This window comes from Shewanella sp. 1311 (assembly GCF_059338235.1).
Genome location: NZ_CM181686.1, coordinates 2,418,610 through 2,533,952, shown reverse-complemented (window position 1 = coordinate 2,533,952; position 115,343 = coordinate 2,418,610). Strand labels below are relative to the sequence as shown.

The 115,343-nt window shown below is 48.1% G+C and carries 94 protein-coding genes, 3 pseudogenes and 1 riboswitch (2 of these 98 only partly in view); of the genes and pseudogenes, 61 read left to right on the top strand and 36 right to left on the bottom strand.

The window, feature by feature from the left end; translation table 11 throughout:
• The 4 genes from AC5YB3_RS11420 to AC5YB3_RS11405 form a co-directional block, all read left to right on the top strand.
• Window positions 1-178, top strand: the end of a protein-coding gene (locus AC5YB3_RS11420) for a sulfite exporter TauE/SafE family protein (RefSeq protein WP_006084819.1). Its footprint begins 560 nt before the window's first position; 178 of the gene's 738 nt are visible here — the last part of the coding sequence; the start codon falls outside the window, past its left edge; it ends in the stop codon at window positions 176-178.
• 136 nt (window positions 179-314) lie between these two features.
• Window positions 315-779, top strand: a complete 465-nt coding sequence (locus AC5YB3_RS11415; RefSeq protein WP_006083761.1) for an NlpC/P60 family protein — start codon at window positions 315-317, stop codon at window positions 777-779.
• A 59-nt stretch (window positions 780-838) separates the two neighbouring features.
• Complete coding sequence (locus tag AC5YB3_RS11410; protein WP_494527145.1) at window positions 839-2,302, top strand: MFS transporter; 1,464 nt, start codon at window positions 839-841, stop codon at window positions 2,300-2,302.
• Between the two features lie 92 nt (window positions 2,303-2,394).
• Window positions 2,395-3,423, top strand: a complete 1,029-nt coding sequence (locus AC5YB3_RS11405; RefSeq protein ID WP_494527144.1) for a LacI family DNA-binding transcriptional regulator — start codon at window positions 2,395-2,397, stop codon at window positions 3,421-3,423.
• A gap of 114 nt (window positions 3,424-3,537) precedes the next feature.
• Here AC5YB3_RS11405 and gtfA read toward each other — a convergent pair whose 3' ends face one another.
• A complete protein-coding gene (gtfA, locus tag AC5YB3_RS11400) occupies window positions 3,538-5,016 on the bottom strand; it encodes a sucrose phosphorylase (protein WP_494527143.1) in 1,479 nt (492 codons plus the stop codon).
• Between the two features lie 260 nt (window positions 5,017-5,276).
• Between gtfA and AC5YB3_RS11395 the strand changes: the two genes are divergently transcribed.
• The 4 genes from AC5YB3_RS11395 (at window position 5,277) to mog (ending at window position 11,039) form a co-directional block, all read left to right on the top strand.
• Complete coding sequence (locus AC5YB3_RS11395) at window positions 5,277-6,497, top strand: MFS transporter (protein WP_259578810.1); 1,221 nt, start codon at window positions 5,277-5,279, stop codon at window positions 6,495-6,497.
• A 278-nt stretch (window positions 6,498-6,775) separates the two neighbouring features.
• Window positions 6,776-9,172, top strand: a complete 2,397-nt coding sequence (locus AC5YB3_RS11390) for a TonB-dependent receptor domain-containing protein (RefSeq protein WP_494527142.1) — start codon at window positions 6,776-6,778, stop codon at window positions 9,170-9,172.
• Between the two features lie 119 nt (window positions 9,173-9,291).
• Window positions 9,292-10,251 (top strand): carbohydrate kinase family protein, encoded by a 960-nt coding sequence (locus AC5YB3_RS11385; RefSeq protein WP_494527141.1) that lies wholly within the window; start codon window positions 9,292-9,294, stop codon window positions 10,249-10,251.
• 254 nt (window positions 10,252-10,505) lie between these two features.
• Window positions 10,506-11,039, top strand: a complete 534-nt coding sequence (mog, locus tag AC5YB3_RS11380) for a molybdopterin adenylyltransferase (RefSeq protein WP_106648670.1) — start codon at window positions 10,506-10,508, stop codon at window positions 11,037-11,039.
• A gap of 71 nt (window positions 11,040-11,110) precedes the next feature.
• Here mog and AC5YB3_RS11375 read toward each other — a convergent pair whose 3' ends face one another.
• The 4 genes from AC5YB3_RS11375 to AC5YB3_RS11360 form a co-directional block, all read right to left on the bottom strand.
• Complete coding sequence (locus AC5YB3_RS11375) at window positions 11,111-11,359, bottom strand: hypothetical protein (protein WP_427723679.1); 249 nt, start codon at window positions 11,357-11,359, stop codon at window positions 11,111-11,113.
• A 107-nt stretch (window positions 11,360-11,466) separates the two neighbouring features.
• Window positions 11,467-12,606 (bottom strand): ABC transporter permease, encoded by a 1,140-nt coding sequence (locus AC5YB3_RS11370; protein ID WP_494527140.1) that lies wholly within the window; start codon window positions 12,604-12,606, stop codon window positions 11,467-11,469.
• A gap of 94 nt (window positions 12,607-12,700) precedes the next feature.
• Window positions 12,701-13,435 carry an ABC transporter ATP-binding protein gene (locus AC5YB3_RS11365; protein WP_011982027.1) on the bottom strand — a complete coding sequence of 245 codons (735 nt, stop codon included), beginning with the start codon at window positions 13,433-13,435 and terminating at the stop codon, window positions 12,701-12,703.
• Window positions 13,436-13,438: 3 nt separating this feature from the next.
• Window positions 13,439-15,070, bottom strand: coding sequence for an alpha/beta hydrolase (locus tag AC5YB3_RS11360; protein ID WP_494527139.1), 1,632 nt, complete (start codon window positions 15,068-15,070; stop codon window positions 13,439-13,441).
• 93 nt (window positions 15,071-15,163) lie between these two features.
• Here AC5YB3_RS11360 and AC5YB3_RS11355 point away from each other — a divergent pair, with 93 nt between their 5' ends.
• The 7 genes and pseudogenes from AC5YB3_RS11355 to AC5YB3_RS11325 all read left to right on the top strand — a co-directional run bounded on the left by AC5YB3_RS11355 (window position 15,164) and on the right by AC5YB3_RS11325 (window position 23,412).
• Entirely contained in the window at window positions 15,164-15,535 is a 372-nt protein-coding gene (locus tag AC5YB3_RS11355; RefSeq protein ID WP_006084836.1) for a GntR family transcriptional regulator, read from the top strand.
• Between the two features lie 53 nt (window positions 15,536-15,588).
• Window positions 15,589-16,367: pseudogene (locus tag AC5YB3_RS11350) on the top strand (ATP-binding cassette domain-containing protein).
• A complete protein-coding gene (locus tag AC5YB3_RS11345; protein ID WP_494527138.1) occupies window positions 16,364-17,674 on the top strand; it encodes an ABC transporter permease in 1,311 nt (436 codons plus the stop codon). The pseudogene AC5YB3_RS11350 and the gene AC5YB3_RS11345 overlap by 4 nt, the downstream one beginning before the upstream one ends.
• A 128-nt stretch (window positions 17,675-17,802) precedes the next feature.
• Window positions 17,803-19,608: an AMP-dependent synthetase/ligase gene (locus AC5YB3_RS11340; protein WP_427751224.1), complete on the top strand. Its 1,806-nt coding sequence runs from the start codon at window positions 17,803-17,805 to the stop codon at window positions 19,606-19,608.
• Between the two features lie 143 nt (window positions 19,609-19,751).
• Complete coding sequence (locus tag AC5YB3_RS11335; protein ID WP_494527137.1) at window positions 19,752-22,202, top strand: toxin-antitoxin system YwqK family antitoxin; 2,451 nt, start codon at window positions 19,752-19,754, stop codon at window positions 22,200-22,202.
• 127 nt (window positions 22,203-22,329) lie between these two features.
• Entirely contained in the window at window positions 22,330-22,740 is a 411-nt protein-coding gene (locus AC5YB3_RS11330) for an acyl-CoA thioesterase (RefSeq protein ID WP_006084841.1), read from the top strand.
• Window positions 22,741-22,863: 123 nt separating this feature from the next.
• Complete coding sequence (locus tag AC5YB3_RS11325; RefSeq protein ID WP_006084842.1) at window positions 22,864-23,412, top strand: HPP family protein; 549 nt, start codon at window positions 22,864-22,866, stop codon at window positions 23,410-23,412.
• Between the two features lie 20 nt (window positions 23,413-23,432).
• On the opposite strand, the gene AC5YB3_RS11320 is transcribed toward AC5YB3_RS11325, so the two are convergent.
• Both AC5YB3_RS11320 and AC5YB3_RS11315 read right to left on the bottom strand, forming a co-directional pair.
• Window positions 23,433-23,696, bottom strand: a complete 264-nt coding sequence (locus AC5YB3_RS11320; RefSeq protein WP_494527136.1) for a GNAT family N-acetyltransferase — start codon at window positions 23,694-23,696, stop codon at window positions 23,433-23,435.
• Between the two features lie 62 nt (window positions 23,697-23,758).
• Entirely contained in the window at window positions 23,759-24,187 is a 429-nt protein-coding gene (locus tag AC5YB3_RS11315; protein WP_173248526.1) for an acyl-CoA thioesterase, read from the bottom strand.
• Window positions 24,188-24,343: 156 nt separating this feature from the next.
• On the opposite strand from AC5YB3_RS11315, the gene AC5YB3_RS11310 reads away from it, so the two are divergent.
• The 4 genes and pseudogenes from AC5YB3_RS11310 (at window position 24,344) to AC5YB3_RS11295 (ending at window position 26,728) form a co-directional block, all read left to right on the top strand.
• Window positions 24,344-24,739 carry a GFA family protein gene (locus AC5YB3_RS11310; RefSeq protein WP_006084847.1) on the top strand — a complete coding sequence of 132 codons (396 nt, stop codon included), beginning with the start codon at window positions 24,344-24,346 and terminating at the stop codon, window positions 24,737-24,739.
• Window positions 24,740-24,742: 3 nt separating this feature from the next.
• Window positions 24,743-24,898: pseudogene (locus AC5YB3_RS11305) on the top strand (MerR family DNA-binding transcriptional regulator); the annotation flags it as partial.
• 65 nt (window positions 24,899-24,963) lie between these two features.
• The gene (locus tag AC5YB3_RS11300; RefSeq protein ID WP_006083736.1) at window positions 24,964-25,350 is read left to right on the top strand and encodes a carboxymuconolactone decarboxylase family protein; all 387 of its coding nucleotides are present in this window, start codon (window positions 24,964-24,966) and stop codon (window positions 25,348-25,350) included.
• Window positions 25,351-25,645: 295 nt separating this feature from the next.
• Window positions 25,646-26,728: a hypothetical protein gene (locus AC5YB3_RS11295; protein WP_012586387.1), complete on the top strand. Its 1,083-nt coding sequence runs from the start codon at window positions 25,646-25,648 to the stop codon at window positions 26,726-26,728.
• Window positions 26,729-26,822: 94 nt separating this feature from the next.
• On the opposite strand, the gene mtnC is transcribed toward AC5YB3_RS11295, so the two are convergent.
• Window positions 26,823-27,503, bottom strand: coding sequence for an acireductone synthase (mtnC, locus tag AC5YB3_RS11290; protein WP_259511777.1), 681 nt, complete (start codon window positions 27,501-27,503; stop codon window positions 26,823-26,825).
• Between the two features lie 383 nt (window positions 27,504-27,886).
• Here mtnC and AC5YB3_RS11285 point away from each other — a divergent pair, with 383 nt between their 5' ends.
• From AC5YB3_RS11285 to AC5YB3_RS11275, 3 genes and pseudogenes are all read left to right on the top strand, one after another.
• Window positions 27,887-28,321, top strand: coding sequence for a hypothetical protein (locus AC5YB3_RS11285; RefSeq protein ID WP_494527135.1), 435 nt, complete (start codon window positions 27,887-27,889; stop codon window positions 28,319-28,321).
• A gap of 96 nt (window positions 28,322-28,417) precedes the next feature.
• Complete coding sequence (locus AC5YB3_RS11280; protein ID WP_006083733.1) at window positions 28,418-29,431, top strand: DUF3137 domain-containing protein; 1,014 nt, start codon at window positions 28,418-28,420, stop codon at window positions 29,429-29,431.
• A 282-nt stretch (window positions 29,432-29,713) separates the two neighbouring features.
• Window positions 29,714-29,923, top strand: a pseudogene (locus AC5YB3_RS11275) (hypothetical protein); the annotation flags it as partial.
• 13 nt (window positions 29,924-29,936) lie between these two features.
• Here the strand turns inward: AC5YB3_RS11275 and AC5YB3_RS11270 are convergent.
• The 3 genes from AC5YB3_RS11270 to AC5YB3_RS11260 all read right to left on the bottom strand — a co-directional run bounded on the left by AC5YB3_RS11270 (window position 29,937) and on the right by AC5YB3_RS11260 (window position 34,623).
• The gene (locus AC5YB3_RS11270; protein WP_494527134.1) at window positions 29,937-31,760 is read right to left on the bottom strand and encodes a glycerophosphodiester phosphodiesterase family protein; all 1,824 of its coding nucleotides are present in this window, start codon (window positions 31,758-31,760) and stop codon (window positions 29,937-29,939) included.
• A gap of 218 nt (window positions 31,761-31,978) precedes the next feature.
• The gene (locus AC5YB3_RS11265) at window positions 31,979-32,596 is read right to left on the bottom strand and encodes an FMN-binding negative transcriptional regulator (protein WP_342901890.1); all 618 of its coding nucleotides are present in this window, start codon (window positions 32,594-32,596) and stop codon (window positions 31,979-31,981) included.
• Window positions 32,597-32,952: 356 nt separating this feature from the next.
• A complete protein-coding gene (locus AC5YB3_RS11260; RefSeq protein WP_259214481.1) occupies window positions 32,953-34,623 on the bottom strand; it encodes an endonuclease in 1,671 nt (556 codons plus the stop codon).
• A gap of 672 nt (window positions 34,624-35,295) precedes the next feature.
• Between AC5YB3_RS11260 and AC5YB3_RS11255 the strand changes: the two genes are divergently transcribed.
• The gene (locus tag AC5YB3_RS11255) at window positions 35,296-35,856 is read left to right on the top strand and encodes a MarR family winged helix-turn-helix transcriptional regulator (RefSeq protein WP_494527133.1); all 561 of its coding nucleotides are present in this window, start codon (window positions 35,296-35,298) and stop codon (window positions 35,854-35,856) included.
• Window positions 35,849-36,607 carry a siderophore-interacting protein gene (locus AC5YB3_RS11250; RefSeq protein ID WP_494527132.1) on the top strand — a complete coding sequence of 253 codons (759 nt, stop codon included), beginning with the start codon at window positions 35,849-35,851 and terminating at the stop codon, window positions 36,605-36,607. Before AC5YB3_RS11255 ends, AC5YB3_RS11250 begins: the two co-directional genes overlap by 8 nt.
• A gap of 111 nt (window positions 36,608-36,718) precedes the next feature.
• Here the strand turns inward: AC5YB3_RS11250 and hutI are convergent, their stop codons facing one another.
• Complete coding sequence (gene hutI / locus AC5YB3_RS11245; RefSeq protein ID WP_071940560.1) at window positions 36,719-37,945, bottom strand: imidazolonepropionase; 1,227 nt, start codon at window positions 37,943-37,945, stop codon at window positions 36,719-36,721.
• Window positions 37,946-38,178: 233 nt separating this feature from the next.
• Here hutI and hutC point away from each other — a divergent pair, with 233 nt between their 5' ends.
• The 3 genes from hutC (at window position 38,179) to hutH (ending at window position 42,305) form a co-directional block, all read left to right on the top strand.
• Window positions 38,179-38,886, top strand: a complete 708-nt coding sequence (gene hutC / locus AC5YB3_RS11240) for a histidine utilization transcriptional repressor HutC (RefSeq protein WP_494527131.1) — start codon at window positions 38,179-38,181, stop codon at window positions 38,884-38,886.
• Window positions 38,887-39,041: 155 nt separating this feature from the next.
• Entirely contained in the window at window positions 39,042-40,709 is a 1,668-nt protein-coding gene (gene hutU / locus AC5YB3_RS11235; protein ID WP_494527130.1) for a urocanate hydratase, read from the top strand.
• Between the two features lie 54 nt (window positions 40,710-40,763).
• A complete protein-coding gene (hutH, locus tag AC5YB3_RS11230; protein ID WP_494527129.1) occupies window positions 40,764-42,305 on the top strand; it encodes a histidine ammonia-lyase in 1,542 nt (513 codons plus the stop codon).
• 146 nt (window positions 42,306-42,451) lie between these two features.
• On the opposite strand, the gene AC5YB3_RS11225 is transcribed toward hutH, so the two are convergent.
• Together AC5YB3_RS11225 and AC5YB3_RS11220 are read right to left on the bottom strand one after the other, a co-directional pair.
• Complete coding sequence (locus tag AC5YB3_RS11225; RefSeq protein WP_494527128.1) at window positions 42,452-43,792, bottom strand: M48 family metallopeptidase; 1,341 nt, start codon at window positions 43,790-43,792, stop codon at window positions 42,452-42,454.
• A gap of 207 nt (window positions 43,793-43,999) precedes the next feature.
• Window positions 44,000-44,635, bottom strand: a complete 636-nt coding sequence (locus AC5YB3_RS11220) for a hypothetical protein (protein WP_494527127.1) — start codon at window positions 44,633-44,635, stop codon at window positions 44,000-44,002.
• Window positions 44,636-45,038: 403 nt separating this feature from the next.
• Between AC5YB3_RS11220 and AC5YB3_RS11215 the strand changes: the two genes are divergently transcribed.
• Window positions 45,039-45,470, top strand: a complete 432-nt coding sequence (locus tag AC5YB3_RS11215) for a VOC family protein (protein ID WP_107403188.1) — start codon at window positions 45,039-45,041, stop codon at window positions 45,468-45,470.
• Window positions 45,471-45,473: 3 nt separating this feature from the next.
• Here the strand turns inward: AC5YB3_RS11215 and AC5YB3_RS11210 are convergent, their stop codons facing one another.
• The gene (locus AC5YB3_RS11210; protein ID WP_413488266.1) at window positions 45,474-45,737 is read right to left on the bottom strand and encodes a hypothetical protein; all 264 of its coding nucleotides are present in this window, start codon (window positions 45,735-45,737) and stop codon (window positions 45,474-45,476) included.
• Between the two features lie 77 nt (window positions 45,738-45,814).
• Entirely contained in the window at window positions 45,815-46,441 is a 627-nt protein-coding gene (locus AC5YB3_RS11205) for a DUF3157 family protein (protein ID WP_011982065.1), read from the bottom strand.
• Between the two features lie 233 nt (window positions 46,442-46,674).
• Here AC5YB3_RS11205 and AC5YB3_RS11200 point away from each other — a divergent pair, with 233 nt between their 5' ends.
• Complete coding sequence (locus AC5YB3_RS11200; protein WP_259544542.1) at window positions 46,675-47,067, top strand: DUF1090 domain-containing protein; 393 nt, start codon at window positions 46,675-46,677, stop codon at window positions 47,065-47,067.
• 26 nt (window positions 47,068-47,093) lie between these two features.
• Here AC5YB3_RS11200 and AC5YB3_RS11195 read toward each other — a convergent pair whose 3' ends face one another.
• Window positions 47,094-47,672: a TonB-dependent receptor gene (locus AC5YB3_RS11195; protein WP_494527126.1), complete on the bottom strand. Its 579-nt coding sequence runs from the start codon at window positions 47,670-47,672 to the stop codon at window positions 47,094-47,096.
• Between the two features lie 208 nt (window positions 47,673-47,880).
• Here AC5YB3_RS11195 and AC5YB3_RS11190 point away from each other — a divergent pair, with 208 nt between their 5' ends.
• Complete coding sequence (locus AC5YB3_RS11190; protein ID WP_011848200.1) at window positions 47,881-49,146, top strand: mechanosensitive ion channel family protein; 1,266 nt, start codon at window positions 47,881-47,883, stop codon at window positions 49,144-49,146.
• A gap of 37 nt (window positions 49,147-49,183) precedes the next feature.
• Here the strand turns inward: AC5YB3_RS11190 and AC5YB3_RS11185 are convergent, their stop codons facing one another.
• Both AC5YB3_RS11185 and AC5YB3_RS11180 read right to left on the bottom strand, forming a co-directional pair.
• Window positions 49,184-49,807, bottom strand: coding sequence for a LysE family translocator (locus tag AC5YB3_RS11185; protein ID WP_494527125.1), 624 nt, complete (start codon window positions 49,805-49,807; stop codon window positions 49,184-49,186).
• 26 nt (window positions 49,808-49,833) lie between these two features.
• Entirely contained in the window at window positions 49,834-50,397 is a 564-nt protein-coding gene (locus AC5YB3_RS11180; RefSeq protein ID WP_413495866.1) for a lysophospholipid acyltransferase family protein, read from the bottom strand.
• Window positions 50,398-50,798: 401 nt separating this feature from the next.
• On the opposite strand from AC5YB3_RS11180, the gene AC5YB3_RS11175 reads away from it, so the two are divergent.
• A complete protein-coding gene (locus AC5YB3_RS11175; protein ID WP_006083706.1) occupies window positions 50,799-51,251 on the top strand; it encodes a YybH family protein in 453 nt (150 codons plus the stop codon).
• Window positions 51,252-51,324: 73 nt separating this feature from the next.
• Here AC5YB3_RS11175 and AC5YB3_RS11170 read toward each other — a convergent pair whose 3' ends face one another.
• On the bottom strand, window positions 51,325-52,128 hold the full coding sequence (locus tag AC5YB3_RS11170; protein ID WP_494527124.1) for an NRDE family protein: 804 nt from the start codon (window positions 52,126-52,128) through the stop codon (window positions 51,325-51,327).
• A gap of 61 nt (window positions 52,129-52,189) precedes the next feature.
• Entirely contained in the window at window positions 52,190-53,866 is a 1,677-nt protein-coding gene (locus AC5YB3_RS11165; RefSeq protein ID WP_494527183.1) for a ZIP family metal transporter, read from the bottom strand.
• A gap of 532 nt (window positions 53,867-54,398) precedes the next feature.
• Between AC5YB3_RS11165 and AC5YB3_RS11160 the strand changes: the two genes are divergently transcribed.
• Window positions 54,399-54,992 carry a YhgN family NAAT transporter gene (locus AC5YB3_RS11160; protein WP_011848195.1) on the top strand — a complete coding sequence of 198 codons (594 nt, stop codon included), beginning with the start codon at window positions 54,399-54,401 and terminating at the stop codon, window positions 54,990-54,992.
• A 316-nt stretch (window positions 54,993-55,308) separates the two neighbouring features.
• A complete protein-coding gene (locus AC5YB3_RS11155) occupies window positions 55,309-57,918 on the top strand; it encodes an immune inhibitor A domain-containing protein (RefSeq protein ID WP_494527123.1) in 2,610 nt (869 codons plus the stop codon).
• Window positions 57,919-57,999: 81 nt separating this feature from the next.
• On the opposite strand, the gene AC5YB3_RS11150 is transcribed toward AC5YB3_RS11155, so the two are convergent.
• Window positions 58,000-58,575 (bottom strand): chorismate--pyruvate lyase family protein, encoded by a 576-nt coding sequence (locus tag AC5YB3_RS11150; protein WP_107946211.1) that lies wholly within the window; start codon window positions 58,573-58,575, stop codon window positions 58,000-58,002.
• Between the two features lie 115 nt (window positions 58,576-58,690).
• On the opposite strand from AC5YB3_RS11150, the gene AC5YB3_RS11145 reads away from it, so the two are divergent.
• Window positions 58,691-59,113 carry a flagellar basal body-associated protein FliL gene (locus tag AC5YB3_RS11145; RefSeq protein ID WP_012586415.1) on the top strand — a complete coding sequence of 141 codons (423 nt, stop codon included), beginning with the start codon at window positions 58,691-58,693 and terminating at the stop codon, window positions 59,111-59,113.
• A gap of 58 nt (window positions 59,114-59,171) precedes the next feature.
• Entirely contained in the window at window positions 59,172-60,269 is a 1,098-nt protein-coding gene (gene rlmF / locus AC5YB3_RS11140; protein WP_494527122.1) for a 23S rRNA (adenine(1618)-N(6))-methyltransferase RlmF, read from the top strand.
• Window positions 60,270-60,342: 73 nt separating this feature from the next.
• On the opposite strand, the gene AC5YB3_RS11135 is transcribed toward rlmF, so the two are convergent.
• From AC5YB3_RS11135 to moeA, 4 genes are all read right to left on the bottom strand, one after another.
• Window positions 60,343-60,600 carry a putative hemolysin gene (locus AC5YB3_RS11135; protein WP_427614811.1) on the bottom strand — a complete coding sequence of 86 codons (258 nt, stop codon included), beginning with the start codon at window positions 60,598-60,600 and terminating at the stop codon, window positions 60,343-60,345.
• A 17-nt stretch (window positions 60,601-60,617) separates the two neighbouring features.
• A complete protein-coding gene (locus AC5YB3_RS11130) occupies window positions 60,618-61,280 on the bottom strand; it encodes a Bax inhibitor-1 family protein (RefSeq protein WP_006084906.1) in 663 nt (220 codons plus the stop codon).
• A 99-nt stretch (window positions 61,281-61,379) separates the two neighbouring features.
• Window positions 61,380-62,147 carry a molybdopterin-synthase adenylyltransferase MoeB gene (gene moeB, locus AC5YB3_RS11125; protein ID WP_006084908.1) on the bottom strand — a complete coding sequence of 256 codons (768 nt, stop codon included), beginning with the start codon at window positions 62,145-62,147 and terminating at the stop codon, window positions 61,380-61,382.
• A 10-nt stretch (window positions 62,148-62,157) separates the two neighbouring features.
• The gene (gene moeA, locus AC5YB3_RS11120) at window positions 62,158-63,411 is read right to left on the bottom strand and encodes a molybdopterin molybdotransferase MoeA (protein WP_445782964.1); all 1,254 of its coding nucleotides are present in this window, start codon (window positions 63,409-63,411) and stop codon (window positions 62,158-62,160) included.
• 349 nt (window positions 63,412-63,760) lie between these two features.
• Between moeA and ftnA the strand changes: the two genes are divergently transcribed.
• The gene (ftnA, locus tag AC5YB3_RS11115; protein WP_006083664.1) at window positions 63,761-64,297 is read left to right on the top strand and encodes a non-heme ferritin; all 537 of its coding nucleotides are present in this window, start codon (window positions 63,761-63,763) and stop codon (window positions 64,295-64,297) included.
• Window positions 64,298-64,391: 94 nt separating this feature from the next.
• Here the strand turns inward: ftnA and AC5YB3_RS11110 are convergent, their stop codons facing one another.
• Together AC5YB3_RS11110 and ribB are read right to left on the bottom strand one after the other, a co-directional pair.
• The gene (locus AC5YB3_RS11110; protein WP_494527121.1) at window positions 64,392-67,616 is read right to left on the bottom strand and encodes an EAL domain-containing protein; all 3,225 of its coding nucleotides are present in this window, start codon (window positions 67,614-67,616) and stop codon (window positions 64,392-64,394) included.
• Window positions 67,617-68,058: 442 nt separating this feature from the next.
• The gene (gene ribB / locus AC5YB3_RS11105; protein WP_494527120.1) at window positions 68,059-68,712 is read right to left on the bottom strand and encodes a 3,4-dihydroxy-2-butanone-4-phosphate synthase; all 654 of its coding nucleotides are present in this window, start codon (window positions 68,710-68,712) and stop codon (window positions 68,059-68,061) included.
• 191 nt (window positions 68,713-68,903) lie between these two features.
• A riboswitch (FMN riboswitch) is annotated at window positions 68,904-69,133 on the bottom strand.
• Window positions 69,134-69,300: 167 nt separating this feature from the next.
• Here ribB and AC5YB3_RS11100 point away from each other — a divergent pair.
• The 4 genes from AC5YB3_RS11100 (at window position 69,301) to AC5YB3_RS11085 (ending at window position 73,473) form a co-directional block, all read left to right on the top strand.
• Window positions 69,301-71,436 carry a S9 family peptidase gene (locus AC5YB3_RS11100; RefSeq protein WP_432321037.1) on the top strand — a complete coding sequence of 712 codons (2,136 nt, stop codon included), beginning with the start codon at window positions 69,301-69,303 and terminating at the stop codon, window positions 71,434-71,436.
• Between the two features lie 11 nt (window positions 71,437-71,447).
• Complete coding sequence (locus AC5YB3_RS11095) at window positions 71,448-71,897, top strand: GIY-YIG nuclease family protein (RefSeq protein WP_494527119.1); 450 nt, start codon at window positions 71,448-71,450, stop codon at window positions 71,895-71,897.
• 304 nt (window positions 71,898-72,201) lie between these two features.
• Window positions 72,202-72,717, top strand: coding sequence for an SIMPL domain-containing protein (locus AC5YB3_RS11090; protein ID WP_249269617.1), 516 nt, complete (start codon window positions 72,202-72,204; stop codon window positions 72,715-72,717).
• A 234-nt stretch (window positions 72,718-72,951) separates the two neighbouring features.
• Window positions 72,952-73,473, top strand: a complete 522-nt coding sequence (locus AC5YB3_RS11085) for a hypothetical protein (RefSeq protein WP_006083658.1) — start codon at window positions 72,952-72,954, stop codon at window positions 73,471-73,473.
• 303 nt (window positions 73,474-73,776) lie between these two features.
• Here AC5YB3_RS11085 and AC5YB3_RS11080 read toward each other — a convergent pair whose 3' ends face one another.
• The gene (locus AC5YB3_RS11080) at window positions 73,777-74,562 is read right to left on the bottom strand and encodes a DUF4097 domain-containing protein (protein WP_259544521.1); all 786 of its coding nucleotides are present in this window, start codon (window positions 74,560-74,562) and stop codon (window positions 73,777-73,779) included.
• Window positions 74,563-74,838: 276 nt separating this feature from the next.
• On the opposite strand from AC5YB3_RS11080, the gene AC5YB3_RS11075 reads away from it, so the two are divergent.
• On the top strand, window positions 74,839-75,606 hold the full coding sequence (locus AC5YB3_RS11075; RefSeq protein WP_494527118.1) for a class I SAM-dependent methyltransferase: 768 nt from the start codon (window positions 74,839-74,841) through the stop codon (window positions 75,604-75,606).
• 25 nt (window positions 75,607-75,631) lie between these two features.
• On the opposite strand, the gene AC5YB3_RS11070 is transcribed toward AC5YB3_RS11075, so the two are convergent.
• The 6 genes from AC5YB3_RS11070 to hslR all read right to left on the bottom strand — a co-directional run bounded on the left by AC5YB3_RS11070 (window position 75,632) and on the right by hslR (window position 84,149).
• Window positions 75,632-77,686 (bottom strand): M14 family metallopeptidase, encoded by a 2,055-nt coding sequence (locus AC5YB3_RS11070; protein ID WP_494527117.1) that lies wholly within the window; start codon window positions 77,684-77,686, stop codon window positions 75,632-75,634.
• 143 nt (window positions 77,687-77,829) lie between these two features.
• The gene (locus AC5YB3_RS11065; protein WP_011848180.1) at window positions 77,830-78,999 is read right to left on the bottom strand and encodes an FUSC family protein; all 1,170 of its coding nucleotides are present in this window, start codon (window positions 78,997-78,999) and stop codon (window positions 77,830-77,832) included.
• Between the two features lie 294 nt (window positions 79,000-79,293).
• Window positions 79,294-80,544 carry a dicarboxylate/amino acid:cation symporter gene (locus AC5YB3_RS11060; protein WP_011982087.1) on the bottom strand — a complete coding sequence of 417 codons (1,251 nt, stop codon included), beginning with the start codon at window positions 80,542-80,544 and terminating at the stop codon, window positions 79,294-79,296.
• Window positions 80,545-81,123: 579 nt separating this feature from the next.
• Window positions 81,124-82,665, bottom strand: a complete 1,542-nt coding sequence (locus AC5YB3_RS11055) for a phosphoenolpyruvate carboxykinase (protein ID WP_494527116.1) — start codon at window positions 82,663-82,665, stop codon at window positions 81,124-81,126.
• Between the two features lie 210 nt (window positions 82,666-82,875).
• Window positions 82,876-83,736, bottom strand: coding sequence for an Hsp33 family molecular chaperone HslO (gene hslO, locus AC5YB3_RS11050; RefSeq protein WP_006084926.1), 861 nt, complete (start codon window positions 83,734-83,736; stop codon window positions 82,876-82,878).
• Window positions 83,737-83,750: 14 nt separating this feature from the next.
• Window positions 83,751-84,149, bottom strand: a complete 399-nt coding sequence (gene hslR / locus AC5YB3_RS11045; RefSeq protein WP_006083650.1) for a ribosome-associated heat shock protein Hsp15 — start codon at window positions 84,147-84,149, stop codon at window positions 83,751-83,753.
• A gap of 253 nt (window positions 84,150-84,402) precedes the next feature.
• Between hslR and gspC the strand changes: the two genes are divergently transcribed.
• The 12 genes from gspC (at window position 84,403) to AC5YB3_RS10985 (ending at window position 95,967) form a co-directional block, all read left to right on the top strand.
• Window positions 84,403-85,332 (top strand): type II secretion system protein GspC, encoded by a 930-nt coding sequence (gene gspC / locus AC5YB3_RS11040; RefSeq protein ID WP_494527115.1) that lies wholly within the window; start codon window positions 84,403-84,405, stop codon window positions 85,330-85,332.
• A 24-nt stretch (window positions 85,333-85,356) separates the two neighbouring features.
• Entirely contained in the window at window positions 85,357-87,471 is a 2,115-nt protein-coding gene (gene gspD, locus AC5YB3_RS11035; protein ID WP_494527114.1) for a type II secretion system secretin GspD, read from the top strand.
• Complete coding sequence (gene gspE / locus AC5YB3_RS11030; RefSeq protein ID WP_006083647.1) at window positions 87,464-89,029, top strand: type II secretion system ATPase GspE; 1,566 nt, start codon at window positions 87,464-87,466, stop codon at window positions 89,027-89,029. The genes gspD and gspE overlap by 8 nt, the downstream gene beginning before the upstream one ends.
• A 3-nt stretch (window positions 89,030-89,032) precedes the next feature.
• On the top strand, window positions 89,033-90,256 hold the full coding sequence (gene gspF, locus AC5YB3_RS11025; RefSeq protein ID WP_006084929.1) for a type II secretion system inner membrane protein GspF: 1,224 nt from the start codon (window positions 89,033-89,035) through the stop codon (window positions 90,254-90,256).
• 62 nt (window positions 90,257-90,318) lie between these two features.
• Window positions 90,319-90,753: a type II secretion system major pseudopilin GspG gene (gspG, locus tag AC5YB3_RS11020; RefSeq protein ID WP_006083645.1), complete on the top strand. Its 435-nt coding sequence runs from the start codon at window positions 90,319-90,321 to the stop codon at window positions 90,751-90,753.
• A 1-nt stretch (window position 90,754) separates the two neighbouring features.
• Entirely contained in the window at window positions 90,755-91,330 is a 576-nt protein-coding gene (gene gspH, locus AC5YB3_RS11015; protein WP_115335981.1) for a type II secretion system minor pseudopilin GspH, read from the top strand.
• A complete protein-coding gene (gene gspI / locus AC5YB3_RS11010) occupies window positions 91,317-91,685 on the top strand; it encodes a type II secretion system minor pseudopilin GspI (protein ID WP_006083643.1) in 369 nt (122 codons plus the stop codon). Before gspH ends, gspI begins: the two co-directional genes overlap by 14 nt.
• Window positions 91,666-92,439, top strand: coding sequence for a type II secretion system minor pseudopilin GspJ (gene gspJ, locus AC5YB3_RS11005; protein WP_494527113.1), 774 nt, complete (start codon window positions 91,666-91,668; stop codon window positions 92,437-92,439). Before gspI ends, gspJ begins: the two co-directional genes overlap by 20 nt.
• Window positions 92,436-93,434: a type II secretion system minor pseudopilin GspK gene (gene gspK / locus AC5YB3_RS11000; RefSeq protein WP_011982094.1), complete on the top strand. Its 999-nt coding sequence runs from the start codon at window positions 92,436-92,438 to the stop codon at window positions 93,432-93,434. Before gspJ ends, gspK begins: the two co-directional genes overlap by 4 nt.
• A gap of 91 nt (window positions 93,435-93,525) precedes the next feature.
• Entirely contained in the window at window positions 93,526-94,713 is a 1,188-nt protein-coding gene (gene gspL, locus AC5YB3_RS10995; protein ID WP_494527112.1) for a type II secretion system protein GspL, read from the top strand.
• A 1-nt stretch (window position 94,714) separates the two neighbouring features.
• Window positions 94,715-95,191, top strand: coding sequence for a type II secretion system protein M (locus tag AC5YB3_RS10990; protein ID WP_300479641.1), 477 nt, complete (start codon window positions 94,715-94,717; stop codon window positions 95,189-95,191).
• Between the two features lie 14 nt (window positions 95,192-95,205).
• Window positions 95,206-95,967 carry a type II secretion system protein N gene (locus AC5YB3_RS10985; RefSeq protein WP_011848170.1) on the top strand — a complete coding sequence of 254 codons (762 nt, stop codon included), beginning with the start codon at window positions 95,206-95,208 and terminating at the stop codon, window positions 95,965-95,967.
• Window positions 95,968-96,043: 76 nt separating this feature from the next.
• Here the strand turns inward: AC5YB3_RS10985 and yrfG are convergent, their stop codons facing one another.
• Window positions 96,044-96,706: a GMP/IMP nucleotidase gene (gene yrfG, locus AC5YB3_RS10980; protein WP_300479647.1), complete on the bottom strand. Its 663-nt coding sequence runs from the start codon at window positions 96,704-96,706 to the stop codon at window positions 96,044-96,046.
• 167 nt (window positions 96,707-96,873) lie between these two features.
• Here yrfG and AC5YB3_RS10975 point away from each other — a divergent pair, with 167 nt between their 5' ends.
• From AC5YB3_RS10975 to cysQ, 8 genes are all read left to right on the top strand, one after another.
• Window positions 96,874-97,473 (top strand): aspartyl/asparaginyl beta-hydroxylase domain-containing protein, encoded by a 600-nt coding sequence (locus AC5YB3_RS10975; protein ID WP_494527111.1) that lies wholly within the window; start codon window positions 96,874-96,876, stop codon window positions 97,471-97,473.
• A complete protein-coding gene (locus AC5YB3_RS10970) occupies window positions 97,451-99,496 on the top strand; it encodes a phytanoyl-CoA dioxygenase family protein (protein WP_494527110.1) in 2,046 nt (681 codons plus the stop codon). The genes AC5YB3_RS10975 and AC5YB3_RS10970 overlap by 23 nt, the downstream gene beginning before the upstream one ends.
• Window positions 99,496-100,656: a sulfotransferase domain-containing protein gene (locus tag AC5YB3_RS10965; protein ID WP_494527109.1), complete on the top strand. Its 1,161-nt coding sequence runs from the start codon at window positions 99,496-99,498 to the stop codon at window positions 100,654-100,656. The genes AC5YB3_RS10970 and AC5YB3_RS10965 overlap by 1 nt, the downstream gene beginning before the upstream one ends.
• Entirely contained in the window at window positions 100,653-101,141 is a 489-nt protein-coding gene (locus AC5YB3_RS10960; RefSeq protein ID WP_259588119.1) for a GNAT family N-acetyltransferase, read from the top strand. The genes AC5YB3_RS10965 and AC5YB3_RS10960 overlap by 4 nt, the downstream gene beginning before the upstream one ends.
• A 243-nt stretch (window positions 101,142-101,384) precedes the next feature.
• Window positions 101,385-101,984, top strand: a complete 600-nt coding sequence (locus AC5YB3_RS10955) for a phage tail protein (protein WP_071940516.1) — start codon at window positions 101,385-101,387, stop codon at window positions 101,982-101,984.
• A 94-nt stretch (window positions 101,985-102,078) separates the two neighbouring features.
• Window positions 102,079-113,736: a putative Ig domain-containing protein gene (locus tag AC5YB3_RS10950; protein ID WP_494527108.1), complete on the top strand. Its 11,658-nt coding sequence runs from the start codon at window positions 102,079-102,081 to the stop codon at window positions 113,734-113,736.
• Window positions 113,737-113,972: 236 nt separating this feature from the next.
• Window positions 113,973-114,554 (top strand): ADP compounds hydrolase NudE, encoded by a 582-nt coding sequence (nudE, locus tag AC5YB3_RS10945; protein ID WP_006083629.1) that lies wholly within the window; start codon window positions 113,973-113,975, stop codon window positions 114,552-114,554.
• Window positions 114,555-114,674: 120 nt separating this feature from the next.
• Window positions 114,675-115,343, top strand: the 5' portion of a protein-coding gene (gene cysQ / locus AC5YB3_RS10940) for a 3'(2'),5'-bisphosphate nucleotidase CysQ (RefSeq protein ID WP_006083628.1). It continues 144 nt past the right edge of the window; only the first 669 of its 813 coding nucleotides appear in the window; it begins with the start codon at window positions 114,675-114,677; its stop codon lies off the right edge, out of view.

Below are 115,343 nucleotides of genomic sequence, written 5' to 3'. Positions count from 1 at the left end.
GCTTGGGCAGATTAACCAAGAGAATATTTTAGTTTCCCTGTTACTGGTGCCGCTGGCATGGTTAGGGGTAAAGCTAGGTTTGTTTATTCAAGATAAAATTAACGACAGGTTATTTAAGCGCATCATCTTGATTTTAATGGTGCTGGTGGGCGTACGTTTATTGTGGACCGCGTTATAGTTTTAAGCTTTGGGTTACATTAGTCTGCTAGAGTGCGCGGGTGTTGGGGCGTTTTGATCCCCAGCCGCCCTGAATTTACCTGATAAAAACTCAAAATTACGTTACTGTGAAATCTGCCTGCAATGAGTTTGAAGCTATGAAACGATTACTGATAGTTATCTTAGCCTTAGGCCTTGGCGCTTGTGCTAGCGCGCCAGAACCTAAGCCTGTGGTAAAGCAAGTTGAACCCGCCACGGTTTGGAACGATAGCAATATCTCCGAACTGCATTCTGAGTGGCGCGGTGTGCCCTATCGTTTAGGCGGTGGCACTAAGCGGGGCATAGATTGCTCGGCCTTTGTGTCGGTTGCCTATCAGAAGATGTTGGGTATGACCTTGCCGCGCACGGTTGAAGAACAGCAAGCCCTAGGGAAACCCGTGCCGAGAAATCAACTGCGCAAGGGCGACTTGGTATTTTTCAAGACAGGTTGGAGCACGCACCATGTCGGCATTTATGTGGGAGACGATAATTTTCTCCATGTTTCCACTAGCCAAGGGGTGAAGATTTCGAGCCTGCATAACAGTTATTGGGCGTCTAAGTATTGGAATGCACGGCGAATTTAGCACATCTTCTTTATGCACTTTCTTTTATGCACTTGGGCTGATGAGTTAGCGGAGACAATATGTCCTTAGAGCCTGCGTTATCCCAGAGTGACCCTTTACCGACTTCTGTTTTTCTCGCCATTTTCTCGGCCGTATTCTTGCCCATGTTTTTGGCGGCGGTCGATCAAACCTTACTCGCCACGGCGACGCCAGCCATAGTTGAAGATCTTGGCGGCCTGCGCCAAGCCTCGTGGATCACTATCGGTTATATGCTGGCGATGGCCGCTTCTGTGCCGATTTATGGCTGGTTAGGGGATAACTTCGGTCGCGCGAAAATCCTGATGATCGCCATAGTGATTTTTGCACTGGGTTCCATCGTTTCGGCGAGTGCGGGCACTATGGATCACATGATCGCCGGACGTATTTTGCAGGGCATGGGCGGTGGCGGCTTGATGAGTTTGTCTCAATCTTTGATTGGTGAGTTAGTTCCCATTCGGCAGCGGGCGCGTTTCCAAGGCTATTTTGCTGCTATGTTTACCCTTGCGAGTGTTGGCGGCCCTGTCATTGGCGGTATTGTGGTGCACGCTTATTCGTGGCATTGGCTATTTTGGGCGAATATTCCACTGGCCATGCTGGCGGTATGGCGACTCAATGGGCTGCATAAGCGCAGCGTTAAACCCGTGCGCCAAGGCAAGTTTGATTTAGTGGGCGTGGTCTTGTTTCCGACCATTATCACCGCACTGTTATATTGGTTATCTGTGGCTGGGCAAGAGTTTGCTTGGCTTTCTGCGACCAGCTTAGGCTTTGCCGTCTTTGTGGTGGTTGGGATTTTAGGCTTGTTATTGTGGGAGCGGCGATTGGCTAGCCCGTTTCTGCCGTTAGATTTACTGGCGAATAAGGCCGTGTATATGCCACTACTAACGGCGGCGCTGTTTGCGGCTTGTTTGTTTGCGATGATCTTCTTCCTGCCGATTTATCTGCAAGTGGGCTTACACACCAATCCCGCCAAAACCGGTTTGCTGCTCTTGCCTATGACCTTTGGTATTGTCACTGGCTCTACGATTGCGGGCCGACTGTTAAGTAAAGATGTCGCGCCTAAGTGGTTGCCGACCTTTGGTATGGGTTTAGCTTTCATCGGCTTGTTATTGATTAGCTTTGTGCCGCCTAATGCCAATGTGATTGGCGGCTTAGGTGTGTTGGTCGGGATAGGGTTAGGGACTGTGATGCCGAGTGTGCAGCTCGTGGTGCAGAGCGTGTCGGGCAAGCCGCGACTCAGCCAGATCACGGCTATGGTGTCACTGTGTCGTTCTATGGGCGCTGCTATTGGTACTGCGCTGTTTAGCGTGCTGCTTTATAGTTTGTTGCCACTCACGGGTTCTGAACTTGGCATCGCCGCCATTAAAACATTGCCGACAGAGGTGGTGCATCACGCCTTCCAATATGGATTTATGGCCGCTGCGGGTGTGGCATTGTGTGCCGCGATAGTCGGCTTTCTATCCCCTGCAACGGCATTAAAAGATCACGATAGCGAAACTGCGCATTAAGCCTAGATTTGCAGGTGCGCGACCCATTTAAGCCGTGTACTATTTGCGCTGAGCCGTATTTTTGTGGCCTTATTCGATTCCAGGACATAAGCATGACAACAAAACACTGGACCCTAAAGAGCATAGCCAACGAGTTGGGTGTCTCTAATGCCACTGTTTCTAACGCGTTTAATCGCCCCGACCAATTATCGGAAAAACGTCGTAACGACATTTTGGCTGCCTGCACTAAGTTGGGATATTTCGGGCCAAATAAAGCGGCTCAATCCCTACGTAAGGGCAAGTTTGATACTGTTGCCTTGGTACTGTCGGACAGCGTGGAATACATGGTGTCCGATCCCGTCGCCAGTAAATTTATGAAGGGCGTGGCATCTGTCTTGGAGCAAGAAAAGCTCAATTTGCTGCTGTTTTCGGGCAGCTCAGACAGCGTGAATGCGGTGGCCGACTTTGTGGATGGTTTTATTTGTTATGGTCGCCCGCGCAACGCCCTGTTAGCCGAGCAGTTAAAGCAGGTTAAGAAAAAGGTCGTCACGGTCGATTTTGATATCCACCGCAATGCATCTGTGAGCATAGACAATAAGTTAGCCGCCTATGAAGTGGCGAAACTGGCATTGCAGTCGCCCGCGGACAATGTGGCCATTTTGGGGCTACGTTTGCTCGATACCCACTTAACTTGCCGTGTGTATGATTTGAATTTGTTAGAAATCGACACCTCTGTTGCCCATCAAAGATTACAGGGTTACTTGCAAGCGATTGAAGAAGTGGGCGTTGTACTGGGGCAGGACCGCATTTGGAATATCCCCGAGAGCAATGCCGACTATGCGGCGATAGCGGCAAAAGAAGCGTTGAATTCGACTCCACGGCCGAATGTATTTTTATGCATGAGTGACTTAATCGCCTTGAGTGTGCTCGGTGAGGCGCAGGCCATGGGGCTGAATGTTCCTGAAGATGTGCGAGTCGTGGGCTTTGATGGCATAGATGAAGGCACACGTTCAAATCCGCCGTTAACGACCGTCTATCAATACTCTGAGCAGAAGGGCCGAAAAGCGGCGCAAATGTTTGTTAGTGATGCCGTGCATGCGGAAGTCTTGGGCTATGAATTACGTCTCGGTAAGAGCTGCTAGTCTCTACATCTTTTAACTAAAAAAGGCGCAATGAATGCGCCTTTTTGCTATCTCAAAACTATGTCGCTTGGCTTGAAATTAAACCTAAGCTCAAGCCCGAATAGGAACGCAAGCTTATGCTTGAGCCAGCAGTTTTGATAACGACACTTGTGTCTCTTTACCTTGCTTATTTAAAAGGATGATTTGGCCATCTTTATTGGCAAAGTCGAGGGTTAGGCTCGCCTGCGAATCGGCCGCTGTCCAAGATAAGGTTAACGTGCGTTCTGCTGATGCCATCGTAAAGCGGCCATCGAAGGCTGGGCTGCTATTACGCAGTTTAATCAGTTTAGTCAGCGCCTTAACGACAGGTTTCTGCATGGCTTGCTGCACTTTTTCACGGTTCAAGTAAGGGCGATTAATATCGCGACCGACGTGGGTGTTGTTGAGCAGCTCCATATCGTTTGGAATCGCCAGCAGACCCGCGTAATACACCTGCGGAATACCCGGTGCGAAAAACTGAATCGCCCGCGCCATCAAGTAATCTAGGTCATTCTGACCGAGGGCATCGTAATAGGTGCAGTTGATTTGATACAAATCGACGTTGCTGGCGGCCGCGCCTGTGGCTTGTAGACTCTCGCCCTTACTGTTGCCATGTATGGTTTCAACTAGATTATCGATTTGATTTTCGGTCAATAATCCGCGTAATCCATCCATAGGGCCGACGTCGATAATGCCGATGCCGTCGTGGGTGTCGAGTACGGTAATGCAGTTGCGCGGCGCCATTTCCAGCCAATGGGTCAAGGCTTGGCAATCTTGGCTAAACAGCGTGTGCAAGATGAGCGGTGGCAGGGCGAAGTCATACACCATGTCGACCTGCTTGGCGATTTCGACTTGAGTCATGTGGTGCGAATGAATTTCGGCCAGCGTTGTCATGCCTAACTCATTGGCTTGCTTAGCTAATTTATCCACGAACTCGAAGGACTCTTCAATCATAAAGCAGCTAGTGCCGGGCTTTTTAATCGCATAGCCCGCAGCATCTAAACGGATCAGATTCACTTTACAGTGGTCGAAACGCGCCAGCACTCGGTTTAAATAATCTTTACCCGCGGCGGAATGAACGTCGATATCGATTTGATTACGGGTAAAGGTGGTCCAAAACTCTTCGGTCGAGCCATCGGCTAAGGTGTAAGTGCTAAAACAACTTCCTGGACGTGGACGATAGATAGCAGCTTGATCTTGCTCGCTTAACCCCTCAGGAAATACCTTGTCTTTGGTTAAAAATAAATCCCAGTAAGCCGATTGTTTGCCGTGCTTGAGCACGTCTTTAAATTCTGGCGATTCGGCGGACATGTGGTTAACGATAAGGTCGGCCATGATGTCGTAGTCATCACCAATGCGTTTAACGTCATCCCAATTGCCTAAGCGTGAATCGACTTGCACATGGTCTATCGGATCGAAGCCCGCATCGCTGCCGTCAATGGGGAAATAGAAAGGCAAAAGATGTACGCCGCCGAATAGACCTTGCAACTCGTCATCGAGCAGCGCTTTGAGCTCCTTGAGCCCGGCATTGGTAATTCTGTCGACATAGGTGATCAGTTGCACTTGGTTTTTCATACTTTGCCCACGCTTGAGTTGTCTTTTTAGAGTAAAGGTTTATGGCAATCTTTAATTGATTGCACAACTAAACTTAATCGATTAAGTTGTATATTTAACCAATATGAAACATTATTCAAGTGGTTTGTTGGATTTTTGAGTTAGTCTCAAGTTTTGGGGGAGGCTGGCTCACTGCTGTACACAAAAGCCGAAACCCTTTCAGCATGCAGTTACTGAGCTGCTGAGAGCGAGTAGGTATAATAACGATAAGGTGGAATGGTATGGTAAGTGATTCAAAAGGTTGCGATAACCGCAATCACACCCGTATTCGGGTACTCACATATTTAATGTTTTTCATGTTCGCTATGACCTCAGATGCCGTGGGCGTCATTATTCCAGAGTTGATATCCCAGTTTGGTTTGTCCATGTCGCAGGCCAGTGCTTTCCATTATATGCCGATGATTTTTATCGCGATGAGTGGACTATTTTTAGGCTTCTTGGCGGATAAAATTGGGCGTAAGTTAACCATTCTATTGGGGTTATTATTATTCGCGCTCGCCTGTTTTATGTTCGCGCTGGGTGAGTCGTTTTACTATTTCTTGTTCCTACTCGCCTTTGTCGGCACGGCGATTGGCGTCTTTAAAACCGGCGCACTCGGGCTTATTGGCGATATCTCGACTTCCTCAAAACAGCATTCGAGCACTATGAATACGGTGGAGGGCTACTTTGGTGTCGGCGCCATGATAGGGCCAGCCATTGTTAGTTATTTACTGATCAGCGGCGTCTCTTGGAAGTATCTGTATTTTGGCGCGGGTTGCTTCTGTTTAGTGCTGTGTTTGTTAGCTTACCGGGCGGATTATCCGCAAATCAAACGTTCCTCGACGGATGCCATTAACCTTGCCAGCACTTTTAAGATGATGAAAAACCCTTATGCATTAGGGTTTTCACTCGCTATAGGTTTATACGTTGCCACCGAAGTGGCGATTTATGTGTGGATGCCGACCTTGTTGCAAAGCTATCAAGGTGATTACACCACATTGGCCGCTTATGCCCTGACGATCTTTTTTACTCTGCGTGCGGGTGGGCGCTTTTTAGGGGGTTGGGTGCTCGATCGCTTCCCGTGGCAGCAAGTAATGTTCTGGTTTAGCTTCGCGATAAGTGCTTGTTATCTTGGGTCTATGATCTACGGCATTGAGGCCGCTGTTATCTTGCTGCCCTTGTCCGGGCTGTTTATGTCGATGATGTATCCCACGCTTAATTCTAAGGGGATTAGTTGTTTTCCCGTAGATCAGCATGGCTCTGTGGCTGGGGTGATTCTGTTTTTTACTGCCGTGTCCGCCGCCGTTGGCCCCTTGTTGATGGGGTTAGTGGGCGATATTTTCGGCCATGTTAAATATGGCTTCTACCTCGCCACTGGTTTTGCCATTTTGTTATGCCTCCTGAGCGGATTTAATCTCGTTAAAGATCCTGCCCGTCATTTGTTAACGGCTGAAGCGCACTAATTTGGGTTGTGACAGAAAATATTTTTCTGTCACATTTCTTCAATTAATCAATACTTTGACCTAGTGCACCTAGAGTGAGAACCAAAACTGTGCAAAAAACGCACTTGCTTTTTGTTGCCAAGTTGCTAACTTGTTAACTTAATCGATTAAGTTGATTCAAGGTTAAGTTCAATATGACCTTGAGCAATCACTAAGATGGTTCTTCGATTAATCACAATTCGGTAGAGGCAGCCATGGGGAGATAGGGCTGCATCTCAAATATGGGTGGGGACATAAAAATGATAAAAAGCACATCACAGAAATTCTTGTTAAGTACATTGGCCGTGTTGGTGAGTTCTCACCTTTGGGCAGCCGAAGCACCGCAACAGGAAGAAGCCAAGAAAGACGCGTTAGGTTTAGAAAGAATTACCGTGACTGGGGTTGCCCGCGGCACTCGTGTTATGGACTCGAGTGTGTCAGTCAGCAGTGTGTCACTGGCTGAGCTTGAAGTGAGCTCACCACGTTCATCGGCCGAGGCATTTCGTATTATTCCGGGGATGAAGGTCGAGTCTACTGGCGGTGAAGGTAACGCTAACATTGCCGTGCGTGGTTTACCTGTGGCGTCTGGTGGTGCTAAGTTCCTACAAATTCAAGAAGATGGTTTGCCAATCCTGCAGTTTGGCGATATCGCCTTCGGTAACGCAGACATCTTTTTACGCTTAGATTCAACAGTGCAAACCATTGAATCTATCCGTGGTGGCTCGGCATCGACTGCGGCCAGTAATGCGCCCGGCGGCATTATCAACGTGATCAGTAAAACCGGTACTTCGGATTCGGGCAGTGTTGCTACCACCTTAGGGCTGGATTACGACACTTTCCGTACCGACTTTGAATACGGCACTAGCATCAACGACAGCCTGCGTTTTCATGTGGGCGGTTTTGTGCGCACGGGCGAAGGCCCACGCGACGCTGGCTATAACGCCAACAAAGGCGGCCAGATCAAAGCTAACTTAACCAAAGAATTCGATAAGGGTTATGTTCGTCTGTATTTCAAACATTTAGACGATAAAAGCATTGGTTACTTACCTATGCCTATGTACTCAGATGGCAGTTCAATCCCAGGTTTTGATGCTAAATCCGATGCGATTCAATCCGCTTATTTCCAGTCAACCTTGAGCTTAGGTGCCGACGGAGAACGTCGCCGTGGCGATATGCGCGATGGCATGAATCCTGTAGTTAATTCTGTCGGCTTAGAAGCCTCCTTCGATTTAGGTAACGATTGGCAGGTCGAAAACCGTTTCCGTTTCTCCGATGTGAGCGGCAACTTCATCGCGCCATTCCCAGCCGAAGTGGCCAACGGTAGCGACATTGCCACCAGTATTGCTGGCACTGGCGCTAAGTTGATTTACGCCAATGGACCTAATGCGGGTAGTCAGATGGACGGTTTAGCCATGCGTATCAATACCTTTGATGTGCAGATGAATGACTTTGGCTCAATCGTAAACGATTTTAAATTGACTAAAACCTTCGACGATACCAGCGTGACCTTAGGCTATTACAATGCCACCCAAAACATCGGCATGAGTTGGATGTGGAACTCTTATCTGATGGAAGTCAAAGGCGATAATGCAGCGCTATTAGATGTGGTTGCCGCCGATGGCACTGCCTATTCTGACAATGGCCTCTATGGTTACGGCGTACCTTACTGGGGAAATTGTTGCCAACGTAATTACGATACCGACTACAGCATTAAAGCGCCTTATCTCGCGTTAGCCTCGAGTTTTGGTGACTTGTCGCTCGATGCCAGTGTGCGTTATGACAGTGGTGATGCCAGCGGTAACTACGCGGGTAGCGTGCAATCGCAAGTGGATATGAATCTCGATGGAGTGATTTCAATCCCTGAGCAGAGCGTGTCTTCTATCGATAATGCGAACCCTCAGCCAGTGAATTACGATTGGAGCTACACCTCTTACTCATTAGGTGCTAACTATCAATTTTCCAGTGACTTAGCCGCCTTTGGTCGCTTGAGCCACGGTGGCCGCGCCAATGCCGACCGTCTGTTATTTGGTAAGGTGCGTGCCGATGGTTCAGTGGCGAAGGAAGATGCGGTTGATATCGTTGACCAGTATGAGTTAGGTGTTAAGTACCGTTACGATGATCTGTCTGTGTTCGCGACGGCGTTCTACTCAGAAACCGAAGAGCAAAACTTTGAAGCTACCAGCCAACGTTTCTTCGACCGTAAGTACAAAGCCAAAGGTATCGAAATCGAGTCGGCCTATTTTATCGGTGACTTCGACTTTAGAGGCAACCTGACCTGGACCGATGCTGAGATTGCCAAAGATGCATTGACGCCAGAAGTCGTGGGCAATACCCCAAGAAGACAGGCTGATTTTATCTACTCTTTGATGGGCCGTTACAACTTTGACCAAGGTTCAGTGGGCGTTAACTTAATCGGCACCACGGATTCTTATGCTCAAGATAATAACGACTTAAGTTTCGACGGTTACAACCAAGTAAATGCCTTTGCAACTTACAATCTGACCGAAGCCATGAGTGTGTCTTTAAACGTCAACAACTTGTTTAATGCCACTGGTATTACTGAAGCGGAAGAAGGCTCAATCCCTGATAACAATATCATCCGTGCCCGTACTATTAATGGCCGCACCACAAGTGCGACGCTTAAATACGAGTTCTAAGCGGATCTTGCTACAGAAACTGTTTTTACAGAAAAAATGCTAAGCCCAAAACAGCCCATGAAAGTGGGCTTTTTGCCTGCTACAAAGTGCAGAATATAGAAAACAAAGTTGGAGTGAAAATGACGGTATTACTCAGTTTCGGTGAGGTGTTAGTAGACTTGCTGCCAACCGATGCCACGGGCAAGCATCATCAGCCGATTGCGGGTGGCGCGCCCGCCAATGTGGCCGTGGGTTACGCTAAACTCGGCGGTAAGAGTTATTTTGCCGGTGGCATCAGTGCCGACCATTATGGCGTTATGTTAAAGCAAGCCTTAGCGGATCAGGGCGTGGCGACCGATTATTTGGCCGAAGTGCCGGGCGCCGCTACCGCGATTGTGCTGGTGAATTTAGATGAACAGGGTGAGCGCACCTTTGAGTTTAACCGAAATGGCACAGCCGACATGCGCTACAGCAATCAGCATTTTGACAATATTCCATGGCAGGGGATTGATATCTTTCACCTTTGCTCGAATACCTTTACCGAAACCGCCATCTTTAACACTAGCCTTTATGGTGCGCGTTGTGCCAATGCATTCGCGACCTTAGTGAGTTTCGATGTGAACCTGCGTTTATCCCTGTGGCAGGATACGTCCTTGCTGGCCGAGCGGGTTGAGCAGTGTTTCCGTTACACTCAAGTGCTGAAAATGAGCCGTGAAGAAGCGGACTATTTAGCGCTGGCGCGGGATAAGAGTTTTGAGGATTATCTGCAGTTTTGCCTCGCCCAAGGGGTTGAGGTGATTTTGGTTACCGATGGCGCCAACCCAGTGCAATGCATCACAGTGCAGCAAAGGTTTAGCGTTCCCGTCCCCAAAATCTCAGCCGTCGATACCACAGCCGCGGGCGACAGTTTTATCTCAGGCTTCCTGTTCGCCTTAGGCTTAGAGCTGGAATACGATTTAGGCAATTTGACCTTGAAACAAAGGCTCGAAAGCAAAGCGCACTTAGAGGCGGCGGTGGTGTTTGCCACTCGCTGCGGCGCGATTACCTGCGGGCAAAAGGGCGCGTTTCCCTCCTTACCTACGTTGGCGCAGGTTAGCTAAACTTTACTGCATTAACGATAACATCCAAGGTGGGCCTGATGAGTTTGCCTTGGATTTTTTGTCTTTTAGATTTTCCGCTCGCCATTTTTCAATAGCATAGCGCGAACCCCATCACGTTTTAGTCGCCCCTTTTCCTGAGCATTTATGCTATTTTAGCTGCGGCTAAAGGTCGAAGCTGTAGCGGCTTCTTCCATGCTTGATGTCGATATTTTTTATTTCGGCATGTTTCATTTCAACATCACTGGGGATTTCCTATGAGCAAAGCAAAAATCGGTATTGTGACGGTAAGCGATCGCGCCAGCGCGGGGATTTATGAAGATATCTCAGGCAAGGCGATTATCGACACGCTCAACGACTACCTCACCAGCGAGTGGGAGCCGATTTATCAAGTGATCCCCGATGAGCAGGATGTGATTGAAGCGACCTTGATCAAAATGGCCGACGAGCAGGATTGCTGCTTGATTGTCACCACGGGCGGCACTGGACCTGCGAAACGCGATGTTACCCCAGAAGCCACCGAAGCCGTCTGCGATCGCATGATGCCAGGCTTTGGCGAGTTGATGCGTGCTGAGTCTTTAAAGTTTGTTCCTACCGCCATTTTATCGCGCCAAACCGCAGGGTTACGGGGCGATTCTTTGATTGTGAACTTGCCCGGCAAGCCAAAATCGATTCGCGAATGTTTAGATGCCGTGTTCCCCGCTATTCCTTACTGTATCGATTTGATGGAAGGCCCGTATTTAGAGTGCAATGAGTCGGTAATCAAACCATTCAGGCCTAAGGCTAAGTAAGCTTCTATCTAGCTTGTAAAAACAATAAAGCCACTGAAATTCAATGCTTTATTGTTTTGTTCGTTTAGGGCTCATAACTGATTAATCTGCTGCTTTAGCTCGTACTCTGGCTCTGTCACGATTTTTTCAAGCACTTGCACTCGCTCGATTAGCGCTTGGTTTTGTAGGCTGAGTTGAGTCACTTTATCCTTAAGGTGGCTATCGTCTGTGGTGCCTACTCCAAGTTGGCGCGCCTTTAGATAGTGCTTAAACATTTCAGTGGCACTGATTCCTATGATGAAGGTGACCATAATCACCATTAAGACATATTCGTTTTCCATAACAAACTCCTGTGATTATTGAGGTTTTCAACTTGGGAACTACAGGGCTATCGTTCCCAAGTTTGTCGGTTAAAGTTTATTGCCCCAAGTTGAACAATCGAATCATCCTACAAACCGAAGATCACTTTTTCACTCTTGAGCGACCTTTCCATACCAAAGGCGAGTAGTACCGCAATGGCGAGCGTGCCTAAGGTCGAAACCAGTAACTGCAACATGGGCAAGTCTTTACCTTTGATAAAGTCCATTAATGCCTGTTGCTGACCCGAGACCGGTAGCCATTGCAGTATGTCTGGCGCTATGTTGTAGCTGGCGGCCATCGACAAGGCTAAGGGCACAAACAACACCATGGTTAGGTAGGACTGGGCTTCCTTAAAGGTTTTCGCCATAAAAGACACAAACAGTTGCAGGCAAGCGGCCATTAACGCAACAGGGATACCGACCACTAACATCAGCGCCATAAATTCTGTGGTGATGTTGACGCTAAAGCCGAGTTCTTGCCAAGGCACAAAGGTGTAGGCGATTTTAGACACCAGCAAAATCAGCACTAAACCGAGCAAAGCGAACAGACTCACGGCGATGATTTTCGACAGCACTAATTGGCGCGTTGTCAGTGGATGACTAAGTAACAAAGCCAGCGAGTTACGTTCGCGTTCACCCGCGCTGGTATCTATGGCGAGGTTCATGCCCGAGATAAATACCGAGTAAATCATAGTGAAAATCGCGATACCTAAGATCATCCCGCCCTTAGAGTCTGTTGTCGCTTGGTCGTGGACACTGACCTTCAGTGGCTGCATCACGCGGGGATCGATACCGCGGGCTATCAGCCGTAGACTGCCCATTTCTGTGCTGTAGGACTGCAGTTGCTTCTCGAGTCGGCGAATTGAGTTTTGCAGTTTTTCATCGGAATTATCGGCAACAATCGTGATCTCGGCGCCTTTGCCTTGATTCATCTGCGCGGCATAGTCGGGACTGATGATAAGCTCTATGGCTTTAAGTTCACTGTCCTTCACTTCACCACTGCTGATGCCTTTATTCGATAAAAAACGCACTAAATCCGGCGCTTTATCGGGATTGGTAATAGTGATTTTAAGATCGTCTGGACTCGTTAGCTGACCAATTAACACCATAAACAGGCCGCACATGATCAGCGGCGTGCCTATGGCGTAATAAAGCCCCGCCATCACGGAGCGCTTATCGCGAGCGGCATCGATGAGTTCTTTACGAACCATAGCGATTATTTTATTCATACTGTCATTCCTTTAACCATGTTCTTAAATGCCACGCCTTTACATATCAAGGTTTTAAAGGATAAAACCTGCGGGCGTAATCTTTGCTGGGTCATCATGCCGCTATCCCTTCATCTGTGCCGATCAGTTGAATAAAGGCTTCTTCGAGCGAGTCCTTACCCGTTTGGGTGCACAGTTCGGTGGGGCTACCAATGGCGACGACTCTGCCCTGAGCCATAACGATCACTTGGTCACACAGCGCGGCGACTTCTTGCATCACATGGCTAGAGAACAGCACACAATGTCCTTGATTCTTAAGGTCGATAAGAATGTCACGCAGCAGGCGAGTGCTCATCACATCGAGCCCTCGGGTTGGTTCGTCGAGGATAATATTGCTCGGGCTGTGGACAATGGCCTGTGCGAGGGCGGTTTTCATCCTTTGTCCTTGGGAGAAGCCTTTGCAGCGGCGATCGCTAATGTCTTCCAGACGTAATTTAGCAATCACTTGGCTGGTGGCTTCCTTGGCATCCTTAGAGGATAAGCCGCTTAGCTCGGCAAAATAACGAATGTATTCCCGTGGCGTTAAGCGTTCGTACAGACCAAAAGGGTCGGGGAATAACCCGAGTTGCTGCTTAGCACCGATAGGGTCGATGGCGACATCTATGCCTTCGATTTCTGCTTTGCCGTTATCGGGTTTCAGCAAGCCAAAAATCGTGCGTAAACAGGTAGTTTTACCCGCGCCGTTGGGGCCGAGTAATCCTGTGATTTGGCCGTTTTGTGCGACGAAGCTTAAGTCATTGAGCGCCTGTACGTCACCGATACGCTTGGAAAGATTGGATACTTTGATCATGGCTTACTCCTTGGCCCCAGTGCTGGCGTTATCATCTGTTGTTTTTGTGCTGGTCGCATTAAGCGGTTCTACCGAGCTGGCATTTAAATAAAAGCTGCGGCGCACATCTTTCTTTAAACATTCGCCGTCGAGATCCTTAACGGAACCCGAGCGAACGAGATCGGCAATCAGGTTATTGGCGCAGGATTGATAGGCCACGCCGTGGGTCGCATAGGGGGCGACAAAGTGCTTGGCATTGGTGAGTTTTTCCATCGCTAACTCGCCCCAACTCGGTGGTGTCGCAGGGTCGATTTTGCCGGATAACAACAAGGTCGGAATATCGCTGCTGATGGGCTCGCTAAAGCTGTCATCGACCGCGGGGACTTTCCATACTTCACAGGTGGCTTCTAAGCCTTCGAGCATAGTTTTGCCCATAAAGGAATGCTGAGCCTGCTCGCGCATGGCGGGCGTAATACGGTGCATATCTTCGCCACAGACCACGGATGCGTGCATACCCATCGCCATGCCAGCATTGTCGATAGTGAGGGAATACAAACCGAGTATGGGTTGGAAGTTGTGTTTCGCGGCTTGATGAATCGCATGGGGCACTAAGGCGCGCACATTGGCTTGATACAGCGCCATGCGGATGGAGCCGTAGAACTTACCGCGCGTCATGGTCAACATGGTCTTTTCACCTGTGACAGGATCGTAGACGTTTTCCATCACAGGCGCTTTGGCGAGTGAGGCCGCAACTTGGTCGAATTCGGCTTTAAGCTCAGGGAACTGGGCATGACAAGCGGTGGTTTCTTGGCAATCCTTAAAGAGTAAATCAAAGCCCCGATCAATCGACGCGCCGATTTCTAACACGCTTTGTTGCATCGGCACTATGCCATCTAAGGTCACTGTGGCTAAGTGTGCCGGGTATAAACGCATGTAAAGCTGCGCCATACGAGTGCCGTAGGAGATGCCGTAAATATGCAGTTTTTTGTAGCCTAAATGCTGACGCACGGCTTCGAAGTCTTTGATCGCGTTGAGGCTACCGTATTGGGTGACGTCGGCATCGATTTTGGCTAAGCATTTTTGGGTTTCGGCTAAAGTGTCGGCATTGTCATCATCGAATGACAGTGGAGATTGCGCGCCTTCATCGCAGGTCAGCAGATTCGAGCGGCCTGTGCCCCTTTGGTCGATCAGCAAGATATCCCGCTGTTGGCGGACTTTGCTCAGCATGACATCGAAACCCGCGGCATTGTCTATGGCCGATTGTCCTGGGCCGCCAGCAATGGCGAGCAAGGCTTCTTCATGGTTGACGTTTTTCACCGCGGGCAAAACGGCGTAATGCACTTGGATCTGTTTGCCATCGGGTTTGTTAGGGTTTTCTGGCACAGTCACAAAACCGCAGTTTAGGCGATCGGATACGCCTTCCACATAACAAGTGTCGGTGTTATTAGCCATGTTCCTAGCGATATCAGCCGCTTGTGTCTTTTGGCTTTTCACATCACTCGCCCACGTCGCCGTACTTGCCATCGCCAGCATAAGTGCGCTGACGCTTAACATGCGCTTGCACCATGTGGCATTAGTTGCGCCATGCCGTGGCCGAGTTGGCGAAGGGCGTTGAGCGGTTTTGCTTAACTTCCTGTGTGTCATGCTATCTATCATGCGCGCTTTCCTTTTTGCATTTCAGGACGAGTGTGTTAATTTAACTACCAGTGTATCGGTGTATCAATGTATTAATACAGTGTGTAGAGGCTAATGTTAGAACTTTTAAATGTCAACCCCAGCAGTGGTGAACCAATTTACAAGCAATTACACGAACAAGTCGTGCGTTTAATTGTGGGCGGTCAGCTACAAGTGGATGATGTCTTGCCCTCTGTACGCCAGATTGCCGAGTATCTCGCGGTGAATCCTATGACTGTTTCCCGCGCAATTCAGCAGCTTGTCGATCAGGGGTGGCTCGAACGCCGCCGCGGCCAAGCGACAAAAGTCGCGCTGCGCACTGAGACTATGGCATCGGGGGCGAGCATGCTCGAACCCCAACTCGATGCTTTGTTGTCGCAGGCTAAACAGCTAGGCGTCAGCCTGCCCGAGTTAATGCAATTGATAAATGAACGCTGGCAAGACTAGCGTTAACCTACTGTCAATTATCGATAAAATAGAATAAAAAAGGATGATATTCGATGGACCAAGCGTGCACACCAATACTTGAATTTAGCCAAGTGAATAAAGTCTTTCGCGGAAAAGGCGCAGGTGAAAAGTGGGCGCTTAAGGATTTATCTTTAACCTTGTCGGCGGGCATGGTGGTTGGGCTATTGGGGCAAAATGGGGCGGGTAAATCGACCCTAATGCGCTGCGCTTAGGTTATGTGCCGCAGCAACCTTTTGGTTATGAAGGTTTTACCATCGAACGGGCTCTCGATTTACACCGCAGTTTTTATCCCAATTGGGACATGCAATTAGAGCAAGATTGGCTAGTACGGTTCGAGTTAGATGTGACCCAACAGGTGCAACGTTTATCTGTGGGACAAAGGCAATCGCTAGCCTTGATTATGGCGATGGCCTATCGCCCTGAGCTATTGATCCTCGATGAACCGGTCGCCAGTCTCGATCCGATTGTGCGGCGCAAATTTATGGTCGATTTGTTCGATCTCGCCCTCGAATCGGGTTCCGCTGTATTGTTTTCATCCCATATCACCTCAGATATCGAGCGGGTTGCCAGTCATGTGGCGCTGATTAAACACGGCGAATTAGTGCTATTTAAAGAAATCGATGCCCTACGGGAACAGGTGCGTTTACTCACACTCGCACCCGAAACGGTTTTGCCTGAGTCGGTCACTGTGTTGAGTCGTGTCGGTGATTCAGTGCTGGTGGATTTAGGCGAGCACAGCGCGCCAATATCGGGCGTGTTAAAGAACGAAGCGCTTAATCTGGAACAGCTTTTTATGGAGCTACACAGATGAGTGCGCCAGAACTAAACATCACGCCAACAGCTAAAATGAAAGGCACGCGGTTGATGAATCCATTTAATGGCATGCTGCGTCTTTGGTGTTTTGACGTCGGCAGTGTGAGCTTTTTGGGTACTGGCTTACTGGGAATGGTCTTAGGTTGCATTACAGCGTTGCAGGGCAAAAGCGACAGTGCTGAATTGTTGTTTTCTATGGGAATCGTTTCAAGCTCGGCGGCGGTAGCATGGCAACTCATACGCTTGATGGCGAGTGAATGCGCCCAGTTAATTCCCCATTATCGCCGCCATATTTATATCCAAAGTGCAGTGGTGTTAACCAGCGTATTTGGCATAAGCGTATTGTTTTGTTTAGCTTTGGGTTCAACGTCTAGCCTACCCACCTTAGTGTTGGCCTTGGTGATGAGTTTTGCCTTTATTTGCCTGTGTTTACTCAGCACTCAGTGGTTTTACGCCTCCTTTTTATTGTTTGTTTTAGTGCCGTTTATCTCCTTGATTACAGGTTATATCCCCCTATGGTTAAGCGCGATTGCACTGGTGGCGTTAGGTGCTTTCATTATCCGTATCTGCCGCGCTTTACCTTGGCGTGCTGAGGCGAGAACTGTGTACCTCAATGGCCTCGAAATGGGCTGGTTCTGGCTGCCCAATTTGCAATCGATGCGTATCTTGAGCCGTTTTGAGCGTTATCTGCATCCCACCAATTTTTTTATCGGCCCTATGCTGACGATTTTACTGCTGCTCATACCGGCAGTCTGCTTAGTGCTTGGGGTGTTATCGCATCAATTCCATCAGAATTTCCCCGTGTTACTGCTGTTGGCACAGTTCAGCGTGATTATGTGTTCGCTGGTGCATTGGAGCCGAGTGCAGCGTTCGCGCTCGACAGAAACCTTATTGCTGATGCCAGGATTTGATGGTCGCAAAGGACTCATAGCGGCTTTTTGCCGTGGCCAGCAAAGACTGCTGAATGTGGTCGTTGGCATTATGCTGGCGTGTAGTCTGCTGCTGGGTTGGCTCAGTGGTGATCTGAATATGCAGTTAGTAGGTCATCTGGTGCTCAGCACTTACTGGGCCTGCGCTTTGACCTTAGGTTTTGGCTGTATGTGTCGCCGAGTGTTGCATGTCACGCTCACTATGATGGTTGTCGCTGGACATTCCCTGTGGGTGTCCATCAGCCTTGCATCGTTACGCGATGGCGGCAATCTAGTCGATTGGATTATCTGGGATATGCTCTTAATGATACTTGGGAGCATAGTACTGATTTGGGGCAAGAAAACCCTCTGGAAGGGAGATGTCATTAGCGGCTAAACGGATATAGATTGCAATATTGGGACTCAGCTTGCACAAGATTAGAGCAAAAACTCTTAGTTTTTGACTGGCCTTCAGGTAGAATGGCGCAAAAGCGGTACACTTGTAAGCTAAAAGGTGAGTCTCTTATGTCTCTCGATCAATATCATGTTATTCGACTATTACAGCAGCAGAGCGAGTCTTTAAAAGACGCGATAGCGCTGGAAGGTTTTGAAATGGCCGCTCCTTGGTATCAGGTGAGCTGGCAAGCCTTTGACCAAATTAGCAGTAAAATTGCACAAGTGTTGATCGAACTTGGCGTACAAGTGCAAGACCGTTGCGTTATTTTGGCGCAAAACTGCCCACAATGGACCTGTGCCGATGTCGGGACGCTTAAAAGTCGCGCCGTTGTGGTGCCGATTTACCCTACCAGTACCGTCGAGCAGGCGAGCTTTATCGTTAACGATGCGGCGGCGAAAGTCATTTTTGTCGACGATGCTAAACAATACGCTATGGCCTGCGAGCTTCAAAGCTTATGCCCAAGCCTAGAGCATGTGATTGTTTTTGATGCCAGCGTGGCACTTGCCGCTGACAAAGCTGAGCAGCATTGGCATTTAGATGCGCTGCTGGCGGGCGATGCGAAAGCGATGAAGCAAGAAATTGAGCTTAACCAGCGTTTACAAGCGGCCAATCTCGATGATTTACTGACCTTAATTTATACCTCTGGCACCACGGGCGATCCTAAAGGCGTGATGCTGGATTACCGCAATATGGCCTCGACCATACGTCAACACGATCAAAAACTGGCTTTCCATTCTGGCGATGTGTCTTTGGCATTCTTGCCTTTGAGCCATGTCTTTGAACGCAGTTGGAGTTTTTACGTTTTGTGCCGTGGCGGTCATAACGTCTATTTGCAAAATACCCAAAGAGTGAAAGAGGCGATTAGCGCCGTGCGTCCGCATACCTTGTGTGTGGTGCCGCGTTTCCTCGAAAAAGTGTACAGCGCCGTACAAGATAAAGTCGCCAAGTCAGCCGATGGTCGTAAGAAGCTATTTGCTTGGGCGATGCGTGTTGGTCAACGCCAGTTCGAAGTCGGTCAAGGTCGTGCTAAGGGCGGATTGTGGTTGTCGCTGCAATGGCGTTTGGCCCACAAACTTGTGTATAGCAAGCTGCAAGCCGTGCTTGGCGGGCGTTTGAAGTTTATGCCCTGCGGTGGCGCGGCGTTAGATGTGAATGTCGGCAGCTTCTTCCATGCGATTAATATTCCTGTGCTGTGTGGTTACGGCATGACGGAAACCAACGCGACCGTGACTTGCAATACCTTAGGTAATCGAGTGCCAGGTTCTAATGGTCAACCTCTGCTGGAAACCGAAATCAAGCTAGGCAAGGACGATGAGATTTTAGTCCGCGGCGCGACTGTGATGCGTGGCTATTACAATCGACCAGAAGATACCGCCGCCGCCTTCGAAGACGGTTGGTTAAAAACCGGTGATGCGGGACGTTTCGATGCGAACGGTAACTTATTTATTACCGACCGTATCAAAGAGTTAATGAAAACCTCTAACGGCAAATATATCGCGCCGCAACGGGTTGAGGGTGCCGTGGGCTGTTGTCCTTTTATCGAGCAAGTGGCGATTATTGCCGATGCGCGTAACTATGTGACCGCCTTAATTGTGCCAGCGTTTGAATCACTGGAAGCGTGGGCGAAGGACAAAGGGCTGAAGTATGAGTCGCCTTTAGAATTGCTACGCCATAGCCATGTGGTGGAACATTTTGAACAACGTCTCAAGCAGTTGCAGCATGAATTGGCGGGTTTTGAACAGATCAAAAAGTTCACACTGTTGCCAGAAGCCTTCTCGATGGAAGCGGGGTTAATTACCCCAACGCTCAAGTTGCGCCGCAAGATGATTTATCATAAATACGCCCACGAAATTAATGCTATGTACAACAACTGATTGTTAAGTCATTGTTACTAAAGGCCGCTATTGCGGCCTTTTTTGTTTCTGCTACTTCCTGAAGCGCTTAACTTAGCTTAAAATTCGCTCCGTTTACTGGTGCGCACGAGGCGCAAGTTATCGGTATAAAGGGCGTAGTTTAAATGGAACTTTCGATTCGTAGTCTTTTCGCAGCCACTGCGGTGTTGTTGTCTGCTTTTTCTGTCACTCCTGCTGCTATCGCTGCGGATTACGACAAAATCGTCCACGGACCTGTGGATTTACCCTATGGCCAATGGCTTAATTTCTATCAAAAAGATCAGCAAGTGTGGGGCGAAATGCTCTACGGCGATGCGCCCGGCGTGCGTATTGACGATTATGGCCGAGCCGAAATTGTGGCGGTTTTTTACTATGACTTTGATAAAGGCGGCACTAAAGAAGTGATCGTCATGCTCAAGGATGCCGATGGTCAGCACCTGCGCGGCTATGGTTTTGATGGGGAAGCTCTGACTAAACTACCGCGCCTACAAGTTGTGCTCGATGAAGTGGCCCCAACCTTAACCACGTTTACCGTGGGCGGCGTCCGTAAAGTGCTAAGCCAGATTCCGCCACAGCAATACCGTATGACCTATGATGTTGAAGCAATTGAAGATCCTGCCATTAAAGCGATTGTCGATGGCTCAACTAAGCTCAAGCCGACCTTAGTGGGTTATCGAAATTCCGAAGGTTCACCCGTCGATGTGAAAACCGCCGTCGAGTATAAATTACGTTATCCACTGACTCGTAAAGATAAAGATGCCCAAGGCATTGAGCGCCAATACAGCTTAGTGACCACCTTTGATCGCAGTGGTTATAGCGAAGAAGATGGCAGTTTTGTATTGGTGAGTGTGGCCTTTGAGGCCGATCACTTCGACTGGCTTAAAAGCGGCGGCGCTGAAATCCCCCGCACAGGCCCATTGTACAATTTTATGAGCATGGGCATGGGTAGCACTTGGGCAGGGCTTGCGAGTGAAAGTCATTATGCTCAAGGTCTGCTCGATGGTGCCTATGTTGCTTACGATGGCCGCAATGGCAATGTGATGTATTCGGGCGATTACAAGCAGGGTAAAAAAGTCGGTAAGTGGATGGAAGCCGATAGCCGAGAAACCTATTGGGAAGGTGAGTACCTTGACGGTAAAAAACAAGGTAAATGGATTGCACAGTCAATATTCGATGAGACCGATAACTTCGGTTTTGCCCACTACAATCAGGATGTGCTCGACGGCCCCTACGAAATTTATGCACCAGATTATGGCTCCAGCACCGAAGGCGCTAAGCAATTAATGGAGAAAGGCATTTATCGCAACGGAGTCAAAGACGGTGAATGGTTAGAGCAAGATGGGACGAAAGGTCACTATGAACAAGGCGTAAAACAAGGGCCTTGGACTGAAAAGATATCGGTTGGCCATTACCGCGATAGTCTAGGTCAGGGGAGTTACCTTGAGGGGAAACGCACTGGCCCTTGGCTGTTTACTTTTGCTGGGGGGAGTAAAGCCGAAGTGAGTTATCTTAATGGTTTGCGCCAAGGCGAGGCTAAGTCATTCAATAAAGATAATGTGCTGCTTGTTACCAGCCATTATGAACAGGGTAGGCTCGATGGTCAGAGTATTTGGTACTCAAGCCCTAACGTAGTGAGTAGTATCTCAAACTATCGCCATGGTGAGCTAGATGGCCCGCAAATGCATTTTGATACTAAGGGTGAACTGACAGGGTTAATGAGTTTTAAATTAAATGAAACCGTGACACTTAAGCCCTCGCAAGACGAATGCATTATGCGTAAAAATCCCTACGCAGCGGATTGTGCAGGGATAATCAATCAAAAAAATACTGAGACCTCATCGATAAAGCACGGTGAACAGCGTGAGTATCATAGCAACGGCAGCTTGTACAAATTAGCTTACTACAGCAATGGCCTGTTAGATAAAACATACCAGTTTGATTCCAATGGCCGTTTGTTAGAGATGACAAGTTACCAAGCGGGTAAGGAATACGGTCCAAGTCTGCGTTATTCGACCACGGGCGGTTATGCTCTGCGTATTTATGCTCACAATGTCAATAATCGCCTCTCAGGCCCACGTTACAGTTTCTATGCTAACGGCCAATTAGAGAATCTGTGGAACTATTGCCAGCAAGAAGGGGAAACCTGGAATGGTGCGCCTTACTACTGGGATAACGCCATTGCACGCTGTGGTATACAGCGGGAGTACTTTGATAATGGTGCTGTGAATTGCATCGAAGAGTTAGATAGCAATTATGCCGTAGATAAAGTGTGTTACGACATCAATGGCAAGTTATCGAGTGAAATGCTGCGCATCGATGAACAACATGTGGTCCATAAACGCTATATCAATGGGGTGATTTATCAGGAAGAGCCGGGTTTTTCCGATTATTCGCATGTGACCAAAGGGCGCAAAATTTATCACTTAGAAAACCCTAAAAGCCATGGTGTGTTTAAGTCCTACCGCAGCGGCAAGTTAGAATATGAAAAAATTTATGATATGGGTAAGGCAGGATGCTTTAAAAAGTATGATGCCAATGGCAAGCAAACGGCAGAAACCGCCAGTTGCCAATTCTAAGGTCTAGGTTTGTTTAGCCTTTAGGGTCTGGTAGGCTTGGGATAAAGGATGAATTTGGTGCGGGTAGCTTAATCGCGATAATCATTAAATTCATCAGCTTATAGAATAACAATAAAAGGGAAGTCCAATGCCAGTTACCGAATACAGCCTCGAAATCCACCCAAGATTCACAGAAACCGATGGTCTAGGCCATATCAACAACACAGTGATCCCCGTATGGTGCGAAGCAGCGCGCACGCCAATTTTCGAGATTTTTAATCCAGAGTTGGATTTGCAGCAATGGAACTTAATTGTCGCGGGCTTTACCGTGGCGTTTATTGCGCCAACCTATTACGGCAAAAGCGTGACAGTGAAAACCTTTGTCAGCCGCATCGGTAATAGCAGCTTCGAACTGACTCAAACCTGTTGGCAAGCGGGCAATAAAACCGCCGAAGTGAAAACTACACTGGTGCATTACGACTACAGCTGCGAAAAAAGTCGCCCTATCCCTGAAGATATCCGCGAAATGCTCGCTAATTTGAATGGTGAAAGCGCTTAATCTGTCCTGTCTCTCGGTCAGCGCAATTGCAATTGCGCTGCTGAAGCGTTAATTTGTCGACCCGCTAACTGTGATGCAGATCACTTCTCTGTATCGCCTAATTTTTATCGGTTCGGATTAACCATGAGATTCTATTTTACCCGCATGCGCTCGAAGGATATTTGTCCACCAAGACAGCCACTTAAAAAGATTGTGTGGTCATGGGTTGGGGCTTTCTGTGGCATTTACTTGGTCGCGAGTCTCGCAAATTATATGAGCGAAAACCTCGTCGGTACTATGTTTGTGATTGGCTCATTCGGCGCTTCTGCTGTGCTGGTATACGGCGCACCGCTGGCGGAGTTTTCTCAACCGCGCAACTTGATTGGTGGCAGCGTGTTATCGGCCTTAATTGGGGTCGCAGTGTACCAAGTGTGTGGCGATTATGTGGTGCTGGCCAGCGCCTTAGCGGTATCCCTGTCTATCGCATTAATGTACTTGACCCGCACTCTGCATCCACCGGGCGGCGCAACGGCATTGATCGCTGTGATTGGTGGTGAAAACGTGCATCAACTCGGTTTTCTCTACGCGCTAATGCCAGTATTTCTCGGCTCAGTATTGCTCTTACTGGTCGCGCTGGTGGTCAATAACCTCTCCACCGATCCCAAGCGCCATTACCCTGTGTATTGGATTTAGCTAACTGGTTGTGAAATAGGCTATTTCAAAAACTTCTGCACATACCAGCAGCTGGCTTGGATAGCCAAATCTTGGCTTTGGGCCCACTTTAAGCCGTGGCGCACTAAGCGTTCGGCAAGGCCTTTACCGCGCAGTTCGTTGGGGACAAAGGTGCGGCTAAAATCGATATCTTTGCCTGATAGTTGGTATTCCAACACGGCTTCATAGCCATCGACAGGGATAATAAAACGCTGTCTATCCTGTTGATGTCCAATAGCTATCTCAATATTTTCGTTATCTGACATACATGCTTCCCTTAAGTTATGGCCTAAAGTGTGCTGGCAATTTAGCTATCGATTTGGTTAGCTTAGGCGACTTCGTGTTGTTTGAGAATCGCCAGCAGTTCTGCGGGCAACTCGGCCTTTTTGCCGGTTTTAAAGTTAAACATCACCGCGACTGAAGTACCTAAGGTGGTTACTGCCTGCTGCTGTTTACTAAAAGCCTGATAATGCATGGTAAATCTATCGCTGTGAATATCGCTAATGCTGACACTCACTAATAGAGTATCGGGGAAGGTCACTGGGCGTTTATAGCGGGCCTGATTTTCGCTGATCACTGGGCCAATACCTGATTTATACAGGGTATCCAGCGGGAAAAGGCGATTGAAAAAGTCGATACGGGCCGTTTCAAAATAACGGAAATAGACGACGTTGTTGACGTGTTGCAACGCATCCATTTCGCCCCAAGCCACGGGGATTTCGGTCACTATAGGGTGCTGTGCGAGAAACTTTTCCATTGTGTTTTCCAGTGTGTTTGGCATTGAATTGCCGATCTAAAAATGCGAGTTGAAACGCTCGTTTAAGATGGTCAGACTAGCAGCATAAAGAACAAGCGACAAGCCATGGCATTATAGGCATTTAGCGATAACATTAAGCGAAACAAGGAGCAGTGCATGATTAAACGAGTCGGAAACACCCATATTCAAGCTGAACACCAAGCGTCTTGCCATTGTGGCGCTGTGGTGTTGCAATTATCGCTGCCCAATGGCATCGAAAATCCTCGCCGCTGCGATTGTTCTATCTGCCGCCGTAAGGGCGCGGTTATCGGCTCTGTACCGCTGGCGGGGATTAAGATCCTCAAGGGTGAAGATGTGCTGAAATGCTATGAATTCAATACCAAAACCGCTAAGCATTACTTCTGCTCCAACTGCGGCATTTATACCCATCACCAGCGGCGTTCCAATCCCCATGAATATGGTTACAACATTGGTTGCCTCGAAGGGGTTAATCCATTCGATTTAGACAATGTGCCCACGAATGATGGCGTTAACCATCCTGCGGATCGTTAGATTATGAACATAGGTCAGTTTGCTGCACTCACAGGTTTGTCGGCGCATACGCTCAGGTATTACGAGAAAATCGGTTTGCTACGGTCTGTGGTGCGAAATGCGAGCGGGCACCGCGACTATGCCGCGAAAGAAGCAGAATGGATTGGGTTTATCAATCAGCCGTTGACTTAGAGTTAACTCTAAGGCGTAAGCTGACTTCTGTGGTCAAATCCTAAGGAGTCAAAATGAGTAATCAAAGGTATGTGCAGGGCTTAGCTAAGCTGACTGAAATCGACGGTGAAGCGGGCGAGAAAGTGATCAACAGTCTGGCAAATATTTGCCCCGACTTGGGCAAGTACATTATCGAATATCCTTTTGGGGATATTTATCAGCGTGAAGGACTCGATCTTAAGACGCGGGAGCTAGTCACGGTCGCGGCGCTCACGGCGTTGGGGCATTGTCAGCCGCAGCTTAACGTCCATATCAACGGCGCGTTGAATGTTGGTTGTGCTCCGCAGGAGATCGTCGAAGTGATACTGCAAATGTCTGTTTATGCGGGCTTCCCCGCAGCACTGAATGGCATGTTCGTCGCGAAAGCTGTCTTTGCCGAGCGGGAGTTAAATGTCGTTTGAGTCTATTTTGAGTTAGGTTTATAACACTTCATTGAGGCGATCTTAAGGTCGCTTTAATTTTACTCATAGGTATTACTTCCAAATTCATTTAAACGGTATTTCTGTTCCGCATCATCGACATAGAATCTCGTGGGAGATTCATTTCGCCGCTGAAGGACGATTCGGCAAGTTTTGTTAGTGGATTGCCAAAGTTAGTCGCTACACTGGCATAGGTGACGCGAGTGTCGCCATAGATTTTGCAGTTTACATCGGCAACTCAAGCGTGTCTTAATCGCAACAGGAATTTAAAATTATAATGAATTTAGGTCGTTACACTGAATCTGCCCGCCAGCACTTACGGCAAGTCATCAAGCCTTTGCCTAGCGAGCTCCAGCTAGGGTTGAGCAAGTTGTGGCGCTACCTAAGCCAAGGGTTTGCTAAGTTATCCTTTGCGCAAAAGCTGTATCTTATTGCCTTGATATTGGCCTTTAGTACTGACTTGATGGGTGTGGTCGCCGTGATTGCGGTTATTGCAATGGCCATCGAGTTTTGGCCCGTGTTCGAGCGGGTCTGGCACAGTTTGGCAGGCAAGGCTGTGTTGTTGCTGTTTTACGCTATTATTGCCAACTTTGCCTTAGGTTGGTCTGGCGCCATAGTTAACGAAGTGGTCGGGGTGTCGGCAAGTCATCTGGATTACACCCATAACTTAGCGATTTTACTCTATATGCCCGCTTGGTTTTTAATGGTGAGCGCAATTGTGCTGCTGGCATTGCAGTTGATTATCCCCATCTATTTAGTATTAATTTTTTTGCTTAAACCTTTGGGTGTCAAGTCGTTACGGATCACCTCACATACATCATTTCGTAAAACGACCTTTACGATCCGTATCGTGTTGGCGGCTGTGGTCTTATATCACTTGAGCCTACTGATTGATTTAGAAACCCGTCTTCAAACCTCGTTCGCAGACTTTATTACAACAACTCAAGAAGCCTCTGAACATAATCCCGTCGAGCCAGCATTAGGGCTTATGCCGCATACGACCGATGTGCTGACGGCACCGATTGCTGAGTTAGCTAAGATTAAGCCCGAGCTTGAAGCCGACAAACCGGCTGACAAACAAACTGCCGATGAGCGCGAAGAAGCGGAACGCAAGCAAACCTATGCGTCGGTGCGGGCGCAATATCAGTATCTCGTGCGGCAATGGTTAGCGACGTTTGCCTTTGCGCTTGAAGCCAATAGCCGTTCGCGTTGTGAAAAGCCAGCCGAGTCGAATGTGATCGAGTTAAATGACTATGAGATTTTGCAGATAACGCCGGATAAGAAAGCGGATTATGGTTATCGTTTTGAGGTGAAAAAGTGTATCTCGGCCGCATTTCCTTTGACGGAAAAGGGCAAATAAGCTGCCCCATAAAAAAGCGACCATAAGGTCGCTTTCATTTTGGCTAAATCAGCTTGGCTGAGTGAGTCGACTATCGTGTTATTCAACAATCACGTTATTCAATCAGTAGCTCATCGAAGCTGCTGATGGTGCGGAACTCACCCGTGCGTTGTTTGCAATCGCGTACCATTTGGCACGTCATCATGCCTGCAGCGTCGGCAGCCTTTAATTCTTCAATCACATCAGACACAAACAGCACTTGCTTAGGGCTTAAGCTGATAGTGTTGAGGATATTGCAGTAAGCCTGTTTATCTAATTTGTTGCCGGTACGGGTATCAAAATGACCGTTAAACATCTCGGTTAAATCACCGCCGTCACTGTGGCTGAACAACAGTTTTTGCGCATCAACAGAGCCTGATGAAAAACTGTAAATACGCAATTTTTGTGCGCTAAAACGTTTCACCGCTTCAATAAAGTCAGGGAAGATATGGCCCTTAAATTCGCCATTGGCGTAGCCTTGCTTCCAGATCAAGCCTTGCAGGGTTTTGAGTGGTGTCGCTTTACGATCTTCGCTGACCCACTGCTGCAAAATTTCAGTCACGCGTGCTAAGTCCGCATCTGGCTCTAGGGCGATATCTCGGGTGTCACAAATACAGTTTTCAACCAATACATTGTGTTGGTTCTGTTCTAAAAAGTCTGGCAAGGCTTTGACAGAATAGGGGAATAGTACATCTTGGATAAAGTTTAGGTCTGTCGTGGTGCCTGCTGTGTCTACGACTATGGCTCTGATACCCATAATGTTTTGATACTCCACAATATGTTGGCTTAAAAATGCAACTCCGATCCTAAGCGTTATTGGCGAAATTGGCTAGTCTATTTCGCCCAAACACATGGGCAAATTGTGGTCGATATCACTAAGCTGATAGATTGAAATTTGATTAATCTAGTAATTTTAAAAGCTTATCCGCTGATTGTCGGAGAAAACACTGGCTTGACACTGGCTTTCATCTCGTTTATTGCGCTTAAGTTTGTGGCTACCATAAGACTATGGTCTTAATAGCTAAGGGAAATTTAGCCTGCTATTGTAGCTAAAGTCCCTTTTCTATTCTGTGGCTTGCATGCTGCGGTTTTTCGGGAAATGAGACGGCCTATTTTCAGCTGCAAATAGAGAGACCTTCAATGAAATATTTACCCGCTCTTGGCTTTGGTATCTTATTAGCTTTATTGAGTTTTATCAGTTTCTCATTAGTCGCGAGCGCGGGTTATATGCTGGGTATGTTAAATGCAGTGCCCAAGATTACGCCGAACAGTGTGGAGTACCTGTTGTTAGGGGCTCACGATGCGAGTTTGCTGATATTGCTAGCAGGTTTAGTGCTTTACGCTTATCACAGGATTTTTCCAAAACTTCCCTTCGATTGGTTCACCGCTGTGTTCATCCAAATGCCACTGGGTCTGGCTGTGCTGGCGTTAGATGGTGTTAGCTTAAACCTATTGTCATTCAAAGGTTTTGCGCTGACGCTGACCACCTTCGCCGCTTCCTTTGGGGTATTAGTCATCTTCTGGTTACTGCAGCGTCGAGCACGTCGTTTGTCTTTAGCCACGGTTAACGATTAGTTCAGCATATACCTCACGCTGCTTAACTGTTTTTCGGTAACTAAATTATGTAAAATCATTGGCCTAAATGGATTTGAATCGTAAGAGTAGGAGCCAATGAGTTCGATTGAATTTGATATTCCCGAAGATCACCGTATTGCCTTTCAGAAGTATTACAAACAAAAAGTCGCCCCTAAATGCAGTTCGTTTGAAGCAAAACGTGAAGGCGTAAACCAAAGGCGGCGTGAAAATGCCAAGTTCACCACCCCAATCTGCTACATATGCATCACGGTGATTTTGGGTGCATTCGCCGGGCTGCTCGGGGTCCAGTTTATGCTGGTGCCTATGGATTATTTTGTGCCTTTGATGATTGTCGCGTTCCTGCCCGCTCCGGTGATAGCGTTAGCGGTCATTGCCTCGGGTAAGGAAAGCGATGAACTCTATAATGCCGCCTTTGAAAAACTCTATCCCATTAGCCTTAAGTATTTTGGCGATGACTTTGCGCTAACGAGGGCGCCTAAGGTCGATTTTTCGACCTTTATTGAGTTGGGGCTACTCCCTAAAACGGATAAGCAGTACGCGCAAAATTGCCTTAAGGGAACCTATAAAAAGGTGCCGTTCCAGTTTTATGAGGTCGATGCTTACAACACTAAATCGAACGATAATGGCTCGGTTCAGCGGGAGACCATCTTCAATGGTGTGCTGCTGGTTTGCAATATTCCTAAGAAATTCAATAGTACTACGCTGTTAGTCACTGATAAGGGCAGTTTAAAAAATCGCCTTGAGGGTTTTAAGACTAAGCTGTTGCGCGTCAAGCTTGAGGACGTAAGGTTCGAGCGGAGTTTTGAGGTTTATAGTAGCGACCAAGTCGAGGCGCGCTACTTACTCAATCCCTTGATGATGGAAAGTCTGTTGGCTTTGAGCCGCGAGTTAAATGCCGAAGTTGAAGCCTGTTTCTATCAAAAACAGTTGCTGATTAAGATCCCGACAAAACACCACTTCTTTATCAATCAACTCGACTTAGATCGCCCCATCAATTTTAAGCGTAATATCGAGCAGATGTTTACCGAGTTAGGTTATACCTTCTCAATAATCGATACTTTAAAACTTGATAAGCATACTGGGCTCTAGTGCGTTAGGTTATTAACGAATAAGTGCATGGTATCTATTGGCCCTAGTGTTCTACGGCGATTTAGCGTCACTGCGGTAGGTATATTCAGCGCCTACTGTGAGTGGTGAGTCAAACTGCATAGGCATGGAAGCTGGCACTCAAGCTACTGAACACGCTGTTGCTCGCTAATGGGTTGGGTCTATGCTAGCCGAGCTTTTCCTTCGCTTGAATCTTATCAATCACAATCTTCAATATAGCCTGTCGAAGCTTTCTACAGGCTTGAGACACCATAATAATGAATCCCGAAACTCCCCTTCGATTGGTTCACCGCTGTGTTCATCCAAATGCCATTGGGTCTGGCTGTGCTGGCGTTAGATGGTGTTAGCTTAAACCTATTGTCATTCAAAGGTTTTGCGCTGACGCTGACCACCTTCGCCGCTTCCTTTGGGGTATTAGTCATCTTCTGGTTACTGCAGCGTCGAGCTAAGCGCCTTGAGGCTATGCCCAGCTAATTCGTTGCGGCATTTACAGCACATAACGTAGGCGCAGTGCCGTTTGTTCAACGGGGGACAGTGCGAGCCATTGTTCTCGTATTTCCACCGCTTCCTGTGGATAGTCGGTGATCAGCACATCGGCTCCCAGTGCTAACATGCGTAGCATTTGCCGTGGATTGTTCACTGTCCACACATGCACTTGCTTGCCGCCCTTATGGGCTCTGGCGATAAACTTCTCATTGGTAATTGACTGATTTATCGCTATAAATTGTGCATTCGACTTAATCGGGTCGCCGATAGATTGGGTGACAATCAGCCCTGTTTGGATTGAAGGGTCTAGTCGCTGCACTTCTTCAATAGCTCTTGCTTCGAGCGAGGTAATCACTACTTGTTGTATCATTTTCTGTTGTTGCAGCAGGGCAACAACAGCCTGCGCTAAGCTGGGATCGGCTTGATTATATTTGAGCTCAATATTCAAACCTATCTTATTGCGCGCCTCATTGAGCATTTGTAGTAGTGTCGGCACGGATTCACCTGCAAAGGCGGCACTGTGCCAGCGACCCGCATCGAGTTGTTGTATTTCACTGGCGCTGAGATTGGCTACTCGCCGTGGATCGCCCGCGATACGCATTAAATCCGCATCGTGCAGCACTATTAAGGTGCCGTCAGCGGCGGTTTGCACATCTATTTCAGCATAATCGGCCTTTTCTGCAATCGCTAAACGCAAAGCCGCAAGGGTATTTTCTGGTGCCCTAGCTGCCCCCGCTCGGTGGGCTGAAATGAGGATTTCATCCCTTTGTGGCTCACTGCTTAGGGCATACACTCCAAATCCCAGCATGATTAAAAAAGTCGTGACCAAGACGCCACTTAGAGTGTAAATCGACAGCTCTGAAGTCTTTTTAACTGTCTCTCGTCCAAGACGTTCTAATCCTGCAGGTTTCTCTCCCAGTTGGCGGTATAACAGCAAGATGATAAAGGCTTCGCCAAACATGCCGAGCAAGGACCAAGTTGCACTCAGCATAAAAATCAGTGCAGAGACGAGGGCCAACATGGCTAATTCTGCCGAAAGTGTCAGTGAAACCCGGTCGAGTAAGCTATCGCCCCCCCACGAGATCAACAGCATTAAGGGGTACAGTAAAGCCCCTATCCTTAACCACCAACCCGCCGCGTGCCACATAATCGCGCGTTCATTACCCGCACTTAACTGCCAACTGCGTTTAAGTGCCGTTAATGCATCGGTTGTTTCACTGACAATTATCGTCAGGGAAAAGGCCGCTTTGGCCCACAGATATAAGCTAATAAGCAGATAGAGTAACGCTAAGAAGGCCATGCTCGATAAGGCTAAATACCATTCTACTGGCTTGAAATACAGGTAGTAATTGATGTCGTGTCCCTGTAGAAACACGCTAAAAATAAGATACCCTAATCCCATAAAAAGTACGCTGAGCAGCAGTAAGCAAGCCGCATATATGCTACCAAGGCGAATGAATACGGGTAAACGCGCCGTGGCGAAAATCATTGCCCGCACTGGGCCTATGGGAATATCGTATAGCCCAGATGCGGCCAGAATCGTGACCCCAGCGCGCTGGGTGAAAAACACGGTAAAGCTGCTGAATAGGGTAATAATCATAAATAGCAAGCCATAGGGAGACATGGCGAAGGCGATTAAGTCGTAATTGGTTATGGTGACATTGCCCGTTTTGGCAATCAGGTGGCGCAGTAGCCAGCCAAAAGACGGGACGATAATACCCGCCGACACTAAGGTAAATAGCAGTTCAAATTCAATGAGTTTTCTACCGCAACGACGAATGGCTTTAAGCGTGTCATGCCAGTAACTGTGTTCAGGATTCAGCATGCAGCTTCCTTATTCGTGCGAGTTAGGACTGTAATTTAGCAGCGTTTCCGGTTGACGGTTAGTCATTGGTACAATGTTTTAGATATGGGCAGGCCGTTAAAGTCTTCTTCTCAATGATTTTACAGAAGATCTACGGGTACCGGATTAAATTCGACAATGATTAACAGTGCTGCGCGACTGTGAGCGGCTAATCAAAGTATTGGCTTAGCTGCATGGGCTCAGCCATTACCTTTGCCAATATCTCGTTGATTCATATAGTGGGCTAATTGTGCTGCATCGGCATGGGGGCTTGCACTTAAGCCGTTGAACACACCCTGTTGATCGCTAATGGATCTATGCTGGCCGAGCTTTTCTTTTGCTTGAATCTCATCAATCACAATTTTAAAGCCGACTATGGCTTGGCGCAGCTTTTGCTGATACTCATCTGGCATAATTTGTTTATCTTGCAATAGCTTGGGTTCGTACTTCGCCACTAAATTGTCCAACATGTCTTGGGTTTCGGTATCACTCAACAGGCTTGCGACACCATAACAATGCACCGCCGCATAATTCCATGTAGGCACCGCAGGCTTAGCATCATACCAAGTTGGTGAAATGTAAGCGTGTGCGCCGCTGAAAACCACCAATACCCGCTGGTTTTCAAGCTCTTGCCAATGTGAGTTCGCTCGCGAAACATGGCCATACAACACGCCTTTCTCTCCCACAGTTGCATCGAGTACAAAGGGAATATGGGTCGCATTAAGTGAGCACGAAACCAGTAAACCAAAGCTGTTTTGCGTGATAAAAGCTGTGATGGCCTGCTGATCTGTCATCGCCATATTCTTAGGTGTATACATTATCGTCCTTGGGTTTTAACACGAGTGAAAGCGTTATATTACAAGGAAAAAGTCGGGAGTCGATAGGGGATTTAGGGGGTTAATTTGTGGCCTGACAGCTGTGGATGTTTTGCGATCAAATTTAATTTGATGCTTATTAAAATATTTTATACCCAAAGATTAGGACCTAGCATCCCAGCGACTGGGTGAATTGTCATCTAGGATTTGAACGTTTATGGATGATAGCTATGGTTAGTGAGTTGTTATGATATGTGTAATCTGTTTAATCTTTACAAATTAAGTGCTTAATGTATTTTTGTCGTAAGTAATAAGCCCAACTCGTGGTCGGGCTTATACGTGAGGACGAGATCTAAAGATTAGTTACATGAGGCACTATAAATATCAGCTGCCCATTGTGGGTTATCAATAAACGGGTTGCGGTTGTGTTGTAGCTCATAAACGCGATTATTGCGGCGACGTTCCCAGTCACTCACAGGATCTTGGATATGCCAGCCTAACAAGGTACAGAGATCGCCGAGTAGCGGTTCACCTTCACCCGTCATACCTTTGGCTATGCTCAAGTCTGGAGTTCCACTGTTATCCCCACCTTGATAACGTACATCCATGTAGAAGACCATACGTGCGACATCGCCTTTGACCATGTCGGCAGGTTCAAAACTATCGCTATCAGTTTTGTTTGCCGGTGCTTCACTCAGAGGCGTTCCTCCTAAGGCGAAATCCTTGTTACCGCGTGTACTGTTGACTGTCACATCCGCAGGACGTAAATGGTTAAGGTCGGTATAAGCGTGTTGACTGCTATTGGGGAAGCCATGGCTTTTTGCCCAGACGTGTTCTCGATTCCAAGCATCGAGTGAGCTGCTCATACCTGCACGATTGGTTTTCGGCTCTGAGCGGCCGGTATAAAGTAGAATTACGTTGTTGCTGTTATTTGGATCTTCATCTGTGTAGTTCAACCCATCCCAGACTTGCGCATAGCTGAAGTGGGTTTGATCTTGAATAATCAGATTCAAACTCGTTTTCAGTGTGGTTCCGCTTTTACCTATCGCATTCGCATAATAACTATCAAAGCTATAGCCATCAGGATTAGGTGTTGTGCCGCCAGTATTTCCGCCAGTACCGTTATCTGGATCTGTGGGTGTTGTTGTGATTGTATAATTAGCTGTTAAGCTAGTGCCACTAAAGCTCTGATAAGCGACGATATTAACGTAATAACGTCCTGCAGAGGCATTTGCTATAGGGCAGGATTCATTGTTTCCAGAAAGGTAAGGGGCGCAGTCGTGTTGGTTTGTCGTCGGCTCGTTACCGAAACGAACATACAAATCGGCATCCCCGCTGCCACCTTTCATCGTAAAACTGAGATCCGTAGCGTTTTCAGGAATATCAGCAACAAATTTGAGTACTTGGCCTTGGGCTGCACTTAGGTTGAGCTGGCTCTCACCCTGTTCAAGCACATTGTCAGCCGTTGCTGGTGGCGTGGAACCGCTGCCATTATCACCGCCGGTATTACATTGGGACGTTAAGTTACCGCTTCCTGGCGTACCGGCATTGTTACTGGCGGCCCAATCAGCTTGTGACTTACTGTTAATGCTGGTTGTACGAACAAGGGAAACATCACGAACATTTAGACTCCAACCTGCAACTCCGCCTTCCCAAGCGACAAGATCAATTTCATCAGTACCCTTAGTGAGGCGGACATAGTCACCCGAGTTACCTAAGCTAAGTGGCATAGGGGCGATATCGGGTGTTGAGCCAAAGAGGTTGTTAAAGCCCGCTGCATTGATTGCAACAGTGAAATAGTGCCCCGCCGTTAAAGTGCCAGTGAGGTTTAAGCTGGCACCATTATCTTTTAATTGGTATTGACTTAAATCGATAGTGTCACAGCCCGGATTAAACAGTTCGATATATTCTTCGACACTGTCATTATTTGGTGTGTCGTATAGCACTTCACTAATTAATAATTCGGCATTGGCATTCAATGCCAAGCCCGCCATGATCAAAGATATCGCGATTTTGGATTTATTTATCATCAACATTACTCATCATTATTATTTTATTATCAGTTTGGCCTTATATCGGCCAATACCGGACCCCGAACAAATCCGTTTGAATCGATTAAAGAGTGATAATCGAGAAAAGCCGCAGCAGTATGCCACAACTAAGATGTCTGAAAAGTGTGTTTTGTGTTAATTTTTGTGTTTCGATTCGGTTTTAAAACGCTATTTTAATGACTTATCCTATCCATATTTGGCGTCTTAATTCGACATAAGTCGTTTTTCACGAGTTAGAACATATTTAGTGCTTATGCAGTCATTAATCGGTTTCGCGTTCTATAACGAATATTTTTATTTTGAGTAACAACTATTAGAACAATTAATTGCATGGAGTGTTGTTTAATTATTTTGTTATGTTGACTATTTAATTGGTCCTATTTTCTAAGATATAAGCTAAATAACTCGTTCGTAGTATAAAGCGCTTTTTTAGGGGTAAATATGCATTTTCTATGTCTTGTTTGATTAGTGGAATAAGCGAGAAACACAAAGCCGCTGGTTATTTAAAATGAGTTTTTAGAGTAAAAAACCAAGCGAGAGCATCACTATGCTTGGTATTCAGTGTCGTGATAATAGTCGACAACCTGAATGGTTGACACAGTCAACCAATATCGATATTGTTGATACAGTCAACTATATCGAGAGTCTTCTATGCCTTCATTGTCACTCAGTGAAACTTTGCACAGATTAGTGCATGCCTACAAAAAGCAATTGCGTAGCGATATTGCTGCACAAGAGATTGATTTACCTGTCACTCATATCCGTGCCTTGAAGGGCGTGTGTCGCAATCCTGAATCGACAGCTCAGTCTATTGCCCTGCGAATGCAGCGGGATAAAGCGCAAATTACCCGTGTTCTTAATGAGTTACAGCAGGGTGGGTTGATCACTAAAATCGATAACCCTAAGGATGGCCGCAGCCAGTTACTGAGACCCACGGCAGAGGGGGAAAAGATCATGACCCAGATCAGTGCCTCAGAACGTAAAACCGTGGCGCGTATGACGCAGGCGCTGAGCTCAGCCGAAGTCGACACCTTTATTAAACTTGCCAATCGGATCAGCAAGAGTGTGGATGAGGCGGCTGCCGCTAAAAGTGGTGCGGATTGCCCTACTCAAAAAAGACCATCCAGTAAGCCAAAAGACCCGATTGGCAAAGGAGCCGTTGAGGCACGCTTAATGGAAGAACAGGCCATAGGAGAAAATCATAATGAATAAACCTGCACCACGTGAGCTGGCAGTGATCCGCTCCACTTATATCACCCCGCATATGTTACGCATGACCTTAGGCGGTGCGGGATTCGCTGGTTTTCCTATCGATCAAGAGAGTGCCTATATCAAGTTGTTATTTCCACAAGCGGGTGAACGTCCCTTGATGCGAACCTACACGATTCGCCAGCAACGTGTTGATGAAATTGATGTGGATTTTGTGCTGCACGATACCGACGGCCCCGCATCGAGTTGGGCAAAAACGGCGCAGGTGGGCGATGTCATTCAAATTGGCGGACCCGGGCTTAAAAAACTGATTAACCTTGAGGCAGATTGGTTTTTACTCGCAGGTGATATGACAGCCTTGCCCGCCATTAGCGTGAATCTGGCGCAATTACCAAACAATGCCGTGGGTTACGCTGTGATTGAAGTGCTAAGCGAAGCCGACATTCAGCCTCTTGTGCATCCTGAAAATGTTGAGCTGCATTGGGTGATTAATCCTGAGGCCGATCCCGAAGGTCGCCCTTTGGTTGAGCGAATAGCCCAATTACCTTGGCTTGCTGGCGAGCCCGCCGTGTGGATTGCCTGTGAATTTAACAGCATGCGCGCGCTAAGAAGACACTTTAAGCAAGCGCATTCATTACCTAAGAGCCATTTTTATACCTCGAGCTATTGGAAAATTGGCTGTAATGAGGGCGAGCATAAGCTGGTAAAACAAGAGGATGAACAGTTAGAAAATGGTGCCAGTGCTAAAGCTTAAATCCTGTTGTTAAACAAACCGAGCTATTAAAAAAGATAAGGTCGCCAAGTTTGATTTTGCGACCTTATTTTATTTGCTACTTATGCCACATTTGCGGCGAGTACGTTCATTTTACTGATGTACTAGCTTGCCATTCTTTACCACATCTTTGCAGGGATTGACGCCGTAGGAATAGGCTAATTGCGCAGGAGTGGCGATATCCCACAGACAAAAATCGGCTTGTTTGCCAACGACTAAACTGCCGACGTTATCTTCAATCCCGAGTGCTTTGGCGGCATTTAATGTGAGGCCTTTTAAGGCTTCCTCTGGTGTTAAGCGGAACAAGGTACAGCCCATATTCAGCATCAATAGGGTCGAGCAAATGGGGGATGAACCTGGGTTGAAATCGCTGGCGAGCACCATAGGTACGCCGTATTGACGCAGTAAATCGATAGGTGGTTTTTGGGTTTCCCGCAAAAAGTAAAATGCGCCCGGCAGCAGTACGGCGCAGGTGCCACTTTCACTTAAGGCTTTAACGCCTGCTTCATCTAAGTATTCAATATGATCCACAGACTTAGCGCCAAGACGTGCGGCCAGTGCGCTGCCGCCCATATTGGTTAGCTGCTCGGCGTGGAGTTTAATCTCTAAGCCCGCCGCTTTGGCTGCGCTGAGTACCCGTTCGGTTTGCTCAAGATTAAAGGCGATATTCTCGCAGAACACATCCACCGCATCGGCAAGGTTTTCGGCGATCACTGCGGGCAGCATCTTATTGATAATTAAGTCGACATAGCCGTCGCTGTTGTCTTTATATTCAGGCGGAATAGCATGGGCGCCAAGGAATGTGGTCTTCACATCTACGTGGTGATGCTTGCCGAGCTCGCGGGCAACACGCAGGATTTTCAATTCAGTTTCTGTATCTAAGCCGTAACCTGATTTGATCTCAACCGTAGTCACCCCTTCTTTGGCGAGCGCGTTTAAGCGCTGGCGGCCGAGTTCGAATAATTCTGCTTCATCCGCTTCGCGGCAGGCCTTAACGGTCGAAATAATGCCGCCACCTGAGCGGGCAATTTCTTCGTAACTCGCGCCTTGTAGGCGTAACTCAAATTCATTGGCGCGATTACCGGCAAAGATTAAGTGGGTGTGGGCATCAATCAATCCTGGAGTGATCCAGCCGCCTTTGCCTCTGTAAACGGGAATGGACAACACATCGAAGGCTGGTAGTTCACTGCGGGGGCCAAGCCAAGCAATTTTGCCATCTTTAACTGCGATGGCCGCATTGGTGATGGCGCCATAAGGTGCTGATATGGAAGGGTCCATTGTGGCTAAGTTAACGTCAATCCAAACCTGATCCCAAGACATGTATTCCCCTCGCTGTGCTGGCAGATGTTAACCAAGTGATTAACGGTTTATTAAATTTATGTGAGCTGGCTTGTATTTACTTGTATATACAAGCTAGGATTGTAGCCGCAATTTTCACCGTTTGAAAGTGGCATGACAGACCCGTGTCTTTGTCGCCTTCGTCCGTGCCACTTTAGCAAGCATGACTTTCGCAAGGGCACAGGAACAAGAAGCTGAATTTAAGAGGATGTGTTTTGGCTATTCCTAAGTTTGCAGAAATTAAGCAATACATTATCTCCTCTATCGAATCTGGCGAGTGGGAAGAAAACGCCCGCGTGCCTTCCGAGAATCAGCTGGCCGACTTATTTACCTGCAGCCGAATGACGGCGCGACGTGCGCTAACTGAGCTGACGGATAGCGGCGTCCTCGAACGCTCCCAAGGACTCGGCACCTTTGTCGCTGGGCGTAAATCCCAGTCGTCTATGTTGGCGATTCGCAATATTGCCGATGAGATTAAAGATCGCGGCCACGGCTATAGCGTACAGCAATGGGTGTTAGAACAAACCGTTGCCAGTACAACTATCGCAATTTCCCTTGGGCTTGAGCGCGGCGCAAAGGTATTCCATTCGAGCTTAGTGCATTGCGAGCAGGGTTTACCGCTGCAAGTCGAGGAGCGTTACGTGAATCCCGAGTTGGTGCCCGACTATTTATTGCAGGATTTTACCTTGCTGACGCCCCACGAATATTTATCGCAAGTGGCACCGTTGACCGAGGCGCATCACACGATTGAAGCGATTATCGCCAGCGCCGAATTACAGCAAAGGCTCGAAATCCCCGCCACTGAGCCCTGTTTACAGATTTTACGCCGCACTTGGTCGCGCCAAGGTGTCGTGAGTTTTGCAAGGCTAGTTCACCCCGGTGGCCGCTTTAAACTCGGCGGCCACTTAACTTTTAGCAAGTAGCGCCAGTGGCGTTATTTACCGATGTAAATCAGTCACTCTAATAGCTGTATCTTTATAAGTTAAAAGATAAAAACACAATAAAAACAATAGTGCTAACCCGTATTAGCTACTCAGCGAATACGAGTTAGCACCACAGGTTGAAAGAGGAAAATTCAATGGACAAGCGACACGACCCAAGCCGCCGCATTATTGCACCGCATGGAACAAGATTAAGCTGCAAAAGCTGGTTGACCGAAGCGCCAATGCGCATGTTAATGAACAACTTACATCCCGATGTCGCCGAGCGCCCAGAAGACTTAGTCGTCTATGGTGGTATCGGCCGCGCCGCTCGCGACTGGGATTGCTATGACAAAATCATCGAAGTCTTACAACGCCTCGAAGATGACGAAACCTTATTAGTGCAATCGGGCAAACCAGTGGGTGTATTTCGCACCCACGCCGATGCGCCGCGCGTATTAATCGCTAACTCAAACCTAGTACCACATTGGGCGAACTGGGAGCATTTCAACGAGTTAGATAAGCTAGGTTTGGCCATGTACGGCCAGATGACCGCAGGTTCGTGGATCTACATTGGTACTCAAGGCATAGTTCAAGGCACCTACGAGACTTTCGTTTCTGTAGCGAAACAGCACTTTGATGGTATCTCCAAAGGCAAATGGATCCTCACTGGCGGGCTAGGTGGCATGGGCGGCGCGCAAACGCTAGCGGGCACTATGGCTGGCTTCTCGGTGTTAGCCTGTGAAGTCGACGAGACTCGCATCGATTTCCGTTTGCGCACTCGTTATGTCGACAAAAAAGCCACTTCGCTCGATGAAGCATTGGCGATGATTGAAGCGGCAAACCAAGCTGGCCAGCCTGTATCTGTTGGCTTACTGGCAAATGCCGCCGATGTGTTTGCCGAACTCGTTAAGCGCGGCGTTACACCTGATGTCGTAACCGACCAAACCTCGGCCCACGATCCATTAAACGGTTATCTGCCGCAGGGTTGGACTATGGTAGAGGCCGCAGCTATGCGTAAAACCGACGAAGCGGGCGTAGTGAAAGCTGCAAAAGCCTCGATGGCGGTGCAAGTACAAGCCATGCTCGATTTGCAAACTGCCGGCGCAGCTACCTTAGATTACGGTAACAACATTCGCCAAATGGCGTTTGAAATGGGCGTTGAAAACGCCTTTGATTTCCCAGGCTTTGTACCTGCTTATATTCGTCCGCTGTTCTGCGAAGGTATTGGCCCGTTCCGCTGGGTGGCCCTGTCTGGCGATCCAGAAGATATCTATAAAACCGACGCTAAAGTGAAAGAGCTTATTCCTGATAATCCACACCTACATAATTGGTTAGACATGGCGCGTGAGCGTATCGCCTTCCAAGGTCTACCTGCGCGTATCTGCTGGGTCGGCTTAAAAGATCGCGCTCGTTTAGCGTTAGCCTTTAACGAAATGGTCAAAAATGGTGAGTTGTCAGCACCCGTGGTAATCGGTCGCGACCACTTAGATTCTGGCTCTGTTGCCAGCCCGAACCGCGAAACCGAATCTATGCTGGACGGCTCAGATGCAGTATCCGATTGGCCATTACTAAACGCACTACTCAACACCGCCAGCGGCGCAACTTGGGTGTCGCTGCACCACGGCGGCGGCGTCGGCATGGGCTTTAGCCAACATTCGGGTGTGGTGATTGTGTGCGACGGTACCGATGCGGCGGCAAAACGGGTTGGCCGTGTGCTGTGGAATGACCCAGCGACAGGCGTGATGCGCCATGCCGATGCGGGCTACGAGATTGCGAAAAACTGCGCCAAAGAGCAGGGGCTCGACTTACCTATGCAAGAGTAGCCGATGCTAACTTCTTAAAATAACAATAATAACTAAAAGCTTGGAGCTAAAAATATGAAATCTGTGAATCACTTAGTGTTAACGCCGGGCAGCTTGAGCCTAGCGCAATTGCGCGAAATCAGCCGCCATAAGCTAACACTCGAACTCGCGCCAGAGGCCATTACCGACATCAACACCAGTGCGCAAATCGTGCAAAAAGTGCTGGATGAAGGCCGTACCGTTTACGGCATCAACACGGGTTTTGGCTTGTTGGCCAATACCAAGATAGCGCCCGAAGATCTGCAATTGCTGCAACGCTCAATCGTGTTGTCACACGCCGCTGGTACGGGCCAATACATGCAAGACGCCACAGTGCGCTTGATGATGGTGTTAAAAATCAATTCATTAAGCCGTGGCTTCTCGGGCATTCGTTTAGAAGTGATTAACTTCTTAATCAGTTTAGTGAACGCCGAAGTGTATCCCTGTGTGCCAGAAAAAGGCTCAGTGGGCGCATCGGGCGATTTAGCGCCACTGGCGCACATGTGTTTGCCTATGCTGGGCGAAGGCGAGATGAGCTATCGAGGTGAGTTAATTTCTGCCGCCGAAGGTTTAGAAATTGCTGGTCTCAAGCCAATCGATTTAGCGGCCAAAGAAGGGCTGGCTTTGCTTAACGGCACACAAGCGTCGACTGCGCTGGCGCTGGAAGGGTTGTTCCATGCCGAAGACTTGTTCGCAGCAAGTTCAGTGATCGGTGCCATGAGCGTCGAAGCCGCTATGGGCAGCCGTAGCCCGTTTGATCCTCGCATCCATGCGGCGCGTGGTCAGAAAGGTCAAATCGATTCGGCCATGGTCTTCCGTCATCTACTGGGTGAAGAGTCTGAGATAAGCTTAAGTCATGCTAACTGTGAAAAGGTGCAAGATCCTTACTCACTGCGCTGTCAGCCACAGGTGCTGGGTGCTTGCTTGACCCAAATTCGTCACGCGGCTGATGTGTTAGGCACTGAGGCCAATGGCGTAACCGATAATCCACTGGTGTTCCAAGACACGGGCGATATCATTTCTGGCGGTAACTTCCACGCCGAACCCGTGGCTATGGCGGCGGATAATCTGGCGATTGCAATTGCTGAACTGGGCTCCATTGCCGAGCGTCGTATTGCACTGCTAATCGATTCTAGCCTGTCGAAATTACCCCCTTTCCTAGTGAAAAACGGTGGCGTTAACTCAGGCTTTATGATCGCCCAAGTGACGGCGGCGGCATTGGCGTCCGAGAACAAAACCTACGCACATCCGGCATCAGTTGACAGCTTGCCAACATCGGCTAACCAAGAAGATCATGTTTCTATGGCGACCTTTGCTGCCCGCCGCTTGCGCGATATGAGCGAAAATACCCGTGGTGTACTGGCAATTGAATTGTTAGCGGCGGCTCAGGGTTTAGATTTTCGCGCTCCTTTAGCCCCAAGTGCTGCAGTGGCTAAGGCTAAAGCCGAATTGCGTGAAGTCGTCGCTTATTACGATAAAGACAGATACTTCGCGCCAGATATCGAAGCCGCGACAGACCTGTTATATACAGCGAGTTTTAACGCTTATCTGCCAGCAGGAACGCTAGCGAGCTTTTAAGCGCTTTAGTTTTTAAGAGCTTTGGCTTTTAAGGCTAAATCAGGGTTAGCAAGATAAAGAAAAGGCACAAACATAATTTTGTGCCTTTTTACTATTTCCTCAGTGGAAGCAGCCTTCAGTCGATGTCTAATTGAGTTAACTCAGGTTTAGCCTTGGCAATCTACTGGCAGATATTCGTCGGGAATGTCGCTACTGCTGCACACCCAAGTAATATTACTTTGCTCATCAACTTGTGGCGAAAGATAGACTTCGTAGCCTTGATAATCACCGAGCGCTTCGCCTCCAACAAATCCGACTATGCCATCGGAATAGAGATTGAAGGTCGACAACTGCTCGTCGGTAAACCCGAGCACTTCTAACTCAGTTGGCCAAGCTTTATTACCTTGGTAGTAATGTGTTAGTACTTCCGTTATCGGAGCTAATGACTGATGCAACTGGTCAATATGTTCAATGGCGAGTGCGGCATCGGGGACTGTGGCAGGCCCTGTGTTCATTTGCGGCGCCATGATAACTGGATCGGTATAGCTGCTGGCTGCACTCATCTTTTCTTGATATTGCTTGTACGCTGGCAACGCAACTGCGGCTGCAACACCAATAATCGCAGCAAAAATAATGAGTCCACCGCCTGCTGTGCCCATGCGCGGCATAAAGAGGCTAAATACAAACGCCCATGCACTACGTGATGGCGGCGTGTATTCCGTTCCTTGTGCTTTGGCGTCGACTCTTGCCATACGCTTAGTCAGCCAAGGATAGCTGCCGTTAAGCTCGTGCAGTGACATCCAAAAACCACTCGATTCGCGAGCTTGGCGGATATATTGATCCACATTCATACGTTTCCATTGCTCTACGCCAGCGGCTAAAACGGCGACGGCATTGGTGGCAGAACGTAAGCTGTTGCAGCAACGTAACCCGTGGAGATCGCAGGTATATTCGCAGGCGCGAGAATAAGCCGCACCCACTAAAGGCAACCAAGTGGCGAAGACTAAAAAGGGTGCCTTGCCAATATGATTGCGGCGAATATGGCCTAGTTCGTGGCCGATATAGAAGTTAAGTGCATCTTTATCGGACTCAAGCGCATCCACAATCGATGAAAATAGCACTATATAGTTACGGCCGAGGAAGCGGGTTGCCAGCGCGTTGAGCATGCCATCGGCGGCCAGCAAGTAAGCCCGTGGTGGCTCTTTCATTTCTAAACGATCGCAGCATGCTAAATATTGTTTATGTAATTCAGGGAATTGCTCTGCATTGATTTCGACAGCTGTACCTTTTAGGTAGCTGATAAAAGCAGAGTGGCTGAAAAGATAAATAATGAAAAACATCAACACATAGAGCAGGGCCATGCCCAAAGTGCCTATGATCAATGCTGCCCAGACGATCCCTGAGATAATCGCTAACAGAGTGAACAGCGATTTTTCCTTCGAATAGACAATTTCTGTCATTTGGATGGGATTATCTTTCCCTGCGGTTGCGGTAATAACTTGTTCCATGTTGATCCTTTTCCTAGTGAAGTGACAAGCGGCGTGAAAATAGTCAATTTCGCTCGAAAATTCAACCACTATCACGCGTAATGCCAAAATTAGCCGTTTTGCGATTCGGTTAAATCAGCATTAAGCGCAACTGGGGTAGGAAGCTTGTGTCAGCATCTTGCGGCTTTTTGCCTGTTGGCAAATGCGCTGGCTGTTTTCCAAAGGCAGTTAAGGTGCCTTTATCGCTGTGCCCGCTTTAATGGCTGCTTGAGCGAGGCTGACAATTTGCTTCTCTGCGGTATTGGAAAGGCTTTCATGAACTTTGCTTAGCTCATTCATTTGTTGACCAAGCATGTCCATTGATGTGCTCAGACTGTCGATCTCCGCCTGTATCTGAGGATCTTCATTATCGGTCGCAACATTGAGTAAAAGTTGCTGAGTTTGGCTGTTGATCGCATCGCCTTTTTGCTGCAGCAGTTCACCTATTGCCTGCATTTTTTCTCCCTGTTGCTGCATAGGCATGATGGCGGTTTTGATTTGCGCCACTATGGCGGGATCTGTGATCACGTAAGGCGTTCCTGCGGTTTTCACCCACAGATAATCGGCATGATAAGGATTGCCTTGGCGTTCAAGTTGCTCCCAATCGTCACTGTGACCAGCGCCAATAGTCATTTCGCCCTCTTGCTGAACATAAATCCATGAGAAATCTGGCTGACTTTGGCTGAGCACTGATTGGCTGAAGACTGATATACCTCCATCGGCACTGTTGCTCGTTGCTTGGCCCTTTGTTTGAGTCGCCCAAATGGCGGTTGGGATCAGAGCGAGAATAAACAGACCGCCCATAAGTTGAGTGCGCGTATTCATAGTGTTTCCTTGTATGGCTGTGTGGATCGGCGGGTTATGCCAGAGTTGCATTAGTCTGCCACAGCAGAATCTGTGCCATAAAAATTTCATATTACTTATCAATGTAATGGCTATTTAAGTGTCCGCCGATCACTGCCGAGATGGCGCTAGAGTGTCCGGCAATGTGTCCGAACAGGTTGGTGGACACGAGCTGGTTATGTAGGGATAAGCCAAAGGCTTTTTCTCAATGAGTCGTTTTTACACTCGCTCGCCAATGTTTGTTCAACCCAGCATTAGCGCTAAGTATTAAGGTCGTAATGAACGCTTTTGGGGGTATCAAGGCGAAGCAAAAGTGGTTTTGGGCTACGAAGCGTAAGAAATGACCTGTAAACTAGTGACAAAATAGCGTTAATTGAAGGTCGCCATGAAACAAGCTCTTGTGCATATTGCCTTGGTCGTAAGAGATTACGACGAGGCAATTGATTTTTATGTGAATAAATTAAAATTCGAACTGGTTGAAGACACTTATCAAGCCGAGCAAGATAAGCGCTGGGTCGTTGTTGCCCCGCCGGGTTCTAAGGGCGCGTCTATTTTGTTAGCGCGGGCTTCTAAGCCAGAGCAGTTTGATTTTATTGGTAATCAGGCGGGTGGGCGGGTGTTCTTATTCTTGAATACCGATGACTTTTGGCGTGATTATCGCCGTATGGTCGCCGATGGTGTCGAGTTTGCGCGCGAGCCGCAAGAACAAGACTACGGCACAGTCGCCGTGTTTAAAGATCTCTACGGTAACTTATGGGATTTACTGCAATTGAATGATGAGCATCCTATGGCGCACAGGTTAGCGTATCGGGAGTGAGGATTAGAAATTCACACCTAATCCTAAGGTGTAGCTCGTATCTCTCGTATTGCCTATGACGGTTTTAGTGTCGTTAAAGTCATATTTAAATGACAAATAAATCCGCTGCGTGAGCAGATATTTAAGCCCTAGGGTCGAGTTTGAGATGTAATCAATCGCTGGTATATTTGGGAAGGCAATTTGCAGATCGGCGTAGGACTCTAAAATGCCATCAAACCAATATTGTTTATAGTTAAGCGATGCCGTCCAAGCATTGAACTCTAGCACTACAAAGCAATAACATTCGCTAAAAGTACTGATAAGGGATTGAAAACTGGCTCGCAATCCCTTACTTATTCGCCGTGTTAGCGGGAGTTAATTTCGGTGATTTTGAGGTTAATTAACTGCTTCTGCCATTGAGCTTTATCTATGCCTTCGACCCAAATCACGCTGCTTTTGCGCTGCTCGCCCTTACGCAGATAGGTTTCAGGCATGCGGAAAATGGCTTCCCACACTTCGAGTTTTTCGGTTTTGAGCAAAGTGCCATTATCGGCGAAGAAGCTGGCTTCCACTTCGACTAAGGTCACGTGTTCATTGCTGGTACTGGCAAGATCGAAACTGAGTCCAAGTTTATCGCCTTTCCATTGACCTTCGGCAAAGCTGACTTTGATGCCATCTTTACCGGTTGAGCCTAGTAGCTCAGGTTGGGCAATTGCGGTGGCAGTCAAGGTGGTGACTGGCGCAGCCACAGTTTGAGTGGCGAGAGCAACACTTGGGACGCTGGCAATATTGCTTGAGGTGCTCACTGCCGTCGCTGCTAAGGCATTGGGCGCAGCTTTGGTTTCTGTGATCACATATTCCCAGGTAAAGTCGTCTTTAAGTCTGACTTGGGCGCCATTTTCTAGGGTGATTTGAGCTACGTCGGCGGCCATAACCGATGATGTTAGCAATAACAATGAGCTAAGTGCGCTAAGGCGTAATGAAGTTTGCATTAATTTTCTGGCTCCGATATCCGTCTGAGTCAATATTCTGCCCTAACATAAACAATTTGCCGCATATTAGTCACTGTCTAAGTCGTGTTTTGACGAATAAAGTGGATTTAGCTGGAAGATACTGACTCGAATACAGATTGAGCTCACTGAGTGTGGCACTATATTGATAGCGCGGTGACAGGACACAGTCAGATAGCGGCAATGATCAATGAATTAAGCGAGAGGAGATTAATATGCAGATTAAACATGGAATTTATGGCGTCGTTATTAGCTTGGCATTGAGCGCGGCAGCATGGGCCGATGAAGCCCCTAAAGTGGGCTGCGCGGCTAAGTTAGAAGCCATCAGTGCCGAACTTGCCCAAGCGAAAGCGGCGGGCAATAAGCATAAAGTTGACGGGCTCGAAAAGGCCTATTACGAAGTCTCAACCCATTGTGACGATGACAGTTTATATGCCGAGCGCGTTGCCAAAGTTTCGGCCTTAGAAGAAAAACTGACTGAGCGCCAAAATGAACTGGCCAAAGCCATAGAAGAAGGTCGTTCTATGGATAAAATCAATAAGAAACGCAATAAGGTTGCCGAAGCGGAATTGGAGCTTGCTAAGGCGCGAGCCGAGCTAACCCAATAAATTGCTCAAGCCCAGTTGCTAGGAGCTTAGCCCGCGTAACCTATGCTTAAAACTGTGGATTCTGTACTGGAGTTATAGCCCGCGCTCAGGATGAAATGTTCTGTAATGCGGTATCTTAGCCCAGCTTCTGCGCCCCAACTGGTGGTTTTATCTTCTTCCCACGTGGGTTTGCCATCGACAATTTTGGGTGAAATGTTATTCGTGTAAGACACAGTGCTGATATAGCCGCTGCCGCCCGCATAAAAGCTTAAGTCGGCAGTGAGGCTGTAGCTTAACCCTAAGCGAAAGAGGCTTTCTTGGCGATATGACAGCGCGGGTTGTGGCACTATTAAATCGGTTTCACGGCTGCGGGCATAGCCTAGGTAATAGCCCCATTGCTGGTAATTATTATCGAAATGATAGGGTGCTAATGTAATGCCGTAGAGATTGTCTGCGGCGGGAACATAATCCAGCATGAGGGCGATATAAGAAGGATTGGCGGTTTTCTCTGATTTATCTGACATTACCAATGGCTTCGAAGTGCTATATTCGGCAGCTTGAAGTGGTTGGCTTAGGCTCAATAGTCCAAAGCTAAGACAGGCTAGCGTAGATGAATAACGACTCATGGGATGATTTCCTTGGGAACAGGTTGAAGATTGTTCATTTTCCTTTGTGCTCGGTCAATTCAAAATGCTAAAATCTCTTTTAAAATAAGTGTTTGTAAATTTATTGTGTTTGGATATCAGTATTTTCTAGGGTGACATTAACCGAGGTCAACTCGGCGGTTACCTTTGTATGGGTTTGTTGCGCTAGCGCCTACGTTGGAGTGGAATTGTGGATCAGGAAATAAGGCTCGAAATTTCGGCATGGTTAGCGGGCTTTGGGATTGATAGCCAACCCTCGGACGGCATATCAACCAGCATCATGATCATTGCCTGCTTACTGCTTGCAGGCATCGCTTATTTCATTGTTCGACGCGTGGTCATACGTGCGGTCAACATGGTGATCCTCCGCTCCAAAGTCACTTGGGACGATGTGTTCATGCGTTACAAGGTGCTTGAAAAGCTGGCCATGCTAGTGCCTGCAATCGTGCTCAATCTATTAGTGCCCATCGCCTTAACCGAACATCAAATCTTAAGTAGTTTAGTCGATAGGCTGCTGAGTATTTGGCTGGTGGTGCTGATGATCCGCGCTATTTATGCGGGTTTAGATGCGGTCGATGAAATTTCAGATGTGAATCTGGTGAGTCGGCGTTTACCCGTTAAAAGCTTTGTGCAGTTAACTAAGCTGTTTTTATTCTTTGTCGGTATTATCGTTTCTATCTCAATCTTGGCCGATCAGTCCCCTGTGTACTTCCTCAGCGGCTTAGGTGTGGCGACGGGTTTTGTGATGTTAGTGTTCCGCGACACTATCTTAGGTTTCGTGGCGGGCATTCAGTTAGCGGCTAACCGTATGGTGAGCAAGGGCGACTGGATCCAGATGGACAAATACGGCGCCGACGGTGCGGTAGAAGAGGTCTCGCTGACCACGGTCAAAGTGCGCAACTGGGACAAAACCATCACTATGATCCCCGCCTATGCCTTAGTGTCGGATGCGTTTCGCAACTGGCGGGGTATGTCTGAGTCGGGTGGTCGTAGGATCAAACGCGCCATCAATATCGATATCAACAGCATTAAGTTTTTGAGCGAGGAAGAGCGCGAGCGTCTGAGTAAGATCAATTGCTTAAAAGAATATTTCCCTGCAAAGATCAACGAAATCCGTGAGTCGAATGCCAGAGTGTCTGACCTCGACATGAAAGTAAACGGTCGCCATTTGACTAACGTCGGCACCTTCCGCGCTTACCTGCAGGAATACTTACAGCGTCACGATAAAATCCATAAGGAAATGACCTTAATGGTGCGCCAATTAGCGCCGACCACTGAGGGATTACCGATCGAGGTTTATATCTTCACTAACGATACCCGCTGGGCATTTTATGAGGCCATACAAGCGGATATCTTCGACCATATTTTTGCGATATTGCCTGAGTTTGGTCTGCAGGCATTCCAAGCGCCAACGGGCAACGATATTCGCAGCTTAAAGTCGGTTAAGGTCGACTAATTTTAATGAGTGTCGACGATTGTCGGTGATTACTAATTTAGTTTCGAGAGATAAGAATCGCGGCTAAGGTAATAAAGACACCGCCGCTAGTTCTGTCAAACCAATGCAGCTTGTTGCTCGCCTTTAGGCTGGGCGCAAGCACATTGGCCATGCTGGCGTAAATCATCACAAAGCTAAAATCCACCGCGGCCCAAGTGGCTGCTAGTATCATAAGTTGCGGTAATTGCGGCGCGACAAGATCGATAAATTGCGGAAACAGCGCGGCAAAAAACAGTAAATCCTTGGGATTACTGATCCCCACCAGAAACGCCTGCTGATAAAGTTGCCTTGGCGTGCCTTTGCCTTTTAATTGGCTAACCTCAAGGGTTTGACCTTGGTTTTTGGTCAACAACAGCTTAATACCTAGAAACACTAAATAGGCCGCACCGCACCATTTTAGCAGAGTAAAACCGTATTCTGAGGCGCTGATAATGGCGCCTAATCCCGCCGCTGATGCCATCATCAATACTAATGCGGCACTCACACTGCCAAGACCAGTGGCCACGCTGCGCATCTTGCCGAAATGGATCCCGTGGGACATAGACAGCATAGCGATGGGGCCGGGCGAGATCCCAATCAATACAATGGCCAATAGATAGAGTAACCAAGTTTCGGGTTGCATGTGTGCCGCTCTAGATGGGGGAAATATTAATGCTTCGCACTCGCCACAAAATCAGGGATCACCTTAGGATGGCGGCCTTTAATGGTGCGATAAAAGCTTAAAATCTCGTGCATGTCGGTCGCGATATCACCATTGGGTTGCAGTGGCGTACGGATAACGACAGTGCGGCGGCAAAAGTCTAAGCCAACGGGAGTGATAGGCACGTGAGCCTTGCAGGCGATATGGTAGAAGCCGCATTTCCAGCGCGTCACAGGGCTACGGGTGCCTTCGGGCGCCAACGCTAGCTTATAATCGGTTTTCGACTCAAACAGCTGCACTGCGGTATCGACCAAGTTGTTGTTTTTGCGTCTATCCACTGGGCTGCCGCCAATCGCGCGGAAGAACCAGCCCCAAGGCGGGATAAAGAGTTGGTGTTTACCGAGAAAGTGAATTCGAGTGCCAAGCGCCCCACGAGCTAAGATACCCACGATGAAGTCCCAGTTACTGGTATGTGGTGCGACTATGATGATGTATTTAGCGCAGTCGGGCAGTTGGCCTTCTATCTGCCAGCCTGAAAGCTTAAGTAGCCAACGGCAAAGTGGTGTAAACATAGTTCGGTGCCCAGAGTCGAAAAATCAATAATATCATCAGCTTTTTTAGATTTTAAATTGGCTTTAGCAAGATAGTCTGTGCTGAATTCGCGATATACCCAAACAACCTCAAGATGCAGGATTCAGCGGCTGATGTTCATAGTAAGGTAACGCATTTTAGACAAGACTATTCGCGGATCTAAATAGCCAACACGGCATAAAATGCGTTGCCACATTATCAACATCAGCCGCCGGGACGGAGCGCCTAGGGCACCCCACTTCCGTGTTGCATCAATTCAAAAGGTGGTCGACATTCTTTCATTGAAGCGCCTTGAATTGGTGTACCCTAGACGCTCTGAAACTCGTATCTTGAGGTAGCTTGGGTATAATACAGTTTAACCTGATTGTAGGGGAACAATACTATGTTGAAAAATGGACTATTAAACAAGGTTAGCTGGCAGCGTGTTTTTGCGGCACTTTTACTCTTAGTGACTTGCCATGTGAGTGCGGTGCCGACGGATGAAATTACGCAGATGCTCAAAGGCCAAGAAGACGCCTGGAATCGCGGTGATCTCGATGCTTATATGCAAGGCTACTGGAAGAGCGAGCAATTGCGCTTTGTGTCTAACGGTAAGTTCCGTTTCGGTTGGGAGGATACACTTGCCGCCTATAAGAAAAATTATCCCAATAAAGAAGCGCTTGGTGAGCTGAAGTTCACGATAAAAGAAATCAAAATGCTCAGCAATTACGCCGCTATGGTCGTTGGGCGCTGGGATTTACGGCGGATAAAAGATGCCCCAACGGGCGTGTTTACCCTGTTGATTGAGAAAATTGACGATCGCTGGGTGATCACTATGGATCACAGTTCGGACTAAGCTACTACTTTAATTGAACAACAGCGCTGACTAAAGTGCGCCGTTTCAATACAAGGCTGCACAGTTGTTCAGTTTAGATTTGCGTTAATAAACAGTCTGGCTTAGTGGGTGGCTCGGCGGGCAGGGTTAAATGGAAATCCTGCTGTCCGAGCTGTCTACCTTTGCCGTCGTATCTCACTTCGGTGAAATGCATGCCGCCCTCAGCATCTTCAAGCAGAATGCTGGTGGAGCGCGTGCCATAGTCGGGGTGACGAATATAAATCGCGGCTAAGCGCCGTTCCCACTCGATCCGCACTCCCGTGTTAGGCAATTCATTATCTTGTGGTTGGGAGTCGTCTTTCATCAACTGTAACAGCGCTTGCACTTCTAGGTTGTCGGACTGATTGATCACGGCTTCTAGCGCTTGCTGTCCCTTCGCCATTTTCGGCCAAATATCATCGAGTGCACCATTGCTAATGGCATGAAACCCATCGGCGAGTTTAACTGTGTCTTTATTGATGCTGTTAAAACAATATAAGTCAGTACCTTGGCCGAAGACGAGATTGAATGGCTGATAATTGTCACTGTGTTCAATGAGCCAATTTGGGCAAATGAGCGAGCCTGAACTTAGGGTCATAGTGATGAGTTCACCGCGGCTACGCATGGCTTCTGGGTTCTTTTGCGGTACGCGCAGATTCGTCACAGCGGCGACTTGTCCCTGTTTATTCACCCCAAACCAAGTGCCGCCCGCCTGCAGATCTTTACCTGCGAGTATGTTTTCTTCCGGTGGCCAAAAGTGCGCTGGCGCGGTCGGTCTATGGTGAAACTCATCGCGGTTGGCACAGATGATTAAGGGATACTTAGGATGGGCATTAATGGCGACAAAGAGTATGCACATAGCAGGCTAAATTAATCCAAAGGTAGATTAACTTAGCCTGTCTGCTCATAAATGAACAGTGTTAGTGGTGCGAGTGCTTATCCGCTTTTACTTTATCGTGTGTATGTTCATCGGAATGATCATGGGCACTAGGCGTTTCAGCAGTGCTCTGCACAGATGTGTGCGAAGTGCTAGGTTCGTGGCTATGTGCATGTTCGTGGGAATGGCCATGCGCGTGGCTGTGCGAATGACTATGCGCATGAGCTGCCGGTTTGCTCAGCATTAAGCGGCGTAGAAATTTACGTGGGCCTAAGCGCAGTAAGCTGGCGGCAAATAATCCCGACAGGATCAGTAGCGCGACTAAGTTCACCACTTCTGGCAAAGTGAATAGGGAGAACCACAGTGGCAAACGTAGTGCTGCGACTAAACTCAGCGCAATAATACTCAGTAATATTGCCCTTTGCGGCCATGTCATTAACTTAAGCTGCGCTATGTTAAGCACAGGTGCGGCAATCAGCGGCATCATAATTGCGATAGGGCTCCAGCCACTGTAGGCCAGTGCAAGAGCCAGTACCGCAGCGCCTAAGTTGCAGAAACGCATAGGTAAAAACACGAGCAACAGCACTATAACCTGCAGCAGCGGATTGCTTAATGGCACTGAAGGATGGCCGATTAAATTCACTAGTACTAGGCTGAGTAAAATCCACGGTGCGCTGCGATCGACTAAATGTGCAAAGCCGAAACGTAGGGAATTACTGGGTAATTTAGTATGCGGATCGGTAATAGTAACGTTAGCGTGACTTAAATAAGCGCTAAGAATAAAGACCACAAGTAACTGGAATAACGCTAGCCAAGGACCGAGTAATAGGGCGGTGATCACTAAGGCTTCTGGCCCCGCTAAGCGTTGGAACCAGTGACGGGCTAAGCTGCTATCCTGCGGTGTCAGACCTAATTTAAAGCGCAGCGCCGCCGCACCATAGCTCAGCAGTAATATGGGCGCGAGTGTCAGTAGCCAAGTCATTAATTGTTCTGTGCTGTGATCATGGTGGGCATGTTCGTGGCCGCCAGAATCCATCAAGAGCAGCATCACGAGCAATCCTATGCCGAGCAAACTGCCGATACCCGCTTGGTATTCGTATTTGCCTTGCTTGTCGGTATCGTGCTGGCCGTGTGGTTGATGTAGCACCACATGCAAAATAGAACCGGTAACAAAGGCTTGTAAATAAACGGTATTTTCTAAACTGAGCTGAGTGATTAATTGCTCGCCCGCGAAGTAACCTACACCCGTAAGTAGCATCATCGCGACCAGCACTAAGCTAGCCCAGCGGGTGCCGACTTGAGGTTTGAGTAACCACCAAATGGCGAGGCCGACGGGGAGGCGATGCATAATGACCCCGAGGGCAAGTAAGATCGAACTGCCGTCTTGCTGCGCCAATACCATAGCGCCACCGTCGGTGATGGTGTGCAGTAGCAAGCCGCCAATCCCTAGGGATAAGGTGAGATTATGGGTGATTTCTGAATAACGGTGGAATAGGCGTTCGCTGGCGGTCGGTCCCCAGATGCCTAGGAATACAAAGACTACGGCTAACAAACCGCCATGCTGCAGTAGCTCTGGCAAGATGTGGATCAGCACTAATCCGCCTAATGAGACGAATATAAAGCCATCGAGCCCCTTCTGTAATCCGCTGCCCGATGAAAAGTAGCGATAAAACAGTGGCCCAATTAAGAGTGCGATACAGCTAGCAAGAAGATAGAGCATGGATTCCACGGAAAATTTGCTGAAAAAACGCCATAGTATACCAGCTGTAAGGCAAAGTGAGCAGTGACTTGCTGGCAATTTACCAAACTGACATTTTGCGCTGGGGTTTTCGGGGGCGAATTTTATTCACTTTGACCATTTTGCGGAGAAATTTTCAGATCTAAGCCGAGAAAAGGTACTATACCCAAGCTACCTGAAGATACGAGTTTCAGATCGCCTAGAGTGCTTCAATTCAAGGCGCAGCAATGACAGAATGTCGGCTACCTTTTGAATTGATGCAACACGGAAGTGAAGTGCCCTAGGCGCTCCGTCCCGGCGGGTTTTAACGCACTTTATGCTGCGTTGGTTATTTTTAACTTAGTCCACTAGGTCCGCAAATAACCGCAATCGCCATGGATGGCGTGAATGCCATTTATGCAGGAGCAATTAAGGGCCTTGCCTAAAGTGCGTTACATTCCCGCTGAATCCTGCATCTTCAGGTTGTTTGGGTATATAATATGGACTTATGTTGGCTTGGGTGTTGATACGTTAAATGGATATATTTTCTGCTGCGGTAATGTTGTTTTTGATCATGGACCCCCTGGGGAATTTGCCGATTTTTGCGTCGATTCTACGGCATATCGATCCCAAGAAACGTCGTAAGGTATTGATCCGAGAGTTACTTTTCGCCTTAGTGATCATGCTGTCTTTCCTTTATGCGGGTGAGGCCATCTTAAGTTTCTTAAATCTTCGCTCTGAATCTGTGAGTATCGCGGGCGGGATTATTCTGTTTCTTATCGCGATTAAAATGATTTTCCCCCAACCCGGCGGTGTCGTTGGACTAGCCGCGGGAGAAGAGCCATTTATCGTGCCTATGGCCATTCCCTTGATGGCAGGTCCATCGATTCTTGCGGCTTTGATCTTACTGGCGCATACCGATAGCTCACGCATGGGCGATTGGACCATAGCTTTAGTGTCTGCTTGGGGGGCAAGCGCAGTGATCTTAATGTTTTATAAACTCTTCACCCGTGTGTTGGGTGAAAAAGGCCTCACTGCGGTTGAGCGTTTGATGGGCATGGTATTGGTCATGATCTCAGTACAAATGTTCCTCGACGGTATTTCAAATTATCTAAAAACCGCCGGCTAAATTTATCTCGCTCGCTTAAAACGAAACCGCATTAACGCTGTTAATGCGGTTTTTTTATGGCAGGGATTTGGCTGGAATGCCCTCAGCATAGAGGTTTGCTGAATAAACGCTGACAAAAGTGTAAATCGTGCCAGCGAAGCAGTGTATCAAGTTGTTACTTCAACGCAGTGCTGATAATGTCAAAAACTCTGTCTCTCTATCTTGAGATGGATAAACCCTGAGTAGATGACTTATAAAGGCAAATTTGTCTTAATACAAAGAGACACTAGTCTTAATAAATAGAATGGCGTTGGCTGTTACAGTAAGGATGTTAAAAATGCGAAGTGCAAAAGGCGTGACAGCGTTTGGACTGATGTTGGCATTGATTAGCGGCGCGAGTATTGCGGCTCCGAATCATACGCCTGCTGATGCGGGTGTGATTAATAAAGATCGAATTTTATATTGGTTGATTAAACGTGGCGAAGTGGCCGCCGATGCCAGTGATAGCGTCAAGCAGGAAGCGATAGAAGCGTATATTCATCGTGCCACTTTGGCTCAACCTAAGGCGCCGCGCATCGAAGTTGAAGCCGAACATGCGCGTCTGCAAAGAGCTAAGTCATCGCAAATGATGCGCTCACCCGCACAGCGTTTACTGGTTGATGCGGATGTAAAAAAAACCGTTAAAGTACTCTCTATATTAGTGGATTTTCCTGATTTAAAACATGATAACAATGGCTTAAGTGCGGGCGATACGGCCATGTATTACCCAAGTTATCCTGCGTCCCACTACAAGGCATTACTCTTTTCGACGACTGGCTTTAATGGTCCACAGGGGCAGACGCTAGATTCGGCTTATCAATATTATCAAGCGGTTTCAGGGCAAACCTTCTCCTTTACTGGGGATGTAAAGGGTTGGTATACCGCCTCACAAAATGCCGAATACTATGGTGCTAATGATCCAGATACTCGTAGTGATTCACAGGTCGAACAATTGGTAAAAGAAGCCGTATCTCAAGCCGTCGCGAATATGTCTCCTGCAGAGTTGGCTAGCTATGATGTTGAAGACCAAAATGATTTGAACAACAACGGTAATTACAACGAGCCCGATGGCATTATCGACCATGTGATGATTTTCCACTCTAGCGTAGGCGAAGAGGTCGGCGGCGGAAAATTAGGTGCGAGTGCAATTTGGTCGCATCGATTTTTTGTCGACCAAGCAACCAATGGCTATGCGCTTCCTGGTACGGATAAAAAAGTATTCGGTTATACCATTCAGCCTATCGATGCGGCCACGGGCGTGTGTACCCACGAGTTTGGCCATGATTTAGGTCTGCCAGATGAATACGATACCACTGAAAATGATAATAAAGACGGCTCGCCTGTAGGGTTATGGTCTTTGATGTCTGGTGGAAGTTGGGCTGGCGCTATCGCTGGTGCCCAGCCGAGTGGTTTTAGTCCCTATGCGCGCTCTTACCTACAGGAAAGATATAAAGGTAAGTGGTTGAATGAACGTGAAATCAGCTTAGATAGTATTCCAAAATCTGGCATGGATGTGACCTTGAATGAGGCGGTTAATCATCAGGCGGTTAACCAGATCTCCATTCCACTTCCTCCAACGCCAATCCCCTTTAAAGCACCTTATCAGGGCAGTTATCAGTATTATTCTGGTCAAGGGGATATGCTGAATAACAGCATGAATTTCAATGTTACTTTGCCCGCAGTCACGACAGATAAACTGATCCTGAGTATGAAAGCCAGTTGGAGTATTGAACGTGACTATGACTACATGCAAGTGAAAGTGGATGGTGAGGCTATTGCGGGTAATCACACTAAGTTTAACAATGGGGTAAATAGCGCTCGTCATATTATTACTGGCGAGTCGTCTGCGATTGCTCAGGCGGAGGGCAATGATGCTTGGGTAACGTTAGAGTATGATTTATCTGCCTATTCAGGGAAAACGATTGCGGTCGAGATCAATTATGTCACCGATGACTATACCGGAGGGTCAGGTATCACTCTCGATAACATCAGCGTTAAACAAAATACCACTGAGTTCTATAGTGATAACGCCGAAGTTGCGGATAAAGTGACGTTCTATGGTTATAGTCGGATTAAGGACTCACGTCCTGATCCAAAATCCCAGTCTCGTTATATTATCCAATTGCGTAGCCATAACGGTGTCGATGCGGGTTTGCAAGCAAAAAGCTTTGATCCTGGCGTATTAGTCTGGTTAGAAAATTTGGGTTACAGAGACAATAACGTTTCAGAGCATGCTGGCCATGGCTTGATTGGCGTGATTGATGCTGACCAAAACCTGATTGGCACTCGCTCTACCGAGGTACAAATCCGCGATGCAGCCTTTAGCACAGTAAAACAAACTTTCTATGCAGGTGACAATAATCGCGATGCTGTCAGCCTGTTTGATGATAGTTTTGATTACAGCGCGCCGCTACAACCCCAGTCAGGCATGGTATTGCAGCAGTTAGGTTTGACGATGCAGGTACTATCGCAAGCCGGCAATAACAGCACAGCTGTGATTCGGTTAGCAAATGCAAATGCAAATTCTGATGCTGTAGCGCCGTTAAAAGTCAGTTTTACTAATACGGTCAATCAATTAGTTGTAAACTTCACCAGTAATATTAATGGTGGTATGGGGGCATTAACCTACGCTTGGGATTTTGGTGATGGCACCACAAGTACAGCGGCTTCGCCAACCCATACCTACGCAAGCGCAGGCTCTTATACTGTGACGCTTACAGTGACAGATGCGCAAAATACTAAGGATATTAGTAGTTTGGCAGTGACTGTTACTGCACCCGTTACGCCGCCAGTCACACCTCCGGTGACTCCGCCGGCGAATGAGAGTTCTGGCGGTGGTAGTCTAGGTTGGTTGAGCCTTGCTTTCCTTGGCTTATTGACTTGGCGTCGTCAGTTAAATATTCGCTAAGTGAATCGCGTAATAGCAGATCAAAAATGCCTCTAATTTAGAGGCATTTTTATTTGTCATCAGTCATTAGTGCAGCTTTGGCTAAAGCTCGGATTCAAGCTTACGGATAGCTTGCTCGGCCGCAGGCAGAAAGATTTCACTGACAATCATTTCGTGTTCACCGTGGTGAAAATAGCGGCGGCGTCCCCAGAGTTCATGTTCGACACTCTGATCTAAACTTTCGGCTAAATGCGCTAGGCGACTACAGGTCTCAAAACTGGCGACTTCGATTCTGCCAGGGACAAAATGATCTTGGCTAAACAGTAGTTCACCTAAGGGGCGGGTGCCCAGCCCTAAAAAATCCGCTTGGCGCTCGGCCATTAACTTTTCGGGGATCAAGGTTCTGGCAAACACCCAAGGGATTGAGTCGAGGCAAAGTAACACTTCGCGGATCCATACTGAGCCTTGCTGGGGATATTCGCCATCTAAGGGCGCATGCAGTCCTTCGCCAAGGACTTTGACTTCAAATTGAGTGCAGCAAGTTTTGAGTTTTTGAGTTAGGCTGCCTGTAGCTAGCAACCATTCTTTCAAGGGCGATTTTGGGAGTTTGTCGGCTAGTTCGGCTGAAAACCACTGAATAGATTCACCATAGGGGAAGCTTAAGCTAGTCACATTCATTAAATACTCGTTACAATATAGGCAAACGTCGGCAGTTTAACATGTCGCGACGCGAGCAGATAGATTGGGAAGTTTCTTCCATTACCATTATTGTTTTAGGGAGCTGTAAGCCGCTATGAAAAAATTACTCTCAGTCTGTCTGATCTTGTTTACCAGTGTTTTCAGTGTTTATGCGGCCGATGAAAAAGAAGCGGCACCCGCGGCAACACCTACGGGTGAATACGCCTACTATGGTTTTGAGCCCGAAATCGTCACTAACTACATTTCTAACCGTAAGAAATTAGGGTTTGTGAAGATCAGCGTCGAGTTAATGGTTAAGAGTCCAGATGATTTGGTCACAGTTGAGCGTCACGATCCGCTATTACGCGCCGCGATTGTTGAAGTATTGGGTAATCAATCAGAAGAAAAGATTAAGTCACTCACTGGCCGTGAAGAAATCCGTCGTGAGTGCTTCGATATGGTCAATAATCTGCTCACCAAAGAAGCGGGCAAGGCCTTGATTGTAAACTTACTCTTTACCTCTTATCTGTACGATTAATTCATTGTATTATTCTATGGGCTGACTTATTTCGGCCCATTGCGTTACAAGAGCTGCTATGTCAAAACCTGCCGTGAAATCCGTTCCATCAGCGACTGCGAAAACCGCAACCCGTGCAGTTAACATCCGCCAAAAAGTTAAAGCACCCAAGCAGGCTAAACCTGAAGGTAAAGGCAGAGCAAAGCCAAGCAAAGACAAACCCAGAGCTGAAATCAAAAAAGCCCTGCATCCGCGTAACGCCCACTTGAATGGCTATGATTTTCCGGCGCTATACGCTGCATTCCCTCAGCTAAAAACCTTTGTGCGGCCCACGCCCTATGGCGCGCTATCGATAGATTTTGCCGACCCCTTGGCAGTCAAAACCCTTAATGCGGCGTTACTCAAACATCACTATGGAATTGGTTCTTGGGATATTCCTGAAGGAGCGTTATGTCCTCCGATCCCCGGTCGCGTCGATTATGTGCATTACGTGGCAGATCTGTTAGCCGAAGGCGATAAGTCATGTGCCATGGATAAGGCGAGGGTGCTGGATATTGGCACAGGCGCGAACGGCATTTATCCCATATTGGGCTGCCAAGTGTACGGCTGGCAATATGTTGCCTCGGATATCAATGCCCATTCACTCACCAATGTGCAGAGTATTATCGAGCAAAACCCAGTGCTGCAAGGGCGGATAAGCTTAAGATTACAGCCAGATGACAAGGCGGTCTTCAAGGGAGTTATTCAAGCCGAAGAACGTTTTGAGTTAACCCTGTGTAATCCTCCATTTCATGCCTCTATGGCCGAGGCGAGCGAAGGTACAAGGCGTAAGGTGAATAATCTACAGCTTAATCGGGGGAGCTCAGTAAAGGCTGCACCTAAGCTGAATTTCGGCGGCCAAGCGGCAGAGCTTTGGTGCCAAGGTGGAGAGCGACAGTTCTTGGCGACCATGATCCGTGAGAGTCAGATGTTTGCAGACCAATGCCTGTGGTTCACTAGCCTAGTGTCGAAGCAAGAAAACCTGAAACCTTGTTATCAAGCCTTAGCACAGTTGAACGTCGATACAGTGAAGACGATTGAAATGCAGCAAGGCAATAAAATTACGCGGGTCTTAGCGTGGAGCTTTCAGTCGGCCGCTAAGCGCAAAATCTGGCGCGCTGAACACTTAGCCCGTTAAGATTTTCAGTTTACTTAATAACAAAACAGGCGCCAATGGCGCCTGTTTTGATTAAAGGTAAAAATAACCACTGTTACTGCGGCTTTTCTTCCTGATGATCACGGCGGAATAACGCCCACTCTTCCATGGCTTCACCGTTTGGCAAGGTACAGATGCCATGCTCACCTTCGGCGGTTTTCTCTATTGCCAAGCTACCACCCTGGGAGATGCAATACTCAGAGGCGGGATTAGCAATTTTAACTTGCGCAGCAGGCTTTTCAGCTTCGCCGCAACCCACGAGTGCTACAGTTGCCAGCAGTAAAGCTGCAGCAAGCGGTAATAGGATTTTCATAGATACTCCTTGGTGACTTATTTACGCCCTAGAATCCGCAGAATGCGTAGGAATAAGTTGATGATATCCATATACAAAGCGGCTGCGCTATCGATGGCATTATCTATGGTTTTCGGAATTTGATTCGCCCGTCCCCAGTCGTAACCTATATATCCGCAGAAAATCAGCACGACGATCCAATCTAAAATCCCGTGGTGGGTATTAAAGATAAACACTTCAATCAGTTCGACGACGATGACGAGCACCAAAGCAATCGTGAGTGCGCCGGAAATTTTTTGGAAAAAGGCGGGGAAGAGTGTACCTAAACACATCATGGCAATGGTCACTAGGCCTGTGATGCGAATAGCTTCCGTCACTAACTCAGGGTCGTATTGACTGACTACCATATTGATAATTAAGCCGAAGGGGACGACTACAAAGTTGTAGCCAATAAAGCTGACGACGGGATTGCTCGATTTTTGAAACAGATAAATCCCAAAAAAACAGGAGGCAAAATAGCCAATAAAGAAAATCCAAGGATTCACGCTGGCAATCGCTTCTGGATCGATATTGGTGACCATCCAATAGTTAACCGCAAAACCCCAAATCAGCGTGAGGCCGATAACGAGGTTGTACATACCTGCGCCAACGATGGGATCGTCTGTGGTCATGCGATCAAATACACTGTTTTCCGAATCCATATGTTTTCCTTGTGATTTCCTTATGTTAACTGGTCGTTCAGCCTCACCAGCGTCGGGCTAAGTTAAGGCAAGTAAAGCCGTTTTTCAAGCGAGAATATCTTAAGCCTGAGTACCACAGACACTGCAGTTGGCGTGTTTCGGTAGTTTCATCTCACGAAACTCCATCGTCATCGCATCGATCATCAAAATGCGGCCCGCTAAGGTTTTACCCATACCAGTAATGACCTTGATGGCTTCAACCGCCTGCAAGCAACCTATCATGCCGACCACAGGGGCTAGGATGCCCGACTCGACACAGCTGAGTTGTTGCTCGCCAAATAGGGCGCTAAAGCAATGATAACAAGGTGTTTCGCTGTGATAATCGAACACAGTGACCATGCCTTCCATCCGAATTGCCGCCGCGGACACTAAGGGCACTTTATGCTTAAAACAGCTGAGGTTGAGTTGTTCGCGCACACTGACATTATCGGTGCAGTCGAGCACTAGACTGTGATCGGCGACAAGGGCGTCGATCTCATGATCATCTAATACGGCATTGATAATATTGATCTTAATAAAGGGATTGAGCTGACTCAGGCTCTGTTTGGCCGATTCGACTTTTGGCTGGCCGACATTGGCATCTTGATGCAGCACTTGGCGCTGCAGGTTAGAGAGTTCAACGTGATCAAAATCGACCAAGGTCAGCTCGCCAATCCCTGCAACTGTGAGGTATTGGCTGGCGGCGCAGCCTAATCCGCCTGCACCTATCATTAACACTTTCGCTTGTTTTAGGTGTTCTTGGCCGTCTATATCCATGGCTTTGATGGAGATCTGACGGCTGTATCTTAAGAGTTCGCTGTCGCTGAGAATATCGTCAGGCACATTCATTGAGATTTTCCTAGCAGAGCACGCTGTTAAAGGGCTCGACCGTCACTTGGGTGCCAGCGGGTGTATCCCCTTGGAATTGTTCCAATAAAACGAAACAGTTCGCTAGGCTCATTGAAGTCAACATGCCAGAACCTTGGCTACCAGTAATGGCTACCTCGAGTTTGCCCTGTGCATTACGGCTTAAAATGCCCCGTTGATATTCGACGCGGCCCGGTTGTTTACGTACCGGCGTGGTGAGAGTGGCGTCTAACATCAATGGCTCGACTGGGGTTAAACCTTGCATCTTGTTCAGTATTGGCCAAACGAGTTTGTAAAACGTCACCATAGAAGACACGGGATTCCCCGGTAAACCACAGAATACCGCCTTGCCAATTTTTCCCATGGCGAAGGGCTTGCCTGGTTTGATGGCGAGTTTCCAGAAGGTGATTTTGCCTTCTTCATCGAGAATTTGTTTCGTGAAATCCGCTTCGCCGACCGACACGCCGCCCGAAGTTAGCACCATATCTGCTTGGCTGGCGGCTTGGCGAAATGCCTGACGTATGGCTTCAGGATCATCGGCTATTACGCCTAAATCGAGCCATTCAACATTAGCGCGGCTGAGTAAACCTTGAATCGAGTAACGGTTTGAATCGTAAATTTGCCCTGGCGCGAGTTCGCTGCCAACAGGACGCAGTTCGTCACCCGTGGAGAAAAACGCCACCTTAAGTTGACGATAGACTCGCACTTGGCTGATACCAATAGTGGCTAATACGCCGAGCTCGGCGGCGCCAATTTGAATACCAGCAGTAAGTACTTTAGTGCCTTGGGTCAGCTCTTCGCCACGACAACGCACATTGGCACCTTGCGCCTTAGGATGGCGAATATGAATAATCTCACCTTCAACTTCGGCTTCTTCCTGCATTTGTACTGTGTCATAACCCGCAGGCACGGGCGCGCCCGTCATGATCCGTATGCAAGTATTAGGTTTGGCTTCACCTTCAAAACCATGGCCGGCGAACGAAGTGCCGATAAGGCGCAATGAGGTGTGATTGGTTTGCGTATTCAAGTCGACAAAACGGAAGGCGTAACCGTCCATTGAAGAGTTGTCGAAGGGTGGCAGGTCGATGCAGGAAGCGAGATCTTCCGCAAGGACGCGGCCAAGGGCATGGGGAAGCAATACGACTTCGGTGTCTGACACAGGGCTAACTTGTTCGAGCAAAAGGGGAATAGCTTGATCTGGATGCATTAAGCTAGGTTGCGAACAAGGATCGGCTTTTACGGACATGAGGGTCTGCCTTATATGCAATGGGTCGTGATGACGCTGAATGAATTTCCACCTGACTATGATTGGCTATTATGCCACGGTGATCGGCGATGGCTATGATTTGCATGTGAGTTTCTGTGATAGGCCAGTCAGTTTTTCCTGCCACTTTGGATGATAACCTAGCAATAAGTAACGCAATTTGCGCAGCTAAGTCGAAGGCTGAACGCGAGTCGCTGGACAAATGAAAATCATTTTTATCAATGAATCATTAACTTAGCTAAAAATCTAAAGGTAAATTTTGTTGCTTTTGTCGACCCCCTTGATGACAATGTGCCCCATGATTCAGTTCGAATGCAAAAGAGGATTTACTATGCTGTCAGCCACTATGATCGAAAAGTTGAATGAACAAATTAATATGGAGTTCTTCTCCTCAAATTTATACCTGCAAATGAGCGCATGGTGTGAAGATCAGGGATTTGAAGGTGCAGCTAAGTTTATGCGTGAGCACGCGGACGAAGAGATGGGCCATATGCGTCGTCTGTTCACTTACGTGAGTGAAACCGGTGGCTTACCTTTGTTAGGGGCTATCGAAGCGCCGCAGTCACAGTTTAGTTCTTTACTGGCTTTGTTCGAACTTACCTATGAGCATGAGCAGTTGATCACCAGTCAGATCAATGCCTTGGCCCATGCTGCCTTTTCGAATCAAGACTACTCAACCTTCAACTTCCTGCAATGGTATGTGGCCGAGCAGCACGAAGAAGAAAAGCTGTTCAAGTCGATTGTCGATAAGATACGTTTAGTGGGTGAAGATGGTAAGGCGCTGTTCTTTATTGATAAAGATTTAGCTAAGTTAGCCTCTAAGGGCGGCGAAAGCATAATGAACGGTCAAGGCCAACCACAGGCTTAAGCGCGTTTTATTCGCCACAAAAAAGCAGCCTAGGCTGCTTTTTTGCTATTTATTCTTCAATTCTTTTTGCTATTAGTTGCTAGCTTTCAGCATCTTAGATATTCACGCATCTATCTTGGTAATCGTGGTTGAGCAGTGCTGTGTGCTTGATGTGCAGCAAGGGGGTGATCTCGTCGAAGGGCAGTGGTTTAGAGATCAAATATCCTTGGGCGAAGTGGCAACCTAGATCCCGCAGGAAGTGCCATTGAGCCTCTGTTTCTATGCCTTCGGCTACTAATTCCATTTCGAGACTTTGCCCCATCATGACGATGGCTTTGACTAAGTTAGCATTAGCGTTACTTTCGAGGGCATTTTCCACAAAGCTACGATCGATTTTAATCACTGAAATCGGGAATTTTTTCAAATAACTCAGGGAAGAATAACCTGTGCCAAAGTCATCGATATAGATTTGCGAGCCTAAATGGCGAATAGATTCGAGCGTGCTCAAGCAGTGGCTGGCATCGCCCATCAGCATGCTTTCTGTGATCTCAATATGCACATTGCGCGGGTTCACATGGTGGCGGTTAAAGCATTCCTGCAGCACTTGGTCGAATCCCATGCCGCGGGTGTTGATACATTGGCGACCGGAAACATTAATCGCGACATTAATTTTTAAGCCACTTTTCTGCCACTGCCTGAGATCATGCATGGCTTGGTTTAGCACCCATTCGCCCAGAGGTTCTATCAGTCCGGTTTCTTCGGCAAGCGGGATAAATTGATCCGGTGGGATCAGGCCAAAGTCGGGGTCTTGCCAGCGGATAAGGGCTTCGACGCTGCAGACGACTCCAGTTTGCATATCCACTATGGGTTGATAATGCAGGGCAAATTCATTTTGTGCCACGGCGCGGCGCAGGCGTTGCTCTAACTCCATCCGAGCGAACATGGCTTCATTCATGCCCGCGGTAAAGTATTTGAAGTTGTTCCGTCCCGCATCTTTAGCTTGATACATGGCGGTTTCGGTATTGCGGGTGAGTGAGCTGGTATCCAAACCATCTTCGGGATAGACGCCGATACCAAAGCTGGCTGAAATCTGGATCTCGCGGTCATTTAAGTCAAATGGCATGCCTAAGGTTTCGATAATACGCGTTGCCATGTGTTCGATGGCGAGTTCGTTTGTCAGTCGCGGCAAAATAAGTACAAACTCATCGCCACCAATGCGGGCGATAAAGTCGGTTTTACCCGCAATGCCTTCTAAGCGTTTGGCCACATCTTTAAGTAATAGGTCGCCCGTGGCATGGCCTTGCACATCGTTGATGTATTTGAATTGGTCTAAATCTATCAGCAGAATCGCCAGTTTGCGTGAGTCATGCTGCGCCACATGGATTTCGTGCTGCAGGCGCTCATTAAACAACTTACGATTAGGCAGTCCCGTTAACGCATCGAAGTTGGCTTGATACCAAAGATCTTGCTCATATTGCTTACGCTTACTGATATCCATAAATAAACCAATGTGTTGGATTATTTGTCCTTGCTCATTTCGCACCACAGTAATGGCTAGATACTCGGGATACACTTGGCCATTTCTGCGCTTATTCCAAACCTCGCCCTCCCATTTTCCTTCTGTTTGCAGCGACTCCCACATGGTGGTGTAAAAGTGCTGCGAATGGCGGCTAGAACTGAGGATGGATGGGCTGCGGCCTTTCACCTCTTCCAATGTATAGCCAGTAATATTGCAGAAAGCCGGATTGACCAGTTCGATATGGTTATCGGCATCAGTCACCATTATGCCCTCGGCAGAATAGTCAAATACCGCAGCGGCGCGGGTGAGCGCATGGTTCGCCTTCTGCCGTTCGCTGATCATCCGGTTCATGGCGCGGGCCATGCGAGCGAGTTCATCAGTACCTGAGACGCGGATATTGATATTGAGCTTGGGATCTTCCGCCATTTGCTGCATGTCATTGGCAATCTTAGTGATTTTATCCATAAAGTTGCGAATGATCTTCTGTCCGAGCCAGAGTGTAACGGTTGCGGTGAACAGGGCTGATAACAAGTACAGGCCGAGGAAGGTCAGGGCTTGGTTTTGTTGATACTCGCTCTGTTGCGCCATGGTTTGGGTGATGTCTTTGGCGAGTTGATGCAGTTGTTCAATACGCTGGGTGGTGAGCGCCCACCATTTTTGGCTGTCAATCGGATGTGGCGGCATTAGCAACTGTGTCATCGCTTGGCTTAACTTGTCCTCACTGGCTGGGACTTGCGCGATGGCGTTGATCTCCGCCATCGGCAAGCCTTGCTGCTTCAATTGCAGCAGCTTGGCCATGCTGAATTGGTATTGATCTATGCTGTCCTCAATGGTTTTCAGCGCCGGCTTAAATTTGGGGAGAAAGCGGGTCTCGTGATTGAGTTCATCTAAGTTGAGGTGAATCGTCGCCAGCGCGCTATTAAATTTTTGCAGTGAAACGTTATCGCCCTTCAGCAGATAGTCCTGAAAACTCCCCATTAAGCCACCGTAACCTAAGTTGGCATTAATATTCTGTGCCAGTGCGCTAATGCGGGTTTGCTGCTCAATTTGTTGGCTTATCTGCAGAATACGTTGATTCTCTGGCGAATCTTGTAGGTTTTGCAGTAACGATTTTCTATCGGAAATCGCTGCATTGCTCGCGTGCATCACTGCTCGGCCATATTCATACATGAAGGAGCCTATGGTGCGGTAATCATTCAGATTGAGAGAGTCGCTGAGCAGCAAATGATTGATCGCGCTACGTTCTTTTACGGCGAGTTCCTGCACCATTAGCAGGTTTAATAAATCGGTATAGGCGCGGGATTGGCTGATTTCGTTGGTTTGTAACTGCAATTGTTGAATGAGCTGTAATAGCTGAGTGTGCAGTTGACTATAGAGGTCAGTAAACGGGCTTTGTGTTTCGCTCGCAAGGGTTTGGCGTGCGTTGGCGAGTCTATGGCCCGTGAGTGTGATGGCATCTAATAATGCGTTCATCTGACTTGCTTCAATACTCTTAGGATCGAGCGCCTCACTGAGGTGGGCTAAAGGTTCGCTGTTAAGTAACGTATTGAATGCGTTGGAGGTCGCCTGTTGTTGCGCGACTAGCGCGTTATCGGCGGGCAGTTGATTGGTGCTAAGGCCATATTCGTTCTGCAACTGATACAGTAATTCAGTGATTTGTACCGTCGTCTGCACCGCAAGATGGTTGTGCTTGGCCGAGTGTGATTCATTTATTAAGCCATGCATGCGAGTCAGAATAAAAAAACTCATCATCAACAAGGGGACAAGCGAAAACAGAATGAGCTTTTGCTTCAAACTGAGGTGGTGTAGCGCTGACGGCATTAAAGATCACTCCACTCGTTCGCCTAGCTAAAAAAGAAATTCAACGTCATCACGTTGAACTTGAGTTGAAAATGGAACTAGGCACAGGGTGAGAATATTTAACATAGGCGGCCAGTCACGGCGACCTTTAGTTTATGGATATCTAATCTAGGTCACGAAATTAAGCAGATTGTTATATATCGAGCTAAGCAACTATTTTTATTAGTGTATTTTTTGCCTATCAAACAAACATTTCATTTGTCTGTGATGTGAGACAGTATTTCGTCATTCGAAAGAATGGCTTTATTTATTGCCCTTATGGGCAGTGATTCAGGGAATGGTATAACCGGTGGGATAAGCGATGTTGGACTGCAAATAAAGCCCAATAAAAAGGACGTTTGCCGCAGCGAAACGTCCCTTCGTCTTAAATTAATGACCTAAGTTTAGGCCATTGAAGTCTGACTTAACCGACCTTCGCCAGTAGCGATTTACGGTAGACCACTATGTCTTCAATCGTCAGTACAGGCATATTGTGCAGTGCGCCGAAGGCGATAATTTCGGGTAAACGCGCCATAGTGCCGTCGGGATTGGTGACTTCACACAATACACCAGCAGGTTTTAAGCCAGCGAGTTGCACTAAATCGATCGTGCCTTCGGTGTGGCCGCGGCGGGTTAATACGCCGCCCGGTTGGGCGCGAAGTGGATACACATGGCCTGGGCGAGCGAGATCGCTTGGCCTAGCGTTGTCGGCAATCGCGGCTTTAATGGTGGTCACGCGGTCAGCGGCAGAAACCCCAGTCGTTACACCGACAGTTGCTTCAATGCTCACAGTAAATGCCGTGCCGTATTGGCTCGAGTTGTGCTCGACCATAGCAGGCAGTTCGAGGGCTTTGATTTTTTCATCGGGTAAACACAGGCAAACAATACCGCTACATTCGCGGATGAGCATGGCCATTTGGGCGTTCGTCAACGTCTCGGCAGCGAAAATTAAATCGCCTTCGTTTTCTCTATCTTCGTCATCGACAACTAACACACCTTGGCCTTGACGCAGGGCATTAAGACCCGCTTCAACGCGTTCGATAGCGGTACCAAAAGGAGCAAGTAAAGACTGATTCATGGTTAATATCCTTAAAAAATACGACATTGGAATATCCAGAATCAGGGCGTGCAGAAATACAACCTAATCAAACCTAATGGCTCGATTTTGCTGTAGCAATATCACTTCACTTGGGGTGAAGTTATTGCAAAACATGAGGCTAACACTGCAATACATAAGCGCGTTGCACTTAAATACCACAAGGTGTTGTCTTACATTCTCTTCCATCCGGACTCAGCACTGTCGCCATTAAAGCAAACAGTCCATTACCGTCGGCTCTGGAATAGTCAGTTTTGCACTAGGCAAAATCTAAGGCACCAGATCTGCTGACCCCGAAAGTGATTTCGGGCGCTCGCGGGCTTTGGGGATGCTCAGTAAAATAATCACTTAGCGTTACCCATTTACCGCCGGTGGGGAGTTTCACCCCGCCCTGAGAATTTGCTTTTGAGCCGTTTGCGCTCAAAAACGCGGTTATGTTGCTCTTATTTACCGCGAATGGCAACTTCTCGCGTTCAATGTTTGCGCTAGTGCACACCTGACCACTATCATACTAATTTATTTGCCGTCGCATTTTTCGACGGTCGTTATGGACGTCACAAGGACGTATAAATGCGATCTCTGCTGCTAACTTTAGGTATTGCCATGTTGTTATCCGGTTGTTCGACCTCAAAAGGGCAAGTACCCGCCCCAGTTGCTGAAAAAATTCCCCATGTGATGACCTTGCATGGCGTAACGCGCACCGATGATTACTATTGGCTGCGTGACGATGAACGCAAAGATCCTAAAGTGTTGGCCCATCTCGAAGCCGAGAATCGCTACACAGCGGCCTATTTCAAACCCTTAAAACCGCTGCAAGATGGTCTTTTTAAAGAGTTAACTGAGCGCTTAGTCGCCGATGAGTCGAGCGTGCCGTACCAATGGCACCAGCACAGTTATTACAGTCGTTATAAAGAAGGCGGCGAATATCCGTTAATCAGCCGTAAAGGCGCCGATGGCGTTGAGCAAGTGATGCTGGATGTTAACGAGCGAGCTAAGGGCCATGAGTTTTATGGCTTAGGCGGCGCCAGTGTTAGCCCTGATGAAACCATGTTGGCCTTTGGTGAAGACGTCCTTAGCCGCCGTGTATACCACATTTATTTTAAAGATTTGGCCTCGGGCGACATGATCGTCGACGTGCTTGAAAACACCGAAGGTCGAGTGGTGTGGGCGAACGACAACAAACATGTGTTCTATATCGCCAAAGATTTGCAGACCTTACTTGGCTACCAAGTGTATCGCCATGAGCTAGGCACTAAGCAATCTAGCGACGTGTTAGTGTATGAAGAACAAGACGATTCTTTTTATATCTCGCTCGGCAAAACCTTAGATGAGTCGCAAATTGTGTTGTTCCAAGAGAGCACCACAACGAGCGAAGTGTCAGTGCTCGATGCCAGCGAACCACTGGGTTTATTCAAGCCTGTGTTAGCGCGGGAAGAAGGCCACGAATATAGCGTGTCTAAGTTGGGCGATACTTATTACATTCTCACCAACTGGCAGGCGACTAACTTCCGCTTGATGAAGGTCGCCATCAAAGATGCGGCGGACAAATCTAAGTGGCAAGAAGTGGTTGCGCATAATCCCAATGCCCGTATCGAAGATGAGTTAGTGCTCAAGGATTATCTGATTATTCAGACTCGCGAAAATGGCCTGACGCGAATTAAAGTGATGCCGTTCAATGGTCAAAAGCCTTTCGAACTGAGCTTTGATGAACCTGCCTATGTGATGGGTCTAGATGTTAATTCTCAGCAAGACAGCAATAAGTTACGCATTTTCTACTCTAGCCTGACAACGCCAGAAGCCGTATACGAATATTCGCTAGTGAATCCAGATAGACGGGATTTATTAAAACAAGATCAAGTCTTAGGCGGCTTCGATGCCAGCCAATATCGTGCCGAACGTGTGTTTATTACTGCCCGTGATGGCGCGAAAGTGCCTGTCTCTTTGGTGTATCGTAAAGATAAATTCAAGAAAGATGGCACTAACCCTCTGTATCAATACGGTTATGGATCTTACGGTTACACAGTTGAACCCGATTTTTCTTCATCCGTTATCAGTCTGCTCGATCGCGGCTTTGTGTATGCCATCGCCCACGTGCGCGGCTCTGAAATGCTTGGTCGCCCTTGGTATGACGACGGTAAGCTGTTGAATAAGCAAAACACCTTCAATGATTTTATCGACGTAACAACGGCATTAACGGCACAAGGTTATGGCGATAAAAACAAGGTCGTCGCCTCTGGCGGCAGCGCAGGAGGTTTGCTGATGGGCGCAATTGCTAACCAAGCGCCGGACAAGTATTTTGCCATCGCAGCCCATGTGCCGTTTGTTGATGTGGTAACGACTATGCTGGACGAGTCGATTCCATTGACGACCAATGAGTACGACGAGTGGGGCAATCCGAACGAGAAAACCTATTTCGATTACATGCTGAGTTACTCGCCCTACGACAATGTCACCGAGCAAGAATACCCACACATGTTAGTCACGACAGGTTTGCATGATTCACAGGTGCAGTATTTTGAACCCGCCAAGTGGGTCGCTAAGCTGCGCGATGTTAAAAACCAATGGTATAAGAGCGACGATAAAGTCTTGTTACTTAACGTGGATATGGAAGCCGGCCACGGTGGTAAGAGTGGTCGTTATCGCCAATACCAAGACACAGCCCAAGAATATGCCTTCTTCTTGAGTCTGTTAGGTATGGCAAAGTAGGTCATTCGTAAGTGACCGAATCAGCCGTGAGCCTAGGCAATACTGACAAAGAAGTTTTACAGCAACATGAGTTACTGGGGGCAGACACACTTGCCCCAGTGACTAGCGCTGTCGTTACCAAAGATATAGTTACAGAAGCTTCGCTGAATCCCGTACTATTAAATCCTGCACCTCTGAAGCCTACACCCATAAAGTCATCATCCCTCTGGTACTTGTATCTAGTCCGCTGCGGCAACGGGCATTTATACACAGGCGTCACCACCAACGTATCGCGACGTTTTAGCGAGCATCAGTCGGGTGGCATCAAATCCGCTAAGTATCTGCGCGGTAAAGGTCCATTAACGCTGATGTATCAAGAGCAGGTTGGTAGTCACGGCGATGCACTGCGACGTGAGATCGCAGTTAAAAAGTTAAGCCGTAGTCAAAAGCTGGCATTGATTGAATCTGCTGAATATAGATAGTGCGAGATAAAAGAGCTAAATCATTGGTGTACACGTGTAATGATTAAGCACTGTCATTCCAGTGACACGCCGTGAATATATCCCTATAGGCTCGACGACGGCATCCATGCCGTCAACGGTCACTTCCATGTCAGTGCTTAATCCCGTTAACCACTGAGTATTCTGTTAGCCTGCATTCTGTCGTTACGTTGCAAAATTTAACAATGGGTGTCTCAGTATATACAGTGGTCTATCTTGAGGTGGAAAGCTTAAAGCGAGTAGTGCCGAAGCTAAAAATGATGTAGATGATAGGGTTAACAAGCTTTTGTTAGGCCTTGGCAAATTTAATGTCGATGAGAAGAATGTTTCTGCGTCCTCAATCTCGACAGCGCCCGAGTATTCCTTCGGTGATAATGAAAAACGTGTGCTTGATGGTTACCGAGCTAGTCGCAATTTAAAAGTGACCCTCAATAACTTAGAACAGCTAAATGCTTTTATGGATTTTGCCCTAAGTGTACAACTTGATGAAATCACACGCGTTGAGCTGAAATCCTCGAAAGAGGCTGAGCTTAAAAATGAGGCTAGAGCCTTGGCTGTTGCTGATGCTAAAGAAAGAGGAAGTCTATTGGCGAACGCTTTTGGGGCTACTATTGGCAAAATTTACAGCATTGGTTCTTCAACAGATGACAGCATTGGCCGTTATGGTGCCAACAATGGAATCGAGCGAATAGAGGTAACTGGTTCACGTATGGGGAAACCTCAAGTGACAGGGCAATATCTGCAGGAGAATATGGTTTTTTCAGCATCTATCAGTGTGGTATTTGATCTCGATGTTAAGTGATAGTTTTACTACAAAAGTCCGGATTGACACAAATAGTTATCGCAACATCAAAAATTTCACAAGAGGTGTCTCGATAAACTTAGCTAAAAAGTGGAAAATGGAACTTCAAGATTGGATGTCTGCAATGATCCTGTTTATGACCACTTTTCTTGTTACTGGATAATTACAAACGAAGTATATTTCGAACTTAAGTAATGTCTTTTAGTTCTGCATTCGAATAATAAAGGAATTATTGTGCATATTATTATTGGATTTTTAACGGCATTAGCAACAGTGCTTTTTGCATTGGATAGATTGGGGATTGACATAGGCTGGTTTAACCCGTGGGCTTGGCAGCGTCGCCGCGCATGGTTAAAGCAATCAACTGGACATCCCGCCTATGGTCTTAATAAGCCAATTGATGCAATTGCTTTGATAGCAACTGCAGCAGCGAAAATTGACGGTGATCTTTCAATTGAAGAAAAAGAAAAACTAAAGGTTATATTTCAAAAGACGTTCAATCAGTCTGAAAAAGATGCTGTACAACTGATTGGTGCAAGTGTTTATCTTTTAGGATCAGGAGAAGATGTTTTTCAAGCACCTGAGAAAGTATTAAAACTTTCACTAGAGAGCTTTTCTGAGGCACAAAGAACATCCTCAATAGAGTTAATTTCAGAAATAATAAATGTAGGCGGCCAACCATCTGAGGTTCAAACAGTTTTCTTCAAGAAAGTCAAAAAAATCATGACGTCAAATGCTAGTAGAAATGAGTGGTAGATAATTTAGCTTTGGCTTGAATAATAAATACGAGTATATCGAGACATCCATAGTCAAATTTTGCTCCGAAAAGACAAATAGGTAAAACTTTACCAACGACTGGCCTGCATTGTGGTTGGAGAAGTAAGAATCGAGAGCTAAAAAGATGCCACTACAAGGGGTTAGTGGCATAAATGCATAAGTCTGGCATACGCTTAAAAGGGTGGGTAGAAGACTGACATCTTGGCTGGGAACCGTTGCAACATCAGTCTCTACGCCGGGAAGTAGGTAAAACCTTTGGGTGTAGGGTAGTAAAACGGCGCGTTATTCCATGCTTACTGGGCCGTCGATTTTGTTAAATTTCACATCACCAGAACCTGCCGCAAGAATCGTTAATCCCTTAGTGTTAAAGACATTAATGTCGCCTGAGCCATCTGTGATGGTCACTGGACTCTGCACATTGGCGACTTCGATGTTGCCTGAACCATCATCGATAGCGATATTGCCGCGAATATCAGTCACCTTGATTGCGCCAGAGCCATCGTCAATCGTGAGGTTGCCGTTGATTTGACTGACTTCAATGTCCCCTGAACCATCATCAATGCTGACATTGTTACCGCCGTTGATGATGAGTTCACCTGAACCGTCTTTGACATTGATATCTGCTGTCATCTTACTGATCAAAATGGCACCTGAGCCGTCATCGATATCCAGTGCTAAATTCGCAGGCACTTGCAGTTTTAGATCGATGTAGGGCGAGTAATTATTAAAACCGCTTTGTTCAAAATCGGCTTTGAGCTTGGCCTTGTTGGCCTTTTTCTCAAGGGTGAGAATGACTTTGCTGTCGTCGTTGCCGTCCTTATTGCTATAGATGTCGGCGACGAGTTTAATTTGGGTTAGGCCTTCGACACCGATAATTTCGAGGCTGCCTGCGCCAGTCTCAGCAATCAGGCCTTGCAAGTCTTGGCTATCGAGTGTGAGTTCGCGTTGCTGGTGGTCTAAATCGGGCATGCCAGCAGCGTTGACATTAATAATGCAGCCAGTGAGCGATACCCCTGCGGTAAACACCAATATAAAAGCGAGGGTGAATATAAATGGGCGTAGTGACATGTTAGCTTCCTTGTTTATCTGGCACTCGTTATTCGGGTGAGCGCTGAGTCGTCTTGCGATGGATAAGACATTGCACAGCCCATGCCAATTTTAAGTTTCTTTTACAATCAATTATTTAACCTAAAAGTGTCCGCGCTTGGCTGTGCGGACATGTCCGCCGAATGAGGGATTTACTCACAGATTAGTGAAATTGCTCATTTATTAAGTTAGCTTGAGCCTCATAGGTCTGGCCGGGCAAACATACAAAAAATACAAAAAACATAAGAAGGGATGCAGATGGATTATTTAACGACGAACAAGACGGCTTGGGATGCGCGCACTCGGGTACATTTAACTTCGGATTTTTACGATGTGGCGGGCTTCCTGCGTGGGAATAGTTCATTAAGGGAAATCGAGCTGAGCGAGCTTGATGTGGCTGGTAAAAGCTTGCTGCATCTGCAATGCCATTTTGGCTTAGATACCCTGTCGTGGGCGCGCATGGGCGCTAAAGTACTGGGCGTTGATTTGTCTGAGGTGGCGATTGATGAAGCACAAAAGCTGGCGCAGCAGACACAATTGTCCGCCGAGTTTATTTGTAGCGATGTTTACAGTGTGGCGAGCAAGGTTGAGCCGCAAGATATTGTTTTTACGTCCTATGGTGCCATTGTGTGGCTGCCAGATTTAACCCTGTGGGCGCAGACGGTTGCTGACTGTTTAAAACCCGGCGGACAGTTTTACATGGCCGAGTTTCATCCGGCGCAGCAGTTGTTCGATGGTTATAGCTATTTTAATCGGGGTGAGCCAGACATCGAGCAGGAAGGCACTTATACCGAAAATGCCGGTGATGATCAGCAAACCTTAATGTGTTGGTCACACAGTTTATCGGAAGTGATCAATGCGTTATTGCAGGCGGGCTTAGTGTTGGAGTTCTTCCACGAATTTGATTTCAGCCCGTACAACTGTTTCGAAGGGCTCGAAGCGCAAGCCGATGGTCGTTATGTGTTAACACACCAAGGGCAGAATGTGCCCTTGGTGTATAGCATAAGTGCTCGTAAGCCCGCGTAATCCTAGCCGTTTGTGTTGGCGAGGATTAACGACTACGGTAAACCGGATACTTAAGGTAGCGGTTATCGTAGTAAGGGCTGCGTTCATAGAACCAGCGCAGGCGTGCCTCGGGATCGGCGGCAAATTCGGCGTTGGTCAGTGCCTTGTCGAACTCAGCCTGCAGCTTAGGATCTTCTTTCAACATCTTGGCCGCCAGTGGCTCTACCGCATAATCTTCAATGTATTCAGTGCGGGTGAAGATAGGATTAAAGAAACCCCATTGCAGCAAAGAATCTGGTGATTGCGGCTCCAGCAGTAAAACCGCCAGATCGCCCAGAGGTTGATCTGTGCTGATTTTAATGGTGCCAGCGGACAGAGTAGTGCTGACTTTCGTCAACTCTGACTCGGTTTTGACCGTTTGATGGCCCTCAAAATCCTTAGTGTTAAATACTGGGTTACTGAGTTTGTATTGCTGTAATTTAAGCTCTGTCGGTTTGGTCAGGCGCGTCATGCGGATGCCATGTATGTTCAGGCGATCAATCACTTGCGTCCATTGCGCCGGAATATAGTAAGCGCTCGGACGAGTGACTTTAATATCGGGCACAGTCTCGGCGAGCACAGGCAGATTTGGGTACAGCTTAGGTTGACCGTTCCAGCGCACCACCTCAGTGCCGCTGATGGGACTCTGCTCCAGCTTGTAATCTATGCCCTTAAAGTCCCAACCTTTTGCCAGTGGTGCCGATTTCCACGTGAGGGTGATCAGCGGTGAGGCGCGGTATTTATCTTCCTGAATCGCACTCTTCAGTTTAGTCGCCTGTTCGCCCACGGTTTTGAGGGTTTGCTCTAGCATCACATAGGTGCCGAGCACTCTTTGTTTAAAGGGTTTTAAGCTGTGGTTTTCAATCAAAATAGTGGGTAAATGGCGCGCATCACCATAACCGTTAGAGAAGCGCGGGCTCGGATTCCACAGCGACATACCTTTGGTGATATCGGCGTTATCAACGGCAAAAATCAGCGGGCCGGGAATATGGCCTTGCTCGGTTAATGCCGCTTCAACTGCGGGTCTGTAGTTGTTTTCGAGCCAGCGGTAACTGGCTGGGCTTAATCCTTGGGCAAGGTTATAACCAAAGGTGACATCGTATTGGTAATCGATGCCGTCGGTGACATGCACGTCGATATATAAATCTGGCTGCCACACGTTGATTGCGCGCAGCATGTGCTGCATTTCTAAGGTATCGGCCTTGGCATAATCGCGGTTAAGGTTGAGATTATTTGCGGTAGTGCGCCAGCCCATATTCACTGGGCCACGTTGATTCACGCGATTAAATTCGCCGCTGCGCTCATGGGCATCGACACTAAACATAGGCACAAACAAGAGGTTGGCTTTATCCAACAGGGCGCTTTTATCGCCCTTAATGATGTCGCGTAGCAGCATCATACCAGCATCTTTACCGTCGATTTCTCCGGCATGAATCCCTGCTTGCACTAAAACCGTTGGCTTAGTGTTTTGCTTGAGGCGCGCCGACTCATTAATACCTTCACTGCTGGCGATATACATCCAAATATCGCGCCCCTGTGGGCTCTTACCTAAGCTAACCTTTTGTAATTTATTGGTCTCGCCTGCAAGTTTGTCGAGCCAAGCGATAGTGGCCTCGTAGCTTGGGCTTTCAATACCACTACTTTGTTCAAACGGCGTCGCCCACTCGTTATCGACACTCAACATGAGCGATTCGCTGGCGCCATGCCAAGTGATACTCGGCGGTAAAATGGCATCGTTGACAAAGGTGTTGGCTCGCTCAGGTAACTGCGCGGGCTCTGGTGCTACAGTGGTGGCATCGGTTGCGACAGCCGCAGCGGGTTCGGTTGCTTGGGTATTCGCAGCTGGACTTACATCCTGTGGCGCTGTTGCTACTGGGGTTTCAACTGGCGTTTTGTTGGTGACGGTTTGCGCCGCAGCGACTGGCGTTGAGGTTGGCAAATCTGTAGATGCTTGAGCTGTTTTGGCCAAGGTTTTTGCATCGTTGGCAACAGCATCGACTGAGTAGAGACTGCCCGCAGAAAGGCAGGCAATGGCGATAACGGAGAGGGAAAATAAGCGCATGAAAAGAGTCCATATATCGAATTTTTATTAGGACGGTATCTTTTCATTAAACGCCCCGTTAACGCAAGGGCGGTCAAGGGTTTATCTGGCATTCAGGCGGTGGGTTAATACGATTGGTATAAAACCCTGAATGACATAACAGGCTAATCCGCTTTGCCGGACGTTATCTGCGATGCGGGCTGCTTGTTATAGGCAATTTCGATAATGGCGATGTCTTCGTAAAGCGCTTCGACGGCAATGGCGAGCTGATAAATAAGCCAGCTATATCCTGTGAGCGCAAATCCCTGCGGGACTTCGCCGTCGGTTGCGGCGGCATTTGAATCGGTTGTTGATGCCGTGGTTGTTGATGTCTCGATTGTCGATGTTATAGGGGCTGAGGCTAGCGCAAGCTGGAGTCTGTGTTGTAACTCTTGTTCTAAGCATTCTGGCAAGGTCGGTAATTGTTGGGCTTTACCCGCCACAAACTCTGCAAGCTGTTGTAAATAGAAGGCGAGCTCAGAGGCAACCGCATTAATCTGCAGATAGGCGTCTTTGTCTTCTTCCTGCCAGCGGGTTAAGGGCAAGAGTTCGAGCAAGGTGATTAGGCGCACTTGTTTATTAGCAAGTTGCGACAGCAGTACTTTGTGTTTTTTGAGGGTTTTACTTTCCCATTCTAAGGAGAAAAACAGCTTCTTCTGGGTGAGTACGGCTTTCATTGCGGCTTCGAGTTTAGCGCGAAAATCGAGGTCGTGATTAGCGGGCGCTTTAAGATGCTGGGCTAGTACTTCGGCCATATTGTCGATGGCATGAGTGAGTTGAGATCGCCAATCTTGTTTGGCTTTGATCGGGAAAATAAACAGCGAGACCAAAATAGCGATCACGCAGCCAGAAAGTATATTGGCCGTGCGCCACAGTGCCTCGGAGGTGTCGTGATTTGCATCGCCGACCACTATTATGATGGTAAATCCTGACACTAAATAGGCGTAGCTGTAGCGTCCGGCCGAGATAAAACAAATCAAACTGACGGCCAAGATCAGCAGGCTCATGATCAGCCAATAACTGTCGACTGTGGCAACCAACATCACCCCATAAGCCGAGCCTAAACATGTGCCTATCGCTCTTTGCAGTGACTTTTCAATCGCGCCGCCGACCTGCGGCAGACTCATCATGATGACAACAATCGTCACCATGCTCCAAATAAAATGCGGCGGCGCCCAAATAGCATTAATAGTGACAGCGACGAGCAGGGCTAAACCGAGCTTTAAGGCGTGGACTGAACGGAAATGACGATAGATAAAGTCGGCAAAGGGTGTGGCTGGGGCAAATACAGACATAGGGCAGAATTCCTTTGGGCGTTAGCCAAGCGACATTATGTAGAGTCAGTATCGCAGAAAAACCGTGTCACTTGCGGCTATTGCGCCAGAAAGAAATACGAATTGCGAAATCTAGCAAATTGAGCTTAGTGGATTGCGCGGGAGAGATCACATTTAAATTCAGATATTTGAATTGGATTGGCTGAACAGTCGTGTGTAGAAGCGGGGTGTTATGCCGTGCAGCAGGCATAAAAAAGGCTTGAATAAGGGGTGCCTATTCAAGCCGGTATTTGAAGCGTTGAGTGACTGTATTCGCTAGCTTAAGCTGCGCTCGCTATCCGCTTTAACGTCAACTTCTGTGTACTTATCCATGATCAAGGCACAAGCTGCATCGCCAGTGATATTAAGAGCGGTGCGGATCATGTCAAACACTCGATCTAAGGCAAACAGTAAAGGTAAACCATCGATAGGGATGCCAGCCGCTAACAGCACTGCCACCACTAAGAAAGACGGACCGGGCACACCCGCTTGACCAATTGCGCCTAAGGTCGAAGTGAAGATAATGGCTGCATAGGCCGTCATCGACAGGTCGACGTTATACATTTGAGCGAAGAACATGGCCACTAAACCATAATAAATCGCGTTGCCGCTCATATTGATCGTGGCGCCTAACGGCAGCACGAAGGCTGTGGTTGCTTTAGAGACTTTAAGATCTTCCTCGCAGGTTTCCATATTCACCGGCAGCGTCGCCATTGACGAGGCGGTCGATAACGCCATCACCTGTGGTTTCTTCATTGCCGAAATAAACTGGCGCGCCGACACCCTTGAAAAGAGCTGTACCACCAATGGGAAGAAGATAAAACCGTAAATCAGAATCGCGGCCACAAATACGGCGAATAACTTAAATACCACTTCTAACGCATCGAAACCGAAGGTGCCCACGGAATCGGCCATCAAACCAAATACACCAATAGGCGCAATGATCATCACGCAGTTGATCATCCACACAAAGGCATCGACGACAGTGTTGAGTGCAGCCAAAATAGGCTTAGCACCATCGCCTTTAACCTTAGTCAGCGCGATACCGAAGAAGATACTAAAGACTAATATTTGTAAGATGTTACCGCCGTTCAGCGATTCGAACACATTGGTTGGGATCATACCGATAAAGGTATCCATCACCCCAGGCAATGCGCCGTGTTCCTTGGTTACTTCCATCAAATCTGAGCTGCTGTGGGCTGTGAAATCCACACCCGCGCCCGGTTGAAACAGATTTCCCATCACCAACGCCAGCACCACGGCGATGCCAGATGTCACGATAAAGAAGCCAAAAGTGCCGATGCCAATCTTACCCGCCGATGGGCTATCGCCTAAACTCGCGGCACCGCTGATGATAGAAACTAACACTAGTGGGATCACTAGCATTTTGATTAAATGGATAAAAATGGTTCCGAGTGGTGCAAACACGCTTGCACTCTCGCCCATGATAAAACCGACTAGCGCGCCGATAATCATGGCAATAACCACTTGCACACCAATATTGCCTAATAAACTCTTGCTCTTCATTCTTGCGAAACTCCCCAGTTGCCGCAGCATTTTGTGTCATGTAGACGATTTGAATCTAGACGCCGTAAACCTTAGTGATTAAGGCTTACTCTAGGCTAAAAGCCAATGCCCAACACTTTTTTTGTCCGGCTAAAGTACCACAATTGCATAGCTGGGGATTGTGAAACATTACCAACCTTGGTTTCAAAATAACCAAAGTCTAAATCACGTTAATGTTAAATGAAGAATACTTAAATTTATTAGCTTAAAAATGAATAAAGTTTATTTAATGGTGCGATTTTAGCTGCCGGATTGGTGAATTGTTATTTTTGGGGCTGTTGCAACATCTGCTATATAAATTTAATTCGGATGCCCACCAATATAGTTGCCGTCGCAATGATGCCGTTGGGAGATATTAAGCGTCCATCCATCTTTAATGAGGGAGTCGCTGAGCTTTAAATGGTCGTGCAGCATTGACTCTGTGGGATCTTAATAGCATCAAGACTAAGTATTTGCCTTTGGCACGACAATAAAAAGCGCCGACTCATTGCTGGGTCGGCGCTTTTTTACAAGTAAGGCTATGGCTTAATGCTTAAGCGCTTATGCCTTTGGACCAGCGTTGCGGATAGCGTCAGACACTTGATACTTAGCGAAGTTTTTAGTGAAAGCTTCGGCCAGCTTCTGGGTATATTCGGCGTATAGCGCTTTATCGCCCCAAGTGTTGATTGGGTTGAGTAAATTGCTGTCTACGCCAGTGACTGCCACAGGAACAGCGAGGTTCAATGTGTCTAAGTGGACGGTTTCCACATCTTTCAACTCACCGCTGACAATCGCATCGACGATGGCGCGAGTGGTGGGGATGTCAAAACGTTTACCCACACCGTGTGGACCGCCAGTCCAGCCGGTGTTGACTAAGTATACTTGGCTACCGAAGGACTCAATGCGCTTCATTAACAGTTCAGCGTACACACCAGCAGGACGTGGGAAGAAAGGTGCACCGAAGCACGTTGAGAAGGTCGATTGGATCGCTGAGGTTGAGCCGATTTCAGTCGAACCTACTTTAGCGGTGTAGCCAGACAAGAAGTGGTATGCCGCTTGTTCTTTGGTCAGGATAGACACAGGTGGTAATACGCCAGATACGTCGCAGGTTAAGAACACAACGGCATGTGGCTCGGCGCCGCAGTTGTCTTCTTTACGTTGGGCGATGTGCTCCAGCGGATACGCCGCGCGGGTGTTTTCCGTCAGGCTGCTGTCTTTGTAGTTGGGTACGCGGTGTTCGTCCATTACGACGTTTTCAAGCACAGTGCCGAAACGAATCGCATCCCAAATAACAGGTTCATTCTTCTGGCTTAAATCGATACATTTGGCGTAGCAACCGCCTTCAATATTGAATACGCCACCAGGTGCCCAGCCGTGTTCATCGTCACCGATCAGGAAGCGTTTTGGATCGGCAGAGAGTGTGGTTTTACCTGTGCCAGATAAACCGAAAAATAGCGTAGTGTCGCCATCTTTACCTACGTTGGCCGAGCAGTGCATAGGTAGCACGCCTTGGGCTGGCAGTAGGAAGTTTTGTACAGAAAACATCGACTTCTTCATTTCACCAGCGTATTTCAGGCCAGCTAGCAGCACTTTACGTTCGGCGAAGTTTAAAATCACCGCTGCATCTGAGTTAGTGCCATCACGCGCGGGATCGCAAACAAAGTCAGGGGCATTGATGATCTGCCACACCGGCTTGTCTTTACGGTTAAATTCTTCTGGGATGATAAAAAGGTTGCGGGCGAACAGTTGGTGCCAAGCGTATTGCGTGGTGACACGTACTGGTTGGTAATGCTCAGTATCGGCACCGACTTCGAGATCAGAGACAAACAGTTCTTTATCGGCTAGGTAAGCTTCAACCCGTGCCCATAAACCTTCAAAAGCACCTGGGTCGAAAGCTTGATTGACAGGGCCCCATTCAATCTCTGCTTCAGAACTGGGTTCTCTTACGATAAAACGATCGCCGGGTGAGCGACCACTGCGAGCGCCTGTTTTAGCGACTAATGCGCCATTGGCTGTCAATTCACCTTCGCCGCGTAGCAGGGCAAATTCGACAAGTTGTGCTGTTGAGGGGTTAAAGTGAACGCGGTTTAATCCATCCGCCATAGTGAGGTCTCCATTTGATTTGTAAGGTTATTTTGTTATCGATCGTCTGCCGATTTTATTTTATTTATCACCTAAGCTTTGCTAGGTAACAAAGTGAGGCGATTGTAGCCTAAGCCGAGTGCAATGTGTGAGGGGATTGTGGGGATGAATAAAAAATGGGCGCCGAATCGGGCGCCCATATTGTTTAGCTTTGATGATCCGGTTAACCGATTATTGCTGGGTCGTTGACGTCTGACCGTTCGCAAATAATGCGGCTACGTCTATGGCATCAAAAATGTATTTTGCGTGGCAATACTCACAGCCCATTTCGATCTTACCGTCTTCGGCGAGAATGGCTTCGATTTCCGCTTGATCTAAGGTCTTGATCGCGCCGGCACTGCGTTCATGGGAGCAAGTACACTTAAAGCTCACATCGATAGGATCGAATAGGCGCACTTCTTCCTGATGATATAGGCGATGTAACACGCTTTCAGCGTCGAGTGTGAACAGCTCTTCGGCCTTGATCGTCGACGTCAGTTGGCTCAAGTGTTCGAAGTCTGGGTTATGATCTTCTTTGCTTGGCAGAATTTGTAGGAACATGCCCGCCGCTTGTTTGCCGTCGGCAAATAACCAAATGCCTGTTGGTAACTGTTCAGATTGATTGAAGTATTCTTCAACACAGGCCGCTAGCGTTGGCTTGTCGAGTGCGACCACACCTTGGTAGCGTTCACCTTCGTCGGGTGTTAAGGTGATGACCATATAGCCCTGACCGAAAAGATCGGTAAGGCTGGCATCATCGGCGAGTTCTGCATTCCAGCGAGCCACGCCGCGTAGCTCTTGTAGATTGTTACCGTTGATCACCGCTAAAGAAACAGGACCATTGCCCTGTAACTGTACGCTGATATCGCCGCTAAATTTCAATGTCGCCGTTAATAGTGAGGTGGCAGCCATTAATTCACCCAGTAATACTTGCAGTACGGCTGGATATTCTTGGGCGCTGATCACTTGTTGATAGCTGTCTTGTAACTGCACCAGTTCACCACGCACATCGGCATTGTCGAACAAGTAGCGGTGTAAAGTATCTTGGTTCATCGTGTATCTCACTGTTAAAGGTCTTTAAAGCGCATGAGCTGGCGTCGTTGCTTTTTATCTGGTTTCTGATCGGGTATCGGGTTATTGAGCATGTTGAGACGTCGTTGCTCAGCATTAATGGCCCGTTTAGCCAGACTTGTCGCGGTTTCTTCGTACAATTCTTGTGCAATCGCACCACTTTGGCGTAATTGCGATAATTTTTTTATGACGATCTCTTTATCGTCATATCCTTGGCGTATCTTAAGGACGGCGCCTATCTCGGCATTCCTACTAGATTTGGCGCGCTGGCCGTTGTAATGTACTTTGCCGCCGTTAATCATTTCTTTGGCGATGGCACGGGTTTTATAGAAACGTGCAGCCCAAAGCCACTTATCGAGTCGAATGTCTGTTTTGTCGCTTTGACCTTGAGTCATAGTGTCTCCAGCTAAAAGATCGATGAGTTCACATGCCGAGCAAGAAAATGCGTGAAGTGCATTTCTATTATGTTAAAGGGTGGCGTGCTTCACACCCTTTTGTGGCGGGCAAAGTTAGCATAATTGGCCTATTTTCGCCAATTTGAATGCTGTTAAGGGCTTGTTGCCAAATGCAGCCTAGGTTAGCATGAGGCGGTTATTGCCTAATTATTATAATCAGAACAGAGACCTGTATCGAGGGTCCACATAAAATATGGATTTATTAGATAAAGTTATCGCAAAAGCCATTGGCATGCCCCATAAACCCCTAAGCCGGATCGTCTTCTGGTTGGGCTTTATTGTGATCATGTTGTTAGCTGCGCAAATTACATGGAAATTAGTGCCTACTAGCTCATCAGCCAGTGCTTGGTCCCCAACGCCCGTAAGCGTGAATGGCAAAGATGTCGGTCAGGTTGATCTCGCAGGTCTGCAGCAGCTTGGACTCTTTGGTAAGGCGGATGCGACATCTGATAAACCTAAAGTCGAAGCAGTCGAGACTGTGACCGACGCACCTAAGACCACACTCTCTATTCAGCTGACTGGGGTTGTCGCATCGACAGCGGACCAAAAAGGCCTCGCAATTATTGAGTCAAACGGCAGCCAAGATACTTATAGCCTCGGCGATAAAATCAAGGGCACATCTGCATCACTCAAAGAAGTCTATGCCGACCGTATCATCATCACTAACGCTGGCCGTTACGAGACCTTAATGCTCGATGGCTTAGTGTACACCAGCCAAAGCCCAGCCAATCAGCAGTTACAACAAGCTAAGAGTAATAAGGCCGGCTCGGCAGTGAGCCGTGTTGATCAACGTAACAATGCCGATATTTCCCAAGAACTCGCCGAATCCCGCACCGAATTGTTAGCCGACCCCAGTAAGATCACCGATTACATTGCCATTTCACCCGTGAGACAGGGTGATTCTGTGGCGGGTTATCGTCTGAATCCGGGTAAAGACGCCAATTTGTTCAAGCAGGCGGGTTTTAAAGCCAATGATTTAGCTAAATCGATTAATGGATACGACTTGACCGTAATGAGTCAGGCGTTAGAAATGATGAGCCAATTATCCGAATTAACCGAAGTATCAATTATGGTTGAACGGGAAGGACAATTGGTTGAAATCATGTTTAGTTTGCCGCAATAACACGCGTTAGAGGAAAGAAAAAGAATGAATAACAAAAGGATTCGACGCAAGCTGATTGCAGGGATTGTTGCGGGTGCAGCCATGTTCTCCTCCCAATTCGCTTGGTCTGAACAGTATGCGGCCAACTTTAAGGGCACGGATATTCAAGAGTTTATCAACATAGTTGGTAAAAACTTGAACAAGACCATCATAGTCGACCCGACGATCCGCGGTAAAATCAACGTTCGCAGTTATGATCTGCTGAACGATGAACAGTATTACCAGTTCTTCCTCAACGTCTTACAAGTCTACGGTTATGCCATCGTCGAGATGGAAAATAACGTCATCAAAGTCATCAAAGACAAAGACGCCAAAACTGCAGCAATCCGAGTGGCTAATGATGCCGAACCTGGGATAGGCGATGAGATGGTCACGCGTATCGTGGCGCTGTATAACACTGAGGCCAAACAATTAGCTCCGCTGTTACGCCAATTAAATGATAACGCGGGTGGCGGTAACGTAGTGAACTACGATCCCTCCAACGTGTTGATGTTGTCTGGTCGTGCTGCTGTGGTGAACAAGTTAGTTGAAATTGTCCGCCGCGTAGATAAACAGGGCGACACCTCAGTACAAGTGGTGCCGTTAGAGTTCGCCTCCGCCGGTGAAATGGTACGAATTATTGATACCCTTTATCGCGCCACGGCTAACCAATCTCAAATGCCAGGCCAAGCGCCGAAAGTGGTCGCCGACGAACGTATCAACGCTGTGGTTGTTAGCGGCGACGAAAAGAGCCGCCAACGTGTGGTTGAGCTCATTCATCGTCTCGATGCCGAGCAAGCCAGTACAGGCAACACTAAAGTGCGTTATTTACGTTATGCCAAGGCCGAAGATTTAGTTGAAGTGCTGACAGGTTTTGCTCAAAAGCTAGAGGGCGATAAAGATCCAAGCGCTCAAGCTGCAGGTGGCAAACGCCGTAATGAAATCAATATTATGGCCCATGCCGAGACCAACGCTTTAGTGATCAGTGCCGAACCCGATCAAATGCGGACTATCGAGAGCGTGATTAATCAGCTCGATATTCGTCGTGCTCAAGTGTTAGTCGAAGCCATTATTGTCGAAGTGGCTGAAGGCGATAACGTTGGTTTTGGGGTGCAATGGGCGTCTAAAGGAGGGCTCGGCACTCAGTTTAATAACTTAGGCCCAACTATCGGTGAGATTGGTGCGGGTGTTTGGGCTGCACAGCCTATCGAGGGGGATCTTGTTTGTTCTGGCACTAATTTAGACAATTGTAAGCGAAATCCAGATAAACAAGGTGATGTTACCTTGCTCGCCCAAGCTTTGGGTAAAGTGAACGGTATGGCATGGGGCGTGGCCATGGGCGACTTTGGTGCCTTAATTCAAGCCGTGTCGAGTGATACTAACTCAAACGTACTGGCGACACCGTCGATTACCACTTTAGATAACCAAGAAGCGTCTTTCATCGTCGGTGATGAAGTGCCTATTCTGACGGGCTCTACCGCCAGTTCGAGCAACAGTAACCCATTCCAAACCGTTGAACGTAAAGAGGTTGGGGTTAAGCTGAAAGTGGTGCCGCAGATCAACGAAGGTAATGCGGTTAAGCTGACGATTGAACAGGAAGTGTCAGGGGTTAACGGTAACACAGGGGTGGATATTTCCTTTGCGACTCGCCGTTTAACCACCACTGTTATGGCTGACTCAGGTCAAATCGTGGTTCTGGGTGGCTTGATCAACGAAGAAGTGCAAGAAAGCATACAGAAAGTGCCATTCTTGGGCGATATCCCCATCATTGGCCACTTATTTAAATCTTCTTCGAGCAAAAAGACCAAGAAAAACCTGATGATCTTCATCAAACCAACCATTATCCGTGATGGCATCACAATGGAAGGGATTGCTGGGCGTAAATATAACTATTTCAGAGCATTACAACTTGAGCAGCAAGAACGTGGCGTGAACTTAATGCCAAATACTAAAGTGCCTGTGTTGGAAGAATGGAATCAATCAGAGTATTTACCGCCAGAAGTTAACGCGATTTTAGAGCGTTATAAAGAAGGCAAAGGTTTAGATACCCAGATGCGCAAAACGGATCCGACCTTAAAGTCACTGGAAGAAAACAAGAATAAAGATAAAACCAATGAGTGAAATACAATTATCCCAAGTCGATGACCTCAGCCAAGTCTCCAATGAGCTAGGTCTGGAAGCTGAAGGTGATGAGGTGTTTCGTTCGAGCAGTAAAGAGCGTTTACCCTTTGCCTTTGCCCATCGCCACGATGTGGTGCTTGCGCCGGGTGAAACGGGCGAGTTGAGCTTGTTTTATACCAGCAAAACACCGTTAACGGCCATGCTCGAAGCACGGCGTTATTCGGGTGTTGATTTGCCTTTGGTTAAGCTTGAAGTCGCTAAGTTTGAGGCCAAACTCACTCAAGCGTATCAGGCTAACTCGTCTGAAGCGCAGCAGTTGATGGAAGATATCGGCAACGAGATGGATTTATTCACCCTTGCCGAAGAGCTGCCGCAGACCGAAGACTTGCTCGAAGGTGATGATGACGCGCCTATCATCAAACTGATTAATGCCTTGTTATCTGAAGCGATTAAAGAAGAAGCGTCGGATATCCACATCGAAACCTACGAGAAACAGCTCGTCGTGCGTTTCCGTATCGATGGTGTGCTCAAGGAAGTCCTCAAGCCAAACCGTAAGCTGTCGTCGCTGTTAGTGTCGCGGATTAAGGTGATGGCGCGCCTCGATATCGCTGAAAAACGTGTGCCGCAGGATGGCCGTATTTCGCTGCGTATCGCAGGTCGTGCCGTGGATGTGCGGGTATCGACCATGCCATCTAGCCATGGCGAGCGCGTCGTGCTGCGTCTGCTGGATAAAAATACCGGTAACCTCGATTTAGAACAATTGGGGATGACCGACGGTATTCGGGTTAAGTTTGAAGATCTTATTCGTCGCCCCCACGGCATCATTCTGGTCACTGGCCCAACGGGTTCGGGTAAAAGTACCACCTTGTATGCGGGTCTGACTGAGATTAATTCAAAAGACACCAACATACTTACTGTAGAAGACCCTATCGAATACGAGCTAGACGGTATCGGTCAAACCCAAGTTAACACTAAGGCTGACATGACCTTCGCCCGAGGTCTGCGCGCGATTTTGCGTCAAGATCCCGATGTGGTGATGATAGGTGAAATCCGTGACTTGGAAACCGCACAAATTGCGGTGCAAGCCTCACTCACTGGTCACATGGTAATTTCAACCCTGCATACCAACACAGCGTCTGGCGCGATTACGCGTTTGCAAGACATGGGCGTTGAGCCATTCCTCGTATCATCGAGTTTGCTGGGCGTGTTGGCGCAACGTTTGATCCGTACCCTTTGTCCAAAATGTAAAATCGAGCACGTGCCCGATGCACGTGAGCGTGAGTTACTGGGCATAGCCGCCGATGACGACAGACGTATTTTCCGTGCCAATGGCTGTAAATCCTGTGGTAACAATGGCTACCGTGGTAGAACGGGTATTCACGAGTTATTGCTGGTTGACGACAATGTACGCGAATTGATCCATGGCGGCCGCGGTGAGTTAGCTATCGAAAAGTATATCCGTCAGTTTGTGCCGAGCATTCGTCACGATGGCATGAGCAAAGTGCTCGCGGGCATCACCACTCTCGAAGAAGTGTTACGTGTGACTCGCGAGGAGTAATTTATGCCAGCATTTGAATATAAGGCACTGGATGCCAAGGGAAAGCAGCTTAAGGGCGTAATCGAGGCGGATACCGCCAGACACGCCCGTAGCCAGTTGCGCGATCAGCGCATGATGCCCTTGGAAATTCTGCCTGTTTCCGAAAAAGAAGCCAAAGCTAAGAGCAGCAGCTTTTCGTTTTTCAAACGGGGTATCTCGGTCGCTGAATTAGCCTTGATCACCCGTCAAATCGCGACCTTAGTGGCTGCGGGTTTACCGATTGAAGAATCCCTCAAGGCCGTTGGTCAGCAATGCGAGAAAGATCGCCTTGCGAGTATGATCATGGCGGTGCGTTCGCGGGTGGTTGAAGGTTACAGTCTGGCCGATTCATTGGCCGAATTTCCGCACATTTTCGATGACTTATATCGTGCCATGGTGGCCTCGGGTGAAAAGTCCGGTCACTTAGAAGTGGTGCTCAATCGGCTGGCGGATTATACCGAGCGACGCCAACAGCTTAAATCTAAGTTGACGCAAGCCATGATTTATCCTGCGGTATTGACCACAGTAGCGATTGGGGTAATTTCCATCCTGTTGGCGGCGGTGGTGCCAAAAGTGGTTGGACAGTTTGAACACATGGGCGCCGAGTTACCGGCTTCGACACGCTTCTTGATTTCGGCCTCTGACTTTGTACAAAACTACGGTGTGTTTGTCGTCATCGCCCTAGTGATGCTGTTCGCACTCTTTCGCCGTATGTTAAAGTCGCCTGCGTTTCGAATGAAGTACGACAATTTTCTATTGAGCATGCCGGTTGTGGGCCGCGTGAGTAAGGGCTTAAATACGGCACGTTTTGCGCGAACCTTAAGTATCTTATCCGCAAGCTCTGTGCCTTTGCTCGACGGTATGCGTATCGCCAGTGAAGTATTGCAGAATGTGCGTGTGCGGGCCGCAGTGGATGATGCGACAGCGCGGGTGCGCGAAGGAACTAGCTTAGGTGCGGCATTGACTAATACTAAGTTGTTTCCGGCAATGATGTTATACATGATTGCCTCGGGCGAAAAGAGTGGTCAGCTTGAGCAAATGTTAGAACGCGCCGCCGATAACCAAGACAGGGAATTCGAGGGTAACGTCAATATAGCGTTAGGGGTATTTGAACCTATGCTGGTGGTGAGTATGGCGTGTGTGGTGCTGTTTATCGTGATGGCGATTCTGCAGCCAATCTTAGCCTTGAATAACTTGATTAGCGGTTAATTTTTGAATTTATGGATTATGACCAAGTCGATTGGCATAGGATTTTTTAGGAGAAGTAGTCGATGCAAATGAACAAGAAACATCAAGGTTTTACCTTACTCGAAGTGATGGTAGTTATCGTTATTTTAGGGATTTTAGCCTCTATGGTGGTCCCTAACTTAATGGGTAACAAAGATAAAGCTGACCAACAAAAAGCGGTATCTGACATAGTCGCGCTCGAAAATGCCTTAGACATGTACAAGTTAGATAACGGCATCTACCCAACGACCGAGCAAGGTTTAGAAGCCTTAGTGCAAAAGCCAACGATTTCACCTGAGCCACGTAATTACCGTGAAGATGGTTATGTAAAACGTCTGCCAGAAGATCCATGGCGCAATAAGTACTTGCTGCTCAGCCCTGGCGAAAACGGCAAGCTAGATATATTCACTGCAGGCCCAGATGGTCAACCAGGTACCGAAGATGACATCGGTAACTGGAATTTACAGAATTTCCAATAAGATGCTAAAGCTGCGCCACGCTGGTTTCACCTTAATGGAGGTGATGCTAGTGATCTTGTTGATGGGACTCACGGCAGCGGCCGTGACTATGTCTATCGGTAACTCGGGCCCACAACAGGCCTTAGATAGAACGGCGCGGCAGTTTATCGCTGCCACTGAAATGGTGCTCGATGAGACCGTTTTGAGTGGCCAATTTATTGGTATTGTGATTGAGAAAACCAGTTATCAGTTTGTTTTTTATAAAGACGGTAAGTGGGAGCCTTTGGATAAAGACAGGCTCTTGTCTGAAAAGCAGATGGAGCCGGGTGTCGTGATGAACTTAGTGCTCGATGGTTTGCCTTTGGTACAAGACGATGAAGAAGACGATTCTTGGTTTGAAGAACCACTGATTGAGCCTTCTGCCGATGACAAGAAGAAGCATCCTGAGCCACAGGTCATGCTATTCCCGAGCGGCGAAATGAGCGCTTTTGAGCTGACGTTTATCACCAAAACTGACAAAGGTCAGCAGGTCGAAGCGTTAGTGGTCGGCGATGCGCTGGGCAGATTAACGATAGGGCGTCCCGATGAAACGCGCTAAGGGCATGACCTTACTCGAAGTGATTGTGGCCCTTGCCGTGTTCTCGATTGCGGCCGTGTCGATCACTAAAAGTTTGGGTGAGCAGATGGCCAACATGCCAATTCTGGAATCGCGTACTTTGGCACAGTGGGTGGCCGATAATCAGATGGTCGATGCCAGACTTGAGCCGCAGTTTCCTGAAATCGGTAAAAAAGAAGGCCAAGTCGAACTTGCAGGAAAGGATTGGTATTGGCGTAAGGAAGTGGTGAAAACCACGGACGATAATTTTCGTATGATCCGGATTAGCGTGAGTGAAGACGAACGATATCAGCGTATTGCAGCACAAGTGAGCAGTTATGTCCTTAAAACTGACTAGTGTGCAGCGGGGATTTACCCTGCTAGAAATGCTGATCGCCATCGCGATTTTCGCCATGATAGGTTTGGCTTCTAATGCCGTGCTCAGCACTGTGCTGACTAACGATGAAGTGACGCGCGCTTTTTCTACTCGGCTTAAGGCCCTGCAGCAAGGCTTTGGTGCGATTGAGCGTGATCTCGCCCAAATGGTGGCGCGCACACCCAGATTACTCGAAGGGGGTCGAGGTTCGACCGTCTTCCAAACGGGCAATGATATCTTAGACTCGGAATCAGAAGCCTTAGTGTTTTACCGTTTAGGTTGGTTAAATCCCGACGGTTTATTACCGCGTGGCAGCTTACAGTCGGTGGCGTATGTGGTACACGAAGGACGACTGGAACGCTGGTATTTTCCTTATCCTGAGCCTGAATTTGGCGCCGAGCCGATTAAGACAGTGGTCATAGATAAAGTATTGTCGGTGGAATATTCCTTCTTTATGGATGACAAATGGGAGCGCAAAGTCGAGGCGACTAAGTTGCCTAAAGCGATCGCCATGGAGATTGAGATTGAAGGCTTAGGCAAGATCCAACGTAAGTTCTTGCTGCCGCTAGGTGCTGCAGCACCTGAAAAGTCTAAGGATGATGATAATAAAGACGAAAATTCAGACGATGCTAACAAAGATAAAAACGACGACGGCAATGGAACCGGCAATGGTTCCGGTGACCCAGATTCTGGCGATTCCGGAGACGGCGATCCAGACGCAGAGGGCCGCGAATGAGAACCCAATCTCGGTCTAAACAGCGCGGCGTTGCACTGATCGTCGTGCTCTTGATTGTGGCTATGGTGGTGATCATCGCGACAAACATCACTGGCCGTAATCAGTTATCTATGCGCCGAACCTTAAACTTGGCCCAGTACGATCAAGCTTATTGGTATGCGATTTCCGCCGAAGAATTGGCGAAGAAGATTTTAAAACAAGATTTAGATGACTCTGAAGGTCGAGTCCACAGGCAACAATATTGGGCCATGGCCGATGTGGTGTTTCCAGCTGAATACGGTGAAATTGCGGGCAAGATCACCGATATGCGTGCCTGTTTCAACTTAAATGCCTTGTCCGCGACCACGAAAGAGGTGGAAAACGGTCAACCTAAGCTGCCCTTGGCGGCGAAGCAATATAAGGCTTTATTGGTGAGTTTAGGGATGGACGACTTTAGTGCGGATCGCCTGACTCAGACCTTAAAGGATTATATCGACGAAGACATGACGGCCAGCCCCTACGGCGCCGAAGATGCTGAATATGAATCGCGTAATGTGCCTTACCGTGCGGCCAATACGCTGATGAATCATCGCAGTGAGTTACGCGCTGTGATGGGATACACCCAAGATATCTATTTGAAACTCTTGCCCTATGTTTGTGTGATCCCAGGCAATGACACGCAATTGCTCAACGTGAATACCGTGGAAGTTGAGCAAGCAGCGCTGTTAGCTGGCATGCTCGATAATCAGATTTCGGTCGGCGAAGCAGAAAGCATTATCAACCAACGCCCCAGCGATGGCTTTGCCAAAATCGAAGATTTTTATGAAAGCTCGTCTATGGGCTCGATCAAGTGGGAAGGTGCCATGAAGTCGAGTTTTGTCATCGATAGCCAATATTTTCTGTTGGCCTCGGGGGCGAAAGTCGATAACGCCGTGTTTAGAATGGAAAGCGTGCTCAAAAAGGGCGGCGGCAACAAAATGGAAGTGCTCACCCGTCAGTTTGGTGGCCAAAAATAATGGCAGTGCTCACCCGGCAGAATCTGGTGGACAAAAATAATAGCAACGAGCTCAGTCACGCTTTCTTGACTGGGACTGGTGGAGAAAAACTGTGAGTGAACGGCTATTTATTCGCTTAGGCAGAACAGCAGAGCAAGCATGCTCTTGGCTCGTTTGGTCTGAGCAAGAACAGGAAATTATCGCCTCTGGCGAGCTCGCCAATGCCCAAGGTTTGTCGACCTTAACTGAGCGTGCGGGTAATCGTCCCGTCGATGTGTTAGTGCCCGCCGCGGCAATGACACTCACTAGCGTGCATTTGCCCGAAAAAGGCCAACGCCAAGCCTTGAAAGCCTTGCCCTTTATGCTCGAAGAAGCTCTAGCTGATGATGTCGATGCCATGCATTTTACCGTCGGCCCGCGTGATGGTGATGCCTTAAGCGTGGTGGCCGTGGCCCATGAGCAAATGCAGACTTGGCTGAGTTGTTTGACCGAGGCGGGTTTAAAAGTGAAGCGCATCGTACCCGACTGCTTAGCCTTACCATTGCAAGAGTGCCAATGGGCGGCAATGAATTTTGGTAATGAACTATTACTGCGTACCGGATTAGCCACGGGCCAGAGTTTACCTTTGCCTTGGTTACCGATTGCGCTGGAACAACTTAGGCCCGCACAGGGCGAAGTGTCTGTCGCCAGTTATACCGACATGCAACTCGAAGGTGTTGAGCTTAAGCCACAATCACTCGAGCTGCCTATGTTAGTGTTAGCCCGCGGTATTTTGCATGCGCCAGTAAACTTACTGAGCGGCGTTTACACGCCTAAGCGTGAATACAGCAAACAGTTGATGATGTGGAAGAGCGCTGCCATCGTTATCGCCATCGCTTGTGTGCTGGCCTTAGTGAATAAAGGGCTGACTATACATCAAGTCAATGGTCAGATTGCCGATCTTAAAGCTCAGAGCGTATCCATTTATCAGCAAGTGGTGCCGGGGAATTCGCGCATTGTTAACCTGCGTTCGCAGATGGAAAGTCAATTACGCGCATTGCAGGGACAGGGCAGTGGTGCCGAGTTTTTTGCTATGCTCGACGGGTTACAGGATGCTTTTAAGCAAGTGCCTGAACTTAAACCTAATAGCCTAAGATTCGAAAGCGCGCGTAATGAGATCCGCATGCAAGTAAGTGCGAAAAACTACGCGCAAATCGAGAAGTTTAAAGAGATCGTTGGTCGTCGTTTCCAACTCGATGGCGGCACTATGAATAGCGGTGAAGATCAAGTCACCAGTACCTTAACCTTGAGGAGCAAATAAGATGGATAATTTGCGGACTTGGTGGCAAGGGCTTGCATCGCGCGAGCAGCAGTTAGTCGGTTTTTGTTCGGTATTCTTAGTCATTGGTATTTTTTATTGGGGTGTTTGGACGCCAATCGCCACTGCCGAAGCCGATGCATTACGTAACCTCACTGCACAGCAACAGACGTTGAACTATGTAAAACAAACGGCGAATAAAATAGCGAGTCTTAAGCAGAACGGTGCTAAACCCGCTATGTCGGGCAGTTTAAGCTCAGTGGTTAACCAAACTGCGGGCAGTTATGGGTTAGTGATTACTCGTATGCAGCCCCAAGGCGATAAGATCCAAGTGTGGATGGACGATGTTCCTTTTGATGCCTTGTTGGGTTATTTGAGTGAGTTAGTGCAGAAAAAAGGACTATCACTCGAAAGTGTTGATTTGGCAGAGGCCGATGCCCCTGGCTATGTCAAAGTTAGACGTATCCAACTGTCGCAATAAATTAAGGTGTAGCTGTGAGTTTGATAAAAAAAGTCATCATAGGCGTACTGATTTATTTAGTATTTTTAGTCGTTCTATTTCCCGCTAAGATTGCGATAGCGTTAGCGCCATTACCTGCCAATATCAGTGTTTCGGGTGTGAGCGGCAGTATTTGGTCTGGCAGCATAGAAACCTTAAGTATGCCGCAACGCCAGTTAGAACAAGTGCGTTGGGATCTCAGCCCTTGGGCCTTGTTGTTAGGTAAAGTGAAAGTTGATTTTCAAGTGGGCAGCCGTGCAACGCCTGTCAGTGCTAAGGGATTAATCTCTTGGTCTATGGGCGGCTTAAGTGCGCAGGGTTTACGTTTCGAAGCGCCAGATAGCTTTTTACTCGGCAATGCAAAACTGCCCTTTAAAACCGAAATCTCCGGTGAAGTCAGCCTATTAGTCGAGACTTTAGAGCAAGGTAAACCTTGGTGCGAGCAGTTGTCTGGTAAGCTGTTTTTGAATCAAACCAACGTTAAAAACCAGTTTGGCAATTATCCACTAGGCAATATCGAACTTGGCCTGAGTTGCGTTGATGGCAAAGCGCAATTAGCCACAGATGAAGCCAAAAACCAGCTCGGTATCGTCGGCACTTTGCAGTTAGACGAAGGCAATATGGTCAAAGTAGCAGCTAAGATTAAAGAAACGGCTGAGCAACCAGAAGATATGCGTAAGTCACTGGGTATGCTAGGTAAACGCGGCAGCGACGGTTATTTCCCTGTGGTATATCAGGGTCGTATTCCTGGGCTATAGCGCTGTTTCAGCGCGATGATAGATCTGCACTATGAATGAAAACGAAGGCACCTTAGGTGCCTTTTTTATTGTCTTTTTATCGTGTTAGATCATTGAGTAGCGAGTGATAGTCGGTAATCGCGGGGAAATCTTGAAAGACTTTGACTGGCTTTTTACTGTCTGGGTTAGCAATCCCTAATTGATGACCCACTCCGGCAAGTTTAGCGGCCTTGAGTATGGGTTCGCTGTCGTCGATAAAGAGACAGCGACTCGGCTCAAGTTGAAACTTTTCAAACAAGGTGAGCCAGAATTGTGGGTGTTCCTTAGGGTAACCCGTCTCGTGGCTGGAGATCATGGCATCGAGCCCTGCGGCCAGCTCGGTATGTTCAAGCTTTAGGGCGAGACTCTTAGGGTGGGCATTGGTCACCAGAATGCGCTGTTTACCCGCAGCGGCTAAGGCCGCTAAAAACGGCATACTGTCTTGGCGCAGCTGAATGCGATCGACCAAAGTGCGATGCAAACCCATAATGTCGAGTTGTAGCTGCTCCTGCCAATAATCGAGGCAGTACCAATCGAGTGTGCCGACGACTTTCTCATAGGCATTTACAACTAACTGCTGCGCTTCGTCCGTGCTCAAACCCCGTTGCCTGCTTAATTCCAGTGGCACTAAACTCAGCCAAAAATGATTATCGAAGTGCAAATCCAATAGCGTGCCGTCCATGTCGAGCAGAACCGTATCGATAGTCTTCCAGTTAAACATTGGGTATTTCCTATTCTTTGCATGATGAACAACGCCTGCGATTGACGCGTGAGCAGGGTGATTTTCAAAGGCTGTCATTATGATTATTCACGCAACTTGTATGCTCATATCTTTGTGCTAGTCTTGGATGACTAATTATTTTTAGTCTGAAAATTAAGCGGTTGGATATGGATATCTGTTCTTTTGCCCTATTAGCTCAAGTTCCAAACTCCCTAAGTTTACAGCAAGAGCTGAATGCTTTGCTGCGACAAAATTGGCTACCCCACGTAAATCAGCGTGATTATCGTCAAGGGGATCAGGGCGGTTGGGATGTATTGCCTTTGCGCTGCGCCGCTGAGTATCAAACAGCACATCCTATCTTGCAAGCCTTCTCAATCTCTACACCGGATCACTGGCATGATCTGCCTAGTCTCGAATCGAGCCCTGCATTATGCCGTTTTCTGCAATCCCTAGCCTGCCCAGTGAAATCCGTGCGTTTGATGCGCTTACATGCGGGGGCTGAAATCAAACCCCATAGAGATCAAGGACTCTGCCTAGAGCAAGGTGAGGCAAGACTGCATTTGCCACTGCAAACGAATAAACAACTCAATTTTTACGTGGACGATAAACGTGTACCTATGCAGGCTGGCGATCTTTGGTATATCAATGCCGACCAAGTCCATTGGGTTGAAAATAAAGGGCAGGATGCGCGGATCAACTTAGTGATTGATTGCGAAGTGAATACTTGGTTAAGGGAGTTAATCGATGCTGCAAAGTTCAGAGCGTGAGTTAGAACAGAGTTTGGATGTCGTCGCGTTAACTCAGTTTGCTAACGCGCTATTGCTGTCTACCTCGGCTGGGAAGTCTAAACGGTTAATCGATCCCATATTGGAGCAGTTATGCCAAATAACCGCGGTGGAATTGCACCCTGAGTATTTTTTAGATACTGAGGCGAGTACTACATCTTTTGGTAAAGCTGTGTCACTCACTACTGCGGCGCAGTGTGCTGAAGATCCTGAGCGTGGGCGAGTGTTTATTCAGGGCATTTATCAGGCCATACAGGATAAGTTGGCGCTAAATCCGCAACGGCCAATACAGATTTTGTATGCGGGTACAGGACCTTTTGCCTGGTTGTTATTACCTCTGCTGCCGCTGTTTTCTGCAAGTCAGATTCAAGTCTCCTTGCTCGACATTCACCCTGTCTCGTTAGATAAAGTCACCAAGCTTATTGAACACTTTGATTTAGCAGATCGTGTGGCAACGTATGTCTGCGCCGACGCCACAGTTTGGCAACCAGAAGCAGCAGTAAAGTTCGATATGATAGTCTCTGAAACCATGAAACATCTGCTGCAACAGGAGCCTCAAGTCCAGATATTCAGCCACTTACAGGCGTATCTTGCGGATGGCGGCGTGCTGATTCCGCAAAACATTGAGCTAGACGCTTGGCTTGAGTGTCGTACTGTGCAGGATTTAGCTGAGACGCATTATTTAGGGCCTTTGTTTGCACTCAACCTGCAAACTGCGCGCTTACTTGCCGATGGAGATCGTAGCTTCTTGGCTGGTACTTTACTGCTCCCCGATTTCAGCCCGAGTGCGGTAACGTTTAAGTTCACGACTTCCATTCAAATCTATGGTAATTCCACGCTGAGCGAAAACCAATCTCAACTCACCTTACCTCGATATCGACGCGAGCATTGGCTTAAGCCGCTCTCATGCCTTGCTTTTCGATATGAGCAGGGCGCTCATCCCGATTTTGTTTTTGATGTTATAGAGCAAAAACCAGTGCTGGTGTCGAGTGACGATCTGAGCTGCTTAGGCATTTATCATTTACAGCGGCTTTGGCAAAAGATACAGCTACGTAAGCGGGGAGTGCCATTCACTGAATTGGCAAATGAATGGCACTTAGATAAAACCTTGCTGGATCTTTGTGGAATAGGGCTAGAGCCGGGTCTAAGAGCTTTATACCAAAACGATCATCAGTCAGCTTTTGTTGCTTACATTCAGCAAATAGCTAAGCTGACAGCCGCGGATATTGCTGGGATTAATCAGCAATTAAGCACTATTCCCCATGGATTAACGCTTTCGCTCACAATGCCAGAAGTCGATGATTTAAATTCAATAGAGGTTGAAGACTCAAATCCGGCTGCAGTACTCAGCGAGTCACAACTCAATTTTTGGCGTAGTGAAGGCTACTTAGTGATCCCGCATGTGCTCACGGCAGAGCAATGCGCCGCAACTCGAGATTTTATTTGGCAGCAGTTAGGGGCAAATGAACAAGATCCCGCCACTTGGTATCAAGCTCATGAGTTTATGCAGAAAATAATGCTACAACTGTTTCGCCATCCGCAACTGGACGCGAATCGACAAGTCCCCAAAATCCGTCAAGTGTTTGAACAGCTATGGCAGCGAACCGATTTAGTCATGACAACCGACAGAGTCAGCTTTAATCCACCTGAAACACCCACTTGGCGTTTTCCCGGGCCAGATATGCACTGGGATATGCCACTGCAGCAACCCGTTGAGTTTGGCACTCAAGGGTTAATTTACTTAACCGATACCAGTGTTGACCAAGGCGCATTTTCTTGTGTCCCAGGATTTCATCTCAAGATAGAAGAATGGCTCCGTAGCTCAAACAAGCCCGATATCGAGCTGCAGCAACAGGATTGGAGCAAGTGGCCTATTAAACCCATAGCCGCAAATGCAGGTGATTTAATTATTTGGCACCATGCTTTGCCCCATGGTGCGAGTCCGAATCGAGCCAAGTTACCACGCATGGTGCAATACATTAACTTTTATCCTATGGCTTGCTAATGGTTGATTTTAAAGAACAGGAGCTACGCTATTGGCAATTGTTACATCAACCAGAGTCATTGTTTTTACTGCATCGAGCGAATGATGTGGAGCATTTTATCGTGCTGATGGCTGATTTTCTTGCTTGGCCTGAGCTTAGTTTGGAGCACATGCTCGCATTCATTGCTTTGCAGCAAGAAACCTTTATTCCAGATTTAGATCGCTTCAGCCAAGCCTGGTTCCCTTGTCGTTATCACTCACAACATAAAACGGTCAGTTGGGTTCCCGCACTTCATCAGTTATCCAAGCCTTTCCTAGAGGACGATATCAGTGATGCTCGTCGTTGTTTACTCGCCAGTTTTATTCAACCTAAAACCTTGCTCGAACCCCTATTATCCCAACGGGAAAGTTTGCCTATTGTAAATCCAAGTTTGATGATTTTTCACTGGTCCCGTTGTGGTTCGACGCAAGTGTCGAGCAGCTTTGCCCTGCTCGAAACTTGCCGAGTGCTCTCTGAATCAATGCTATGCAGCGATGTTATGCATGATGACCATTGGCCTTTGGCACTAAAACCTCAGCTCGTCGATTTATGCTTAAGACTACAGGGGCGATTGAGGCTGGGCGAGCGTGAGTTAGTGATCAAGTGGAATGCATGGGATCTGGCTTGCTGGCCGATGTTGCTCGAACTTTACCCTAAGAGCCGAGTGTTATGCTTGATACGCAATCCTAAGGATATTATTGCGTCTCATCAACGAGTTGCTGGGAGACATATGGCTGGAGGGCAAAGTTTACTTCCAACTGAACTGCATACTCAACAGATGAAAAATACGGATACTGAGCCTAGCTTAGATGAATTTCGTACCACCGTTTTACAGTATTTAGCGCAATTATCTGTCGCTTTACATCAATCTTCTCGAGTTATTCTACTGGATTATCATCAATTAAAAGATTTTAAACCCACAACATTCTCTACCATCTTAGGATGGCCACTATCTGAAGGTGAGATTGAGCGCTGGCAACACCATTGGCGTTTTGATGCGAAGCAGCAAGGGCAACTATTTACACCTGTTGTGCCAAATGAGCCCGTCCCAATCCGTGAATGTCAAAGCCCATCGTGGCAGCAATTATTAATCACCTATAACCAACTTTTGCAGCGTTTATATTGGGATAAAAAGGCATGATGCGAGGTGAGTTAAATCTACCAATAGGCTTGAGTGTTAAAGCTGCTAATACAAATGACGACCCATTTATGGCACAGCTTTTTTATTCTACAAAAACGCTTTTTTATGAACTTGGTTTACCCAGTGAAGTCGTTGAAATCATGCTGGAGCAACAATACCGACTACAGCAAGCCTCTTATCGGGAACAATATCCAAATGCCAACACTTATATCTTGTTTTATCACCAGCAAGCCGTAGGAAAAGTGATGCTCGATATCAGTGAGTATAAGATTCATATTGTTGATTTTATTATCATACTAAGTATGCGGGGACGTGGTTTTGGTTCGGCCATTTTAGCGGCCATTAAGCAAGAAGCGATGAAACGCCATTTACCTATCGGTTTATCTGTGGAGAGTGAAAATACTCAAGCTAAAAAGCTTTATCTACAGCATGGGTTTAAGCCCGAAAGTTACTCTGGCGCCTATGAATCTATGCTATGGCGTTAAGTGGAGAGTGATAATTTACACTGATTTATTTTTGTACAATTGTGTTTATTGATTTTTAATGTATGTTTAATTGTAATCAATTTGTTTTGTTTTTGATTTAAGTTATCTAGATAGTCCTCTCATCGTGTGATGTGGATGATGTTGTAATCAGCAAAAGGAACTCGCTGTCGATTAAATGTCGTGAGTAATCATTTCGTTGAAAAACGTTAAATAGACAAAATCGTGATTTTAAGGAGAAAAACAATGTCTGATCCATTTATCGGTCAAATCTCTATGTTCGCTGGTAATTTCGCTCCCCGTGGTTGGGCCTTTTGTGATGGGCAATTATTGTCCGTCTCGCAAAACTCTGCGCTTTTTGCAATTCTAGGCACCACATATGGTGGCAATGGCCAAACGACTTTTGCACTGCCTAACCTACAAGGGCGTGTGCCTGTGCATCAAGGCCAAAGCCCTGGCATGAGTCAATATAACCTAGGACAAACGGGTGGGACTGAAAATGTGACATTGACTGCCAATGAATTACCCGCGCATGTTCATTCCGTGGCACTAAATGGAACAGGAAATACGAGCGTTGCATTTGGAGCTTCCACCGCTAACGGTAATACCGCGATTCCAGGGCCAACCACGGTAGCCGCCAAAGTGGTTAGTGGGCTAACTGCTCTTAATGCTTTTAGCACTACTGCACCAGACACCACACTGTCGCCTGCGACTGCCACCACAACGGTTAACGTAAATGGAAATACTGGTATTGCCGGTAATAATATGCCAGTGCATATCGTACAACCTTACCAAGTTGTTAATTTCATTATTGCTCTTGAGGGGCTTTTCCCTTCTCGTAATTAAATCTGAAACAATATGGTTTAAATCTGTAAGTGCAAATGCGCGCAAGGATTGTGCGCTACTTGTATTTAAAACAAGCTAATTTAGGGGATGTGTCATGCTGCAACATGCTTACAAAATGATTCATGCTTTTAAGCATATTATGACTAGATTCTGTCATTCTTATTTGAAAATGTTCATTGTAGGCAGTTTTTTTGCGATGACCTCCCTCTATGCTAGCGCACAAAACCGTTCTTTTGACTTTACAACTGGTGATACCGTAACGCTGACAAATGCGGGCTCTGCGCTATCTAATCGAACAACATTTACACTGGAGTTTTGGGCCAAATTTACTAACGTCAGTGGGACCATCAATTTAGTGGATTTCACTGGCGGTGGCGGTGCCGATGCCGGTGGCCTCATATTTAACTCAAGTAAACTAACTGTCGATCTTGAGTGTGATTTTGGTTGCCTGACAGAAAGTAATGTGTTGTCGTTAAGCACAGGAACCTGGTATCACATTGCAGTTGTATTTGATAATGGAACTTGGGATTTTTATGTTGATGGCGTCGCACAGGGAATAAACGTTTTAGATCAAGGCGCCCGTAGTAGCGTTCCTAATTATACGGGATTTGGAGTGACCAATCTTGTGTTTGGGTTGCAGAACCACGGAGCGGTAGATGATTTCGTCGGTAGTATCGATGATATACGTATGTGGAGTAGTGCGCGCACGCAAGTGCAGATTCAAAATAACCGCAGTATCGAGTTGGTAGGCAATGAATCCGGCCTGCTGGGGTATTGGAAGCTGAATGAAGCCAGCGGTACGACAGTCAACGATAGCCAGACTAATTCCTCCATGTTAACAGGTACTAGCAGCGGTATCGGGTATAACGCAACGGGTGCATTTGTTACCGATTCTGTCGCCCCTACAGTAAGCTCTATCACAGCCAGCACTGCAAACGGTACTTACAAAGTCGGGGATGTTATTAGTGTAGAGGTTAATTTTGATGAAGCAGTATTGGTGACTGGTACACCTCAACTCACACTTGAAACAGGCACCACTGATCGCACCATTAACTACGCCAGCGGTAGTAACTCCAGTACGTTGACATTCAGTTATACCGTTCAGTCTGGCGATACTTCGGCCGATTTAGATTATGTTGCTACCAATTCATTGATGCTAAATAGTGGCACTATTCGCGACGCGGCAAGTAACAACGCCACCTTGACCTTGCCTTCTCCCGGTGCCGCAAACTCTTTGGGGGCGAATAGAAATATCGTCATCGATGGCGTGGCCCCGACGGTTTCATCTGTTAATGCCAGCACCGCGGACGGTACTTACAAACTGGGCGATATCATTAGTATCCAAGTTAACTTGAGCGAAGTGGTGAGCGTCACTGGTACCCCGCAACTAACGCTGGATACGGGTACAACGGATAGAACGATTGACTACGCAAGTGGTAGTGGTTCCAGTGCGCTGATATTCAACTACACCATTCAGTCCGGCGATACGTCCAGTGACCTAGATTATGCCGCCACTAACTCCTTGGCATTGAATAGCGGAACCATCCGCGATGCCGCTACTAACAATGCGACCCTCACATTGGCGTCCCCTGGCGCAGCTAATTCACTGGGCAATAATAAAGCGCTGGTAGTGGACGGCATTGTGCCCTCTGTGACGAGCACCGCACCTTCGGGTGGTGCAGTATCAACAGATATCAGTGTTGATTTCACCGTTAACTTCAGCGAATCAGTCAACAACATTTCTATCGATGACTTCGCTCTTGACACTAGCGGTGGCGCGACTGGCACTATAGTCAGCGTCTCCGCGAGTTCAGGATCCAGCGTGAATGTGACAGTGAGCGGTATTACGGGTAATGGCACCATCAAACTCAACCTGAATGCATCGACCAATATCAGCGATGCAGCGGGTAACGCTGGCCCTGCAGCCTATACCAGCGGCTCAATTCATACAGTGGCTATCCCGACAGCCCCAGATGCTCCTACTATTGGCGCTGCAACGGCAGGTATTGGGCAGGCCTCTGTGGCTTTTAGCGCACCTGCAAATAATGGAGGCGCTGCCATAACGGGTTATACAGTAACATCTAACCCTGATGGCATTAGTGCTGGTGGTAATGGATTTACAACTTCTCCGATAACGGTAACAGGCCTAACAAATGGTACGGCTTACACCTTTACTGTGACGGCAACTAACACCATTGGAACAAGCTCTGCATCAGGTGCTTCAAATTCAGTAATACCCAAAGTTAACCAGACAATTACTTTTGCTAATCCGGGGGCGCAAAATTTCGGCACTAGTCCGACGTTAACTGCAACATCAGATTCATCGTTAATTGTCAGTTTCAGTTCATCGACACCAGCAGTTTGTACGATTACGAGCAGTGGAACCCTGACCTTTTTGTCAACGGGTTCCTGTACTATCGATACAGATCAGAGTGGTAACGCGAGTACCAATGCTGCAAGCACTGTAAGTCAAACCTTTATGGTGAATGCCGTAGTGCCAAGTGCCCCTACGATTGGCACCGCAACGGCAGGGAATGCCCAGGCATCGGTTAACTTTACTGCGTCCGCAAGTAATGGTGGTGCTGCAGTTACTAGCTATACAGTTACGTCCAACCCCAGTGGTTTTACCGGTACGGGCGTGGGTTCACCCATTTCGGTGATAGGATTAACCAATGGAGTGGCTTATACCTTCACTGTTACCGCGACTAACTCGGCGGGTACAGGTGCTGCATCAGCAGCATCTAATTCAGTCACACCGGCATCACCGCAGACAATTACCTTCGCCAATCCAGGGGCGCAGAATTTTGGTACCTCGCCAACCTTGACGGCGACATCAGACTCAGGATTAACCCCGACCTTTACTTCATCAACCACAGGAGTGTGTACTATCTCTTCTGGCGGGTTATTAAACTTCGTTTCCGTGGGTACTTGCACTATCAATGCCGATCAAGCGGGCGATAGCAGCTATTTGGCAGCGACGACTGTCAGCCGCTCATTTAGTATCAGTGCGGTTGTACCGGGTGCACCAACTGCAGCGAGTGCGACTGCTGGCGATACTCAAGCCAGTGTGACCTTTAGTGCGCCAATTTTTACCGGTGGTGCAGCTATTACTGGTTATACAGCAACGTCAAATCCCGGTGGCTTCACTGGGGCGAGTGCTAGCTCACCGCTGACAGTAACTGGTCTTACTAATGGTGTAGCATATACATTTACCGTCACGGCTACTAACTCGGTGGGGACGGGAGCCGCTTCTACTGCAACTAGCTCTACCACGCCTAAAGCGATACAAACCATCACTTTTGCAGACCCTGGTGCTCAAAGTTTTGGTACCGCACCGACGCTCATTGCGTCAGCAAGCTCAGGCTTAACAGTGACTTTTACATCATCTACTACAGGAGTTTGTACTATTACCGCTGGTGGCGCCTTAACGTTCGGTAGCACTGGCACCTGTACCATTGATGCTAATCAAGCGGGAGATGGCAGTTACTTAGCTGCGGCTCAGGTGAGTCGCTCATTCACTGTGAATGCTGTCGTTCCTGGCGTGCCAACCATAGGAGCGGCTAGTGCAGGTGACAGCCAAGCGAGTGTGAGTTTTACCGCTCCGATATTCAATGGTGGTTCGTCAATCACGGGGTACACAGTGACCTCAAGCCCAGGTGGTTTCCACGCTTCGGGGGCAGCTTCCCCTATTACAGTAACAGGGCTTGCAAACGGTAGTCCTTATACCTTTAATGTCGTAGCAACGAACGCGATTGGCAGCAGTAGTGCGTCAGTGGCGAGTAACTCGGTAACGCCAAATGGCGCCCCAGTCATTAGTGGTACGCCGACCTTAAGTGTTAATCAAGATGTGTCGTATCAGTTTACGCCTACAGCGTCTGACTCTGTGGGAGATGTACTTAGCTTTAGTATTGCTAATAAACCTGCATGGGCGACATTTAACACAACAACAGGAACGCTGTCAGGTACTCCCTCTAATCAAGATGTTGGTGTAACTAACGGGATTATTATCAGTGTTTCTGATGGTGCTTTGTCTGCTAGTTTACCCGCATTTAATTTAAGTGTAGTGAACATCAACGATGCGCCGACTATCAGTTCAACAGCCATCACAGCTGCCACTCAAGATGCGGCGTACAGCTACAACTTTGCGGCCGCAGATACTGATGTGGGCGATGTGCTGACATTGAGCGCGGTGACTAAACCAAGCTGGTTGAGCTTCAATGCGGCTACGGGCGTGTTAAGTGGTACGCCAAGCAATGCCGATGTGGGCAGCCATGCGGTGACACTGAAAGTCACCGACACGGACGGCTTAACAGCAGAGCAAAGCTTCAGCATCACGGTCACTAACGTCAACGATGCGCCGACCATCAGTTCAACGGCCATCACAGCTGCCACTCAAGATGCGGCGTACAGCTACACCTTTGCGGCTGCGGATACCGATGTGGGTGACACCTTAACCTTAAGCGCCGTGACCAAACCGAGTTGGTTGAGCTTCAATGCGGCTACTGGATTGTTAAGCGGTACGCCAAGCAATGCCGATGTGGGTGCACACCCCGTGACATTGCGGGTGACGGACACGGACGGCTTAACGGCAGAGCAAAGCTTCAGCATCACAGTGACCAACGTCAACGATGCACCGACCATCAGTTCAACGGCCATCACAGCTGCCACTCAAGATGCGGTGTACAGCTATAGCTTTGCGGCGAGTGATACCGATGTGGGCGATGTACTGACATTGAGCGCGGTGACTAAACCAAGCTGGTTGAGCTTCAATGCGGCTACGGGCGTGTTAAGTGGCACGCCCAGCAATGCCGATGTGGGCGCGCACCCCGTGACACTGCGGGTGACGGACACGGATGGCTTAACCGCTGACCAGTCCTTTAGCATTACCGTGACCAACGTCAATGACGCACCGACCATCAGTTCAACAGCCATCACTGCAGCCACTCAAGATGCGGCTTACAGCTACACCTTTGCGGCGAGTGATACCGATGTGGGCGATGTACTGACATTGAGCGCGGTGACTAAACCAAGCTGGTTGAGCTTCAATGCGGCTACGGGCGTGTTAAGTGGCACGCCCAGCAATGCCGATGTGGGCAGTCATGCGGTGACACTGAAAGTCACCGACACGGACGGCTTAACGGCAGAGCAAAGCTTCAGTATTACCGTGACCAACGTCAATGATGCGCCGACCATCAGTTCAACGGCCATCACTGCCGCCACTCAAGATGCGGCGTACAGCTACACCTTCGCGGCTGCGGATACTGATGTGGGTGACACCTTAACCTTAAGCGCGGTGACCAAACCGAGTTGGTTGAGCTTCAATGCGGCTACTGGATTGTTAAGTGGCACGCCCAGCAATGCCGATGTGGGTGCACACCCTGTGTTACTGCGAGTGACGGATGCGGATGGCTTAACCGCTGACCAGTCCTTTAGCATTACCGTGACCAACGTCAATGACGCACCGACCATCAGTTCAACGGCCATCACTGCCGCCACTCAAGATGCGGCATACAGCTACACCTTTGCGGCGAGTGATACCGATGTGGGCGACACCTTAACCTTAAGCGCGGTGACCAAACCGAGTTGGTTGAGCTTCAATACGACTTCAGGCGTGTTAAGTGGCACGCCAGGCAATGCCGATGTGGGCAGCCATGTCGTGTTACTGCGAGTGACGGACACGGACGGCTTAACGGCAGAGCAAAGCTTCAGCATCACGGTGACCAACGTCAACGATGCACCGACGATTAGTTCAACGGCCATCACAGCTGCCACTCAAGATACCGCGTACAGCTACACCTTTGCGGCGAGTGATACCGATGTGGGCGATGTACTGACATTCAGCGCGGTGACCAAACCGAGTTGGTTGAGCTTCAATACGACTTCAGGCGTGTTAAGTGGCACGCCAGGCAATGCCGATGTGGGCAGCCATGTCGTGTTACTGCGAGTGACGGACACGGATGGCTTAACGGCAGAGCAAAGCTTCAGCATTACCGTGACCAACGTCAATGACGCACCGACGATTAGTTCAACGGCCATCACAGCTGCCACTCAAGATGCGGTGTACAGCTACACCTTTGCGGCGAGTGATACCGATGTAGGCGACACCTTAACCTTAAGCGCGGTGACTAAACCAAGCTGGTTGAGCTTCAATGCGGCCACTGGATTGTTAAGTGGCACGCCTAGCAATGCCGATGTGGGCAGTCATGCGGTGACACTGAAAGTCACCGACACGGACGGCTTAACGGCAGAGCAAAGCTTCAGCATTACCGTGACCAACGTCAACGATGCGCCGACGATTAGTTCAACAGCTATCACTGCCGCCACTCAAGATGCGGCGTACAGCTATAGCTTTGCGGCGAGTGATACCGATGTGGGTGACACCTTAACCTTAAGCGCGGTGACTAAACCAAGCTGGTTGAGCTTCAATGCGGCCACTGGATTGTTAAGTGGCACGCCTAGCAATGCCGATGTGGGCAGTCATGCGGTGACACTGAAAGTCACCGACACGGACGGCTTAACGGCAGAGCAAAGCTTCAGCATCACGGTGACCAACGTCAACGATGCACCGACGATTAGTTCAACGGCCATCACAGCTGCCACTCAAGATACCGCGTACAGCTACACCTTTGCGGCGAGTGATACCGATGTGGGCGATGTACTGACATTCAGCGCGGTGACCAAACCGAGTTGGTTGAGCTTCAATACGACTTCAGGCGTGTTAAGTGGCACGCCAGGCAATGCCGATGTGGGCAGCCATGTCGTGTTACTGCGAGTGACGGACACGGATGGCTTAACGGCAGAGCAAAGCTTCAGCATTACCGTGACCAACGTCAATGACGCACCGACGATTAGTTCAACGGCCATCACAGCTGCCACTCAAGATGCGGTGTACAGCTACACCTTTGCGGCGAGTGATACCGATGTGGGCGATGTACTGACATTCAGCGCGGTGACTAAACCAAGTTGGTTGAGCTTCAATGCTGCCACTGAATTGTTAAGTGGCACGCCCAGCAATGCCGATGTGGGCGCACACCCCGTGACATTGCGGGTGACGGACACAGACGGCTTAACGGCAGAGCAAAGCTTCAGCATCACGGTGACCAACGTCAACGATGCACCGACGATTAGTTCAACGGCGATGACTGCCGCCACCCAAGATGTGGCGTACAGCTATACCTTTGCGGCTGCGGATACCGATGTGGGCGATGTACTGACATTCAGCGCGGTGACTAAACCAAGTTGGTTGAGCTTCAATGCTGCCACTGGATTGTTAAGTGGCACGCCCAGCAATACCGATGTGGGCGCGCATCCCGTGTTACTGCGGGTGACGGACACAGACGGCTTAACCGCTGACCAGTCCTTCAGCATTACCGTGACCAACGTCAACGATGCACCGACGATTAGTTCAACGGCCATCACTGCAGCCACTCAAGATGCGGCGTACAGCTACACCTTTGCGGCGAGTGATACCGATGTGGGCGACACCTTAACCTTAAGCGCGGTGACTAAACCAAGTTGGTTGAGCTTCAATGCTGCCACTGGCTTGTTAAGTGGCACGCCAGGCAATGCGGATGTGGGCGCACACCCCGTGACATTGCGGGTGACAGACACGGACGGCTTAACCGCTGACCAGTCCTTTAGCATCACGGTGACCAACGTCAATGATGCGCCGACCATCAGTTCAACGGCCATCACAGCTGCCACTCAAGATGCGGCGTACAGCTACACCTTTGCGGCGAGTGATACCGATGTGGGCGATGTACTGACATTGAGCGCGGTGACTAAACCGAGTTGGTTGAGCTTCAATGCGGCCACTGGATTGTTAAGCGGCACGCCAAGCAATGCCGATGTGGGCAGTCATGCGGTGACACTGAAAGTCACCGACACGGACGGCTTAACGGCAGAGCAAAGCTTCAGCATCACGGTGACCAACGTCAACGATGCGCCGACGATTAGTTCAACGGCCATCACTGCTGCCACTCAAGATGCGGCGTACAGCTACAACTTTGCGGCGAGTGATACCGATGTGGGCGATGTACTGACATTCAGCGCGGTGACTAAACCAAGTTGGTTGAGCTTCAATACGACTTCAGGCGTGTTAAGTGGCACACCCAGCAATGCCGATGTGGGCAGCCATGTCGTGTTACTGCGAGTGATGGACACGGATGGCTTAACCGCTGACCAAAGTTTCAGCATTACCGTGACCAACGTTAACGATGCGCCGACCATTAGTTCAACGGCCATCACTGCCGCCACTCAAGATGCGGCGTACAGCTACACCTTCGCGGCTGCGGATACCGATGTGGGCGATGTACTGACATTCAGCGCGGTGACTAAACCAAGCTGGTTGAACTTCAATATGACTTCAGGCGTGTTAAGTGGCACGCCAGGCAATGCCGATGTGGGCGCGCACCCTGTGTTACTGCGGGTGACGGACACGGATGGCTTAACGGCTGACCAGTCCTTTAGCATTACCGTGACCAACGTCAATGATGCACCTGTAGCGACAAGTTCAACTGTGACGTTAGAGGAAGATGGTTCTGTGACGATCACCCTTGCGGCAGAGGATGTGGATAATGATCCGCTCACCTATGAAGTGGTGAGTCAGCCAGAATCCGGCACCTTAGAGCAACATGGCACTGTTTGGTTATATACCCCTGAGAAGGATTTCAATGGAACAGACGTGTTTAGCTTTATTGCTAAGGATGCCGAGCTGAGTTCAGAGCCTGCAACAATCACGATTAACGTCACGGCAGTGAATGATGATCCGCAGGCGGTTGATGACGACTACACATTAACAAGTACCGCCAACGATATTTATGCGCTTGCGGTGCTCGCGAACGATGTTGATGTCGATGGTGATACCTTAACGATTGATGGTGCGGCTGCGGATATCGGCAGTGTGCAAATCACCAGTGAGGGCTTGAGCTTTACTGCGCCTGAAGCGTATGTCGGGCCTGTGGCGCTTCGCTATACCATCAGTGATGGTAACAAGGGGCGTGCAAGTGCCAAAGTGAATGTACTGATTGAAGGCGCGGAGTCGGAAAATCAGCCAGTGATCACTTTGCCAGACGATGTCGATATGAATGCGACGGGCCTATTTACTCGCGTTAAACTTGGTTTCGCGAAAGCGGTCGATCGTAATGGTCATCCATTGCCAGTTTCTCTGGTGAATAAGAGTCTGTTCTTCGCACCAGGCAGCTACTTAGCTTACTGGCAAGCTGTAGATCGCGATGGTAATAAGGCGATCAAGGCTCAAAAAGTGAAAGTACATCCACTGATTTCCTTGAGTAAAGATCAGCTTGTGGGTGAGGGCAATGAGGTAGTGGTGAGTGTGTACCTTAATGGCGTCGCACCCGTATATCCACTTTCTGTGCCTTATACCGTTTCAGGCTCTGCAGGTAGCAGTGATCATGATTTGGTTGATGGGGTGGTCGAGGTGACATCGGGTCAACAAGCTGAGATCCGCTTTAGAACCTTTGAAGATGGTGAGGTCGAAGGGGATGAGGATGTGCTGATTAGTCTAGACCCTAGCTTGAACTTGGGCAGTAAGCAGCAAACTCAGGTGCTCATCACCGAAGCGAATATTGCGCCTAAGGTGACGTTGGATGTTACCCAAGCGGGAGCGCACCAATTTATCGTGGCGCAAAATGGCGGTGATGTACGCATTAATGCTGATATCAGTGACGCGAATATGCAGGATAGCTTAACGTCAACATGGGCAAGCGGTTCGCTGAACTTACAATCCGATGATGCGGGTATGTTCTTCTCTCCAGTATCTGTCCTGCCGGGCATTTATCCTGTGAGTGTGACTGTCACTGATAATGGTTTGCCAGCGCTGTCTACCACAGAGAAAGTCTACATTGTTGTGCGTTCAAGCTTACCTGTATTGACTGGCGCAGACACGGACGGTGATTTGATCCCTGATGTTCAAGAAGGCTTTACCGATACGGATGGTGACGGTATTCCTGATTATTTGGATGCGGTCAACGACTGTAACATTATGCCTGAAGGTGAATTGCAGCCTGTGTACTTCTTGGCTGAGGGTCAGGCTGGGGTATGTTTGCGTTTAGGCGATATTGCTCTCAGACAAGGACAAACGGGCATGCAACTGTTACCTACTTTGGTGCCTGAAGACAGCATCGCGGCCAATGTCGGCGGTATTTTTGACTTCGTAGCGACGGGATTACCACAACAAGGACAGAGTTACAGTCTAGTGATGCCACAGCGCTCACCGATCCCTGCGAATGCGGTTTATCGTAAGTATCAAGCACAAAATGGTTGGAAAGATTTTGTGATTGATGCGCGTAACAGTGTCGCTAGTAGTGAAGGTGAGCGTGGTTTCTGTCCTCCACCGGGAGACAGCCGTTGGACTGCGGGATTAACGGAAGGTCATTGGTGTGCACAGTTAACCCTAGAGGATGGCGGTCCAAACGATGACGATGGCGTCGCTAACCGTACTATCGTCGATCCAAGTGGCGTGTCCGTGATACTCAATGGCAACCATTTACCTGTGGCAAACCCGGATACCGCCTCTTTACCTTGGAATCAGAGTCTCGATATCGATGTACTCGCCAATGATACCGATAGCGATGGTGATGCGCTGACCGTCACGCAAGTGACCAGCGAGTTCGGCACCGCCGTCATCTTGGCTAATCAGCAGCTAAGTTACACGCCAGCAACCGATTTCATCGGTACGGATGTGCTGGTGTATAGCATTACCGATGGTAAAGGTGGCACTGCGAGTACTGAGTTGACTGTGGTAGTGAGTGGCAATACCGCACCAACGACAGTCAACGACAGCGCCGCAACCGACGATAGAACGAGCTTGCTACTCGATGTGCTGAGTAACGACAGTGATCCAGACGGTAATGTTTTAACTTTAGTCAGCGCTACCGCGCAGCAAGGGGCTGTGTCAGTGGAGTCGAACAAGCTGCGTTATATCCCTAAAGCGGGATTCGATGGCGTCGATACCATGACGTATCAGATTAGCGATGGGTTGGGCGGAGAGGCAACAGGGCAAGTGTTCATTACCGTTAAGGCCTATCAAGAAGTGGTGATTGATAACAAATCGGGAGGAGGTAGCATGTCCTTGTGGGCATTAGGATTGATTATTACGGCGGGTTTAATCCGCCGCCGTGAATTACATAAAGCGCTCTTGGGGGCAGTGGTGCTCGCAGGCACAGTGAATCAAGCGAATGCAGCTGATAACTGGTATGTCGAGGGCTTTGTCGGGCAAGCTCAGGTTGATAGCAGCAGACGAGATTTACAGCCACAGACTGCAGCTGGCGTAGTGACATCGGTTGATGACAAAGATACCGCGTTTGGCTTAAGTGTGGGTTATCAATGGACTCCCATGGTGGCAATCGAATTAGGCTATGCTGACTTTGGTAATGGGAGTGCGCGGATTGAAGGCGCGAGTCTGACTCCGGCGCAATACCATGAGCAGGTAAAAGCCGTGACCCCCGTATTGGCCGATGGCGTGATGCTGGGATTGCGTTTTACCTTACTGCAGCATGATGCTTGGCGGTTTGAAGTGCCTATCGGATTGTTTAGATGGCAAGCGGATATCAGTAGCACTATGGGCAATAGCCGTTTAACCACTGAACTCGATGGCACTGATTGGTATGCCGGTGTACGGTTTAGCTATCAAGTGAGCGACGCTTGGTCAGTTGGCTTGGGGTATCAGTATGTGGATATTGAGCCGAATGACTTCCTCAGTTACCAGCTCAATTTACGTTATCAATTCTAAGCGTAAACCAAACTAAAAGGGGCTTTGCCCCTTTTTACTATTTATAAACTGCAGAATTTTTTAGGCATACTTTGATGCAGTTCACTTAGGCTGAGCTTGGTTTGTGATGTATCTCGCAAAGAATTTACAGCTTGTCTTTAGGTGTATGCAATAAATTCAGGTTGTAGATTAAAGACAGGATAGTAAGATTGTCACTTACCTTATTTAATTTATCGCTTTTTTATCCAGAGGCAGTTATGTCGCAGCGGCAGAATAAGCCGGAAATATTGCATACCGAAGTTGTCGCGAAAAGCCGATTATTTCAAATTGAGCAAGTGCATCTTAAGTTCTCAAATGGTGTCGAACGCCAATACGAGCGTATGAAAGGCGGCAGCCGTGGCGCTGTGATGATAGTGCCTATTCATCAAGGGCAAATGCTACTGGCGCGCGAATATGCTGCCGGAACCGATAATTACGAGCTCGGTTTTCCTAAAGGTCTTATCGACCCTGGTGAATCGCCAATCGAAGCCGCTAACCGTGAATTGCAGGAAGAAATTGGCTTTGGGGCGAATAAGCTCACGCTATTGAAAGAACTTAGCCTAGCGCCGGGGTATTTCTCCAGTAAGATGCAAATTTTTCTTGCAGAAGATCTGTATGAGAGTCGCCTTGAAGGTGATGAGCCAGAGCCCATTGATGTGGTGCCTTGGGCGCTCGCCGATTGGGAGGCCTTGCTCGATGATGTCGATTTTTCCGAATCCCGTAGTGTGAGTGCGTTGTTTTTAGCGCAAAAATATTTATACCTAAACAGTCAGAAGATGCAGGGTTTAGCGGGCATTTAACGCACTGAAACTCGTGTATTCAGGTAGCTTGGGTATATACCTTAAATAATCTTTTTCCTTTTAAGCGTTCAAAGCTGGAACGCTTGCAAAACATTCGCGAACTTTGCGATTGGAGTTGTTATGAAGCCAGAAGAGTTGATCGACGAAGTTATTGCAATTGCGACCGATGCCGGGATAACTATCCGTGACATTTATCTCAAAGGTAATTTTGAGCGAGAAATGAAGTCTGACAATACCCCTGTCACTTCCGCAGATTTAGCGGCGAACAAGATCATTTGTGACCGATTAACTGCTTTAACGCCTGATATTCCTGTGTTATCTGAAGAGGCTGCCGACATTCCGCTGAGCGTGCGTGAATCTTGGAAGCGCTATTGGTTGGTCGATCCACTCGATGGCACGGGTGAGTTTATTGCCGGCAGTGGTGATTTTTCGGTGATTATTGCACTGGTGGAGCACAATCGTCCCGTGATGGGCGTGGTGTATGTGCCTATGACGCAAGTGTGTTATTACGCGATTGCAGGTTTAGGGGCATACAAACGCACGGACAAACAGGAAGTGCGGATCAGCAGTCGCCAAATCGAGCACCGTGAAAAGGTCTCCCTAAGATTGGCCGTGAGTCGCCGTCAGGATCCTCAATCTGTATTGACCCTGTTCAACCACCCTAAACATTGCGAGCTCGTGGTGATGGGCGGCGCAGCGTTAAAGAGTTGTCTTGTCGCCGAAGGTCGAGCCGATTGTTATGTGCGAGTTGGCCCAACGGGCGAGTGGGATACGGGAGCGGCGCAAATC

What these genes read in the sequence shown, in the direction of transcription:
- AC5YB3_RS11415 (WP_006083761.1), top strand. Translation starts at nt 315, where the DNA reads ATGAAACGATTACTGATAGTTATCTTAGCCTTAGGCCTTGGCGCTTGT.
- AC5YB3_RS11410 (WP_494527145.1), top strand. Translation starts at nt 839, where the DNA reads ATGTCCTTAGAGCCTGCGTTATCCCAGAGTGACCCTTTACCGACTTCT.
- AC5YB3_RS11405 (WP_494527144.1), top strand. Translation starts at nt 2,395, where the DNA reads ATGACAACAAAACACTGGACCCTAAAGAGCATAGCCAACGAGTTGGGT.
- gtfA (WP_494527143.1), bottom strand. Translation starts at nt 5,016, where the DNA reads ATGAAAAACCAAGTGCAACTGATCACCTATGTCGACAGAATTACCAAT.
- AC5YB3_RS11395 (WP_259578810.1), top strand. Translation starts at nt 5,277, where the DNA reads ATGGTAAGTGATTCAAAAGGTTGCGATAACCGCAATCACACCCGTATT.
- AC5YB3_RS11390 (WP_494527142.1), top strand. Translation starts at nt 6,776, where the DNA reads ATGATAAAAAGCACATCACAGAAATTCTTGTTAAGTACATTGGCCGTG.
- AC5YB3_RS11385 (WP_494527141.1), top strand. Translation starts at nt 9,292, where the DNA reads ATGACGGTATTACTCAGTTTCGGTGAGGTGTTAGTAGACTTGCTGCCA.
- mog (WP_106648670.1), top strand. Translation starts at nt 10,506, where the DNA reads ATGAGCAAAGCAAAAATCGGTATTGTGACGGTAAGCGATCGCGCCAGC.
- AC5YB3_RS11375 (WP_427723679.1), bottom strand. Translation starts at nt 11,359, where the DNA reads ATGGAAAACGAATATGTCTTAATGGTGATTATGGTCACCTTCATCATA.
- AC5YB3_RS11370 (WP_494527140.1), bottom strand. Translation starts at nt 12,606, where the DNA reads ATGAATAAAATAATCGCTATGGTTCGTAAAGAACTCATCGATGCCGCT.
- AC5YB3_RS11365 (WP_011982027.1), bottom strand. Translation starts at nt 13,435, where the DNA reads ATGATCAAAGTATCCAATCTTTCCAAGCGTATCGGTGACGTACAGGCG.
- AC5YB3_RS11360 (WP_494527139.1), bottom strand. Translation starts at nt 15,070, where the DNA reads ATGATAGATAGCATGACACACAGGAAGTTAAGCAAAACCGCTCAACGC.
- AC5YB3_RS11355 (WP_006084836.1), top strand. Translation starts at nt 15,164, where the DNA reads ATGTTAGAACTTTTAAATGTCAACCCCAGCAGTGGTGAACCAATTTAC.
- AC5YB3_RS11345 (WP_494527138.1), top strand. Translation starts at nt 16,364, where the DNA reads ATGAGTGCGCCAGAACTAAACATCACGCCAACAGCTAAAATGAAAGGC.
- AC5YB3_RS11340 (WP_427751224.1), top strand. Translation starts at nt 17,803, where the DNA reads ATGTCTCTCGATCAATATCATGTTATTCGACTATTACAGCAGCAGAGC.
- AC5YB3_RS11335 (WP_494527137.1), top strand. Translation starts at nt 19,752, where the DNA reads ATGGAACTTTCGATTCGTAGTCTTTTCGCAGCCACTGCGGTGTTGTTG.
- AC5YB3_RS11330 (WP_006084841.1), top strand. Translation starts at nt 22,330, where the DNA reads ATGCCAGTTACCGAATACAGCCTCGAAATCCACCCAAGATTCACAGAA.
- AC5YB3_RS11325 (WP_006084842.1), top strand. Translation starts at nt 22,864, where the DNA reads ATGAGATTCTATTTTACCCGCATGCGCTCGAAGGATATTTGTCCACCA.
- AC5YB3_RS11320 (WP_494527136.1), bottom strand. Translation starts at nt 23,696, where the DNA reads ATGTCAGATAACGAAAATATTGAGATAGCTATTGGACATCAACAGGAT.
- AC5YB3_RS11315 (WP_173248526.1), bottom strand. Translation starts at nt 24,187, where the DNA reads ATGGAAAAGTTTCTCGCACAGCACCCTATAGTGACCGAAATCCCCGTG.
- AC5YB3_RS11310 (WP_006084847.1), top strand. Translation starts at nt 24,344, where the DNA reads ATGATTAAACGAGTCGGAAACACCCATATTCAAGCTGAACACCAAGCG.
- AC5YB3_RS11300 (WP_006083736.1), top strand. Translation starts at nt 24,964, where the DNA reads ATGAGTAATCAAAGGTATGTGCAGGGCTTAGCTAAGCTGACTGAAATC.
- AC5YB3_RS11295 (WP_012586387.1), top strand. Translation starts at nt 25,646, where the DNA reads ATGAATTTAGGTCGTTACACTGAATCTGCCCGCCAGCACTTACGGCAA.
- mtnC (WP_259511777.1), bottom strand. Translation starts at nt 27,503, where the DNA reads ATGGGTATCAGAGCCATAGTCGTAGACACAGCAGGCACCACGACAGAC.
- AC5YB3_RS11285 (WP_494527135.1), top strand. Translation starts at nt 27,887, where the DNA reads ATGAAATATTTACCCGCTCTTGGCTTTGGTATCTTATTAGCTTTATTG.
- AC5YB3_RS11280 (WP_006083733.1), top strand. Translation starts at nt 28,418, where the DNA reads ATGAGTTCGATTGAATTTGATATTCCCGAAGATCACCGTATTGCCTTT.
- AC5YB3_RS11270 (WP_494527134.1), bottom strand. Translation starts at nt 31,760, where the DNA reads ATGCTGAATCCTGAACACAGTTACTGGCATGACACGCTTAAAGCCATT.
- AC5YB3_RS11265 (WP_342901890.1), bottom strand. Translation starts at nt 32,596, where the DNA reads ATGTATACACCTAAGAATATGGCGATGACAGATCAGCAGGCCATCACA.
- AC5YB3_RS11260 (WP_259214481.1), bottom strand. Translation starts at nt 34,623, where the DNA reads ATGATAAATAAATCCAAAATCGCGATATCTTTGATCATGGCGGGCTTG.
- AC5YB3_RS11255 (WP_494527133.1), top strand. Translation starts at nt 35,296, where the DNA reads ATGCCTTCATTGTCACTCAGTGAAACTTTGCACAGATTAGTGCATGCC.
- AC5YB3_RS11250 (WP_494527132.1), top strand. Translation starts at nt 35,849, where the DNA reads ATGAATAAACCTGCACCACGTGAGCTGGCAGTGATCCGCTCCACTTAT.
- hutI (WP_071940560.1), bottom strand. Translation starts at nt 37,945, where the DNA reads ATGTCTTGGGATCAGGTTTGGATTGACGTTAACTTAGCCACAATGGAC.
- hutU (WP_494527130.1), top strand. Translation starts at nt 39,042, where the DNA reads ATGGACAAGCGACACGACCCAAGCCGCCGCATTATTGCACCGCATGGA.
- hutH (WP_494527129.1), top strand. Translation starts at nt 40,764, where the DNA reads ATGAAATCTGTGAATCACTTAGTGTTAACGCCGGGCAGCTTGAGCCTA.
- AC5YB3_RS11225 (WP_494527128.1), bottom strand. Translation starts at nt 43,792, where the DNA reads ATGGAACAAGTTATTACCGCAACCGCAGGGAAAGATAATCCCATCCAA.
- AC5YB3_RS11220 (WP_494527127.1), bottom strand. Translation starts at nt 44,635, where the DNA reads ATGAATACGCGCACTCAACTTATGGGCGGTCTGTTTATTCTCGCTCTG.
- AC5YB3_RS11215 (WP_107403188.1), top strand. Translation starts at nt 45,039, where the DNA reads ATGAAACAAGCTCTTGTGCATATTGCCTTGGTCGTAAGAGATTACGAC.
- AC5YB3_RS11205 (WP_011982065.1), bottom strand. Translation starts at nt 46,441, where the DNA reads ATGCAAACTTCATTACGCCTTAGCGCACTTAGCTCATTGTTATTGCTA.
- AC5YB3_RS11200 (WP_259544542.1), top strand. Translation starts at nt 46,675, where the DNA reads ATGCAGATTAAACATGGAATTTATGGCGTCGTTATTAGCTTGGCATTG.
- AC5YB3_RS11195 (WP_494527126.1), bottom strand. Translation starts at nt 47,672, where the DNA reads ATGAGTCGTTATTCATCTACGCTAGCCTGTCTTAGCTTTGGACTATTG.
- AC5YB3_RS11185 (WP_494527125.1), bottom strand. Translation starts at nt 49,807, where the DNA reads ATGCAACCCGAAACTTGGTTACTCTATCTATTGGCCATTGTATTGATT.
- AC5YB3_RS11180 (WP_413495866.1), bottom strand. Translation starts at nt 50,397, where the DNA reads ATGTTTACACCACTTTGCCGTTGGCTACTTAAGCTTTCAGGCTGGCAG.
- AC5YB3_RS11175 (WP_006083706.1), top strand. Translation starts at nt 50,799, where the DNA reads ATGTTGAAAAATGGACTATTAAACAAGGTTAGCTGGCAGCGTGTTTTT.
- AC5YB3_RS11170 (WP_494527124.1), bottom strand. Translation starts at nt 52,128, where the DNA reads ATGTGCATACTCTTTGTCGCCATTAATGCCCATCCTAAGTATCCCTTA.
- AC5YB3_RS11165 (WP_494527183.1), bottom strand. Translation starts at nt 53,866, where the DNA reads ATGCTCTATCTTCTTGCTAGCTGTATCGCACTCTTAATTGGGCCACTG.
- AC5YB3_RS11160 (WP_011848195.1), top strand. Translation starts at nt 54,399, where the DNA reads ATGGATATATTTTCTGCTGCGGTAATGTTGTTTTTGATCATGGACCCC.
- AC5YB3_RS11155 (WP_494527123.1), top strand. Translation starts at nt 55,309, where the DNA reads ATGCGAAGTGCAAAAGGCGTGACAGCGTTTGGACTGATGTTGGCATTG.
- AC5YB3_RS11150 (WP_107946211.1), bottom strand. Translation starts at nt 58,575, where the DNA reads ATGAATGTGACTAGCTTAAGCTTCCCCTATGGTGAATCTATTCAGTGG.
- AC5YB3_RS11145 (WP_012586415.1), top strand. Translation starts at nt 58,691, where the DNA reads ATGAAAAAATTACTCTCAGTCTGTCTGATCTTGTTTACCAGTGTTTTC.
- rlmF (WP_494527122.1), top strand. Translation starts at nt 59,172, where the DNA reads ATGTCAAAACCTGCCGTGAAATCCGTTCCATCAGCGACTGCGAAAACC.
- AC5YB3_RS11135 (WP_427614811.1), bottom strand. Translation starts at nt 60,600, where the DNA reads ATGAAAATCCTATTACCGCTTGCTGCAGCTTTACTGCTGGCAACTGTA.
- AC5YB3_RS11130 (WP_006084906.1), bottom strand. Translation starts at nt 61,280, where the DNA reads ATGGATTCGGAAAACAGTGTATTTGATCGCATGACCACAGACGATCCC.
- moeB (WP_006084908.1), bottom strand. Translation starts at nt 62,147, where the DNA reads ATGAATGTGCCTGACGATATTCTCAGCGACAGCGAACTCTTAAGATAC.
- moeA (WP_445782964.1), bottom strand. Translation starts at nt 63,411, where the DNA reads ATGTCCGTAAAAGCCGATCCTTGTTCGCAACCTAGCTTAATGCATCCA.
- ftnA (WP_006083664.1), top strand. Translation starts at nt 63,761, where the DNA reads ATGCTGTCAGCCACTATGATCGAAAAGTTGAATGAACAAATTAATATG.
- AC5YB3_RS11110 (WP_494527121.1), bottom strand. Translation starts at nt 67,616, where the DNA reads ATGCCGTCAGCGCTACACCACCTCAGTTTGAAGCAAAAGCTCATTCTG.
- ribB (WP_494527120.1), bottom strand. Translation starts at nt 68,712, where the DNA reads ATGAATCAGTCTTTACTTGCTCCTTTTGGTACCGCTATCGAACGCGTT.
- AC5YB3_RS11100 (WP_432321037.1), top strand. Translation starts at nt 69,301, where the DNA reads ATGCGATCTCTGCTGCTAACTTTAGGTATTGCCATGTTGTTATCCGGT.
- AC5YB3_RS11080 (WP_259544521.1), bottom strand. Translation starts at nt 74,562, where the DNA reads ATGTCACTACGCCCATTTATATTCACCCTCGCTTTTATATTGGTGTTT.
- AC5YB3_RS11075 (WP_494527118.1), top strand. Translation starts at nt 74,839, where the DNA reads ATGGATTATTTAACGACGAACAAGACGGCTTGGGATGCGCGCACTCGG.
- AC5YB3_RS11070 (WP_494527117.1), bottom strand. Translation starts at nt 77,686, where the DNA reads ATGCGCTTATTTTCCCTCTCCGTTATCGCCATTGCCTGCCTTTCTGCG.
- AC5YB3_RS11065 (WP_011848180.1), bottom strand. Translation starts at nt 78,999, where the DNA reads ATGTCTGTATTTGCCCCAGCCACACCCTTTGCCGACTTTATCTATCGT.
- AC5YB3_RS11060 (WP_011982087.1), bottom strand. Translation starts at nt 80,544, where the DNA reads ATGAAGAGCAAGAGTTTATTAGGCAATATTGGTGTGCAAGTGGTTATT.
- AC5YB3_RS11055 (WP_494527116.1), bottom strand. Translation starts at nt 82,665, where the DNA reads ATGGCGGATGGATTAAACCGCGTTCACTTTAACCCCTCAACAGCACAA.
- hslO (WP_006084926.1), bottom strand. Translation starts at nt 83,736, where the DNA reads ATGAACCAAGATACTTTACACCGCTACTTGTTCGACAATGCCGATGTG.
- hslR (WP_006083650.1), bottom strand. Translation starts at nt 84,149, where the DNA reads ATGACTCAAGGTCAAAGCGACAAAACAGACATTCGACTCGATAAGTGG.
- gspC (WP_494527115.1), top strand. Translation starts at nt 84,403, where the DNA reads ATGGATTTATTAGATAAAGTTATCGCAAAAGCCATTGGCATGCCCCAT.
- gspD (WP_494527114.1), top strand. Translation starts at nt 85,357, where the DNA reads ATGAATAACAAAAGGATTCGACGCAAGCTGATTGCAGGGATTGTTGCG.
- gspE (WP_006083647.1), top strand. Translation starts at nt 87,464, where the DNA reads ATGAGTGAAATACAATTATCCCAAGTCGATGACCTCAGCCAAGTCTCC.
- gspF (WP_006084929.1), top strand. Translation starts at nt 89,033, where the DNA reads ATGCCAGCATTTGAATATAAGGCACTGGATGCCAAGGGAAAGCAGCTT.
- gspG (WP_006083645.1), top strand. Translation starts at nt 90,319, where the DNA reads ATGCAAATGAACAAGAAACATCAAGGTTTTACCTTACTCGAAGTGATG.
- gspH (WP_115335981.1), top strand. Translation starts at nt 90,755, where the DNA reads ATGCTAAAGCTGCGCCACGCTGGTTTCACCTTAATGGAGGTGATGCTA.
- gspI (WP_006083643.1), top strand. Translation starts at nt 91,317, where the DNA reads ATGAAACGCGCTAAGGGCATGACCTTACTCGAAGTGATTGTGGCCCTT.
- gspJ (WP_494527113.1), top strand. Translation starts at nt 91,666, where the DNA reads ATGTCCTTAAAACTGACTAGTGTGCAGCGGGGATTTACCCTGCTAGAA.
- gspK (WP_011982094.1), top strand. Translation starts at nt 92,436, where the DNA reads ATGAGAACCCAATCTCGGTCTAAACAGCGCGGCGTTGCACTGATCGTC.
- AC5YB3_RS10990 (WP_300479641.1), top strand. Translation starts at nt 94,715, where the DNA reads ATGGATAATTTGCGGACTTGGTGGCAAGGGCTTGCATCGCGCGAGCAG.
- yrfG (WP_300479647.1), bottom strand. Translation starts at nt 96,706, where the DNA reads ATGTTTAACTGGAAGACTATCGATACGGTTCTGCTCGACATGGACGGC.
- AC5YB3_RS10975 (WP_494527111.1), top strand. Translation starts at nt 96,874, where the DNA reads ATGGATATCTGTTCTTTTGCCCTATTAGCTCAAGTTCCAAACTCCCTA.
- AC5YB3_RS10970 (WP_494527110.1), top strand. Translation starts at nt 97,451, where the DNA reads ATGCTGCAAAGTTCAGAGCGTGAGTTAGAACAGAGTTTGGATGTCGTC.
- AC5YB3_RS10965 (WP_494527109.1), top strand. Translation starts at nt 99,496, where the DNA reads ATGGTTGATTTTAAAGAACAGGAGCTACGCTATTGGCAATTGTTACAT.
- AC5YB3_RS10960 (WP_259588119.1), top strand. Translation starts at nt 100,653, where the DNA reads ATGATGCGAGGTGAGTTAAATCTACCAATAGGCTTGAGTGTTAAAGCT.
- AC5YB3_RS10955 (WP_071940516.1), top strand. Translation starts at nt 101,385, where the DNA reads ATGTCTGATCCATTTATCGGTCAAATCTCTATGTTCGCTGGTAATTTC.
- AC5YB3_RS10950 (WP_494527108.1), top strand. Translation starts at nt 102,079, where the DNA reads ATGCTGCAACATGCTTACAAAATGATTCATGCTTTTAAGCATATTATG.
- nudE (WP_006083629.1), top strand. Translation starts at nt 113,973, where the DNA reads ATGTCGCAGCGGCAGAATAAGCCGGAAATATTGCATACCGAAGTTGTC.